Annotated in this window: 83 protein-coding genes and 1 riboswitch (2 of these 84 running past the window's edge); of the genes, 22 read left to right on the top strand and 61 right to left on the bottom strand. The window is 51.1% G+C overall.

Annotated elements, in window-relative coordinates; genetic code table 11:
* From A3849_RS00910 to A3849_RS00880, 7 genes are all read right to left on the bottom strand, one after another.
* Nucleotides 1–253: the 5' end (the start) of a stalk domain-containing protein gene (locus A3849_RS00910; RefSeq protein ID WP_178382569.1), read on the bottom strand. The gene continues 881 nt to the left of window position 1, outside the view; 253 of the gene's 1,134 nt are visible here — the first part of the coding sequence; its start codon is at nt 251–253; its stop codon lies beyond the left edge, outside the window.
* A gap of 181 nt (nt 254–434) precedes the next feature.
* Complete coding sequence (gene melA, locus A3849_RS00905; protein WP_074109732.1) at nt 435–1,940, bottom strand: alpha-glucosidase/alpha-galactosidase; 1,506 nt, start codon at nt 1,938–1,940, stop codon at nt 435–437.
* A gap of 108 nt (nt 1,941–2,048) precedes the next feature.
* On the bottom strand, nt 2,049–3,032 hold the full coding sequence (locus A3849_RS00900) for a helix-turn-helix transcriptional regulator (RefSeq protein WP_074109731.1): 984 nt from the start codon (nt 3,030–3,032) through the stop codon (nt 2,049–2,051).
* Nucleotides 3,033–3,190: 158 nt separating this feature from the next.
* A complete protein-coding gene (locus tag A3849_RS00895; RefSeq protein ID WP_074109730.1) occupies nt 3,191–5,245 on the bottom strand; it encodes a methyl-accepting chemotaxis protein in 2,055 nt (684 codons plus the stop codon).
* A 100-nt stretch (nt 5,246–5,345) separates the two neighbouring features.
* Complete coding sequence (locus A3849_RS00890) at nt 5,346–6,194, bottom strand: sugar ABC transporter permease (protein WP_074109729.1); 849 nt, start codon at nt 6,192–6,194, stop codon at nt 5,346–5,348.
* On the bottom strand, nt 6,191–7,504 hold the full coding sequence (locus tag A3849_RS00885; protein WP_074109728.1) for a sugar ABC transporter permease: 1,314 nt from the start codon (nt 7,502–7,504) through the stop codon (nt 6,191–6,193). Before A3849_RS00885 ends, A3849_RS00890 begins: the two co-directional genes overlap by 4 nt.
* A 114-nt stretch (nt 7,505–7,618) precedes the next feature.
* Complete coding sequence (locus A3849_RS00880) at nt 7,619–8,956, bottom strand: sugar ABC transporter substrate-binding protein (RefSeq protein ID WP_074109727.1); 1,338 nt, start codon at nt 8,954–8,956, stop codon at nt 7,619–7,621.
* 870 nt (nt 8,957–9,826) lie between these two features.
* On the opposite strand from A3849_RS00880, the gene A3849_RS00875 reads away from it, so the two are divergent.
* Complete coding sequence (locus A3849_RS00875) at nt 9,827–11,572, top strand: alpha-glycosidase (RefSeq protein ID WP_074109726.1); 1,746 nt, start codon at nt 9,827–9,829, stop codon at nt 11,570–11,572.
* A 236-nt stretch (nt 11,573–11,808) separates the two neighbouring features.
* Here the strand turns inward: A3849_RS00875 and A3849_RS00870 are convergent, their stop codons facing one another.
* Both A3849_RS00870 and A3849_RS00865 read right to left on the bottom strand, forming a co-directional pair.
* Nucleotides 11,809–12,843, bottom strand: coding sequence for a Gfo/Idh/MocA family protein (locus A3849_RS00870; RefSeq protein WP_074109823.1), 1,035 nt, complete (start codon nt 12,841–12,843; stop codon nt 11,809–11,811).
* Between the two features lie 13 nt (nt 12,844–12,856).
* Nucleotides 12,857–14,356: a DUF5605 domain-containing protein gene (locus A3849_RS00865; RefSeq protein WP_074109725.1), complete on the bottom strand. Its 1,500-nt coding sequence runs from the start codon at nt 14,354–14,356 to the stop codon at nt 12,857–12,859.
* 281 nt (nt 14,357–14,637) lie between these two features.
* Here A3849_RS00865 and A3849_RS00860 point away from each other — a divergent pair, with 281 nt between their 5' ends.
* Entirely contained in the window at nt 14,638–15,675 is a 1,038-nt protein-coding gene (locus A3849_RS00860) for a LacI family DNA-binding transcriptional regulator (RefSeq protein WP_074109724.1), read from the top strand.
* A 162-nt stretch (nt 15,676–15,837) separates the two neighbouring features.
* Here A3849_RS00860 and A3849_RS00855 read toward each other — a convergent pair whose 3' ends face one another.
* The gene (locus tag A3849_RS00855) at nt 15,838–23,484 is read right to left on the bottom strand and encodes a pullulanase (RefSeq protein ID WP_074109723.1); all 7,647 of its coding nucleotides are present in this window, start codon (nt 23,482–23,484) and stop codon (nt 15,838–15,840) included.
* A gap of 710 nt (nt 23,485–24,194) precedes the next feature.
* Here A3849_RS00855 and A3849_RS00850 point away from each other — a divergent pair.
* The 6 genes from A3849_RS00850 (at nt 24,195) to A3849_RS00825 (ending at nt 32,686) form a co-directional block, all read left to right on the top strand.
* Nucleotides 24,195–25,232 carry a LacI family DNA-binding transcriptional regulator gene (locus A3849_RS00850; protein ID WP_074109722.1) on the top strand — a complete coding sequence of 346 codons (1,038 nt, stop codon included), beginning with the start codon at nt 24,195–24,197 and terminating at the stop codon, nt 25,230–25,232.
* Nucleotides 25,233–25,472: 240 nt separating this feature from the next.
* Nucleotides 25,473–26,135 carry a beta-phosphoglucomutase gene (pgmB, locus tag A3849_RS00845; RefSeq protein WP_074109721.1) on the top strand — a complete coding sequence of 221 codons (663 nt, stop codon included), beginning with the start codon at nt 25,473–25,475 and terminating at the stop codon, nt 26,133–26,135.
* Nucleotides 26,136–26,405: 270 nt separating this feature from the next.
* Nucleotides 26,406–28,724: a glycoside hydrolase family 65 protein gene (locus A3849_RS00840; protein ID WP_074109720.1), complete on the top strand. Its 2,319-nt coding sequence runs from the start codon at nt 26,406–26,408 to the stop codon at nt 28,722–28,724.
* A gap of 277 nt (nt 28,725–29,001) precedes the next feature.
* Nucleotides 29,002–30,690 (top strand): glycoside hydrolase family 13 protein, encoded by a 1,689-nt coding sequence (locus A3849_RS00835; protein ID WP_074109719.1) that lies wholly within the window; start codon nt 29,002–29,004, stop codon nt 30,688–30,690.
* A gap of 81 nt (nt 30,691–30,771) precedes the next feature.
* On the top strand, nt 30,772–31,665 hold the full coding sequence (locus tag A3849_RS00830) for an AraC family transcriptional regulator (protein WP_256700605.1): 894 nt from the start codon (nt 30,772–30,774) through the stop codon (nt 31,663–31,665).
* Nucleotides 31,666–31,840: 175 nt separating this feature from the next.
* The gene (locus A3849_RS00825; protein WP_074109717.1) at nt 31,841–32,686 is read left to right on the top strand and encodes a DegV family protein; all 846 of its coding nucleotides are present in this window, start codon (nt 31,841–31,843) and stop codon (nt 32,684–32,686) included.
* A gap of 1,002 nt (nt 32,687–33,688) precedes the next feature.
* Here A3849_RS00825 and A3849_RS00820 read toward each other — a convergent pair.
* The 6 genes from A3849_RS00820 to A3849_RS00795 all read right to left on the bottom strand — a co-directional run bounded on the left by A3849_RS00820 (nt 33,689) and on the right by A3849_RS00795 (nt 40,108).
* Entirely contained in the window at nt 33,689–35,353 is a 1,665-nt protein-coding gene (locus A3849_RS00820; protein ID WP_074109716.1) for a PAS domain-containing sensor histidine kinase, read from the bottom strand.
* 326 nt (nt 35,354–35,679) lie between these two features.
* Nucleotides 35,680–36,381 (bottom strand): ABC transporter permease, encoded by a 702-nt coding sequence (locus A3849_RS00815; protein WP_256700604.1) that lies wholly within the window; start codon nt 36,379–36,381, stop codon nt 35,680–35,682.
* Nucleotides 36,365–37,282, bottom strand: a complete 918-nt coding sequence (locus A3849_RS00810; RefSeq protein ID WP_074109714.1) for an ABC transporter ATP-binding protein — start codon at nt 37,280–37,282, stop codon at nt 36,365–36,367. Before A3849_RS00810 ends, A3849_RS00815 begins: the two co-directional genes overlap by 17 nt.
* A gap of 138 nt (nt 37,283–37,420) precedes the next feature.
* Complete coding sequence (locus A3849_RS00805) at nt 37,421–38,356, bottom strand: sensor histidine kinase (RefSeq protein WP_074109713.1); 936 nt, start codon at nt 38,354–38,356, stop codon at nt 37,421–37,423.
* On the bottom strand, nt 38,353–39,081 hold the full coding sequence (locus A3849_RS00800) for a response regulator transcription factor (protein ID WP_074084598.1): 729 nt from the start codon (nt 39,079–39,081) through the stop codon (nt 38,353–38,355). Before A3849_RS00800 ends, A3849_RS00805 begins: the two co-directional genes overlap by 4 nt.
* A gap of 115 nt (nt 39,082–39,196) precedes the next feature.
* Nucleotides 39,197–40,108 (bottom strand): DUF4362 domain-containing protein, encoded by a 912-nt coding sequence (locus tag A3849_RS00795; protein WP_074109712.1) that lies wholly within the window; start codon nt 40,106–40,108, stop codon nt 39,197–39,199.
* A gap of 622 nt (nt 40,109–40,730) precedes the next feature.
* On the opposite strand from A3849_RS00795, the gene A3849_RS00790 reads away from it, so the two are divergent.
* Together A3849_RS00790 and A3849_RS00785 are read left to right on the top strand one after the other, a co-directional pair.
* A complete protein-coding gene (locus A3849_RS00790; RefSeq protein ID WP_074109711.1) occupies nt 40,731–42,875 on the top strand; it encodes an alpha-amylase family glycosyl hydrolase in 2,145 nt (714 codons plus the stop codon).
* A gap of 432 nt (nt 42,876–43,307) precedes the next feature.
* A complete protein-coding gene (locus A3849_RS00785) occupies nt 43,308–44,702 on the top strand; it encodes a SpoVR family protein (RefSeq protein WP_074109710.1) in 1,395 nt (464 codons plus the stop codon).
* Between the two features lie 215 nt (nt 44,703–44,917).
* On the opposite strand, the gene A3849_RS00780 is transcribed toward A3849_RS00785, so the two are convergent.
* Nucleotides 44,918–45,841, bottom strand: coding sequence for an AraC family transcriptional regulator (locus tag A3849_RS00780; RefSeq protein ID WP_256700603.1), 924 nt, complete (start codon nt 45,839–45,841; stop codon nt 44,918–44,920).
* A gap of 156 nt (nt 45,842–45,997) precedes the next feature.
* Here A3849_RS00780 and A3849_RS00775 point away from each other — a divergent pair, with 156 nt between their 5' ends.
* Nucleotides 45,998–46,483 carry a DinB family protein gene (locus tag A3849_RS00775; RefSeq protein WP_083613305.1) on the top strand — a complete coding sequence of 162 codons (486 nt, stop codon included), beginning with the start codon at nt 45,998–46,000 and terminating at the stop codon, nt 46,481–46,483.
* On the opposite strand, the gene A3849_RS00770 is transcribed toward A3849_RS00775, so the two are convergent.
* From A3849_RS00770 to A3849_RS00760, 3 genes are read right to left on the bottom strand one after another with little or no spacing between them, the layout of a single operon-like run.
* Nucleotides 46,478–47,593 (bottom strand): glycoside hydrolase family 88/105 protein, encoded by a 1,116-nt coding sequence (locus A3849_RS00770; RefSeq protein ID WP_074109709.1) that lies wholly within the window; start codon nt 47,591–47,593, stop codon nt 46,478–46,480. The two genes, A3849_RS00775 and A3849_RS00770, sit on opposite strands and share 6 nt — an antisense overlap.
* A gap of 42 nt (nt 47,594–47,635) precedes the next feature.
* Nucleotides 47,636–48,664 carry an alpha/beta hydrolase family protein gene (locus A3849_RS00765; protein ID WP_074109708.1) on the bottom strand — a complete coding sequence of 343 codons (1,029 nt, stop codon included), beginning with the start codon at nt 48,662–48,664 and terminating at the stop codon, nt 47,636–47,638.
* Between the two features lie 45 nt (nt 48,665–48,709).
* Complete coding sequence (locus tag A3849_RS00760; RefSeq protein ID WP_074109707.1) at nt 48,710–49,600, bottom strand: pectinesterase family protein; 891 nt, start codon at nt 49,598–49,600, stop codon at nt 48,710–48,712.
* 72 nt (nt 49,601–49,672) lie between these two features.
* Between A3849_RS00760 and A3849_RS00755 the strand changes: the two genes are divergently transcribed.
* The gene (locus tag A3849_RS00755; protein WP_074109706.1) at nt 49,673–50,536 is read left to right on the top strand and encodes a helix-turn-helix domain-containing protein; all 864 of its coding nucleotides are present in this window, start codon (nt 49,673–49,675) and stop codon (nt 50,534–50,536) included.
* Between the two features lie 32 nt (nt 50,537–50,568).
* On the opposite strand, the gene A3849_RS00750 is transcribed toward A3849_RS00755, so the two are convergent.
* Both A3849_RS00750 and A3849_RS00745 read right to left on the bottom strand, forming a co-directional pair.
* A complete protein-coding gene (locus tag A3849_RS00750; RefSeq protein WP_074109705.1) occupies nt 50,569–52,023 on the bottom strand; it encodes a glycoside hydrolase family 28 protein in 1,455 nt (484 codons plus the stop codon).
* Nucleotides 52,024–52,040: 17 nt separating this feature from the next.
* Nucleotides 52,041–53,606: a glycoside hydrolase family 43 protein gene (locus A3849_RS00745; protein ID WP_074109704.1), complete on the bottom strand. Its 1,566-nt coding sequence runs from the start codon at nt 53,604–53,606 to the stop codon at nt 52,041–52,043.
* Between the two features lie 211 nt (nt 53,607–53,817).
* Here A3849_RS00745 and A3849_RS00740 point away from each other — a divergent pair, with 211 nt between their 5' ends.
* From A3849_RS00740 to A3849_RS00725, 4 genes are all read left to right on the top strand, one after another.
* A complete protein-coding gene (locus tag A3849_RS00740; protein WP_074109703.1) occupies nt 53,818–56,046 on the top strand; it encodes a helix-turn-helix domain-containing protein in 2,229 nt (742 codons plus the stop codon).
* A gap of 293 nt (nt 56,047–56,339) precedes the next feature.
* A complete protein-coding gene (locus A3849_RS00735) occupies nt 56,340–57,326 on the top strand; it encodes an ABC transporter permease (RefSeq protein ID WP_083606735.1) in 987 nt (328 codons plus the stop codon).
* Nucleotides 57,327–57,338: 12 nt separating this feature from the next.
* On the top strand, nt 57,339–58,223 hold the full coding sequence (locus A3849_RS00730) for a carbohydrate ABC transporter permease (RefSeq protein WP_074109702.1): 885 nt from the start codon (nt 57,339–57,341) through the stop codon (nt 58,221–58,223).
* Nucleotides 58,224–58,359: 136 nt separating this feature from the next.
* Nucleotides 58,360–59,901: an ABC transporter substrate-binding protein gene (locus tag A3849_RS00725; RefSeq protein ID WP_074109701.1), complete on the top strand. Its 1,542-nt coding sequence runs from the start codon at nt 58,360–58,362 to the stop codon at nt 59,899–59,901.
* 539 nt (nt 59,902–60,440) lie between these two features.
* Here the strand turns inward: A3849_RS00725 and A3849_RS32645 are convergent.
* Nucleotides 60,441–60,605 (bottom strand): hypothetical protein, encoded by a 165-nt coding sequence (locus A3849_RS32645; RefSeq protein ID WP_178382568.1) that lies wholly within the window; start codon nt 60,603–60,605, stop codon nt 60,441–60,443.
* A gap of 630 nt (nt 60,606–61,235) precedes the next feature.
* Here A3849_RS32645 and A3849_RS00720 point away from each other — a divergent pair.
* Entirely contained in the window at nt 61,236–61,970 is a 735-nt protein-coding gene (locus A3849_RS00720) for a hypothetical protein (RefSeq protein ID WP_074109700.1), read from the top strand.
* Between the two features lie 258 nt (nt 61,971–62,228).
* On the opposite strand, the gene A3849_RS00715 is transcribed toward A3849_RS00720, so the two are convergent.
* Nucleotides 62,229–64,124, bottom strand: a complete 1,896-nt coding sequence (locus A3849_RS00715) for a PrkA family serine protein kinase (RefSeq protein ID WP_074109699.1) — start codon at nt 64,122–64,124, stop codon at nt 62,229–62,231.
* Between the two features lie 174 nt (nt 64,125–64,298).
* On the opposite strand from A3849_RS00715, the gene A3849_RS00710 reads away from it, so the two are divergent.
* A complete protein-coding gene (locus A3849_RS00710; protein ID WP_074109698.1) occupies nt 64,299–65,123 on the top strand; it encodes a DUF2161 family putative PD-(D/E)XK-type phosphodiesterase in 825 nt (274 codons plus the stop codon).
* 173 nt (nt 65,124–65,296) lie between these two features.
* Here the strand turns inward: A3849_RS00710 and A3849_RS00705 are convergent, their stop codons facing one another.
* Both A3849_RS00705 and A3849_RS00700 read right to left on the bottom strand, forming a co-directional pair.
* Nucleotides 65,297–66,514 (bottom strand): aminotransferase-like domain-containing protein, encoded by a 1,218-nt coding sequence (locus A3849_RS00705; protein WP_074109697.1) that lies wholly within the window; start codon nt 66,512–66,514, stop codon nt 65,297–65,299.
* Between the two features lie 68 nt (nt 66,515–66,582).
* Complete coding sequence (locus A3849_RS00700; protein ID WP_074109696.1) at nt 66,583–67,239, bottom strand: response regulator transcription factor; 657 nt, start codon at nt 67,237–67,239, stop codon at nt 66,583–66,585.
* A gap of 281 nt (nt 67,240–67,520) precedes the next feature.
* On the opposite strand from A3849_RS00700, the gene A3849_RS00695 reads away from it, so the two are divergent.
* Nucleotides 67,521–67,925, top strand: coding sequence for a hypothetical protein (locus A3849_RS00695; RefSeq protein WP_074109695.1), 405 nt, complete (start codon nt 67,521–67,523; stop codon nt 67,923–67,925).
* Nucleotides 67,922–68,989, top strand: a complete 1,068-nt coding sequence (locus A3849_RS00690) for a phosphodiester glycosidase family protein (RefSeq protein WP_074109694.1) — start codon at nt 67,922–67,924, stop codon at nt 68,987–68,989. The genes A3849_RS00695 and A3849_RS00690 overlap by 4 nt, the downstream gene beginning before the upstream one ends.
* A 430-nt stretch (nt 68,990–69,419) precedes the next feature.
* Here A3849_RS00690 and A3849_RS00685 read toward each other — a convergent pair whose 3' ends face one another.
* The 19 genes from A3849_RS00685 to A3849_RS00600 all read right to left on the bottom strand — a co-directional run bounded on the left by A3849_RS00685 (nt 69,420) and on the right by A3849_RS00600 (nt 92,719).
* Entirely contained in the window at nt 69,420–69,674 is a 255-nt protein-coding gene (locus tag A3849_RS00685) for an AbrB/MazE/SpoVT family DNA-binding domain-containing protein (protein WP_025706451.1), read from the bottom strand.
* A gap of 123 nt (nt 69,675–69,797) precedes the next feature.
* A complete protein-coding gene (gene trmL / locus A3849_RS00680) occupies nt 69,798–70,262 on the bottom strand; it encodes a tRNA (uridine(34)/cytosine(34)/5-carboxymethylaminomethyluridine(34)-2'-O)-methyltransferase TrmL (RefSeq protein ID WP_074084624.1) in 465 nt (154 codons plus the stop codon).
* Between the two features lie 133 nt (nt 70,263–70,395).
* Entirely contained in the window at nt 70,396–71,487 is a 1,092-nt protein-coding gene (gene serC / locus A3849_RS00675) for a 3-phosphoserine/phosphohydroxythreonine transaminase (protein ID WP_074084733.1), read from the bottom strand.
* A 105-nt stretch (nt 71,488–71,592) separates the two neighbouring features.
* Nucleotides 71,593–72,477 (bottom strand): hypothetical protein, encoded by an 885-nt coding sequence (locus tag A3849_RS00670; protein WP_074109693.1) that lies wholly within the window; start codon nt 72,475–72,477, stop codon nt 71,593–71,595.
* Between the two features lie 277 nt (nt 72,478–72,754).
* Complete coding sequence (locus tag A3849_RS00665; protein WP_074109692.1) at nt 72,755–75,490, bottom strand: GH36-type glycosyl hydrolase domain-containing protein; 2,736 nt, start codon at nt 75,488–75,490, stop codon at nt 72,755–72,757.
* A gap of 774 nt (nt 75,491–76,264) precedes the next feature.
* Complete coding sequence (glnA, locus tag A3849_RS00660; RefSeq protein WP_074109691.1) at nt 76,265–77,689, bottom strand: type I glutamate--ammonia ligase; 1,425 nt, start codon at nt 77,687–77,689, stop codon at nt 76,265–76,267.
* A gap of 282 nt (nt 77,690–77,971) precedes the next feature.
* Nucleotides 77,972–79,018, bottom strand: coding sequence for a 3-deoxy-7-phosphoheptulonate synthase (gene aroF / locus A3849_RS00655; RefSeq protein ID WP_074109690.1), 1,047 nt, complete (start codon nt 79,016–79,018; stop codon nt 77,972–77,974).
* A gap of 303 nt (nt 79,019–79,321) precedes the next feature.
* Nucleotides 79,322–80,278: a 4-hydroxy-3-methylbut-2-enyl diphosphate reductase gene (locus A3849_RS00650; RefSeq protein ID WP_074109689.1), complete on the bottom strand. Its 957-nt coding sequence runs from the start codon at nt 80,276–80,278 to the stop codon at nt 79,322–79,324.
* 59 nt (nt 80,279–80,337) lie between these two features.
* Nucleotides 80,338–81,789, bottom strand: coding sequence for a sensor histidine kinase (locus A3849_RS00645; protein WP_074109688.1), 1,452 nt, complete (start codon nt 81,787–81,789; stop codon nt 80,338–80,340).
* A 1-nt stretch (nt 81,790) separates the two neighbouring features.
* The gene (locus A3849_RS00640) at nt 81,791–82,477 is read right to left on the bottom strand and encodes a response regulator transcription factor (RefSeq protein ID WP_074109687.1); all 687 of its coding nucleotides are present in this window, start codon (nt 82,475–82,477) and stop codon (nt 81,791–81,793) included.
* A gap of 125 nt (nt 82,478–82,602) precedes the next feature.
* A complete protein-coding gene (locus tag A3849_RS00635) occupies nt 82,603–84,300 on the bottom strand; it encodes a S1C family serine protease (protein WP_083613304.1) in 1,698 nt (565 codons plus the stop codon).
* Nucleotides 84,301–84,830: 530 nt separating this feature from the next.
* Nucleotides 84,831–85,484, bottom strand: a complete 654-nt coding sequence (locus A3849_RS00630; protein ID WP_074109686.1) for a response regulator — start codon at nt 85,482–85,484, stop codon at nt 84,831–84,833.
* 78 nt (nt 85,485–85,562) lie between these two features.
* A complete protein-coding gene (locus A3849_RS00625) occupies nt 85,563–86,618 on the bottom strand; it encodes a HAMP domain-containing sensor histidine kinase (protein ID WP_074109685.1) in 1,056 nt (351 codons plus the stop codon).
* A gap of 2 nt (nt 86,619–86,620) precedes the next feature.
* Entirely contained in the window at nt 86,621–87,688 is a 1,068-nt protein-coding gene (gene liaF / locus A3849_RS00620; protein WP_074109684.1) for a cell wall-active antibiotics response protein LiaF, read from the bottom strand.
* 257 nt (nt 87,689–87,945) lie between these two features.
* A complete protein-coding gene (locus A3849_RS32640; protein ID WP_178382567.1) occupies nt 87,946–88,083 on the bottom strand; it encodes a hypothetical protein in 138 nt (45 codons plus the stop codon).
* A gap of 167 nt (nt 88,084–88,250) precedes the next feature.
* On the bottom strand, nt 88,251–88,826 hold the full coding sequence (locus A3849_RS00615) for a 3D domain-containing protein (protein WP_083613315.1): 576 nt from the start codon (nt 88,824–88,826) through the stop codon (nt 88,251–88,253).
* Nucleotides 88,827–89,227: 401 nt separating this feature from the next.
* Nucleotides 89,228–91,165, bottom strand: a complete 1,938-nt coding sequence (gene thrS / locus A3849_RS00610; protein ID WP_074109683.1) for a threonine--tRNA ligase — start codon at nt 91,163–91,165, stop codon at nt 89,228–89,230.
* A 527-nt stretch (nt 91,166–91,692) separates the two neighbouring features.
* Nucleotides 91,693–91,863 (bottom strand): type II toxin-antitoxin system antitoxin, encoded by a 171-nt coding sequence (locus tag A3849_RS00605; RefSeq protein WP_074109682.1) that lies wholly within the window; start codon nt 91,861–91,863, stop codon nt 91,693–91,695.
* A gap of 13 nt (nt 91,864–91,876) precedes the next feature.
* Nucleotides 91,877–92,719: an SPFH domain-containing protein gene (locus tag A3849_RS00600; protein WP_074109681.1), complete on the bottom strand. Its 843-nt coding sequence runs from the start codon at nt 92,717–92,719 to the stop codon at nt 91,877–91,879.
* A 163-nt stretch (nt 92,720–92,882) separates the two neighbouring features.
* On the opposite strand from A3849_RS00600, the gene A3849_RS00595 reads away from it, so the two are divergent.
* Nucleotides 92,883–93,065: a transcriptional regulator gene (locus A3849_RS00595; protein WP_074109680.1), complete on the top strand. Its 183-nt coding sequence runs from the start codon at nt 92,883–92,885 to the stop codon at nt 93,063–93,065.
* Nucleotides 93,066–93,223: 158 nt separating this feature from the next.
* On the opposite strand, the gene A3849_RS00590 is transcribed toward A3849_RS00595, so the two are convergent.
* The 4 genes from A3849_RS00590 to metA form a co-directional block, all read right to left on the bottom strand.
* Nucleotides 93,224–97,540, bottom strand: coding sequence for a bifunctional 2',3'-cyclic-nucleotide 2'-phosphodiesterase/3'-nucleotidase (locus A3849_RS00590; RefSeq protein ID WP_074109679.1), 4,317 nt, complete (start codon nt 97,538–97,540; stop codon nt 93,224–93,226).
* Between the two features lie 283 nt (nt 97,541–97,823).
* On the bottom strand, nt 97,824–98,960 hold the full coding sequence (gene mqnC / locus A3849_RS00585; RefSeq protein WP_074109678.1) for a cyclic dehypoxanthinyl futalosine synthase: 1,137 nt from the start codon (nt 98,958–98,960) through the stop codon (nt 97,824–97,826).
* Nucleotides 98,961–99,212: 252 nt separating this feature from the next.
* The gene (locus A3849_RS00580) at nt 99,213–100,379 is read right to left on the bottom strand and encodes an aminotransferase class I/II-fold pyridoxal phosphate-dependent enzyme (RefSeq protein WP_074109677.1); all 1,167 of its coding nucleotides are present in this window, start codon (nt 100,377–100,379) and stop codon (nt 99,213–99,215) included.
* Between the two features lie 71 nt (nt 100,380–100,450).
* On the bottom strand, nt 100,451–101,380 hold the full coding sequence (gene metA / locus A3849_RS00575; RefSeq protein WP_074109676.1) for a homoserine O-acetyltransferase MetA: 930 nt from the start codon (nt 101,378–101,380) through the stop codon (nt 100,451–100,453).
* A gap of 87 nt (nt 101,381–101,467) precedes the next feature.
* Nucleotides 101,468–101,606: riboswitch (SAM riboswitch) on the bottom strand.
* Between the two features lie 427 nt (nt 101,607–102,033).
* On the opposite strand from metA, the gene corA reads away from it, so the two are divergent.
* On the top strand, nt 102,034–102,969 hold the full coding sequence (corA, locus tag A3849_RS00570; RefSeq protein ID WP_074084643.1) for a magnesium/cobalt transporter CorA: 936 nt from the start codon (nt 102,034–102,036) through the stop codon (nt 102,967–102,969).
* Between the two features lie 71 nt (nt 102,970–103,040).
* Here the strand turns inward: corA and A3849_RS00565 are convergent, their stop codons facing one another.
* The 12 genes from A3849_RS00565 to A3849_RS34090 form a co-directional block, all read right to left on the bottom strand.
* Nucleotides 103,041–103,985: a 1-phosphofructokinase family hexose kinase gene (locus A3849_RS00565; protein WP_074109675.1), complete on the bottom strand. Its 945-nt coding sequence runs from the start codon at nt 103,983–103,985 to the stop codon at nt 103,041–103,043.
* Nucleotides 103,986–104,120: 135 nt separating this feature from the next.
* The gene (locus tag A3849_RS00560; RefSeq protein WP_074109819.1) at nt 104,121–105,140 is read right to left on the bottom strand and encodes an HRDC domain-containing protein; all 1,020 of its coding nucleotides are present in this window, start codon (nt 105,138–105,140) and stop codon (nt 104,121–104,123) included.
* A 279-nt stretch (nt 105,141–105,419) separates the two neighbouring features.
* Complete coding sequence (locus tag A3849_RS00555; protein WP_306010691.1) at nt 105,420–106,301, bottom strand: ROK family protein; 882 nt, start codon at nt 106,299–106,301, stop codon at nt 105,420–105,422.
* Nucleotides 106,302–106,772: 471 nt separating this feature from the next.
* On the bottom strand, nt 106,773–108,266 hold the full coding sequence (locus A3849_RS00550) for a cobyrinic acid a,c-diamide synthase CobB (RefSeq protein WP_074109673.1): 1,494 nt from the start codon (nt 108,264–108,266) through the stop codon (nt 106,773–106,775).
* A 1-nt stretch (nt 108,267) separates the two neighbouring features.
* Entirely contained in the window at nt 108,268–109,374 is a 1,107-nt protein-coding gene (locus A3849_RS00545) for a cobalt-precorrin 5A hydrolase (RefSeq protein WP_074109672.1), read from the bottom strand.
* Nucleotides 109,367–110,161, bottom strand: a complete 795-nt coding sequence (gene cobM, locus A3849_RS00540) for a precorrin-4 C(11)-methyltransferase (RefSeq protein WP_083613314.1) — start codon at nt 110,159–110,161, stop codon at nt 109,367–109,369. The genes A3849_RS00545 and cobM overlap by 8 nt, the downstream gene beginning before the upstream one ends.
* Nucleotides 110,162–110,166: 5 nt before the next feature.
* Nucleotides 110,167–110,895, bottom strand: coding sequence for a precorrin-2 C(20)-methyltransferase (cobI, locus tag A3849_RS00535; RefSeq protein ID WP_256700601.1), 729 nt, complete (start codon nt 110,893–110,895; stop codon nt 110,167–110,169).
* A 41-nt stretch (nt 110,896–110,936) separates the two neighbouring features.
* The gene (locus A3849_RS00530; RefSeq protein ID WP_074109670.1) at nt 110,937–112,181 is read right to left on the bottom strand and encodes a bifunctional cobalt-precorrin-7 (C(5))-methyltransferase/cobalt-precorrin-6B (C(15))-methyltransferase; all 1,245 of its coding nucleotides are present in this window, start codon (nt 112,179–112,181) and stop codon (nt 110,937–110,939) included.
* Nucleotides 112,174–113,325: a cobalt-precorrin-5B (C(1))-methyltransferase gene (locus A3849_RS00525; protein ID WP_083613303.1), complete on the bottom strand. Its 1,152-nt coding sequence runs from the start codon at nt 113,323–113,325 to the stop codon at nt 112,174–112,176. The genes A3849_RS00530 and A3849_RS00525 overlap by 8 nt, the downstream gene beginning before the upstream one ends.
* A 53-nt stretch (nt 113,326–113,378) precedes the next feature.
* Nucleotides 113,379–114,050 carry a precorrin-8X methylmutase gene (locus A3849_RS00520; RefSeq protein ID WP_074109669.1) on the bottom strand — a complete coding sequence of 224 codons (672 nt, stop codon included), beginning with the start codon at nt 114,048–114,050 and terminating at the stop codon, nt 113,379–113,381.
* Between the two features lie 9 nt (nt 114,051–114,059).
* Entirely contained in the window at nt 114,060–114,839 is a 780-nt protein-coding gene (gene cobK / locus A3849_RS00515) for a precorrin-6A reductase (protein WP_074109668.1), read from the bottom strand.
* Nucleotides 114,840–114,844: 5 nt separating this feature from the next.
* Nucleotides 114,845–115,343 carry the 3' end of a sirohydrochlorin chelatase gene (locus tag A3849_RS34090; protein ID WP_483874368.1) on the bottom strand. 1,088 nt of this gene lie beyond the right edge of the window, so only the last 499 of its 1,587 coding nucleotides appear in the window; the start codon falls outside the window, past its right edge — the gene reads right to left on this strand; it ends in the stop codon at nt 114,845–114,847.

The following is a 115,343-nucleotide window of genomic DNA, read 5'->3' as shown; positions in this document are numbered from 1 at the left end:
CATTCTCTGAAACTGCAGTGATCACCTTAGTCGTGGCATCGTAGTTGAACTTGAACCCCAAAGCAAGAACTACACTGCGGAACTCGATGTACAACCTGCCTCCCTGTATAACAGGAGCAACTTTAGGTTGAATTTGCTTGTTCTGAACAAAGACGCGGATCGTATTCACATTCGGTGCTGCTGAAGCCATCGCCGGGCTCAAAGACATTACTGTCAACATGAAAGCCAGGAAGAACATCAAAATCTTTTTCACATTCAACTTCTCCATCAAATTACCTATACCCCCAATAGAATTATAGTTAGCCCGTATTATCATTCGACAAATTCCATGAAATTCCTTGTGCAAGCTCTAAGTATGGGTTAAGACACACCTGAACAGCCCAAAAAGCCCTCCCTTTTCAGGGAGAGCTCTACAACGTAATACTATCTCAGGTTTAGCGTACTTTTTCTCTATCCTTACCCTTATCGGATTCACCAGCATTCTTGTTTGCGGATTCACGGTCCTTCATCATCTCATCCACGGACTTCACCTTCAGCCGCGCTGCCCCGGCATTTCCGGACATCGTCGGCACAAGGTCACCAGAAGCCAGGCGCACCTTCGCCTCGGCAATGGCCACACTATATTGCGGCAGCCACTGCTTCCCGGCAACCAGCATCTCATCGACCATTTGCCAGATTTCCTTCGGATTGCAGACGGCTCCGACCAGCGGGTCCATCATGAAGGCTTGGCGCAGCAGCTTGTCATCGCCATGTACGGCAGCTTCAACTGCCAGACGCTGTACGGAAATGCTGACATTGCACACAGCGGCGAGACCGAGCGGCAGCTCCCCGACCAGCGGCATAGAGATACCGTTATGATCGACATATCCCGGCACTTCAATAATGGCATCATCCGGCAGATTGGCAATAATGCCGTTATTGACGGTATTATAATGGCCTCTGTACACTCGGCCCGTCTCCAAACCTTCAATAATATAGGAGCCATGCTCTTCGCCCCGCTGCTCAGAAGTGTATGCCAGCGCCGGGTCCTTCATCCAATTAGGAAAATCGGTCTCAAACCAGTTGCGGCCTTCTGTGCAGACCCGTAAATATCCCCCGGTTTCTCCGTTGATCCAGCTGCCCAGGTCGATCCAGTCCATAATTTCACCGCTGCGCTTGCGGTACCACGGAACATATTCACTCAAATGTCCGTTAGACTCGGTGCTGTAATAGCCGAAGCGGCGCAGCATATCAATCCGTACCTTTTCCGTCCGGCTGAATTCCGGGTGCTGTTCAAATGCTTCAAGCAGCCCTGCAGTCAGATCCCTGCCATTATGCTTCGCTGAGATATACCAGGTCTGATGATTGATCCCGGCACAAATAATATCCACCTCGGATTTCTCCAGCCCGTAGACCTCGGCAATCTGCTGGTGCCCATGCTGTACTCCGTGACACAGTCCGATCGTCCTTACACCCCCGTATTTATTACAGGCCCAGGTCAACATGGCCATCGGGTTCGAGTAATTGAGCAGCAGCACATCCGGTGCAGCCACCTCCCGGATATCACGGCAAATCTCCAGCATTTCGGCAATCCCCCGCTGCCCGTACATGATTCCGCCTGCACATAAGGTATCTCCCACGCACTGGTCCACTCCATATTTCAACGGAATGTCCACATCGGTTGCAAACGCCTCAAGACCTCCCACACGAATAGTGCAAAATACGTACTTCGCATCTTTGAGCGCTTCTCTGCGGTCTGTCGTAGGCGCAATAGTGATCTTCAGGCCGTTCTCCCGGATATCCCGCTGACACAGCTCAGTGACCATCTGCAGATTATGAGGATTAATATCCATAAAAGAGACTTCGATCTCCTTGAATTCCGGTACCGTCAACAGGTCACGCAGCAAGCCGCGGGTGAATCCGATACTGCCTGCCCCTATAAAAGCTACTTTAAAAGACATTACTATCATCCTCCCAATGAATGAATGGTTCCTGTCCATTGTAGCAAGGCAGCCGTGGGAAGCGTTACCAATATCATGACTATTTTAACGGCAACCTGTCAACAATCCTCACCTGTCTGTAGTTGTTGGCTGATGATCACTCCATGAGAAGCGTTCTATCGAATTACGGTATTCCACTGGTGTACAACAGGTGTACTTCTTGAACAGGAGGTGAAAATACTGCCTGCTGCTGATCCCCACATAGTCAGCGATTTCCGCAACAGGGATTTCGCTCTGTCCCAGCAGCATCTTTGCCTTCTCCATACGCAGCATATTCAGGTAGTCCGTTAGTGTCCGGCCCGTATGCACCCGGAAGATGCGATGCAAATAGCCGGGGTGAACGCTGACCTCAGCAGCTATCTCTTTGACCTGAATACTGCGGTCATAATTCTGATGCAGAAATTCAATCGCACGCCTCACATAGAGCTGCGAGGGCTGCTGTGTGGCCTGCAGCTGTTCCCGACGAAGTCTGGAGAGGCGCAGCAGCAACTCGGCAAACAGCAGCCCGGTCATTATGCTCCCTTGACCTGCCCCTCGTGCTTCATTGTCGCCGCCGTGCCGGTCCAGCTCCAGTACAAGCGATTTAAGCACATGAAATACCTCTTCGGGGTCCGGCAGCACCAGACTCCGGAAAGGCGTACGCAGCAGTTCGGCCAGATCTTCCTCCTCCCCAGCCAAGCTGGCGATGGAAGGGGCCGCTCCCTTAGAAGCTGTGAAGCTAAATTCAACATTCAGCATCCGGCATGATGTTCCCTCTTCCACAATCAGCCGATGCGGCACATTAGCATCCAGCATAATCAGCTCTCCCCGCTTCAAGCGGAAACGCTCCTCCGCATTTGTGCCCTGCCGCACATCGACTATACAGCTTCCCGAGATCAGGTACATGATCTCCGTCGAATGATGCTGATGATAAGCCATCGTGTATGAATTCCACTGCTTATAGTAGTAGGCAAAAAAATGTGGACCATATTCCCCTTCCAGCAAAGCCTGCTGAAACAGGCTTCCATTTAATTCTGGCAAGCCGGTCTCCCCCTTTCTGTATGCAGCGTTCATATTTCTTCCTATAAGACCTTTCGGAACCTTCCATATAGGACAAGTGTATCCCTTGAACCCTGCCCGTACAAGAATCGGATAGGTATAACAGAAAACAGACTATACAAAAAGCCTCCGCGCCGATGACTCGACGCAGGGGCCCATTTTATCTATTAAGCTTATCCTTGAAAAGAAACCAGCGACTGCTTCAGCTCCTCAGCGAGCGTCTCCAGCTTGCCGGACAGAGCGACCAGCTCCTCGCTCACGATGAATTGCTGTGAGGACATGGAGGCCACTTCCTCCGTGGAGGCACTGGTCTGCTGAACCACCGCCCGGACACTAGCCATGGATTCACCCAGCAGGTGCTGGCATTCTGTCAGTGCCGTGACCGACGCCGACGACTCATTCAAATAGCCGATGAACTGCTCCATCTCTGCCCGGACATCTTCAAAGATAATAGAAGATTCCCGTACGGAAGAAATCTGTTCACGAAATAGCGGAGCAGTCTCGCCCACAACCTGAACCGTATTGTCGATATGGCTGCTGATTTCCTCTGTAATCCTTGACACGGAGGCAATCGATTGGTTGGACTGATTGGCCAGCCCGCGGATTTCGTCGGCAATTACAATGAAACCTCTTCCGGCTGCTCCGGCTCTAACAGCCTCAATGGAAGCATTGAGCGCCAGAATATTCGTCTGCTTGTTCACAGCAACCATTGGAGTCAGAATACTGCGGATCAGATGTGTGCTTTCTCTCAGTCTGATGGAATTCTCCTGAATCAAATCCATCATCCGCACAGTGGATTCGCTCTGGGCAACCAGTGTCTTCATCAGCTCGGCTCCCTGGTCACTGACTGTGATGACCTTCTCTGCCGAAATATCCATGGCCTGATTGATCTCCTTCACTTCCTTGATCTGGAGATTCATCATTTCCACGTTGTGGTTGCTGCTCTCTGCTTCAAGCGCCAGGCTGGCTGCGCCGCGGGCAATTTCTCCCGTAGCGGCTGCCACTTCTCTCGCATGGGTGGAGGTCGTACTGGACGCGTTCACCAACTGCTCCGAGGTAGCCAGAACCTGAGCCGCAGAGTTGCCGCTCTGGCCTGCTAATAATGAGATCTGCTCCATCATCTTGTTGAAGCTGTGGCCTAGCCGGCCAATCTCATCCTGGCCTTTGAAGCTCGTGCGCACCTGAAGATTGCCCTGCTCGCCTTCCTCCATCAGCCGGGCTAGCTTGCCCAGCGGACGGCCAATCTGGCGGACCAAAAGGTAACCGATCAGCAGAGCAATCACAATCGCAGCGAGGATAACCAACAGTGTAATGTAGAGCAGCTTGTCCGCAGATTTGGTAAAATCACTGACCGGAGCATATCCCATCAGCGTCCACTTGGCCGTATCCAGCGGCTGATAGACCACAAGCTGAGAAGCACCCTGTTCATTTTCACTTGTGAATGAATGAAGCTCTACCTGCGATGGCTCTGATTCAGGGTGTATGTATGAGGATTCGCCGAGCAGCTTGTTGTCCGATCCGTACACAATACTTCCTGACGGGTCCAGAATACGGATCTCACCGGCACGACCGATATGCAGATTGGAGAGGATATCTGTAAGCGCCTGACCCTTGATCTCAATCAGCATGTAGTACTCCGCTTCGGGATGCTTGATATTCCGCAATAGCCTGCCCATCGTCAGCGAAGACTGGTCATAGACATCGAAGAAGCCTTTGGCTCTTACCGGGAACCAGACGGGATCGCCCTTGGCTTCATCAATCTGTTTCACTCTTGCCAGAATGCTTTCGTCGCTGCGAACGGCGCTGATGCCTGTCGACTTGTAAGATTCGGCATCCACCAGGTTTCTTGAGATAAGCCGGATGCCCAGCATGCGTTCATCCGAGCCCTTCACCGACTCCAGCTTGCGGCGGATCCGGTCCTCAGCCGTCACTTTGTCGACAGTTCCGGTTCCCGGTCGGTTCACCGTCTCCATATCTGCTTTTAAAATGGAATCCACGGCAAACTGCCGCGAGAGTGCTTCATACTCGGCAAATAAAAAGTCCAGCTTGTCTGCAGCCTGCACGATGGACTGTGCGGAAGCGGCAGCAACCTGATCTGTGATAATGCCCTTGGCGGCATAATAAGAGGTCAGGCCCAGGACTGAGGACAGCAGCACAATCGTACAGAACAAAATGACGAACAACTTGATACCTACCGATCTAAATCGTAAGTTACGCGGCCGTTTCATTACACTCTCTCTCCTCAGGACAAAATAAAGGTACAGCCCTTAATAGACAACATAAAGGCTGTACCTTGTGTTTCGGTGATTCATGAAGCAGGCAAGACAACTATCCTTTGCTGGCGCCAGCGGTCAAACCGTCAACGAGCAGACGCTGCAGGAATCCGAACAGAATCATAATCGGCACTGAGATCAACACCGCCCCCGCTGCAAACAGAGTGAAATTGGAATTCTGCATCGTATTGACCATATCCCACATCCCGACAGCGACCGTCCAGTTATCCTTGGTCCGCAGAATCAGCTTGGCAAAGATGAAATCCACCCACGGGCCGACAAACTGGGTAAGCGCCATATAGGTAATCATAGGCCGGGAGAGCGGAAGAATAATCCGGACAAAAATCCCGAAATTGCTGGCTCCGTCAATCCGCGCCGCTTCATCCAATGATCGTGGAATGGTATCCAGGAAGCCCTTGGCGATCAGCGTACCGCCAAGGGGCGCTCCTGCCGCATAGACGATAATGAGTGCCATGTGCGTATCCAGCAGGTCGAACTGATTGAGTAGCAGATAGATCGCAATCATACTCATGAAGCCCGGGAACATCCCGAGAATGAGCAGTACCGACATGGTAGTCTTACGGGTTTTGAAGCGGAATCTGGATAGAGCGTAACTGGTCAGAAGGGTCAGCACCACACCGATCAGCATAGAGAATACGGCAATCTTAAGTGTATTCGCATACCAGGTCCCAAACATATAGACCGGTGAAGTGAACAGTTCCTTGTAATGCGCTAACGTAAAGTGTTCGGGAATCAGCGTTTTGCTGTACAGAGACTTGCCCGGCCGGAAGGATGCTAGCAGAATCCAGAGTGCCGGATAGATTGCAGCAATCGCCAGCGCAATCAGAACGATGTAACTGAGGCTCAAGCGAATAATGCTCGTAAGCTTGCGTCCGATAATCATTGAATCATATCCTCCTCTTGGAATGATTTGGTCCGGCGGTAATTGTACAGGGAGAACCCGGCTACAATAATGAAGAGTATAATGCCTATTGCGGAAGCCATATTATTTTTGTTCTGATCCGCCGTCAGCTTGTAGAGCCACGTTACCAGCAAGTCCGTTGATCCGGCATACTGATAATTCCCGTTGACCGGATTCCCCTGAGTCAGAAGGTAGATTGCATTAAAGTTGTTGATATTGCCGGCAAATTGCATAATCAGCGTAGGTGCAGTAGAGAACAAGATCATTGGCAGCGTAACAATCCGGAACTTTTGATAATTGGTCGCCCCGTCGACTTCGGCTGCTTCGTACATGTCTCGCGGGATCGTAGTCAGCACACCCATAATCAGCAGCATCGATACTGGAATCCCTACCCACATGTTGACAATAATAACAGTGAACTTAGCCCAAAACGGATCTGTCAGCCAAGGCAGCTTTCCAAGTCCGAAATAGCCGAGATACTGGTTGATCGGGCCGAACTGCCCGTTGAACAGATTGCGCATCAGCAGCAGGGAAATCATCTGCGGAATCGCATAAGGCAAAATAAGAATCATTCTCCACAAACCCTTGAAACGGATACCTTTTTGATTAATCAGCAGAGCGACAAGCATCCCGCCGAAATAAGTAGTAATTGTGGATAGAACCGCCCAGACAATCGTCCAGGTAAGTACACCGTAAAAGGTATGGCTCCATGATTTGAGGACCAGCAGATTACGGAAGGTTTGTAACCCTACCCAGTCCACCAGCTTCGCCGGCGGAATATGATCCGGTGCGGCAAAGTTTGTAAAAGCCAGCATGATCATAAAGATAATCGGCATAATGGTAAAGAACAAAATACCGAGACCCGGAATCAGTAAAAAGCTCTGGGCAAACTTGTAATCCAGAATGTAGCGTACAGATTGTTTGAATGTATTCGAAGGACGACCGTTATCGCGTTCTTCTCCGGTTTTATGGGCATCCCTAATATTCATATACCAGGCAATCAGGAATAACACAAAGAACATCAGGGTGATCAAGCTTTGTATCAGAATAACGATGGAATGGTCTCCAGCCACCATTTTCGCAATTCCCTTTACCTTTACAAAATGGCTTGGAGAATCCCCTAGTGTAGTAATCCCCCAAAAAGCTCTTCCCAAATTAGCGATGAAATAGACCAGAGCTCCAGCCTCTACAGCTATAAAAATAAGCCCTTTAATGAATTGGCGGTTATATATTTGTCCCAATCCCATAAAAATAGTCGACAGTATTGCGGCTCTGCTGCGGTGTCGCTGCATTTCTCTTCCGTTCTCCTCTCCGCGCGGAATTCAGGAAACCGCCCGCCGCTACCCGGAGCGGCGGGCGAGTGAATATCCACTATGTGCTAATGATGAGCTGTTTAAAAACCTCTGTTACTTAGAAGTTGAACCGTTATTGAGGTCTTTGATCTGCTGAACGGCCTTATCCATTGCCGCCTTCGGATCAGCGTTGTTATCCCAAATTTCCGGAAGTGCCGCATTCACAGGGCTCCATACGTTGCCCATTTCAGGAATGGACGGCATTGGCTGGGAGTTCTTCGCCTGCTCAGCAAAAGCGGAGATGTACGGATCACCCGTAATCTGTGCATCCTTCAGCGCTTCATTGTTGGTTGGAATGGAACCGATCAATTTATTGAGCAGGAGCTGTGCATCCTTGCTTGACGCAAAGTGAGCGTATAATTTGGCTGCGTTCGGATATTTCGAGTAAGCATTGACACCGAAAATTTTGATACCGGAGAATGAAATGGCTGTTTTGCCGTCAATGGTTGGAATTGGGGCAACACCCAGCTTGTCACCAAGCGCTTCCTTGTAGGCGGCAAGTTCCCAAGGACCTGTCATATCCATGGCTACATCACCGGAGCTGAACAAGCTGCGTTTGATGTCTGCAGTGATATCACCGCTCTTGACAGGCAGTGCTTCCTTCAATTTGACGAAAGTCTTCAGACCTTCAACGGCACCTTCGTTGTTCAGGCCGATATCGTCTTTGTCTGTGCCGTCTTTACCGAACAGGTAACCGCCGGTAGTGGCAATGAACGGATAGCCAAAGTACATGTTGCCCACTTCCCACATAATTCCGTATTTGCTCTTCGCCTTGTCTGTGAACGTTTTGCTGAAGGCAATCACGTCATCGAAGGATTTAGGAGCTTCTTTGACCAGCGATTTGTTGTAGTAGAGAGCATAAGTTTCTGCCGCTCTAGGATATCCGTACAATTCACCGTCGTAGGAGGAGCCTACGATGGAAGCCTCTGTGTTGTCTGCTTTGGTCTGTTCAGCAAAGATATCGTTTGGAAGCAGCAGGCTCGCGCTTGCAGCTTTACCCAAATTATCATGCGGGATGAGTACTACGTCTGCAGCCAGACCGGATGGACCATCCTGTGTAAGCTTGCCTACTTGATCCGGTGGAGCTATCTCTTCAATTTTCACAGGAACGTTATATTTAGCTGTAAATTGCTTGGCGATTTCTTCGGCAAAAGGTCTCTCTTCTTTACTCTCCCATACAAGCAGCGATGCGCCGTCTTCCGGTGCAATTTCACCAGTTGCAGCAGCATTACCGCTGTTCGTAGCAGCATTAGTAGCTGTAGCGTTGTCTGTTGGCGCATTGGTTGCCGCAGCATTTCCCCCGTTATTGCCATTGTTGTTAGAGCCGCACGCCGTAATGGATACTGCCATAGAGAACGCTGCGGTGAGAACCATGAGCTTTTTCATTTCCATTGCTTAAACCCCTCCTAATTTGTGTATCTTACCTCACGCTTACGATGATGCCCCAGATCTTGCGCAAACGATTTCAGGGGATTCAAAAAAAAAGTATGTATTCGTTGATGCCCCTTCTATATACGCTTCAACAAGTTCTAGAAAGCGCTTCATTTCCTATTTCATAATACAACAGGAATCTAAATTGTAAAAACGTTTGCACATAGTATATTTAGGCGAATTTGTTTGTTTTTTTAATAAAAAAACCGGTTTTCTCTCTTTTTCAAAAGAAAACTCTTATTTTTTCCGTTTTACAGCAAATAAACACGGAAAGCTTATGTCCAAAGGAGGTTTTTTTGAATTAAATGGTTATTTTTATGTATTTAATCTTGTTTTTCCCAAAAGAAAACCGGTTTTCTATGCTTTTTTATTTTGTGCAATGGTTTGTACTAAAGTATTGAACCCATAATTATTCCGTGCTATAATCCAAAACATTATAAGCAGCCTGTCCTTTCAACAAGGCACCACTGCCGCCCTTTCAATTTCAAACAACAAAAAGGCAATGTTACTTCAAAAAGGTACAACCTCGGACAAGCTACCCGGCGGCGGTTGTGCCTCTTTGTTATGTACATAGAACGGACCGGCTGGTGCATTAAGGCATAAAAAAAGGTGCAACAAGGCATAACGGATTCATATTTCTTGTTATTACCTTTTTGGGGTGAAATACGCCTTATTCATCTGTAACGCCTAAGGGATGACTGCTGCCAAATTAGCAGAGATTCCGTCCAGGTTGCTTATGCTCACCAAATCCAGCGTGTGCTTCCGAAGCCAGTTTTGTACGAAGCTGCTCTAGGATGCTTATGCTCACCAAACTTTTAGGGGGAATTATGAATGTTGCTTGAAGCTGTCTATCACCGTCCACGTTTAAATTGGTCTTATGCTTATGATCACGAGACGATTCATCTGCGCCTGCGCGCCAAAAAAGGGGATTTAACCGAGGTCTTCGCTTGGGCCGGAGATAAATATGCCTGGGATGCCACCAAGGAGCTAATCCCGATGACCCTTTTCACCTCAGATGCGATGTTCGACTATTGGGAATGCTCTTCGGTACCCCAGCACCGGCGGCTTAAATATGGATTTCTGCTGCAAAAAGGACATGAACGCATTTGGATGACTGAAAGTGATTTCCAGACTGAACGTCCTTCCAATCCCAATCGGTTGTTTGAATTTCCGTACATCAACCGCGGTGACGTCTTTACTCCACCGGCTTGGGTGAAGGACGCTATTTTTTATCAAATTTTCCCTGAGCGGTTTGCGAACGGAGATCCCAGCCGCAATCCGGCACATGTACAACCCTGGGGCGGAACGCCTACACCGGAGAACTTCTTCGGCGGTGATCTGCAAGGCGTTATCGACCATCTGGACCATTTGAGCAAGCTTGGCATTACCGGTATCTACTTCACACCGATCTTTACCGCCACCACCAACCACAAATATGACACGGAAGACTATATGTCTGTGGATCCGCATTTCGGTGATGTCAAAACGCTGAAAAAACTGGTCGACGCCTGCCACGAACGCGGTATCCGGGTCCTGCTCGACGCAGTGTTTAACCACTCGGGCCGAACCTTTGCCCCCTTTGTGGATGTACTAGAAAAGGGCGAAGCTTCCCGTTACAAGGACTGGTTCCATATCCGTGAATTCCCGTTGCAGGTAGTGGATAGTATTCCTACCTACGATGCTTTTGCGTTTGAGCCGTTGATGCCGAAGCTGAACACCGAGAACCCCGAAGTGAAGGCCTATTTGCTGAAGGTCGCAGAATACTGGATTACCGAGGCGCACATTGACGGCTGGCGGCTTGATGTTGCGAACGAGGTAGACCATGAATTCTGGCGCGATTTCCGCAAGGTCGTCAAAAAAGCAAACCCTGATGCCTATATCCTGGGCGAAATCTGGCATGAATCTGCACCGTGGCTGGAAGGAGACAAATTCGACGCGGTCATGAATTACCCGTTCACCGATGCGGTGCTCGACTTCTTCGTCTATGGCACACTTGATGCTGAAGGCTTCGCCAACGCCATTGGCAAACAGCTCTCCCGCTACCCGCTACAGGCCAGCGAAGTGGCCTTCAACCTGCTGGACAGCCATGACACTCCGCGTCTTTTGACTCTGGCTGAAGGAGACAAGAACAAGCAAAAGCTCGCTTCGTTGTTCCAATTCACCTTCATGGGCACACCTTGCATTTACTACGGCGATGAAATCGGGATGGATGGTGAGGGTGATCCCGGTTGCCGCAAATGCATGGAATGGAATCCTGAGAATCAGGACCTGGACCTGTTCAGCTACTACCGCAAGCTGATTGAAATCCGCAGCAGCCATCCGGCGCTTCGTACCGGCAGCTTCACCTTCCTGGAAGCCGGACGACAGGGCAGCAAGCTGGCTTATGAGCGGCGTCTGGGTGACGACATCATCCTGGTACTGGTCAACACAGAGGAAACAGCACAAACCTTCCGCCTTGATGTGGAGGACCGCAACTGGGAGAACTTATTCACAGGCGAAGCGCTGCGCGCCGACCGCAGCAAGCTGTCGCTCAAGCTGCCTGCCTATGGGTATGCGGTGCTTAAGGCCCTGCTGTAAGTAGTGCACGACAGCTATAAGAGTTACGAATCAGAAGGGGGTGCAGTTCAAAGCCGTGTAAATGGCTTTGAACTGCACCCCCTATTTTTGGAAGATGGATGTTTGCGCTCGGTGAGTACGCTCCGCGAACGGAGCGTTATTCAGTCTTAGATCTGCATACGAATTGCCTGAAAATACATCATTGTATAGACACGCGCCCAGTCTTATTCATTTCAGGGGAGTGTGTCTATAGGTTGTCAAAAATAAATGACTCTATGTTCTTTTGCGCTCCTGTAAGTTTCAAAGACAAGCTCCAGCGTTTTTAAGTTGTCTTCTCCGCTCGTCTGAAATTCCTCGCCCGTGTTCAGACAATCTATGAAATGAGATTGCAGACGGTAATGGCTTTCTTCAAAATCGAGGCTGTTGTTTTCCGAAACCTTGACTTCGATGCCATTGTTGTCAATCACGCTGATGGTGCCGTTGCTATATAGCTTCACTGTTGCCTTATCACCCTCGATAATCAGTTGTTCCTGATGATTGGGAAGCACAGGGGTTGTTAACTTGTCCGGCAGGTTTTGCCGCGTTGCCCAGCTCATATCCATTAATCCCATATAATCCTCATATCCCAGAGTGATCAGACCGGCATCCTCTCCCTTAATGTAAGGGCTGATTCGTCTGGTTTCGGCATACAGCCGCTTGGGGTCTCCAAACAGAAAACGCCAGGTATCATACCAATGAACCCCCATTTCATAGAACAGCATCTTGGGCATCTCCCGAAAAAATGGTTGCGGAAGCTCATTCTCCGGTGCAAAGCGCGGGGAATAATAATCGGTATGGATATAACGGATCGTGTTCAAGTGTCCAGCTACACCGTCAACAAGCATTTGTTTGATTAGCTGGATCGGCTGCAGCCAGCGCCAATTCTCTGTGACCATCAACCGTACATTCGCGCCCTTGGCGGTTTCTACCATGTGTCTTGCTTCCTCTATGGAACGGGCAAAAGGCTTCTGGCACATAATATGCTTACCTGCTTGAGCCGCTCTGCCGACTAATTCCGGGTGAGTGTCAGGTGCAGTAATAAGATCAATTACATCGATATCAACATGAGCCAGCATTTCATCTAAGCTGGCGTACAGCTTATCGGCAGAGAGACCATAGATCTCTCCTTTCTTTTGCAGCTTAAGCGTATCCGGGTCACACAGTCCTTGAATCCGAACACCGGGAATGCGCTGCCAAGCCTGCAAATGCTTATCCGCCCAATATCCTCCGCCCACCACACCTATTTTCCACATATCCTTCACCTCTCTATCGGCCGCTGGCATCTTCCACACGGGTCATCCTAACCGCCATGTACATCCGCCCGGGCAGATCAACCCGGAAATGGCCTTCATAGCTGCCCTCTAGCTTGTCGACAGTCATGTTCCAGGTATCGAGCAGTTCAACCTGGTAGCGAATACCTGGTTTCATCTTGAACTCGCGGAACTTGGGCTGATTAAAACCGAAATAGAACAGGTAGTATTCATCTTCAATTCCGGCGCGGGGCAGATCCCAATCCGAAGGCATCGGGTTTAGGCCCTCTGCCGGCCCCTCATTCATTACACGGCGTAGAAATGCGATACGCTCTGGACTGGTTCCGTAGAGCCGACCGCCTTTGGCCCACCAGATTTTATCCTCCGGATGCAGATACGTCTCCCCATGCCCTACATATCCCCCGCGAATATACCCTTCCCAGAAGCGACGGACCATCTCTTGCCCGGTAATGTTCCCCCAACCGTGTTCCACATTGCCTTCATAAACACATTCGTCGATCACTACCGGCTTATTCCATTGTTTTCTCCATTCCTCTGTGTTCTCGGCTGTCTTGTATACGTCAACGCGCTGAATACTGCAATGCGTCACCCAAGGCTGATGGAAGTCGTAAAATCGGATACCATTATGGTTGGAGATCAGATGCCCATACGGGTCATTGTCTGTTACAATTTGAGCGAACCGTTCCCAGTCCTCAGCGGTTTTACTTTTCATGAAATCGTATTCATTTGCAAGTGACCACCAAATATGCCGATAAGCCGACAGTCTTGCCACAATGTAACGAAGATAACGGTCATCTGCTTCCTTGCCCATATCAGCAAATCCCCAGCGGTCATAGGGGTGAAATAAAATCAGGTCAGCCTCTATTCCAAGATCACCAAGATTAACAATCCGTTCCTCCAGATGCCTAAAAAAAGCCGGATGAAATCTGGTGTAATCCCAGCCCTGCTCTATCGATCCTTCAAATGGATAGTATAGCGGCTCATTGGCGTTGTAGGAGTACGACTTAGGAAAAACGCACATTCTCAGTTTGTTGAATGAACTCGCTTCCAACGTTGCCAATGTCTCCTGTTCCATCTCATCTCCCTGATGGGTCCAGGCGTAGCATGTAGTGCCGACCGGAAAATAGGGGGTTCCATCCTCATAGGCAAAATGAAAGGTATGCTTGACACGGACTGGCCCATGATTTCCTGTATCGTCAGCTATACATTCAAATTCACCTTCAATCCCGCTAAGAACGTGCTCTGTGCTGGTGGTTCTGAACGACCACGTGCCTTCTCTGTCAGGCATAAACCGGATGCGGTATACACCTTCTCCATCATAGAACCCGGAGGTCTGAACAGACTGTCCGCCATAAGTAAACGCTGCATGCAAGACAACATCCACAAAAGGATTGCCCTGTACAGGCCCTCCATGCAGTACAATTTCACATACTCCCCATTTGGACACCTTCTCCGGGATCATAATGGAGACCTTCTCTTGTGTTCTATCCGTCATAACCTAAGCTCCTTTCAACTTTTGCAAAGAATATAATCGATCCATAAAAGAGCTAAAATAAACGAAAAAGGCAAATCAAAACAAAAAACAAGCAACTAAACATCACACTAAACAATTAACTAAACAAAACAACTAAACATTATTATAATCCCACTAATAGTTTGCTTAAATGTATCCTACACGAAGTCAAATAAATCGTCAATATATTGATTTAATTGCGAAGTAAAGAAATATATTATATACTAAACAAACTAAACAAAACATGAACGGAGGAAAAACAGATGAATATGGAGGAACTTGCTAAACTTGCCGGAGTATCCAAAGGTGCAGTCTCTTTGGCACTGTCCGGGAAGCCTGGAATTGGACAAGACACACGCGAGCGAATCCTTCGCATTGCCGATGAAGTAGGCTACACATTAAAAAAACAGAAAGCCCCTGGCGAAAGCAACGGCAGATCCCTGCGTTTCTTGGTATTTACCAATGATGGGCTTGTGCATGAGGAATATTATCAGCAGCCCTTTTTCAGAGAACTCATTCATCATATTGAGGAACGCTGCCGGACTAAAGGATACACACTGATCTTCTCTGCGATTGAACAGAACAGCTATGAACAAGGCATTCAGACTGTTATGAACGAACGGACGGACGGAATCATTCTTCTGGGTACCAATCTACATGGCTCCCGAATTTCGGATATTGCGGATAAACTGCCTAACTTGGTGGTCTTGGATACCTGCTTTGAATCGCTTCCGGTTCATTTTGTGGAGATCAATAATTATATGGGGGCATATCAAGCCGGCAAATATTTGGCAGAGCTGGGACATCAGCAGTTGGGTTATATTGCCTCCGAGGAACGGATTCACAACTTTGATGAGCGCAAACGAGGATTTTTATCTGCTATGGCTGAGCATCATTTGGAGATTTCCACTAGCAACATTGTGTCAGTGCCTCCAACCATGTTCACTTCCCAAGGACCCTTAAGGGAAAAATTGCGCAAATTAATGGATAATGGACAACCGTTTCCTACCGCTTTCTTCTGTGAATGTGATTATATAGCCATCAGCACCATGAGGGCACTCGCTGAACTTGGCTTGTCGATTCCAGAGGATGTATCCGTCGTCGGATTCGATAATATCAACGAATCTCTCGTTCTGACACCGGAGCTGACCACCGTTCATGTAGAGAAACAGCAGATGGCACATTGGGCCGTTGACCTCTTGACTTCACTTCACACGAACTCCGTCGTCAGCGCAAAAATTAAAATTGATACCCGTTTTATGGAACGCTCTTCCTGTAAGCGGCTGGACTCTTTCCAGTAAAATTTTTCCATTAAAGATTCTAAAGCTCTCAAATAATGATGAAAGATTATATCTTCCAACACCTAAAAGGCACTCTTCCCGGAGGAGAGTGCCTTTTAGGTGTTATTGGATTTGTTGATTTACTCCTGTTGACTTACTCCGCTCTTGAGGCTTTCACGAATGTTACTTCCCAAGCAATCTATAGATCACCTGTGCAGCTTCAGCACGGGTCATCCATGCCTTCGGCGCGAACCGGTTGTCCGCTCTGCCCTGCAGAAGCCCCTGCTCTGCAGACGCATGGACATAAGCTGCTGCCCATGAGCTAATGCTGGAAGCATCGGCAAATGCCGGGCTGCCATTTACAGCTTCCATCTTCTTGCCTTGCTTCACTTCCAGTCCCCGAATGATCATAACAGCCATCTCTTCACGGCTGATTGCTGCACCCGGAGCGAACAAGTCCCTGCTGCGTCCAGTCACAATCCCTTGACGGACTGCTGCGGACACATAGGAAGCATACCAGGCATCCGCCTTCACATCCGCAAATGCAGCCTGCCCGTCAGCTTGAAGTCCCAGCGCCCGTACGAGCAGTGCGGTGAATTCTGCACGGGTGACAGAGGTTCCCGGCTTGAACTCGGAAGCCGTAACCCCCGAAATCACCTGCTTCGCGCTGAGTGATTTAATCGCCGTCCCTGCCCAGTGGCCAGAAGGAACATCCGAGAAGGATTTGTTGAACTCAAGCGCTGCATATTTGCTGAAATGTGTGACCTCAGCAGTGATGACATCCCCCTGCTGCGTACCTCCGACATATTCCAAATGGTTGCTGTCACCCAGATAGTAGATACCAAGCAGCGCCTTATCGGGGTTTCCTTTAATCTGAAAGGTTAGCCTAACTGGTTCTGCAAAAGAATTTACCGGAAGAAGCGTACCGTCTTTGCGCACTATATTGAGCTTGAACTCAAAGATATCCGATGCCGCCTTTACAGCCGTAAGGTCCTTACTTAGTCCAGCCAGCAGAGCACTTGATGCACTGTCTTGCAGCGGCGCTGCTCTAAATAGAATCTGCGCCCCCTCCGCATCTGCACCAGCCAATGTCCCTTGAATTCCACCCAGAGCCCGGGCGGGCAGCGTGACTGTGAGACTATTCATATGGAGCACCAGGTCATTCGACCCCAGTAAGGCTGCAGCCTGAAGCGGCAATAGCACTGCTTGCTTGCCTGAAGCCAGTTCCACACTGACTTTACCGTCCTTGCCATTCTTCAGAGCGTCTCCGCTCACAACCTGCGTATCTGCAGCAGGTGCCGTTGTCGGAACAACAGCCGAAGACGAGACTGGCGTAGACACAGGTGCCGCTGTTGGTGCAGGTGTGACACTAGGTGTTGGGGTCGGTGTCACCGAAGGTGTAGGTGTCGGCGTTACCTTCTGTACTACGGCCAAAATAACCGTCCCGCCTTCGTCCCTGCCCGGCAGCTCAACCGTCACTTTCTGATCCTGTGATACCGTATAGGTCTTCCCGCTGTATTCATCCACAACCGCAGCCTGTGCAGCAAAAGGAACCGGAAGGCTGACAGGTACCGCCTCTGTCTTCGTGTTGATCGCTGTTACAATATGTTCAGTTCCAAACTGCTTGTCAAAAGCCAGATAACCCAGTTCGTCCGAGCCGGCCAGCTTGGTCCGCACACCTTTGGAATAAATCTGCGAATACTTGGCACGGATGTTCAGCAGCTTCTGGTAGTGGTCGTGAAGCCCCTGTTCCGCACTCAGCTGATCCCAAGGCATATCCCCACGGTTTTCGCTGAATTGTCCTTTGGACATGTCTCCGGCATTCGCACCGGAACGGCCCAGCTCTTCCCCGTAGTAGATAACCGGCTGTCCTTTGGCTGTAATTTGCAGCGCGGCAGCCACCTTCAGCTTGCCCTTGTCTCCGCCTACAACATTGGACAAAAAGCCGTTCTCGTCATGGCTGCTCAGGAATTGAGCCATCATTCCGGTGTTGTCCATCTGCGCTTCCCGGGTTTGCAGATACGCATCCACAGCCGAAATTTTCCCGTCTGTAAAGTCTTTTGCGGCGTTCTTGAAGCCAAAATCAAGCAGTCCGTCCATCTGGCCAGACTTCAGGTTACCGCCATCGTTGTCCAAAGTGCCGCCGTAATATTCTCCGACCAGCTTGAATTTTGGATCAATCGCGGTCAGCGCATTTTTGAACGCTTTCCAGGTTGTGCCGTCCACATGCTTCACTGTGTCCACACGGAAATAGTCGATGGTATCTCCGCGCTCGGTCCGTGCATTGTCCAGCCAGCCCGTCTGCCAATCGATGATAGTCTTGCGCACTGCCGGATCTTCGGTTTTGAAGTCAGGCAGCCCTGCCAATTCGCCCTTGACCGGGTCTGTGTCAGCGGATACACCGTCTGTACGGAGCATACCTTCAAAACGCGCCTTATCCTCAGCCGTAACGCCCGGATAGTTGTCTTCCGCCTTTAGGCCGTAACCAGCATGGTTGAGCACAACATCCACCATAATTTTGATGCCCTTGTCATGGGCTTTCTCGATCAGTTCCTTGAACGTTGCCATATCACCGAGGTGCTCATCCAGCTGGGTGAAGTCCTTGGCCCAGTAGCCATGGTAAGCATACTGCGTGCCGCCGAAATCAACACCCTTGTTAAAATCGATATTGTCTACAATCGGGGTAATCCACAGAGTATTAATACCAAGCTTCTGAAGATAGTCCAGATTGTCGATCATTCCGCGGAAATCTCCGCCATGATAGGCTTCCAGATGGGTCTTGTCGACATTGGCATTATTCGAGGTATCCCCGTCCTTGAACCGGTCAGTCAGCGCGAAGTAGATCCGGGCTTCATCCCAGTCAAAATCAAGCCGGTCATCTGTATACGTTCTAGCCTTTACTTCGACTTTGGCTGCACCTTTATGCGAATTCCCGTATTGATCCATTAGCGTGATCGGGATGGTCTTGATCCCCGCTGGCACAGTGTCCTTAACCGCAACCGTCTGTTTCATGAGCACTGTATCCAGCTTCACTGCAACCGGGCCGCCGAGGGCAGTCAGATCCATATAACCGTCCACGTAGGATACATCTTCCGCTGAAGCAGCCTTAACGGTAACCACTGCATTTTCATTGGAGTTAATTGCCTCCGGCTGGGTCAATGCAGTAATCGTGACTGCCGGGATATGATAGACTGCGGCCGATTCACCGTTCACGGTGTTTTTCGGGTCGGTCAGTTCTTCAGTCACTCCGTCCCTGGTCACGAGGAAGGTATACTTGTACGTGCCTTCCTGCACATCCTTCAGCTGATAGCTGAACCATTCATTGGCCGCTTCGTACACCATCGGATACTCCGCGCCGTTCACTTTGACCTTAACCGCACTGATTGCAGCCAGATTATCACTGCGGAACAGGGCATCATCCCGGTACCGGAAGGTGATCGTCCCCTCCTTCATCACCGGACCGCTTATCACCGGCTTGATATCCAGCTCTTTTACCATACTGGTCACAATCACTTTGGTAAAAGCTTCGCCTGCCGTCAATGGAATAACCCGGTCATCCGGATAATCCTGCTTGCCAGTGTTCCAGTCTGTTCCCTTGCGCAGCACAAAGCCCACACTTGTGGCATTCGGTGCCACCTCAATCAGGACACTGGCCTTGCCGTCCTTGAAGGTGTTGAAATCGATCTGATCGTTTTTGACCCCCGTATTCCACACCCAGAGATTCCAGTCGGTATAATCCTTATCGTTACGGACATAAGTGATCTGTACATACCTTTTGGTATCCACCGCATCTTTGGTCACCTCAACAGTAACCGCGGTGGATAGTCCGCCATAGGAGACGGTAAGGGTGGCTGTACCTGCCTTAATTGCTTTGACGAGTCCTTTGCTTGTCACCGTGACAATCTGCGGATTGCTGGAGACATAGGCCGCATTATCGGTAACCTTTCTGGAGCTGCCATCATCGTATTTAGCCATTACAGCCGTTTGATGCGTGCTGCCGGTTTGGAGCGAATAGCTTGGGCTGTCCGTTCCAAGAGAAGCCAGAACGGCGGCGGCGGCATCCTTACGGATGATCACGGCAGTAAGCGGTTCCAGTGTAATCGAATTCGCTGTAAGCGCGAAGCCCGTCTGGCTTGCGGCAGGAATTGCTGCAGTTCCCGCTTGATCGTTGTCCACAAGCACCTGCCCTCCGGTCAGATCCTCGGAAAGCGTCAGGGTTCTTGCTGTATTGTCCCCGTTCATGAAGACATAATAGAGCCCGGTTCCATCGGTCGCTTTATTCTTGTAGCCGATCACCAGATCGGTTGCTTTGATCTCGGGCGCTGTGATCAGGCTGACATTGGAATCTACCAGACTTTTGTCGCCAAGCCTGAACGCATCGGTAGATTGTCTCAGCTGAATGAGCCCCGACGTGTAAGCCCGGGTTGTATTCTGAACAGGATAGTTGACCTCATCCGTTGCTTTAGCCCAATCAAAATGGTTAACCGCATCCGAAGAATCATAAGAGTCATGGATGAAATAGCCAAAGGATTTCCCGTTCCCGTCCTTCAATTCCGTATATTTCTGCTCGGGTACCCCCGCTGCCTTCCACTGCTTGGTGCGTCCATACTCCTGGCCCGCCTGCAGGAAGGCTGTCCCTTGGGAAGTCAGCTCCAGCAGATTGCCCAGCCGTATCCGCTTCTGAATCTCCAGCTCATTCTCGGCTATTGACGGGTCCTTCTTGATCGACTGTGCAATGACATCATGCAGCGTCAGATTGTCATGGGCTTCGATATACGGCACGACATCGCCCGGATCATCCGCAGGAATGTTGGAGGGCTGCGCTTTGATATTATTGAAGATCGTGGCGATAGAACGTGCTCCGCCTGTGATCAATCGCGGCTCCCCTTCTGAGCCATAGCCGGACTTCAGCTCATTGCGGAATTCATCGGAGAATACACCGACACTATCCGTTTTGTCCATCCAGGACTGGTCTGCACCTTTGCCGGTTAGTACGGGATCGGAGGCCGCCCCGCCGAAGGTTTTCCAGCCTTCTCCGATGAACAACGCCTTCGGATTGATCGCTTCAGCAGCATCATAGGCTGCCTGAACGGCATCTGCTGTCGCGTCACCCATCATATCCCAGCGCATACCGTCTATTTTATATTCGTTGAACCAGTATTTGACCGAATCCACCATCAGCTTCTCGGCCATCTTGTGGCTGGTCGCCAGATTGTTGCCGAACCCTCCGATGAAGTTGCCGTTCGTATCCTGGAAGGCATAGTAGTTCGGCACGATGTCGTCCAGGAAATCTTTTTTGGCCATATGGGTATACACGACATCGAGAATGACCCCCATGCCCGCCTTATGGACCGCATCAATCAGGCCTTTCAGCTCCTTGATCCGCTCTTCGGGATCGGCTGGATGCTGTGAATATGCCCCATCCGGTGAGAAATAGCTCTGCGGATCATACCCCCAGTTGTATTCATTGTTCTGGGTAGAATAGGTGGATTCCCTGTTGCCCATCTTCGTCTCATCGCCATAATACCAGGCCATTACCGGCATCAGCTGGATATGGGTCACGCCCAGGGATTTGATATAATCGAGCTTCTTCTCAAAAGCTGCGTAAGAGCCCCAGCGTTCGCCGCCCAGTTGGCTTTCAATCGATACATCAGAGGTGAAATCCCGTACATGAACCTCGTAAATAACAGCATCCTCGCGCTTTTGGTAGCCAGGAATAGCCCCTGCCTTGAAATCCGGCGGGTTCGTCCCGCTGAGGTCAACGATTGCCGCTTTACCTACCATATCACCGTCAGGACCTGCCGCACCCGTGGTATCCACAGTGAATGCAGCCATTGACTTGGCATAAGGATCAAGTACCTGCTTGCTTACGCCGTTATTGGTTACTTCGTATTGGTAGTAGTAGCCACGCACATCCCCCGCATCACTCAGATCAGATGGCTTCAGCTCTACCGACCAGACGCCTTTATCGCCTGGAGTCAGGCTGACCTGTCCCGTCTTCTGGGCAGCGTCAGACTTGCTGTACACGTTCGCCACAACACTGCTGGCCATAGGTGCCCAGAGCTTCAGAGTTGCCGATTTGTCCGTCGGATGATAGGTGGCTCCCAGATCATCTCCGGTGTAATTGTACATTTCATCAAGCATTCTCCAGCCTGCGGAAGCGGATACACTTTTCCCGGAATAAGTCACACTAAGCGGAGATTGGTCCAGTTCAAAAACTCCAGTATCCACCTCAACCGAAGTCGTGCTCTTGATCGTCACGGCAGTGACAGGAACCGGAGTGCCCGCTTTATCCGTGACCGTTATGGCAGATTTCAACCCGGCAGCGTCCAGCCCATCCGTTAAGGTAAAGGTCAGAAGAATCTTGCTGGTGGACAGCACCTCCGCCGATGCAAGACTCACAGGCAGTTCGCCAAAAGGGGACACATACACATGATCATCGCCCTTTTTGATCCACAGCTGATTGTAGCGGTCCAACAGACCGAACGTTTTGTCGCCTCCGTCCTTGTCACCGCTGGAGCGGTTCACCACCACAAAACCCATTTTTTCAGCATTTGTCTTTAGCGGAATATCCGCATAGTTCCCGTAGGCATCGGTATGCTCCGCAAGAAACGGAGTTGCATCTCCCGGCCAGGTGACCGGCAGCGAAGCCACATCGTCCCACAGCCATAAGCCGTATTGATTCTGATTGCTGTCCTCTCTCGTATAATGGACCCGCACGGTATTGGCCGGAAGCACCACCGGTTCGTAAGGAGTCACAACATCCGAGTCTTGCTTGATCCACAGCTCATTGGTCTGCGGTGTGTTGATCGTAAATAGCTTATCGCCTTTGTCTTTGGCCTGTGTGCTGCGGTTGACGACGAGGAAGGAGATTTTCTTGGCCCCCGTCTTCAGCGGCACATCGGCATAAGCCCCATAAGCATCGGTCTGTCCTTCAGGAAAAGGGGTTGCCCCTGCCGGCCAGCCTGCGGAAGGTGAAGCTACATCATCCCACAGCCACAGTCCCTGATCGGTGTAATCTCCGGCCGGCCGGTTGTAGTGAATCCGCAGCTGTCCCTCCGGTACAGGAATCACCTTTCCGGGTACAGCCGGCGCTGTAAAAGAGGCACTGACCCCGTGGTCCTGTGCGTTGTACCTGAACGTGACTTTCAGATCGGCAGGAAGCTTCAGGGTCTGATCCTGGTCTGGATAGAGCTTACCTGCTTCAGGGGTATCACCGGGAACATACACCCTATAGGCATATTCTCCTGCCGGCAGATCGGCCACCCGTTCATAGATCCCGTCAAAATCAGGATCGGTCAACACAGCTCCCGCGTCAGCCGGAGAAGAATCACGGGCATCGCCCAGCTCCGTTTGCAGCGTCCCCGTCAGCCTCGGCAGCTTATCAACCGAAAGAGGAGTATAGTACGTGGAATCGGCGACTTTCTTAGTGAGATCATTATAATAAAAGGTTACGCTAGTCTCAGCAGTAAGTGTTAACTGAATATTGCCGTCTTTATTGACTCCGGCGGGATTGGTATAGCTGCTGTATCCGTAGCTCTCATCCCAGGTGCCGTTCAAGGCGATCTTGTACTCATACACACCTGCCGGCAAGGTTCCCGTGAACTTGTACATTCCATTGTCCACATAGGTTAATTGTGTCACGCTGGCATCCGGATTCCAGTCACTTGTAGGCGCTGCCTCCGTTGATAGTTCCGATTGAAGATTGCCAACGAGCACGACTTTAGACGTTTGCGCTCTCACATTGACCGGATAAGTGAAATAAGAACATACAAAAACCACAATCATACAGATAGCAAATGCCTTCTTGCCCCATAACGCTCGTTTCATTGTGCGAATACCCCCCGTAATTGATTTTTCCTGAAAAGCAGCTGTTCCTCAATCTCAGTGCTCATTCTTGGACTGGTTCGTGCTGTCCCCCCTTTTATCCCCTGTTGCCTAACTTCCTCCCGGCCAAAATCACTTTGTCTGCTACCCGCTATTTTGCTCTGTTTATGCGCAAACGTTTGCAATAATAGGTGTGTGGCGGATAAGCCATATTGAATTAGGGATAGAGAAAGGCTAATCAAGCAAAATCAGTGATTGTAAGCGCTTTTTATTTCTGTTCAACATACTAATCCTCTATCTGCAGCATTGTCAACAATCATTTCCAAATGCATAGGTAGACTTCACCCTAGAATTCCATTTCTGCAACAGGTAGCATTTGCACATAAACACTGCCGGAATTTGCACAATATTGCACAACACTGCGGATCCTCGGGTTTGAATAATCCAGATCAGAGCAACCAGCAGAAAGACCGTTCGTTTACATCGCTGATGGCAGAAAAATAGACCGCCACCCGTTCTGCACCCTTCGCAGCAAGCTCCTAATCTTCCTCTTCATCACCTGATCTCATTGGTAAAGTGCAGGGGGGCTAGCGTCTCGGGCTGCCCTGCAGAACCATTAACCATCTCACTGAACAAGAGTTTCACTATTTACAATTAACAGCTCTTCGATTAATATTACAGAGTAAAGCAAACGGTTCCATAAGGAGGTTTCTATGACAGTTACCATCAAGGACGTGGCTAAGAAAGCGGGAGTATCTCCCTCCACTGTATCCCGGGTGTTGTCAGGCCATCCCAGAATTAGCCTAGAAACTTCCCGTAAAGTCAAAGTGATTATGGAGGAAATGGGCTACACTCCGAATATGATGGCCAAAAGCCTGGTTTCGAAGACGACCAACAGCATTTGCATTATCCTCCCGAAACCGGCTGAAGAGCTGTTCTCCAATTTGTTTTTTATGGAATTGATCCGCGGGATCGTTACACAATCCAGCCGATCCGGCTATGATGTGCTGATCAGTTCCGGCGCGAACGAGAAGGAAGAACTTGAGTCCGTCTCCCGCCTGCTCAAAGGCCGCCGTGTTGACGGCGTTATTCTGCTGTATTCACGTAAAGACGATGCGGTGATTGATTTTCTGGAATCGGGTGGCTACCCTTTTGTACTGGTAGGGCGAAGTGACCGCTATGAGGATATCTTATCGGTGGATAATGATAATATCATGGCTGCATACGATGCTACCAACCACTTGATATCGATGGGACATGAACGTATTGGCTTTGTCAGCGGGCCGCCCAACCTCATCGTTTCACGCGACCGGCTTGAAGGCTACCGCAAAGCGATGGAGAAGAACGGACTGGAAATGCGGGCCGAATGGATTGTCGAAGGTGAATTTTTGCAGGACAGCGGCTACAGGGCGATGTCTTTCTTCATGAATCTCCCGAACCGTCCCACAGCACTTGTAGCAGTCGATGATATGGTCTCTTTCGGTGTCCTTCGCGGGCTGAATGAGCTGAAATACAAGGTTCCTGAGGATCTGGCGATCGTCAGCTTTAACAATATTCCGCTTTCGGAATTGTCGAGCCCGCCGATCAGCAGTATCGATATCGGTATCTATCATCTAGGCTACACCGCTTCCCAGGTGCTGATCCAGAGCATCCAGAAACCGGATAACCATGACGGATATACGAACCGGTTCGTAATTCCGCACCGCTTAATCGTCAGGGAATCTTCCATGTATTCACCGGTGAAGAAGTAACTGCGCAACAAAATAAATGAAGCTATCGATGCTTCATTTATTTTTTCGACACTTGTACAAACGTTTGCGCTACATAAAGAGCAAGCTCACAAAAACTTAAGCGTACGCTTTCGAAGCGAGTTTTGTACGAAGTGAATCGATAAAGTTACGCTTACAAAACTTAAGCCTATGCTTTCGAAGCGAGTTTTGTACGAAGTGAATCGATGAAGTTATGCTTACAAAACTTTTAGGAGGTTCAATATGTCAGAAATTAAAGCCTGTTTATTCGATTTGGACGGCGTGCTCGTCGATACTGCCAAATATCATTACATTGCTTGGAGAGAACTGGCCGAGCAGCTCGGCTTCGTCTTCACCGAGAAGGATAATGAACGTCTCAAGGGCGTCAGCCGGACGGCATCACTCAACATTCTCTTGGAGATCGGCGGATTGACCCTGGACGAAGAACGCAAAGCCGAGCTCGCCGAGCAGAAGAACAAACGCTATGTCGAATACATCGCCAAGATGGACAGTTCGGAGATTCTGCCGGGCGCTCTGGATTTCCTGAAGGAATGCCGGGCGCAGAAGATCAAGACTGCTCTCGGCTCCGCCAGCAAAAACGCCATGATGATCCTGCAGAACACCGGACTTACGCCCTATTTCGATGCCATTATCGACGGCACTCACACCAGCGCGGCCAAGCCCGATCCGGAAGTCTTCCTCCTCGGAGCCAAAGCTGTTTACGCTGAACCTGAAGAATGTGTTGTCTTCGAGGATGCCGAAGCAGGGATCACCGCCGCTATCCGCGCTGGCATGCGCAGTGTAGGCATTGGTTCGCCGGAGACACTTTCGGCAGCCGATATCGTTGTCCCTTCGCTTGCGCATATCACTGTTGCAGCACTCAGGGAATCATTTACAAGCGTTTGACGAACATTAACTGTTATAAGTAATGCGAGTCTCTTTTGCCCTACTTTTTATAAAAGAACTATATGTGAGAACGGAGCGGGCGAAAGGATTGTGAAGAAGCGTCAGCGCTCGCCTTTATCCCCGGATGCTTACCTTAAGCTTCAATCGGAGGATCCGGGGACAACAGCGATCGTAACAACCTTTCGCTTGCGGAGCGGCCTGCACGTAGTCTGCAACATCGAACAGATAGTTCCATTTATATCATCCCCCATTTAAAAGGAGCCGGTACCCATGAAACAATATTTAAAAATCGACGAATGGTCCATTATCGAAGAATCCTTTGATCCGCAAACCCAGGAAATTTCTGAAAGCGTCTTTAGCCTCGGGAACGGGTACATGGGCGGACGCGCTAATTTTGAAGAGCAGTACAGCGGGCATAGCCTGCAAGGCAGCTACATGGCTGGCGTCTACTATCCTGACAAAACACGGGTGGGTTGGTGGAAAAACGGCTACCCCGAATATTTTGCCAAAGTGCTGAACAGTACGAACTGGATCGGGATCAACGTTGACATCGATGGCACACCGCTGGATTTGGCGACTTGCACCGTTAGTGATTTCCACCGGGAGCTTAACATGAAGGAAGGCACCTTGTCCCGCAGCTTCACGGCCACTACGGAGAGCGGAAAAGAAGTGAAGGTTGAGAGCATACGTATTGTCAGTATGGCCCGCCGCGAGATTGGTGCGATCCGCTACTCCATCACTCCGCTTAATTTTGCCGGAGAGCTGACCATTACCCCCTACCTCGACGGTGACATTAAGAACAAAGATGCCAACTATGACGAGAAATTCTGGAATGAAGTCGAGAAAAAAGGCGCACCGGACGGCGGGCACCTGACGCTGAAAACAAAGAAACTCGATTTTCACGTGACCTCGGCCTATCTCTTCGACATTCTCGTGAATGGTGACAAGCTTACACATACGGCTGAAGCTATCGAGCAGGAAAAATATGTGGCCAGCAAAGTGGCTTTCCCGGTAAAATCCGGCGATCAGGTGGTTATTTATAAGTATGCCGCAAATGTCACCTCCCGTAATCATGGGCTGGGCCAATTGGTTGAGGCCGCAGAAACCGCGCTACACAGTGCCCGGGAGGCTGGTTTTTCGGCATTGTTGACCGAACAGGCGGAAGCTTGGAAAGATAAATGGAAGGAAAGCGACATTATCATTGAAGGCGATGTGTCGGCGCAGCAGGCGATCCGGTTCAACATTTTCCAGCTGAATCAGACCTATACCGGTGAAGATGACCGGCTAAACATTGGACCTAAGGGTTTCACCGGGGAAAAATACGGCGGCAGCACCTATTGGGATACAGAAGCTTATTGTGTGCCGTTCTACTTAAGTACTGCGGATTCCTCGATTGCCCGCAACCTGCTGATCTACCGGTACAAACATCTGGAGAAAGCTAAGGAAAATGCCCGCAAGCTCGGCTTCAAAAAAGGTGCCCTCTATCCAATGGTGACGATGAACGGCGAGGAGTGCCACAACGAGTGGGAGATTACGTTCGAGGAGATCCACCGCAACGGCGCGATTGCCTATGCGATTTATAACTATGTGAACTACACCGGAGACCAAGCCTATCTTGGCCAATATGGCCTCGAGGTGCTGGTGGAAATTTCCCGCTTCTGGGAGGAACGCGTGCACTATGTGCCGCACAAGGACAAATATGTAATGCTTGGCGTCACCGGTCCGAACGAATATGAGAACAATGTTAACAACAACTGGTATACGAACCGGATGGCTTCCTGGACAATGGAATATACACTGGAAGCGCTGGCGTATCTGCAGGAGAATGAGTCCGCCCGCTACGCAGAGCTGGTCGACAAGCTGGAGCTTGCAGAGACTGAAACAGTGAAGTGGAATGAGATTATTGCCAAAATGTACTATGCAGCCGATGAGGAACGCGGGATCTTCCTGCAGCAGGATGGCTTCCTCGACAAGGAGATCATTCAGGTCAAGGATGTACTGCCCGAGAATCTGCCGCTGAATCAAAAATGGTCCTGGGACCGCATCCTGCGTTCTTGCTTCATCAAACAGGCTGATGTACTGCAGGGACTCTACTTCCTGGGTGACCGCTATGATCTGGGGACCAAAAAGCGTAATTTCGATTTCTATGAGCCGATCACTGTTCATGAATCCTCCCTCTCCCCTTGCATCCATTCGATTCTCGCCTGCGAGCTGGGATACAAGGAAAAGGCATATGAAATGTACCTGCGCACATCGAGACTGGATCTCGACAATTACAACAACGATACGGAAGACGGCTGCCATACCACCAGCATGGCAGGAACCTGGATGTCGATCGTGCACGGCTTCGGCGGACTGCGTGTCCAGTCGGGCCGGCTGATACTGAATCCATCGAATCCCGGCCACTGGACGGCATATTCGTTCAAGATCATGTTCCGCGGCTCCCGTCTGAAGGTGAACGTTACCGATGTGTTGGTTACTGTGGTTAACGAAACCGATATTCCGGCGTCCATCACGATTCATGGCAAGGATTATACTGTGAACGGGCTGAGCAGTGTTACGTCTGAGGGCTCTTCTGTTACTGTGTAATCTTTGTTACCCCGGAGGCTTTAAGCTACTTCGGGGCTTTTTTTATAAGTTGAACAGGAAAATTGAATCAGCAAGATTGGTGGAGGGGAAATTTGGAAGTGTAGGAGCGTCAGCGTCCGCCTTTATGTTTGGATTTCTACCGCAATCTGCGGTCCAATCAGGAAATCCAAACATAACAGCGGCCGGAACTCCAAATCTTCTCTGGAGCCAAGACTGTTGCTGTTTCCATTTTCAAGCTTATCTTATATCTCCAATACCACTCAAAGGAGCTTACCCAATGAACAGAACCTTTTGGAAAGAAGCCGTAGTCTATCAAATCTACCCTCGCAGCTTCCAGGACAGCAACGGAGACGGAATCGGGGATCTGCGGGGGATTATCTCGCGACTCGATTATCTGCAGGAGCTGGGGGTGGATGTTGTCTGGCTGTCGCCGGTCTATAAGTCCCCAAATGATGACAACGGTTATGATATCAGTGATTACGAGGATATTATGGATGAATTCGGCACCTTGCAGGACTGGGAAGAGCTGCTGAACGGGCTGCATACACGCGGCATCAAGCTGATGATGGACCTTGTCATCAACCACTCCTCGGATGAGCACGCATGGTTCCTGGAATCCCGATCCTCCAAGGATAGTCCGTACCGGGACTATTATATCTGGCGTCCCGCTGGTCCTGATGGCGAGATGCCGAACAATTGGAGTTCCATCTTCAGCGGTCCGGCCTGGGAGCTGGATGAGAAGACAGGCGAATACTACCTGCATCTGTTCTCCCGCAAGCAGCCGGATCTCAACTGGGAGAACCCGAAGCTGCGGGATGCGCTGTACAAGATGATGGAGTTTTGGCTGGACAAAGGAGTGGACGGACTGCGGATGGACGTCATCAACATGATCTCCAAGGTCGAAGGCCTGCCTTCTGCCCATCAGGAGGGTCTTGCTCCCGGCGAACTGGCCGGTGGCGGGGAATATTATATGAACGGGCCTCGTGTCCACGAGTATCTCCAGGAAATGAACCGCGAGGTTCTCTCTAAATATGATGTGATGACAGTGGGTGAAACTCCTGGGGCTACGGTAGACGACGCCATCCTCTACACTGCTGAGGAGCGGCATGAGCTGCAGATGGTTTTTCAATTTGAGCACATGGACGTGGATTCCGGCCCTGGCGGCAAGTGGAATGTGACTCCCTGGACCCTGACCAAGCTACGAGATATTCTGCATAAATGGCAGGTGGGTCTGGCGGAACGCGGCTGGAACAGCCTGTACCTGAACAACCATGACCAGCCCCGGATGGTTTCCAGGTTCGGTGATGATGGGGAATACCGCGTCATTTCGGCCAAAATGCTGGCTACCCTGCTGCACACGCTGAAGGGAACCCCTTACATTTATCAGGGTGAGGAAATCGGTATGACGAACGTGAAGTTCTCCCGGCTTGAAGATTACAAGGATATTGAAATTCATAATATGTACCGGGAAAAGGTGACCGAGGGCGGCGGTGATCATGATACGATCCTCAAGGCCATTCATTCCAAAGGCCGGGACAATGCACGTACGCCTATGCAATGGGACTCTTCAGCCAACGCAGGATTCACAGAAGGAACTCCTTGGCTGAAGCTCAATCCGCGTTATGAGGAGATCAATGTGGAACAGGCGCTGGCCGATCCGGATTCGATATTTTACTATTATCAGAAGTTGATCCGGCTGCGCAAAGAGCATCCCATTATGGTATACGGCGACTACGAGTTGCTGCTGCCGGAGCACGAGAACATTTATGCTTATACCCGGACGCTTGAGGGCGAGCGGTGGCTGGTACTGCTGAATTTCTGTGAAACGCCGCAAACCGTAGAACTTCTGGATGAGCTGAACGCTGTAACTGAAACTATCATCAGCAATTATCCGGAGGAGCAGGCAGCCATGGACCGGAGAACCCTGCGTCCTTATGAGGCCAGAGTCTGCCGGCTGGGTAGATGACTCCTTCCCCTCTCTTCAGCTATACTATAATCAGACCTGTCTTCAATGAGCAGAGAATAACAGGACCGCTCAGGAGCAAGCATGATAGTATGGATACAAAGGGAGATGGCAGATTTGGAATGGCTGATCCGCATGAAAAATGCACTGGATTATATGGAGAGCAAGATGACTGAACCCATGCGCATAGAAGACGTTGCCAGGGTAGCCCATGTCTCTCCTTTTCACTTCCAGCGTATGTTCAGCATGCTGACCGGGGTAACGATGGCAGACTATATCCGCAAACGGAGATTAACCCTGGCGGCTCAGGAGCTGGCTATTTCAAAAATCAGGGTGCTGGACGTGGCATTGAAATACGGCTACGATTCCCCCGAGGCATTCGCAAAGGCATTCCGCAAGGCGCATGGGCTAACCCCCTCCGCTGCGCGAGAGCCTGGCGTGCAGCTCAAAGCATTCCCACGCCTCTCCTTCCACCTATCTTTGAAGGGAGATCAGGAAATGGAATACAAAATCGTGGAGAAAACAGCTTTTACCGTTATCGGCAAATCTATGGAGGTTACCACACGGGATGGAGAAAATTTCCGCAGAATCCCTGAATTCTGGAATGAGTGCAATGCAGACGGAACTTCAGATAAGCTGATTCAGCTTGGCACTGACCCCAACTGGCTCGGAATCTGTATGAGTATGGACATGGAAAAAGAACTGCTGTCCTACTGGATTGCAGTTGAGGGTACCCCGGAGATGAATACCGGAGGTTATGAGACTGCTGTGGTTCCGGCTGCAAGCTGGGCTGTATTCACTTCAACCGGCCCTATGCCCCATGCGATTCAAAAGGTGTGGCAGCGGATTTACCAGGAGTGGTTCCCGGGAACGGGCTATGAGCATACAGGCGGACCCGAGTTTGAGCTATATCCACCAGGAGATACATGTGCCGAGGATTACGTTTGTGAAGTGTGGATTCCGGTGATGAAGAAGTAACCGTCTCTACGTTAATTTTCAAGATCAGCCGCATCTGCGGCTGGTCTTTTTGCAGATGTAGGAGTAAAACTATTATTTTCATTTTGAGAAATGGTGCGGGCTTGGTATAATTACAGATTATACGGCTTTTATACTATGAAAGATTGTCATCCGAGAATCGGTGAAGGAGAAATTCATGTCTATCGTAAAAATCTTTTCAGACAGCACATCTGATTTGCCTCAAAGCTGGAAGGAAAAATATGATATCAGTATTGTGCCTTTGTACGTTGTGTTCGACGATGCCACTTACAAAGATGGGGTGGATATCACGCCTGAGGAAGTGTACGAACAGGTAGCTGCACGCGGTGCCCTTCCCAAGACAGCAGCACCCTCGCCTGCCGATTTCATGACTGCCTTCGAGCCGGTGATCCGGGATGGAGGAGATATCGTCTATATCAGTCTTTCCTCTGCCTTATCCTCTACATATCAGAATGCCCTGCTGGCTGCCGGGGAGTTCCCGGAAGGCCGGGTGCAGGTGGTTGATTCCGAAACGCTGTGCGGAGGCATTGCCCTCCTGGTTATGAAAGCCGCCCGGGCGGCGGTAAAAGGTCAAAGTGCCCTGGAGATTGCCGCTATGCTGAAGGAGTGCCGCAGCCGGGTGGAGACAGAATTTGTTGTGGATACGCTGGACTATCTGTATATGGGCGGGCGTTGCTCGGGTATGCAGAATCTTATTGGAAGTTTGCTTAAGATCCGGCCTGTACTGCGTTTGATTGACGGCGCCATCGTCCCGGTCAGCAAGATTCGCGGCAAGAAAGAAAAGGTCGTCGAGCAGATGCTACAGCATGCTCTGGCCCATGCAGGTGAGATTGACAGGGAGCTTCTAATTGTCGCCCACACCCTCGCAGAAGAGGATGCCAGATACTTGGAGCAAGCACTCCGGGAACAGACAGGGGTGGACGAAATAGCCACCATTCATGCAGGCTGCGTGATCGGCAGCCACTGTGGCCCTGGAACAGTAGGCCTCATGTATATGCGTTAATAAGACTGTTGATGGCAGTTGAGCATTCTCCAGCTGCAGCCGCAATCAAATAGCCAGTGCTCTCTGTGTCGAGCCCATTGACTGCATTTTATGCAGACATGGGTTCGTTTTCTTTGTGGCTGCCCTACTTATCCACATGAATATTAAAACGTTACTATATAAATTGGAATGCTATTTACATTTGGGGCGTGGTCGCTGCTGTGGGAAATGTTTGAACTTCCGGCCGCTGTTGTTGCAAGAATTCCTTGATCTTTTTAGTTTCCGGGGGTTATGGGGTTCGGGTTCGGGTTCGGGTTCGGGTTCGGGAGCTCACGATTCTAACTAAGTGGATTTTCTCCACCAATTTTTTTGTCTTTTGTTCTTTTTCAGAATGTAAGTGGAATGTATCCACTTACATTCTGAAAAAATAACCAAAATGGCCCCATTTAGCCGCTCCTGATTTATTTAGATTCACTTTTTCCACTTAACTCAATGTTTACCTAATATTTAGTTGAATTAGGTTTACTTTTTCCACTTAGCAACAGCGAACTCTTATTGATCTGGTAGGTTCCACATAAATGCACAGAGCCGATTGGTTCACACACATAAATGCACCGAGCCACTTAGTTCACACATAACCGCACTGAGCCACTACTTTCACACATAACCGCACTGAGCCACTACTTTCACACATAACCGCACTGAGCCACTACTTTCACACATAAACGCACCGAGCCACTACGTTCACATATATACGCGCACAGAGCCGGTTAGTTCATACATAACCGCACTGCGCCACTAGGTTCACTCGTAAACACACAGAGCCGGTTGGTTCACACATAAACGCATTGAGCTACAAAATTTACATAAAACCGGGCTGCTGCACAAAAAAACAGCTGGTCCCCGGTCCTTGCATTCACCAGAGACGTGCTGTTTCCTACTGTAAAAGCCTCCAGCTGTCCGGCCCGGAGTTACTTAGAAGGCGGTACCCGCCTGCTTGTGTTCAACACGCTGGAGTCAGGTTCAGAGCATAATCTCCGCCTCTATCTCTTCTTTGACGAAAGGGAGCATGAAGCGGAAGGTCGAGCCCCGGTCTTCTTCACTCTCCACAAAGATGGTTCCGCCCATCAGCTCCACCAGCTGCTTACAGATGGCTAGTCCAAGACCCGTGCCCCCGTATTTGCGGTTAATGAACGGATGCAGCTGGGAGAAGGACTGGAACAGCAGATTCAGCTTACTATCCGCAATCCCGACCCCTGTATCCCTTACCGAAAATTCCAGCAGATACTCCGGAGAAGCCGGCAACTCGATATTTTTCACAGACAAGGTTACGCTTCCATGTTCAGTGAATTTCAGTGCATTGCCTACCAGGTTCACAATGATCTGCCGTAAACGGCTGGGATCCGTGGTCACAATAGCTGGCACACTGGTATCCGCCCACCACCGCAGAGCAAGCTTTTTCTCTTCCGCTTTGGGGGTAAATAGATCAATGATGCTCTCAATCATTTCACGCAGATCGAATCTTTCCGATAGCAGCGGCATTTTGCCGGCTTCCATCTTACTGAAATCGAGGATATCATTCAGAATTTTGAGCAGGCTGTAGCTGCTGCTGCGCAGAATCTCGGCATAGGTGCGCTGCTCTTCTGCAAGCTGTGTTTCCAGCAGCAGATCGGCCATTCCAATCATCCCGTTCATCGGAGTACGGATCTCATGGCTCATCATCGCGAGAAAGTCGGACTTGGCCTGAGCTGCCTGCTCCGCTGTTTCTTTGGCCCGGAGAACCTCACGTTCATTGGAAGTATCACTGAAGGAACCTACCACACCGCATATGATCCCTTTATGCAGAAGCGGCGCAATCCGGTAGCTGACAAAAAAACTGGTCCCGTCTTTCCTCCAGAAAATCTCATCCGTCTTGCTGCGGGTAATGCCATCCTGCAGGGTCTGCAAGATCGGACATTCACTCTGCTGGTACCTGGAACCGTCTCCACGGATGTGGTAAATCTGATCGGCAAGACTCCGGCCGATCAATTCGGACGGCGCATAGCCCAGCATATCAGACCCTTCGCGGTTAATGAAGAATGTTCTGCCCTGTGTATCCAATCCAAAGATTCCCGCTGCAACAGAGTTGAGGATCAGAGCGAGATGCTTGTCCTCGGACATTTCCAGCACCAGCTCCGCCTTCTGCTGCTCCTGCGCTGCAGCGTTCTCAATCTGTTCCTCTTCTATTTCTGGTATCCGGTCATCTGTCCAAGCCACGGGAGGATGATCTTCCCCAGTCAGGAGCCGGTGGAACCATTCCTGAAGCGGAAGAGGCAACCTGCAGCTCTGGTCATAACGGATAATGGCGAATATGCCTGCGATTCCTTCTTCTGCTTTTACCGGCACATAGGTAATAGTGGTTAGGCTGCTTCCTGTGCTCTCTTCAGCCTCCAACTCAAAACTGGAGCCGATACCCCCGAGTGCTGCGGCAAAATGTTCTTCTCCAGGAAGCTTCGGTTCCAAATGAAAGGATTGCTTATGGAGCTCTGCGCCTGTTCCAGCGGCAGCTTCTAATGGACAGTTACTGTCCACATACTGCCCCTGCCTGTCCAGCACAATAATCAGATCAGGATGATGATCGTATAACACTTTATAGGCACTTTCCTCCGAAAGCACCCGGTTCAGAATGGATGACCATTCTTTAGGCATAGCCCACCTCCTCCGCGCTTCAATCTTTCGTTCGTCTGTTCAGAAGCTGCGGATAAACTATATATGTAATTACAATCTTAACTGCCCACAGGCAGCAGCTACCATCAGCCATCATTGGATATGATCAAAAATTGCTGAAATATATACTATTATAGCAAAAAACCGCAGTTGACCGCTATCAAAACATTGACGCCATGCGGTTTTCAAGCAAAAAAAGCCCCTCCGGCAGAGGAACAAGGATATATGGAAATCCTTACTATCTGTGGAGGAACCTTTGAACTGTGAATGCCAGGGTTGAGGTCAATCTAGCATGATTCCAAAAACATTCAGGCAATATCCTTCTGTTCAATATTCCGGATGGACAGGTAAGCGATACCTGCGCCAACAAGGGCCAGTGCCAGAGAAACCCCTACCTGATTGCCCATACGGAAATTACCGAAGCCGGAGGAAATCAGGCTGACAACCAGCACCGCAGTAACGATGGTGGCCGGAACGGATTTTTTGCGCATCCCGATGAATAGTGGGATTAAACCAATGCCTGCTGCATATACCGCATCGGTACTGATTCTGATCAGTTCTGACGGAATAATGTTGAGATCAAACGAACCCGGAATCACATGGGTGAAGGAGTTAATCCCCACCAGAACGGCGTTAAGCAGAATATCTGAGACAAAAATACTAACAACGGTAAACAAGAACACGATGATGATTTTGGCAGCCATGAGCTTTTTGCGGGAGATAGGGTACATGAAGAGTAACGTAATGGTATTGTTCTTATACTCCTCAATCACCAGCTTGCTCAGCACCACAGAAGCAAAGATGATAAAGGCTGCCTTGGTGAAGACATACACACCTTCGAACATATCCGCATACGTCTTGAATTCGCCGCCGCTTTCACTCGTGTCGATGTAGGTGACGAGAATCATGAAGGCAAGAATAGCCAGATTGGTAATAGCGACTCCCTTGAGCATGCCGAGGAGCTTGTTTTTACGAATTTCCAGTTGAATCAGCTTAAGCAATGCCTTCACCCCCCATCAGTTCTACAAAATGATCTTCCAGCGAATGATTCTTTTTACTCAGACTTTCCAGCTCCACATCCGCTTCTGCCAGCGCTTTGTTCAGTTCCCGTTGCTGCACGGCATCGTAAATACGGATCGTCCGGGGGTCCATCACTTTGAAGTTGGTGAGGCCCAGCTTGTGCTCCAGAATATACACCGCTTTGCTGCTCTCTCCGGTAATCAGTTCAATGTACTGCGTATCCCGGCTGCGGATCGTATCCATCGCCACTTCCTCCAGCAGGATTCCCTCACGGATGACACCAATCGTATCGGCTACCTGTTCAATCTCCCCCAGAATGTGGCTGGAGATCAGCAGCGTCATTCCGTATTCCCGGCTCAGCATGCGGAACACCTCGCGCAGCTCCTTGATGCCCATAGGGTCCAGTCCGTTGATCGGCTCATCCAGAATGAGCAGCTCCGGCTTCGTCATCACCGCCCGGGCAATGCCCAGCCGCTGCTTCATCCCGAGAGAGAACTGCTTGACCGGTTTTTTGTCCACACCCTTCAGCTTCACCAGCTCCAGTGCCTCTTCCATGGCCTTCGCATCGTAGTAGCCCATATATTCTCCATGCAGTTGAAGATTTTCTCTGGCGGTCAGCTTATCGTAAAATACCGGATATTCTATAATACAGCCCATACGCTTCAGCATTTCATACGAGCGGTCGGTCATACTTTCACCGAAAAATTCAATGTTCCCCGCCGTCGGCTTTACCAGATTGGTGATCATCTTCATCACAGTGGTTTTGCCCGCGCCGTTGGGTCCCAGGAACCCGTAGATTTCGCCTTGCTTGATGCTCATATTCACGCCATTAACAGCCTCTTTGCCTTGATACTCCTTCGTTAAATCCCAGGTCCGTAATATGGTAGTCATTTCTGTTATCCCCTTTGGCTCTTCGTTTGTCTTCCTGGTTCTTATTGTACACAGCGGAATTTTCTTTTTTATTACCTGAATCTTACGAAAATCTTAAGCTGCCGTAATCCAGGTAAACCGCCAGACCAGGAGGGCCTGTTAGAAGGTCAGCCTGCGAAAAGAAAGCGTAAATACGGTTTTGACAAAAGGCTTGCTGCGCAGAGTAATGCTGCCGTTCATTTGTTCGGTTAACCTTTTGGTGATGGTCAGCCCGAGTCCGCTCCCCTGATAATCCCGGTTGCGGGAATCCTCCAGTGTGTAGAGCCGCTCAAAAACTTTATCCAGGTGGCCTTCAGTGATGCCCTTCCCCCGGTCCCATACCTCGATGCATACTTGATCTCCGCCGCTGTATAACCTTAGTCCAAGTACTCCGCCGGCATCCCCGTATTTGATTGCATTAGACAGCAGATTGGATAGCACCCGGTCCAGCGCCTCTCCGTTGCCCATGATGTACATCGCCTCATCCGGTATCTCGATCTCCACCTCACTGCCCTTGGCACTCAGAATATCGTAAAAAGAAAGAATGTTCCGCCGGCAGACCTCCCCCAGCTCCACCCGCGATAGAGCGATCTCTTTATCCCCCGACTCCAGCTTGGCCAGATCAAAAAAGCTGTTCATCAGCTGGATCACTTCTTCTGCCTTGCCGTGAATCGTCCGTAGAATATGCTCCTGCTCCGCTTGCGTCATCGTCTGATCTTGAAGAATCGTTTCAATATAACCAAGCACCACCGTCAGCGGAGTCTTCAGATCATGAGAAATATTCGCCAGCATGCTGCGCATGGACTTCTCCAGCTTGGCCAGTTCCACTGCACCCTTGTGGTTGACGTCCAGCAGCCGGTTCAGATCGGTAAGCAGCTTTTGCAGATGAGGATCGCTGTTGAACAGCAGCAGTCTTTCGTGCGAGCCCCGGTCCACAATCCCCTCAAGCTTGGTGTGGATATATTCGAGCTGGCGGGAATGCTCCCGCAGACGCAGGTACTGCCAGAGGATCACAATTAGCAGCAGCAGGATAGCCGCACTGACCAAAGCCATCATTCCAGCACATCCCCCAGCTTGTAGCCGATGCCCCATAATGTTTTGATGTATTCCGGCTTGGATGGATCATCTTCAATTTTTTCACGCAATCTGCGCATATGTACATTAATGACATTCTCGTCTCCGTAATAATCGTCTTCCCAGACGCTGCTGTAAATCTGCGCTTTGGTGTACACCCGGCCGGGGCTGCTCACGAACAGCTTCAGAATCTGAAATTCCTTGGCGGTCAGCTTGACCTCTTCACCGTTCTTCAATGCCGAGAAATTATCAAAATCCACAGTGAGTCCGCGCAGCGATATTCTGTTCGATTTCGCCTCCACCGGAGCCGTTTCCTGGCTGGCACTGCCCGCAGCGGCGTATCCGGCCCTGCGGATCGCTGCCTTCACCCGTGCCGCGAGTTCGATCATCGAGAACGGCTTCGTAATATAGTCATCTGCGCCAAAGCCCAGGCCCAGCGCCTTGTCAACATCACTGTCCTTTGCGGACATGATCAGTACAGGCACCAGACTGTCCCGGCGGATCGTCTGCAGCACATCATTGCCGCTTCGTTTGGGAAGCATCAGATCCAGCAGAACCAGATCATAGGCGCCGCTGCGGTGAAACAGCCTCTCCGCTGCCTCACCGTCAAATGCCGTTTCCACCTCATACCCCTCTTTTACCAAATACGAGCGCACCATTTCGCTTATCGCCTCGTCGTCTTCTATCAGCAGCACACGCTGTGGCATGTCTGAACCTCCCTGTAATTAAAAATATTTCGCACGTACAGCTCATCGCCGATTTATAGCTTGATTCCTTAAAATTATATCAGGCTTTGCTGTGCAGATTCATCCGATTATTGTCTTATTCGTACCCGCCCTCAGCTTCCGGCAGCTGCTTAAAGGACTCTCCAGCCTCTACTGTGTCTATGATGAACTGTGCCACCCCGGTCATGTTCAAGCCGTCCGTGCTCGTGTCGCATTCACTCCAGACATAATGACGCTTAGCGCCGTTGATTTGGACCGTCAGCTCATAGCTTATATAAGGCTTCCTGTTACATTCTGTGGACAGCTGCTTCTCTTCCAGGTCACTACTGAGCACCAGCTCGCGATAAATACGCTGGCGGTCCTTATCCGGCAATGTATAATCATTAACTTCGGCCACTGAACCATTCCGCAAGTCCTTGACCAGCTTCTGCTCCCCAGTGTTGATCTCATTCTTGCGGTCCACTCCATATTTCAGCACAAACTCGAACCGGTCCTGCTTCGCCACATCATATTCAATCGATAATAGCTGCCGCTCTGCTTGCCCACCATCGCACCCTGTCAGCGTATATGTCAGCAGGGTATTGGTCTCCACCCGCTCCAGCTCTGCGCAGGAAACCGTACGCACCTCAGGTGTGCCAAAGGCATCCTCCGTTGTGTCGATGGTGTATTGCAGTCTTCCTCCCTTGTACTCCAGCACTCTAAATATCGGATCACCCTCAATGGTATGCTGCACCACCCGCTGAACTCCGCTCCCCCGTTCGATAAATGCATCCAGTTTGTCCAGATTCTCCGTACCTAAGCTGTTGCGGTTAATCACATCCTCCTGCTCGTTCAGCTTGTGGCTGATCTTCGGATGGTTTGCCGAATCTTTATGCCAAGGCAGCAGGGAGCAGCCTGTAAATATAAACAGGGTCAGCAAGACGGTAAGAAGCATAAGGAATCCTCTCATGGCACGTCTGCTGACCACCTTAGGCAGGCGCGGCCATTTTGAAGAAAGGTGTGGATTCATCGCATGAAGCCTCCTTTTCAGGGCTGATGGAAGTTGAACATTTGCTAAAGTATACCATTAATGAAAATCATCCGGTCCATTTCTATTTCAGTTTTACTAAAGGGAACCCAGGTAAGATGGCACCCAACTGGTGACCCTAACCCCCACAGAACCCGGCTTGCGGATCTCCCACACCAGGCTCTTCAGAATTGGTTTTACAGTACAGCGTATGTCTTCAACCACTGGTACGGAATGAAGATTTTCCTTCTGGAATAGATTGTACTCACAGTTCTCCAACATATAAAAATGTATTTTTTATAAATAATCCCATTTTAGTCATTGACTTGATCCTGATAGAGTGGTATTTTGGTTTGGAAACCGGTTTCCTTTCATTTATGCAAACTATTTTGTCACTAGATTCAACGTAAGATGCAGAGATAACCCTCTGTTTGCGTCTGCTAAGCGAAACGATTTTTTTCATCATTGCATACGGTTCACCGTGAAACAGGCAGATGCTGAAGAAGAATAAAGTAAGTGTCTTATTGGCCCTGCCGGCTCCCAAGCGGTTGCGCACCGCTGTCTGGAGGCAAAGCAGGACCGATCCGATGTTTAAAGGCAGACCATTTAAAAGGAGAGTCGAACCATGAAAACGTACTCAAAGCTTTTGACAACCCTATCGCTTTCGATGAGCATGGTACTAGGTGCCGCATTGCCCGCATGGGCTTCCCCAGATACAAGCGTTAATAACAAACTTGATTACAGTACGGACGTTGTCTATCAAATTGTGACCGACCGGTTCGCAGACGGCAATTCGTCTAACAATCCAACAGGTTCTGCATTCAGCAGCGATCATTCCAATTTAAAACTGTATTTCGGAGGAGACTGGCAGGGAATCATCAATAAAATCAATGACGGCTACCTGACCGGTATGGGAGTTACGGCACTTTGGATTTCTCAGCCTGTGGAGAACATCACCTCTGTCATCAACTATTCCGGCGTTAACAACACAGCTTATCACGGATATTGGCCCCGGGATTTCAAAAAAACCAATGCTGCCTTCGGGAGCTTTACCGATTTTCAAAACCTGATCTCTACAGCGCATGCGAATAACATCAAGGTCATTATCGACTTTGCTCCAAACCATACCAGCCCGGCTTCGTCCACGAACGCAAGTTTTGCCGAGAATGGCAAGCTGTATAATAACGGCACGTTGCTCGGAGCTTATGGAAGCGACTCCGCTGGTTTGTTCCATCACAACGGCGGCACGGATTTTTCCACCATTGAAGACGGCATTTACAGAAACCTCTATGATCTGGCGGACATCAATCAAAACAACAGCACGATTGACAGCTATTTCAAGGAATCCATAGACCTCTGGCTTGGCCTCGGTGTTGACGGAATCAGATTTGATGCGGTGAAACATATGCCTTTCGGCTGGCAAAAAAGCTACGTCTCCTCCATCTACAGCGGCAGTCATCCGGTGTTCACCTTCGGCGAATGGTTCCTTGGCACTGACGAGACCAGTACGGACAATGTCAATTTTGCCAACAACAGCGGTATGAACCTCCTTGACTTCGCATACGCTCAGGAGGTTCGGGAAGTATTCAAGGACAAATCGGAAACTATGAACGATCTCAACTCAGTGTTAGCCTCTACCGCATCCAGCTATAATTATATTAATAATATGGTGACCTTTATCGACAATCATGATATGGATCGCTTCCAGGTGGCGGGTTCCAGCACGCGGCCAACCGAACAAGCACTGGCGCTCACCCTGACATCCCGCGGAGTACCGGCTATCTACTATGGTACCGAGCAGTACATGACCGGCGTTGGTGATCCGAATAACCGGGCTATGATGACAGGGTTTAACACCAACACAACAGCTTACAAGCTGATTAAAGCCTTGGCCCCGCTGCGCAAGTCCAATCCCGCTATTGCTTACGGAACGACAACACAGCGCTGGGTCAATGACGACGTCTTCATTTATGAACGGAAATTCGGTAAAAGTGTCGCCCTCGTTGCCATCAACCGCAACACGTCCACGCCTTATCCGATTTCGAACCTGTCATCGTCGCTGCCTGCGGGCACCTATTCGGATGTGCTGGGCGGCCTGTTAAACGGCAATTCAATTACCGTTGGCAGCAGCGGCTCCGTCACTAATTTCACACTTGCGGCCGGAGGAACGGCGGTTTGGCAATATGGGGCGGCAGAAACCTCGCCGACCATCGCCAATGTCGGACCGACAATGGGCAAACCGGGCAATACCGTGACGATTGACGGCCGCGGCTTTGGCAACACGGCGGGTACAGTCTATTTCGGCACTACGGCTGTCACTGGTTCAAACATTGTGAGCTGGGAGGACTCCCAGATTAAAGTGAACATCCCAAGTGTCACTGCCGGCAAGACAAATGTATCGGTAGCCACTGCTTCCAGTACAAAGAGCAATGCTTTCAGCAATTTCAACGTACTGACGGCCGATCAGGTCACCGTGCGCTTTAAAGTCAACAACGCCACCACAGCCCTTGGAACAAGTGTATCCCTGGTCGGCAATGTAGCTGAGCTTGGTGCCTGGAACGCCTCTGGTGCAATTGGCCCCATGTACAACGTAGTTGAAGCATCTTATCCAACATGGTATTTCGACGTCAGCGTACCGGCAGGGACGGCGCTGCAGTTCAAGTTCATCAAGTCGAACGGCACCACCGTCAACTGGGAAGGCGGCAGCAACCACACGTATACAACACCAACCAGCGGCGTAGGCACGGTGACGGTCGACTGGCAAAATTAAACGGGAGCTACCGGTACGGACATAAGGGATTTGACAGAGCTTGTTAATATATCCTACAAAAGAAAAAGATTAGGTGTGAGATGCCTAATCTTTTTTTGCTTTGCTTATATTCTTTCCTGTAGTCAATTTTCCAAAGATGAAATGCTGAGTCAACTTCATCAGCCGCTGCTTCCTCATTTACCTGATACATTCTCAACGCGATCGCACTTGTCAATAAGTTGGTTTTTGAATTCCCTCATCCTTTTTACGACAGCTCTATACTTTCAGGCATTCTCAGCAAAACCCTGCTGCCCCAGAGACTATTCAGAACGTCATACACCTCTCTCCCCTCCCATATACATAAATGGAACCGTTCCGGTCGTCGCCGCACATCTGCGGCTTGGCCTGAATATACTGCAGTCTTAAGCCCAAGCTGGAGGGAGAGATGGATTCATGCCCGGAGATGAGATTCAAGCGCTGGAACGGGCGATTGCCGAGATTACGGAGATTGCTTCCGGGTTTGGGCTGGATTATTACCCGATGCGTTACGAGATATGCCCGGCTGACATTATCTATACATTCGGTGCCTACGGGATGCCTACCCGGTTCGGGCACTGGAGCTTCGGAAAGACGTTTCATAAGATGAAATCGCAATATGATTTTGGTCTGAGTAAAATCTATGAGCTTGTCATTAACTCCAACCCCTGCTATGCGTTCCTGCTGGACGGCAACTCACTGGTCCAGAACAAGCTGATCGTGGCACATGTGTTGGCCCACTGCGATTTCTTCAAAAACAATATGCGTTTCTCCATGTCGAACCGCGACATGGTGGAGAGCATGTCGGCCACGGCAGACCGGATCGCCGATTATTCGGTCACCTACGGTATGGATGCCGTAGAGGGCTTCATTGATTCTGTGCTGGCGGTACAGGAGCATATCGACCCCAGTCTGATCCAGCCCCGCAAGCTGGGCAAGACCCACCTGCTTGAAGCCAAGATGAAGGAACGCAAGGATACGCCTCCCGGAAGTCCTGGCCCGGCGAATCCCTATGATGAGCTGTGGGATCTGGAGAACGGCAAGGCCGTCGGCCCGGAACCGGAAACCGCCGGGAAACGTAAGTTCCCGCCCGAGCCGGAGAAGGATATCGTCTGGTTCATCCAGCAATATTCGACGGCGCTGGAGGACTGGCAGCGCGACATCATGACGATGCTTCATGACGAGATGCTCTATTTCTGGCCGCAGATGGAAACCAAGATCATGAACGAAGGCTGGGCTTCCTACTGGCATCAGCGGATCATGCGCGAGCTGGACCTGACGCCTGAGGAGACGATCGAATACGCGAAGCTGAATTCCTCGGTCGTGCAGCCCTCCCGGCAGAGCCTCAATCCCTACTACCTGGGGCTGAAGATCTTTGAGGACATCGAGCGCCGCTGGGACCGTGACAAAATGTTCGAGGTCCGGGAGCTGGACTCCGACATCTCTTTTATCCGCAGCTATCTGTCGAAGCAATTGGTCAATGATCTGGACCTGTACGTCTTCGAGAAAAAAGGCCCGGAATGGAAAATCACTGACAAGGCCTGGGAGAATGTCCGTGATCAGCTGGTGCTGGCCCGGGTCAATGGCGGCTCGCCTTACCTTGTCATTGAGGATGCGGATTATGAGCGCAACGGGGAACTACTGATCGCCCACCGCTACGAGAGCATCGAGCTGGACCTGAAGTACCTGGAGCGCACCCTGCCGCACATCTATGCCCTCTGGGGCCGTACCGTCCACCTGCAAACCGTGGTCGAAGACAAAAAAGCCCTTTTTACCTATGACGGTAAAAGGGTGCAGCGGAAATTCATGTAGTGGGAAAAAGGCCCGCCAGCACACAAAGGTGCGAGCGGGCCTTTCATTGCGGTCGCAATCCCTAGCGACCGTTAAAATAGGAATAATAGGCAAAGGCTGTAAGGTGGGAGTAACGGAGGGAAGTTTGGAACTGGAAGCGCGTCAGCGGCCGGAAGTCCACACATTCCCGCAGTTACGGCCATTCACCGTCCAGCCTTTGCCCCATTTTTCTTTTTTTATAGTCGCACCCTCACCGGAACATAAATCTCCATCACTGTATCCACCCGGGAATGACAGCGCTCGTCGTAGAACTCAAAATCCAGCTTACCGTCATCATAATCGTACCCGCTCCCCGGAAACCATTCCTCAAAAATATACTTCCAGGTGCTTTTAATCACCTGCACGAACGCCTCTTGATCCTTCCCCTCCGAAGTATCCACAGGCGGTGTAGTGAATACGGCATATTGGGCCTCCGGCACTTCAGCTGTCAGCATATCCGGTGTGACCTTGGAGAAATCGTCCACAATCACACCAAGCAGATACGAAGCATTGCCGCTGTCCAATGCCGGAGCACATAACCCAACTTCTCCATGTTTAGGTGGAGTGAGGATTTCGTACATTTTAGACTCCAGATTTTCACCTTCATAGTGGTTCCAGAAGGAAGCCATATCCTTCGTATAATTGCCTTCCGCCACATTTGTTGCTATGCCGTAGCCTGCGACCTGAAAAGCCGGTTTCTGTACAATCACTGGATTCATTAGATATCCTCCGATTTCAAAAATAGGACCGTCCTGAAGACAACCATTCATCCGCGCCGCATATTGCGAGGGACTGTAGCCAAAAGCCTTGCGGAACGCCTTTGTGAACCCGCTCTGCGTCTCAAAGCCGTACTCCAGCGCGATATCAATGATCCGCTTGCCGCTGAACAGCTCCACCGCTGCCAAAGACAGCTTGCGGCTGCGCACATACTCCATCACAGACATCTGCTTGCACAGGCTGAACACCCGGCTGAAATGATACAGCGAATATCCCGTCTCCGCGGCAATTTCCTCGGCGGTCAAATTTTCTTTTATATTTTGTTCAATATATTCAATGCATCTCTCCATATCCTTGCTGTAATTCAAGCAGCCACCCAGCCTTTCCCCGATCGGTGATTTCATTATAACAACTGCCTGCCAGGTGGGCTGTTCCTGTTTTGCTATACTTAAGATCTTCACACAACAATCATTCTAACCTGACGGACTGTAGTCAAGTTCATAGGATATAGTGAAGATATAGAAGAAGCTGAATATATATTTGAACTGGAGGTCTTTGTTATGGCAACGGCTACGAACGAGCAACTGGTGCTTGAATTCCGGTCTTTAATCCCTTATATCCAATCGCTGAGTACCCTTGATGAGATGCATTGGGAAACTCCGGTCGCGGCAGGCAAATGGACATTAAAAGAAATGCTCTGCCACCTTACGCAGTGGGACAAGTACTTTTATGAAGAAGCTTTCGCTAAAATAATGAAGGGTCAGCCGCTGACCCTCCGGCAGCAAAACTTTGATGATTTCAACGCCCGCTCTATTGCATATGCCAAGTCATTGACGAAGCAGGCGGCTATCGGACAATTCGTGCTCTACCGGACCAAAATCCTGGATGCCGCCACAGCCTTAAGCGATGAAGAATTGGTGAAGGAGCATATAGACGGGGACGGCCAGAAATTCAGCATCCGGGGTTACCTGGAAGACTTTATTCCTCATGACAAACACCATAAGCAGCAGATGGAGCAGTACATACAGCCGGGTGCGACGTCATAATTTCTCTACTTCAAGTGATGCCAGCAGCCAAGGAGCAACACCCATCGGCACATCGGACAATACGGCTTCCGAAATGTAATAGTCAAAGGAGCCGTTGCGGTCTTTGCTCAGCCCGGCACCATGGCAGATCCGATGCAGGTGAACGCCTTGTTCATCTTCGCCAGCCAGATGCGTCAGAATTCCCTCATACCCGCGCCGCATGGCTTCATGAAATGAAGGTTCAAGATAGCCTAGTCTTAACCCCTTGACCATTGCATAGACGAACATACATGAGCCGGAGGCTTCCAGGTAATTCCCCTTGCGGTCTGCCTGATCCAGCACCTGATACCAGAGTCCGGTCTCTTTGTCCTGTACCTGCACAAGTGCTCCGCACATCCGCTGGAATATTCCGATGATCGTTCCCCGCTTAGGATGAGTAACCGGGAAATGCTCCAGGCAATCCACCACGGCCATCGCATACCAGCCCATCGCCCGGCTCCAGAAATGGGAGGACAGGCCTGTAACCGGATTGGCCCATTCCTGCTCCTTCGATTCATCCCAGCCGTGATAGAGCAGCCCGGTCCGCGGATCGCGGGTTCTGCGTTCAATCAGCAGAAGCTGATGAGCCGCCTCGTCGATCAGTTCGGGCCTGTGGAAGACTGCGCCATACTCCGCAAGAAACGGCGACGCCATATACAGTCCATCCAGCCACATCTGGAACGGATATACCTTCTTATGCCAGAATCCGCCCTCAGAGGTGCGGGGGTGTCCGATTAGCTGGGCAGCCAGCACATGGGCGGCTTCGGCATAACGCTGCTCTCCGGTTTGCTGATACAGCAGGAACAGATTTTTGCCCTGGTTGATCTGGTCCAGATTATATTCCTCCAGCCGGTACGAACGGATTGATCCGTCCTCGCCGATGAAGCTATCCATATGCCTCTGCATATAGCCCACATATTCAGGCTCACCAAGCTGGACACCGGCACGCGCCACCGCCATCAGCAGCATGCCCGGGACATAAGCCCAGCGTTCCAGCACAAAGGCATGCTCACCCTGTTCGTTGCACTGGCTGAGAATCGTATCCGTAATTTTGCGGGACCAGCTTGTTGTGCTTGCTTCTGATATAGACATCCCAATTCCTCCAGTCGCTTGTCTTGCAAGCTAAGTTTGGCCTTAATTACCGGCAAGCTGCCTGCGCAGCCAGGTATACGCCGGTTCTCCATGAATTTCATGACCGCCTGTGAAAAAATCCGCCTCAACCTGCCCGCCCTGTCCGGCTGCACTGTAAATAAGCTGCAGTCTGGCTAAAGCCTTCCTCGTCCCTTCCGGGCCGAACAGGGGGTCCGCATCCCCCGACTCCAGGAACAGTCCGCGCGGTGCAATCAGACCCAGCAGATCAGGCATCTCTGCATCGAGCAGAACCCCGGGGATGTAATTATCCAGGCAATGGTTCCGCGTCAGAATACTGTCGGCAAAAGTATTCGCATATCCGCTTACCACGGCGCAGCATAACCGCTCGTCAAGTGCTGCTGTGAAGCCGGCAACCAATCCCCCGCCGGAAATGCCCATGATCCCTATCCGCTCACCTATAACTTCATCCCGGGTCTGCATATAATCCAGTGTCCGCATCGTTTCATAGATGCGGTAGCCAGCCATGGTCTGACCGGCCATTAAGAGCGCCGAGGACAGACGGAAGCAGGAATTCCGTCCCGGCTCACCGCTGGTTAGGTCTTCTGCCAGCCGTCTGTCACCGAATCCCAGCACTTCCGGGGCAGCGACCACGAACCCTTGCTTCACTAGCGAAACAGCAAAATCCTTATGCAGCCCCGTTTCTCCCTCACGGTCTGACCCGTCCGGATTCAGGCCGGTAATCTCCCGGCTGCCGTAGCCGTGTCCGTGAACTGCAATGATAGCAGGCGCCGCTGAAGTAGCCGCCTGTTCCGGGATGAGGAGGTATAGAGGCATCCTCAATCCGTCATAGGTAGTAATCTCTATACGCTCCCTTGTATATCCGAGGCAGACAACCCGCTCCAGCAATATCGGCTGAAGCTCAGCCGGAGCCTCCGGGAATCCGCCCAGCCGCCCGGTGAAGCCGGCAGCGAGCATAGAACGCCATTCCCCGTAAGGAATGTCAACACGGAATTCAGCACTGCGGGGTGCTGAACCCGTCAACTTATTCATGTATTGCTGTAGTACATCCATCTGCGGTTCGCCTCCTAAAATACATTCCGCGCCATACGCTGACGCTTAATACCCCTCTGGATGCCAGCCGTCCAATACGGTGAGTACCCTGTATTCTGAAGCTTCCTGCGGGTTTAGCTGCCGGGACCACGCTACCCTGGCTTCCGGATGGGCGCCGGGTCCGCTGCTCCCGAATTCTTCATAGCGGCTGGTTGCCTCCCGTTCAGGCTGGCCCCAATTATGCCAGCCTTCGCCGATGACTGAACCGTCCATGCTGGTGCGGATGAAGGCGACATGCGCGTGGGGACGCCAAGGGCGTCCAAGATACACCTCGCTTACGCCCTCCCCTCCAGTAATCCTGCAATCCAGGAACACATAGCCGAAATCTGCCCCTTCAGGAGTGGAAGCGGCTGTGATGTAGCCTCTGGAACGCTTGTTGTGCAGGTGGCAGCGGTCGAATAAAGCCGTAGCGGCTCCAAAAATATAGTCCACATCGCCTTCGATATAGCAATTATCGTAATACTGCTTGCCTTGTCCGGTATACAGAGTATCCTGATCTCCAAGCAGACGTACGCGGCGGAAGACCGCCTGTCCGGCATCGATGAAGGCTGCCACCGCCTGCCCGGTGCCCGGACCGGAGGCATTGCGGATCGTCAGATTCTCCGCCGTGAAATGTTCGGCAAACACGTTCAGCGTTCCTGACCGGAATGTGCCCAGCGGCTCACCGTCAGCTCCAAGCGTATGGGCATTATCTGACCAGGTGAGAACGGTCGACTGCGGGTCCTCGCCAAGCAGCAGGATCGGAGGCGCCTCTGGCCCTACCGTAATTTTTTCCTCGTAAATTCCGGGCTTGATGCGGATCGTTACCTCTGAGGTATGCTCCGGCGGGATGGAATCCAGCGCCGCCTGCAGACTGGCAAATCCTTCAATGCTATTTTTGGAGACTGTAATTAGCATGTGCGGCTCCTTTCATATCAACCTGTATTTATTCTATAATAACCGTAACGGTTAGGAGAGAAGAGGAGATTCATGACCAGCGTAAGCAGTCCAAATCCCAAATATCATATTGAAGACGGCCGGTACAGCATCCAGCATATGAAGCGTAAGGGCATTACCGCCATGCCGCGTCCCCACAGCCACGAATGGACCGAGCTGTACTATCTGCTGGAGGGGGAGCGCGTATATTTTGTGGACGACCGGGTGGTTACGGTACATAAAGGCGAGCTGATCCTGATTCCCGGCAGCGAGCTTCATGCCACCGCCAGCTCCGAGATAGCCGAGTTCGAGCGGATTCTGATCAATTATGATCCTGGCCTGCTGCCGCCGGCGCTGCAGAATAGGACTCAGTGGTTTCACAGCCGGGGCTACCGCTTGTTCAGGCTGACGCTGCGCGAACAGGACGAGGCGGAGAGCCTGCTGACCCGGATGCTGGAGGAGTGCCGACTGCAGCGCCCGTATTACGAGACCTGCGTAATCACCTTATTAACCGAGCTGATGATCCTGCTGCAGCGTTCAGAGACCATATCACAGGCTGGAGGAACGAAGCATCCGCTGCATCAGCTGGTCACGGAAGTCGCAACCTATATCCGCGATCATTACCGGGAGTCACTGACTCTTGAAGAGACGGCAGGACATTTTTTCATCAGTCCCTCTTATTTAAGCCGGGTATTCCACCGGTTGACGGGTTTCCATTTCCGTGAATATATCGTCCATATCAGGGTCAGGGAAGCCGAGCGGCTACTCGCCGGGTCAGGCGGCAAAATTCAGGAAATCGCTTCCGCCGTCGGGTTTGAGCATCTCTCCCATTTCAATAAGACATTTAAAAAATCAACCGGTCTGACCCCGCTCCAATACCGGAAGGAAGCACGGTCGCGCCCTTCATCCAGGACATAGTGTGAATTCCGGTTCAGGCCCGCAGGCAGTTATTAACTCTCTGTAAGGACCAAGTCTCCCGAGTTCGTTAACGTGACACCGCTGCTACTATGGATCTGCAGGGCCGGCACTGCCGGGGTTTGCAGGCTGATGCGGTCCAGCCGCACTCCTTCGGCATGGCGCAGAATGATCCCGCGCTCACTTACCGCATGAAAATTCTCGACAGCAAGACCGGCCAGCGGCCTTTCCGGCAGCCCGTTTACGAGCAGTGCGGTGGCCGCTCCATGGCAGATGATGTTCCGTAAGGAAATATCCCGGAACTCCGGGGTGGCCTCGTTTACCGGGAACAGCTGTCCGTCATACCCTTCCGAGCCCTCAACTCCTGCATAGAACATATGAAATGACACCGCCTCGTGGAGAATGCCGCTCATTGTGATATTCTCCATAACAATATCTTCAACTACACCGCCTCTGCCTCTGGCGCTTTTGAACCGCAGGCCGATATCCGTGCCGATGAACAGGCAGTCATTGACTCTGACCGCATGTACTCCGCCGGACATCTCGCTGCCGATGACCACCCCGCCATGCCCGTGATACACGGTGCAATGCCGGATCGTAATATACCGGCAGGGCATGCCCATCCTGCGGCCTTCTTCGTCTTTGCCCGACTTCAGACAGATCGCATCATCCCCTACATCGAAGCTGCAGTGCTCAACAAGCGCATGTGTGCAGGATTCCAGATCAAGGCCGTCCCCGTTCTGCGAATACCATGGGTTGCGCACCTGGATACCCCGCACGGTAACCTGCTCACAGCCCATGGGGTGAAGGCACCAGGCAGGGGAATTCTGGAACGTCGGCCCCTCAAGCAGTATTCTGCGGCAGTTCCGCAGGCTGAGCAAGGCCGGGCGGAGATATGGCCGTACCGGCAAATAAGCCTCCATCCCGGTTTCTCCGTTCTCCCGCAGCTTCCGGACGCAGGCCTCCCCTTCCATCGCTTCACGGCAAGGCCACCAGATTTCATTCTCCACATCAAGCACACCATCGGAGCCGGTCAGTTTCTTCCACTGTTGCTCCGTCATTTTGAACCGTTTTACCGGCCGCCAGCCTTCACCGCTGCCGTCGAAGATTCCCTCTCCCGTAATCGCAACATCACTTAATGCCTCTCCGTCCAGAGGCGACTGGCAGCGCCAGCCGCTCGTTCCCTCATAATGTGAGGGAATGAGCGGGTACAGCTCCGGGTCAGCGGCAAACAACACAAGCGCTCCCCGCTCGGCGGACAGATTAATCCGGCTATGCAGAGTAAGCGGACCTGTGCGCCAGATTCCGGACGGTATAACTACCTTTCCTCCTCCGGCGGCAGCACAGTCATCCAGTGCAGCCTGAATAGCAGAGGTGCACAGTGCAAGTCCGTCGCCCTGCGCCCCATAATCGGTTATGCTAAACGTCCGATCAGGAATCTGCGGAAGCTTAGGCAGCGGATAAGAATTAGAATTCTGCTTGCCGTTCATCGTCCTGTCCCTCCCCTTTACTCAAGTCCTTCATAGCTGAACCAGTCAAAATCGGCGTAATTACCGCTCTCTGTCCCCTGTGAGCTTGCATACATCCCCATGTAAGCCCCTGTAAAACCTCCGGCCAGATCGGTGCTGAGTACTCTTCCGTCAGCTCCTTCGTGCAGAGCAATCCACTTGTCAGCTTCCGATGTTCTGTAAAAGAAGCTGTATTCCTGCCCTTTGGCCTCTACCTTAAACTGCACCTTATCCTGCGGATACGGCTCTCCAGCTAGCAGCTGTTCACTGCCGCCCCGGCGTTCGATCAGGCGCAGCACCTGCTCCCCGGCATCCAGTCCCAATTCAAGCCTGAAATGATAATCCGCATTCTGCAGCAGGACAAAGCCTGCGGTTTCATTCTCGGTACCCGGTCTAAATGTCATATCCGCAGCCGCTCTGAAACTGAGATGCTGCTGGCGTCTTCCGACAAAGGACGGGTTGCTGATCTCAGAGAGCCGCTCCGGCTTCAATTGCAGCCGAAGTACCCCCGGTTGTTCCGTAAGACTCCATAATCCGCCGCGCGGTGTCCGCAGGAAGTTCCATACCGGTGCAAGCTCACGATCTTCAAAATCATCACGCACCGGAAGCTCCGGCCATTTCGTCTCCGGCAAATCCGGAGCCGCCGCTTCAAATTCCAGCACCCCTTTGCCGGGATTCACTACAGGCCATTCATTCTCCCATGCAACCGGCGTAAGGAAGGTTTCCCGTCCCAGATTGCGGTAATAACCGCCGTTCGTCCGTGAAGCCAGGCAGAACATCCACCAGTCCCCATGCTGGGTCTCCACGAGTTCCCCGTGGCCGACATTGACAATAGGATATTGTCTGCCGAGATGCCTGTGGGTCAGAATCGGATTGGCCTTATGGCCTTCATAAGGGCCGGTCACATTCCTGCTTCTGGCGATGGTAATCGCATGGGTATGGCCAGTTCCGCCTTCAGCAATCAGGACGTAATACCAGCCGCCGATTTTGTAGATATGCGGACCTTCCTGTGCATGGGCCACCTTGAGTGCCCCCTGCCAAATGCTGATCTTGGGTCCGGTCAGCTTGCCCGCTGCTAGATCGATTTCCTGCAGCCAAATATCCATATGCTTCGGGTAATCCTGGCCTTCCGGCGGAACCCGGTTACCGGTATAGTATACTTTGCCGTCGGTATCAAAAAACAAAGAGGAATCAATGCCCGGCGCATCCTCCAGCCATACCGGGTCGGACCAGTCCCCGGCGGGGTCGGTCGCCGTAACATAGAAATTGTGCTGATTTTTGTCATTGTCGACATAGGTAGTAATCATATAGAAGATGCCTTCATGATAGCGGATGGTCGGCGCCCAGATGCCCATAGACGGAATCGAATGGTCCAGATTCAGCTGCGACGGACGGTCCAGCACATGCCCAAGCTGCCGCCAGTTCACCAGATCCTTGCTGTGAAAGACCGGTACACCGGGGAAGAACTCAAAGCTGGAAGTCACAAGGTAGTAATCCTCACCTACGCGGATGGCCGAAGGATCAGGGTAGAAGCCCGGCAGTACCGGGTTGCGGAATGTTCTCAATATAGGAAGCCTCCTCAGAGCATTTAAAATGTAAGCATAACCAATTATAGTTCGTATAAGTTTAACTTTCTTGCATTTTCTATGCTCAATTTCTCCATTTTTATACTTCTATGCTATTTTCATTAGTATTCCCATCTTATCCTACCTTGTCAGGGAATACCTTGTCCCTCTAGAATGAGTGTAGTAGGATTTACACAAAGGGGCGATCAGCATGGGCAAAACAAAGAAACTATACACCCGGTTTTTCATCAGTCTGACCACGATATCTGTCTGCTGCATCCTTGTGCTGGCAGTTGTAATCTTTTACTGGTACCGGAGTATTTCGATAGCAAGTGTCAATAAAGCGAACCAGAATGTGCTGTTGAATACCGAAACCGTATATATAAACTATAAAGAGATCGTCCAGAACTATACGATGGACTTCTATGCCAATCCGAATATCAATGCGCTGATGATGAGCGGGGATACCGACTGGAGCGACCAGCTCTACAGTGCCCTAAGCCAGATCCGCGGCGCTCTGGTAGTCAACCAGTATCTTGAGAACGCATACATCTTTGGTGTAAAAGAGCCCGTCGCCATGTTCGAAAATATGCCGCTAAGCCCATCGTCCAAGCAAGAGTTATCACAGCGGATGCGGAACAGCCGCATTATTGAATCCCCTTTCCTGTGGAAGGCTACCATGAACAATGGCGCTCCTGTGACTCTCCTGACTGTCTTCTATAATGACAGGGCCTTCGCGGACAGTGCGTATTACGGGGCAGTGGCGCTAACGGTTAATTTGTCCAAGCTGCAGAATAATCTGTTTACGCAGACAGACGGTGAAGCGACACGTTATGCGGTACTCGATGCGAATGCTACGGTACTAATGCACAGCGCTCTTTCCGGAAATTCCCTGGATGCCGGCATGCTGGAGAAGATCGTTGCCTCCCCCGCTGAAAGAGGTTCTTTCGTCTATAAAGGTGCCGGGGAACCCCAACTGGTTACCTTCGTGTACTCACCAGGGGATAAGCTGTGGTTTGTCTCGGAGACTTCCTATAAGGACAGCATCCGGGATATTTCCAGCGCCCGTAATCTGATGATTGGCCTATGTCTTGCCCTTATTCTGGCTGCATCCGTGATCTCAGGCCTGATCTCCCGGCAAATCTACAAGCCTATCGGCCGGCTGTTCGGCAATATCATCCATCTGTCCGGCAACGAAGAGGCACTTAAGACAGGTGGGGATTTCGATGCAGCCAGTCAGGAATTAGAGATGATCGGGGTCAAGCTGGACCAGTTGAAGAAGGAGAATCATGACAGTGCCTTGATGCGCTGGCTGCTCTCGCCCCGCGGAGCTCCGGATAACCGCGATAATTCCAATATGAGACTTGGCTCATCTGGAGGAGCCTATTGCGTATGCGTGCTGGAGGTACTGGCCGAAGGAGCATACGGGGATGCCAGGAATATATGCAGTGAAGTGATTCAGCAGATCCGCACAGAATTCTCCGCGCTGGCTGAGGTGCAATCCTTCCTGCCGCATGAAGGGTCTGCTGTTCTCATTCTCAGTGAGCTGAATAGCGGAAGCTTCGGGGATTATGCCTTATACCGCAGTAAATGGGAGGAGACCGCTGCACTGTTCCCCCCGTCCGGTATCCGCTGCGCCTTTGGAATTAGCGGATTGACGGGTGATCTAAGCAACCTAAAACCCAAATATAATGAAGCTTCCGATTGCCTGCAATATATTAAATTTCACAATAAGCTGAATATTATCTTTGCTGATGATACCATCCACCTGAACAGAAGTCCGGTACCTGAGAGTTCACTTGAACCTGTGCTGCAGGCAGTCAGGCTACCGGAGCAGGGGGTACACATTCCGCAGGCGGTAGAACGGCTGCTGGCGGTTGTGACCAGCTACCGGGCAGAGCCTGCCACCATCGCCTTGTCGAGGCTTGCTTTTGAGCTGAGCCGCACCGCCGAGCTTAGCAGCGAAGCGCAGCACTCCGGCTTTCTGGATGATTACCAGCGGATCTGGCAGATCCGCAGCTATGACGAACTGCGCAGCTGGATAGAAGCCGGCTGTTATGCCGCCCTCGCGCGGATCTCCGCCATGAGCGCCATACAGACCCGGAGTATTGCAGCCGAAGCGATCTGTTATATCCGGGATCATTATGATGATCCCAGGCTGTCGCTGAACGCGCTTGCCGATAAAATGTCGCTTAGTCCCGCCTATCTCAGCAGGCTGATCGCCGATGAAGTGGACAGCAGCTTTCCCGATTTCGTCAATCTCCTGCGTCTGGAGCAGGCACAGCTGCTGCTGGTTACAGAGCTCGGGATGGACATCCAGGAGATTGCCGGAAAGGTCGGGTACAACAGCAGCACCTATTTTACAACCCAATTCAAGAAGCGATACGGAGTAACGCCCTCCAAATGGAGAATGAATCATATTCTGCAGCATCAGGATTAGCCTCTAAGATCCGCTTAATTAATCAGTCAAAGTAAAAATTGAGGGATGTCCAGCAGCCGTTTAAATGGCCCGGGCATCCTTTTTTGAGGCCAAAAAAGCCCATGTTGCGCTCAAAAAGCAGAAATTTGATACCTTTTTCGTTTTTTTAAGGCCGCTGATTCCGTTTTTTTAACCTTTTCCCGTTTATTATGATAGCGTTTACATTTGCTGCGGATTTATGATTTGCCTTGTAAAGCATGCCCCTGAAACACGGGGAGATGTGATAACGCTAGTCATAAAGGAGTGAATGTTTAATGATTCAAGAGGCTGCACCGGAGAAGCCGGGACGGCAAAGCCTGAGCCTGAAGCTTAAGGCCGCCAGAACCGGAAGCCTCCGCAAATCCCTGAGAAAGGACAGCTCCCTGTACCTGCTCGCGCTTCCAGGTATCATCATCTTAATTCTTTTTGCGTACCTGCCGATGAGCGGGCTGATTCTCGTCTTCAAAAATTACAATTATAACGACGGAATCTTCGGCAGCCCCTGGGCGGGCTTCTCCAACTTCGAGTTCTTCTTCTCCAGTATGGAGGATGCCCTGAGAGCTACACGCAACACCGTAATGTTGAATGCGCTTTATATGCTGACCGGCACGTTCTTTTCAGTAGCTATCGCCGTAATTCTGAACGAGCTGCGCAGCAAGTGGTTCATTAAAGTAACGCAGAGCGTGATGTTCTTCCCGTATTTTATCTCTTGGATTATTATCGGGGCGATCCTCTTCTCCCTGCTTGACTACGACAAAGGGATTCTGAACCAGCTGTTTCAGTCCCTTGGCCTGGCCCAAATGGACTGGTATTCCAGCCCCTGGCTGTTCGTAATCATCCTGGTGTTGGCGAATATCTGGAAAAGTGCAGGCTATGGCGCAATTATTTACTACGCAGTACTGCAGGGAATCGATACCTCCTACTATGAGGCCGCACGGATCGACGGGGCTTCCAGGTGGCAGATTATTACCAAAATCACCATACCGATGCTGATTCCATCCATCATTCTGATGACTCTGCTCGGTATCGGCGGAATGCTCAAAGGCGATCTCAGCATGATTATGGGTGTAACCTTCCTCAATCCGCTGCTATTGCCGACGACCGACATCATCGATGTGTATGTCTACCGCACCGCCATCCGGTCCGGCGAGTTCGGCTTTGCTTCAGCCATTACGCTATACCAATCCGTCTTTGGCTTCATTCTGGTGCTGCTGGCGAACAAGCTGGCGGGCTGGTACGACAAAGACAGCAAACTATTTTAGGAGACCAAACGTATGCAAACTACCGAAAGCAAAGGCCTGCTCATCCTCTTTTATGCCTGTATAGCCGTTTTTTCAGCCATTTGTCTCGTGCCGTTTGTGCTGGCGGTATCCGGCTCACTCTCCACTGAATCGCGGATCGCCGCTGAGGGATACTCGTTCTGGCCCAGAGGCTTCACCTTTGAAACCTACCAATTCCTGTTTGGCTCCAAAGCAGAGCAGATTCTGAGGGCGTATTCCATGTCAGTGGTTGTAACCGTGCTGGGTACCCTCACCGCCGTGCTCGTAACTACCGCCTATGCTTACGTCATTTCGGTCAAAGGCTTCAAACTCAAAAATTTCTTCGCCTTCTTCGCTTATTTCACGATGCTGTTCAGCGGCGGAACGCTGCCCTGGTATCTGCTCAGCACCAAATATTATCACTTAGGCGATACCCTGCTCGGGCTGTTCATTCCTTATGTACTGAGCGTGTTTCTGATGTTCCTGATGGCGAACTATTTCCGCAGCATACCGCATGAAATTGTAGAATCGGCGCAAATCGACGGGGCTGGCCACCTGCGGATCTTTTTCAGCATTATGATTCCGCTCGGCCGGGTAGGACTTATCACCATCTCCTTATTCTATGCGCTGCAGTTCTGGAATGACTTCTACTTACCACTAATGCTGGTATCTGACCAGGACCTCTACACGATTCAGTATTTAATGTACAACATGATGGCGAACATCCAGTTCCTCGCTTCCGGCAATGCCGCACAGGTTGGTGGCGCGATTATCGCTCCACCGCTCGAGACAGCCAAGATGGCCATGACCTGTCTGACCGTTCTGCCGATCGCCATTCTTTATCCTTTTCTACAGCGTTTCTTCGTCAAGGGCATTGTCGTCGGGTCAGTTAAAGGCTGATTTCCGGTACAGTGCCGAAATATGGATTGCTCCAGGCCCCTGCTCCCCGCTGCCGACTTGTTGTACAATGGGTTAAGGGAGCACAGCCTATGCAATATATGCCTCATAAGTACATTCTATTTCAGGAGGGTTCATCATGAAAAAGAAAAAAGGTTGGTTAAGTCTGCTCCTCTCTGCTGTGTTCCTGTTAAGCGCCTGCTCTCAGGGCAATAATGAAAGCGCTAACTCCGGTGATTCCGGCAATAGCGGCAGCGGAGGCACAGCCCCTGCAGCTACGGCGGACAATGGAACTGGAGGCAGTAACCTGGCGCCGGCCAAGCTGAAAATTATCCTATACGGGGATGAGTCGAACCGGATGAAGGAGCTGGCGAAGACTGATTTCTATGATGTAATCAAAAAAGAAATCAATGCCGAGGTGGAATTTCAGTTCCTGCCCTGGACCGAATACGGCGGCGGCAAAACCGATCTGATGCTCTCAACGGGTGAGGATTTCGCCACTTATACCGATGCCAATTACATGGTAAAATCTGTAGCCAAAGGACTCTATGCCGATCTTACCCCCTATGTCGGAGCTGCGGCTGATTTGAGCAAAACGGTGGATAAAGCCTCCTTTACCGCCTTTCAGCTCGACAACAAGCAATATGCAATCCCGGTTGGCAACAAGCCGAATTCCGCAGAATTCTACAGCGTGCTCGTCCGCCAGGATCTGCTGGAAGAAGCTGGGATGAAGCAGGTAACTTCACTGGCAGATCTGGAACAATTTTATGATAAAGTGCATGCCCTTCATCCCGAGCTGATCGGCTATGCCAGTACCGATGCCCGCAGAATGCTGCAATATGACTTCACCGATAAGAATCTGTACTGGCAGAATGATTTCATTGCGCTCGATGAATCGGCACAGAACGATCAGATCATCAACTGGTTTGAATCCGATGAGTTCAAAGCTTATGCCAAGCTGATGCGCGGCTGGTATGAAAAAGGCATCATCCCGAAATATGCTGCTACCAATGTCCCGCAGCTGCAGTCCGACTGGAATTCCGGCAAAGCGATGTTCTGGGCAGGCACGGCAGCCCGTCCGTTCGAGGGTGCGGCAACCATTTCCCAGGCAGTACCTGACGCCAAGCTGGTCAACTATTTCCTCGGCACCGGCCGCCCGAAAATCAGCCGCGGCACGTACAGCACCGCCTTCTTCGTCTCTGCTGCCGCCAAGGACCCTGAACGCTACGTTATGTTCTTCAACCTTCTACAAAAAAATCAGGAGCTGTACGACCTGTTCGCCTACGGGATCAAGGGAACCGATTATACCCTGGATGATAACGGCCGTCTGACCAAAATCAGCACCGATTCGCTGATTCCCGACTGGCTGCTGATGAATAAAAACTTCATCCGCTTCGACAACACCGTGCCGGATGATTTCATTGCCAAGTACAAAGCCTGGGATGACGGGGCCATTATCTCCAAAGGCGCCGGCTTCAACTTTGACAACACACCGGTCAAGAATGAAGAGACGAAACTGAACGGTGTATTCACCGAATACCTCGCCCCAATCGGCAGCGGCTTCAGCGATTATGACACGGCCTTCCCGAAAGCGCTGGAACGGCTGAAGGCAGCCGGCATCGACAAATATATCGCCGAGTACCAAAAACAGTTTTCGGAGTGGTACGCGAAATCAAAATAACGGGATATACACAGCACCACTGTTCGTTGTGAAAACTAGGAATAGCCAGCTTTTGAATCATTAGTTTTTGACTGATCAATTTAAAGAAGCAGCGGCAGAACAAGACTAAATAAAGTCTTAGACTGCCGCTGTTGTCGTTTTCCTAACGTCTCCCATTAGCGTAAGGTAGTTTGTTTATCTTTTATCCCTTATCTCACGAAGAATTGCTTCGATTCCTTCCATTTTTTAACATCGAATATTGGTTCCCAATCATGCCCGCTAAACCAACTAAAATAATAATGATAATAAGAAGTCCCACTCTAGCTCCTTAAACAGACTTTTCCTTCTATTTTAGCATCTAATCCAATTTAACTGCCCTTTATGGAAAAAGCAGATTGCATTAGCAGTCTGCTCTTTACGCTATCGTTCTCCATTAGAGCCTAACTAAATTCAAAAAAAGCCGCTCGTTATAAGCGACTCTTCTGTAATGCAGCTATTCAACTTCTTTTAATGCACGTTTAATCAATCTTATAAATGTGTATGTTTTTCTGGTGTTACTTCTATTTCTTTTCTTCATAAAGGTTTTTCGCCCAATTCTGAATACCAAGCGGGTAAATTTGTGTTTCTGCCGAAACTATACCCTTAATAGGTTGACGATAATTCCCCACTAAGGAGTGCTTCTGAGAATCAAGAGATTTCTTCTTTTGGTTGTTTTTGTCAGTCATACGTGCTTGCTCCTTTCTATCGATAGGATCACCGTATTACAGCTTAACCTCCAGATATCCTTCCATCGCTTCACGGATCATTTGAAATGCCTTGATGTTTCCCCGTGACTTTTACATCCGTCCAGTTCCTTCAATGATCCCACATCCCCCCTTATGCATGCTGTGATTAACGCATCTGCTCGTTAATTGAGCGAGACTGAAATGCGACTTACATTATATGGTACGCAATAGTTCGATTGCAGTTCCACTTTTTAAGTCATCCAGCTATCCTGCCCGTTCGCTTAAAAGGCTACCGATCTGCCGGCAGCCTTCTGTCTTTACGCTATAGATCTGGTTGTTGAGCTATCGTTTCCCGTTAAGTAGTTTAAACCGACTTTTGTGCCGTACATTTTGGCGCATTGAAAGTGTAATAGAGTTGTTATACGTTTATTAAAAACTGCGCCGATCCTGACATAGGCATAAAAAAAAGTGTGCCCCGATTACCGGCGGGCACACTTTTTTTCTTTTCATACAGCCAGCATCCCGGCACCGCGGCATGTATCATCCCCAAATGCCCACCAAAGTCATGTATCATTTCCACGGTTCCCTGAATAGGCTGTTGTAATTAATTGAATAATGGAGGTATCCCACATGACCTTTGGAAATGAATATCCAAACATCCAGACTTATCCATCCGCATATCCTTATTTCCCCCGTTCCACCCCCTACCCTTACTCTCATTACTATCACCTGGTCCGCTCAGACAGCAGCTCGTCAGCACAGCCGTCAGACAGCCAATCCGCAACGCAAGAACTGATAAGTGGACATATGAACGCAGGCGTTGGCAGCGGGCAAGGGATTCATGTAGATACCGCAGGAGAAGTAGGCGGCCAACACGGCATTGGCTTAAATGCTGGCGGGAATGTTGACTATGGCGGCGCAGGTATGCACGCAGGAGGCCATATTGGATCTCCATCGTATGGAATCCAGGCGCAAGGCAATACCCATCTGAACAACAGCCAGGGTCTGGGGCTGAGTGCAGAAGCTCAGGCCTTAGGGAAGTACGGAGTTGCCGCTCAGGCCAAAACCCAGGTGGGCGGCGGTCAAGGCGCAGGTTTTCACACGGGGGCGCAAGCCGGTGGAACCTACGGTCTGAGTGCGGATGCCGAAGGACATCTGGGCTTCAGCCAAGGTGCAGGGCTTCAAACCCATTTGCAGCTCGGCGGGGATAATGGCCTCGGTGCCCATGCCAAGGCACAACTTGGCGGCGGTCAAGGAGCAGGATTAGGGGTTGGCGGTCAGGTAGGCAAATATAATGGACAGTTAGGCTTTAAGATTGGCGGCAAAGACGCTGGGGCCAAGGATTCTAAGGAGCCCCAGGAATAAGTCAGCATACGAAAGCTCCCCGTTTGGTTGCAGGAGGGGGCGGCCAGCCCCCGCCCTCTCACACCGCCGTACATACAAGTAAACCTGTTGTGGGACAAGCAGTACATTAGATTAACCTACAATGGTCCGTTGCAGGAAAATAATCATTTCACAGAAAAAAGGACCGCCAGCAGGCAGTCCGTGCATGTTTCACTAATGACCTGACCACCGGCTGATAAGCAGATGTTCAGTCAATTTTGCTTTGCAACTCATACCCTCTTAGCGGTTCAGCAGGCTTCCCACATATTTCAGCAGCTCGTTGGCGCAGATCGGGCAATAGGAGTGTTCATCGATCAGGCGTCTGGAGACCTCGTTGATGCGCCTCAGCTGGCTTTCATCCGGCGTTTTGGAGGAGGTGGTGATTTTGACGATATCCTTCAGATCGGTGAACAGCTTCTTCTCGATGGCTTCCCGCAGCCGGTCATGGTTGTTGTATTCGAACTTTTTGCCTTTGCGGGAGTACGCGGAAATACGGATCAGAATCTCCTCGCGGAAGGCTTTTTTGGCATTCTCGGAAATGCCGATCTGCTCTTCTATGGACCGCATCAGCCGCTCATCCGGCTCCATCTCCTCATCCGTGAGCGGATCGCGGATTTTGGTCCAGTTGCAGAAGGCTTCGATATTGTCGAGGTAGTTCTCGAACAGCGTTTTGGCAGATTCCTCAAAAGAGTAGACAAAGGCCTTTTGCACTTCGCTTTTGGCCAGAATGTCATATTCCTTACGCGCAATGGAAATAAAGTTCAGATACCGCTCGCGCTCCTCCTTCGTAATCGAAGGATGCTGATCCAGGCCGTCCTTGATTGCCCGCAGCACATCCAGCGCGTTCATGCACTGGAGATCGCCTTTGATCAGCGCACTGGAAATCCGGTTGATTACATACCGCGGGTCGATGCCGGACATCCCTTCGTCCAGATATTCGGTCTGCATTTCCTTGAGATCGGCTTCCTTGTAGCCTTCCACTTCTTCGCCGTCGTACATGCGCAGCTTTTTGATCAGGTCCATGCCCTGCTTCTTGCTCTCCTTGAGGCGGGTCAGAATCGAGAAAATCGCCGCCGCGCGCAGCGCATGAGGGGCAATATGCACATGCTTCATATCGCTTTGGGCAATGAGCTTGGCGTAGATTTTCTCTTCTTCAGACACTCTTAAGTTATAGGGGACAGGCATTACGATCATGCGGGACTGAAGCGCCTCGTTCTTTTTATTCGAGATGAAGGATTTATATTCCGTTTCATTCGTATGCGCGATGATCATCTCATCGGCAGAGATCAACGCGAAGCGTCCGGCTTTGAAGTTCCCCTCCTGAGTCAGTGACAGCAGGTTCCAGAGGAATTTCTCGTCGCACTTGAGCATTTCCTGGAACTCCATCAGCCCGCGGTTGGCCTTGTTCAACTCCCCGTCGAAGCGGTAAGCGCGCGGATCAGATTCCGAGCCGTATTCAGTAATGGTCGAAAAGTCTATGCTGCCCGTCAAGTCGGCGATATCCTGTGATTTCGGATCGGACGGACTGAAGGTCCCGATGCCGACACGCTCCTCTTCCGACAAAAGCACACGCACTACCTTTACCTGTTCAATGTCGCCGTGATATTCATTTTTGAGCCGCATCTGGCAGGACGGGCACAAGTTGCCTTCAATACGCACCCCCAGCTCCTGCTCGATCTCCGGACGAAGCTCCAGCGGAATCAAATGCAGCGGATCTTCGTGCATCGGGCAGCCTTCCACGGCATACACCGCGCCCTCATCCGTCCGTGAATACTGCTCCAGCCCGCGCTTCAGCAGGGTAACCAGTGTCGACTTGCCCCCGCTGACCGGTCCCATCAGCAGCAATATCCGCTTGCGCACATCCAGCCGCCGGGCGGCAGAATGGAAATACTCCTCCACGAGCTTCTCAACCGCACGATCGAGTCCAAAGATCTCCTGCTCAAAAAACTTATACCGTTTGCGTCCGTTGATATCCTCTACACCGTGTGACTTGATCATGTCGTATACGCGGGAATGAGCCGTTTTCGCGGGAGAGGGATCTTTTTTCAGCAGTTCTATATACTCCTTGAAGGTGCCGCTCCACGCCAAACGGTCGTTCTCAGCCCGATACGAAGCTATACGCTCAAATATATCCATTGCTCGCTGCCTCCTCTTGCGCTCCTACTTGCTCCACCAGCTTAGAAAGTGTATTACATAACTATGCGGCGGGCCCGGAATAGTTGACCTCTTTTTTGCTGTGCTATAATAGAGAATCGTTAATAAACCAGGAAAATGCATATTCCTGTAAAATGGGGCGCAGGAGTGACAACTATGGCGGTTAAGCATGAAACGGAGCTGTATGCTCCGTTGAAGAGTTTTTTTGAGAAGCAGGGGTATGCCATCAAAGGCGAGGTGCGGACCTGCGATCTGGTAGGCCTGCGGGAGGATGAAGAGCTGCCACTGATTGTAGAGATGAAAAAATCGTTCAACCTCGCCCTGCTGCTGCAGGGGGTTGAACGACTCCGGCTCAGTCCCCATGTCTACCTCGCGGTAGAACGCGTGCGGGACAAAAAAGGCGCGGTGAACCAGCGCTGGGGCGAGCTTACCGGGCTATGCCGCCGCCTCGGCCTCGGGCTGATCACCGTGGTCTTCTACAAGACCAAAGCTCCGCTGGTCGAGGTGCTCGCGGAGCCGGGCGACGCGCCGCCGCAGGTCCGCAGCGGCGCACGCCGGCGCGAGCGCTTGCTCTATGAGTTCCGCGAGCGCAGCGGGGACTACAACACCGGCGGCAGCACGCGCGTCAAGCTCGTGACAGCCTACCGCGAGAAGGCGCTGCGCGTGGCGCTCGCGCTGCAGGCGGCCGAGGCCGAAGCCGCTCACGCGGCTGGCCTCGCTGAGTTGCGGCGCGCTGCGCGGAGCGGCGCGCCAGAGGCAGACCCGGCAGCTACGCACAGCCGGGTGGAGGCACCGCTCGGCGTGACCCCCGCCGAGCTGCGCAAGAGAAGCGGCGTGCCGGGCGCCGCCGCGTTCCTGCAGAAGAACTACTACGGGTGGTTCTTCCGGGTGGGGCGCGGCCGCTACACGCTCACGGCCGCCGGAACCGCGGCGCTGCTTGAATATGCCGCGATCGCAGAGATCAGCGCGGGCAAGCTGTAGGTCTGCCCGCTTTTGCAGGAAAATGCGTGCCTTTAGGCACGCCAAAACAAAAAGGCGTCTAATCAAGAGCGCCTTTTTGTTTTGGGCAGCGGAAGGGCTCTCCCGCTTTATTCTTTTGTCCAGGCTTACTGATTTTCCAGTTGCAGCGCATCCACATTCCCAGCTTCGCCCAATCAGCTCCGTGCCGTAAATTCGGTCACTGCCTCGCTCATCAGGTTCATGCCCAGCAGCAGCTCATCCCGTCCGGGATGGCTGAAGTTGAGACGGATATATCCATTCCCCCCACTGACACTGCATAGCGGGCCGGGCAGAAAAGCCACACCTTTAGCCAGCGAAGCCTTCAGGAGCGCCATCGCATCCAAGCCTTCCGGCAGCGTCACCCACAGGAACATGCCGCCTGCCGGCAGATCATAGCTGCTGCTCTTCCATGCAGGACGCTTGAGCAGCTCCGCCATCAGCTTCAGACGGGTGTTGTATTCACGGTTCAACAGTGTAATATGCTCGCGCAGGTCAAAAGCTGTCACATCCAGCAGATGATGCAGCAGCCGCTGGTTCAGCGAACTGGACTGCCAATCGGCCATTTGCTTCGCGGCAGCCATCATTCCGATCAGCTCACGGCTGCCTGCCGCCCAGCCCGTCCGCAGGGCAGGCGCAACGGTCTTGCTGAAGGAGCCGATGTAGAGCACATGGCCACCCTCACTGACATTCTCGAGCGCATATAGCGACGGATATTTCACTGACGGATGTTCGGTATACCGCTGAAAATGAAGATCACCATAAGAATCATCCTCTACGATCAGCAGGTTATGAGAGGTACACAACTCCAGCACTTCCTTGCGTCTGGCCAGGCTCCATAACATTCCGCTCGGATTCGTAAAACTCGGCGTAGCGAACAGCATTTTAGGCCGATGCTGGCGGATTTGTGTCCGCAGATGCTCCGGCAGCAGCCCGTCCCGGTCACCACGGACAGGAATAATTACCGCACCCTGCATCCGCAGTACCTGCAGAATTCCCGGAGATGTCGGGTTCTCCACCAGTACGCGGTCTCCCGGATCAATATAGACCCTGGATAACAGATCAATCGCTTGTTGGCTTCCCGTTGTCAGAAGAACTCCGCCTTCGGCAACACTCACACCTTTGGCCTTCAGCCAGTCTCCGGTTAACCATTCACGAAGCGGTGCATACCCTTCAGGATCGCCATATTGCAGCGCTCCGGCATCATCCGAGATCACTGTGGAAGCGGCTTCGGCCAGCAGAGACAATGGAAACAATTCTTCGGCCGGCAGCTCTTCGGCCAGTGAAATCAACGTACCCCTGCGTGTCTCTGTACGAATACTCAGCAGTGGTGATGAGTTCAATGTATGTGCGCGGGCAGAAAACTCATATTTCATATGCTCCCCCCTTCTCCCTGGTACCAAGAATATTCCTTCCGGGCCTGCAATATGTCGTCATGCTTGGGTTATGCGTACATTTGCTTGTTTTGTCTGGAGAAAAGAGCGAATTTCTCAATTGCCTGCGCTCTTGTAGAGACCTCCAGCTTCACATATATTTTCCTCAAATAATTATCAATCGAGCGGCGGCTGACTTCAATTTCAAGAGCAATTTTATCGTATGTAATTCCTTGAACAATCCGTTCCATGATGAACGTCTCCGTCTGGGTCAGCTGTAGCAGCCCATTCAGACCCCGGGATGTTGTCATCGGCCGAAGCCCTTTCTCCACCCAATCCAGCGGAATGGAGAGAAATCCTTCACGAAGCCCGCCTATCATTTGCAGCAGTTGCCTTGGAGAAGCCCCCTTGGATAACACGCCGCTGGCACCCAGTTCCATGAGCGGCTGGAACAGGTCGCTGTCCTCTTCCTCCGTCATGATAATGAAATGGGTACCTTTTGAGCTCTGCTTCATCTCCACCAGCGCACCCTCGACCTTGCCCTCCGGCATTTCATAATCGGTCAGCACCAAATCCGGCTGTTGTTGTTGTACTGTATACACAGCCTCGTTCCATGTAGAGAACATACCCACAACCTCAATCTCTTGTTCTTCCTCCAAAATTAATTTGGTTCCCAGCATACTTGTGGGATGACACCCCACGATGACCACCCGCCACACCTTCATCATTAATGCCCAGTCCTCCTGCTATCTATATATATTTACCCAGAAAGGGAAGCGCCATAGCGTTTCCTGTCGGTACGCAAGCAAGGCTACCTGATGTCTTATCAATATTCCCTTCTTTTCCCTTGAATACGCCCCTCATAACTTCCAATCTATAGAAATTGTATCGCAGTAGTTTAATAGAGTGCAATTACTTTTTCATGTTTTCATAAGCCTTTTCACTTTTGCGAAAATAGTAAAAGTCTGATAGAATGAGAACTTGAAAAAAATTTTCCTGAGGTGATCACATGCAACCGCTAGCGGAATCGACACCGATACACTCGCGCTCTGCAGCGAGAAGCCGATCTTCCGTAAAATGGTTTTTACTGTTCTGGATTTTGATGATCGGACTCGGATTTTACGCCGTGTACAGCTACACCAACCATCTTAAGGAACAAGTGCTGAGCGAACTCGGCACCCAGAGCCAGCAGCAGCTTACCGTTTTGAAGACCGAATACGAGTCGCGAATTGACGTTCTGTCCCAGCAAGTAAAGGATTTGCAGAACACTGTGCAGACCTTTAACGAACTTCTTACCTTCACCAAAGATAATGCCAGCAACAAAACAGATAACAGCAACAAGCTGTACACCCAGTTGAACGAGGTGCGCAAACAGCTGGCTGCACTGCAAAAAGAAATGGATCTGTTAAAATGATGACACCAGTTAAACGAGTCAACCGTTTTTTCATGCTTCTGACCGCGCCATTTTTTGGCTTGCTCCTCTGTTTATGGTGGTATCAGCCACCTCTTGAACTGAACCTGGGTACAGGAAAGTTCACTGCGGAACCCGGACCCGTCAAGGAAACGGCCGCGCTGCTGACTGATTTAACCGCTGCTCAAGCATCGGCCTCAACTACCATAGATTCCATCGGTACCAGTGTGAAGCTGTATAATCAGACTACAAATGCTATGAATGCGCTGGTTCACATGGCCAAGTCTCAAACTCCGCGGCCGGAACAGATCTACAACCGCCGGATTACCTCCAGACTGGGGATTCCTGCCGATGTCGTGCACAGCGACCGGATTACAATTGAACTCTACCGGCTGAACCCCGGCAACTATACAGCCTACGCTTTAAAAGTAAAACTTAAAGACCCTACCGCCATGAAAATGAGCCTGGCCGGTGACGGCAAAGGCGGAGCAGAAACGACAATGCAGGCCGTGAACCGCTATGGCGCGACTGCCGGAATCAACGCCGGAGGATTCGCTGACCAGGATGGCAAACGCTACCCGCTCTCCACAACGGTTGTCGGCGGTAAGTACTTGTACGGCTTCGAATCCAGCTATAAGGATCTCAGCTTTGTAGGTCTGAACGCATCCGGCCAACTGATCGGCGGCCAATTCTACAGCCGGACCCAGCTGGACCAATTGCGCCCGATCTTCGGAGCCACCTTTGTCCCGGTCCTGCTGAAGAACAGCAACAAGATGCCCATTCCATCCAAATGGCAGTTGTCTCCCAAACGTGCCCCCCGCACGGTTATTGGCAAGTATAAGGATGACCAGATGCTAATCATGGTAGCTGACGGCTATAATGAAAATGGCACCTCCGGAGCGACTCTGGCGGAGCTTCAGAACAAGCTATGGAGCATGGGCGTCATTGATGCCTACAATCTGGATGGCGGCGGATCCTCCTCGCTGATTTTCAATGGACGGGTCATCAACCGGCCGTCAGATGGAAACCTGCGTAAGGTTCCTACTAACTTCCTCTTTTTTAGATGAATATTATGTAATGTCAATGAGGCAGATCACATTTTCGTTTATTTTTGGAAGACCTCGGGTTATAATCAGGAAAACGAATACAGTCACTCACGGAGGTGTACGCATGTCGTTTTCCTTGACGTTCTGGATTATCACCCTTGTGTTCCTGTTGTTTCTTGCCGGTATCCTTACTGCTTCGTATAACGATGACAAGACCAATGGCCTGTAAAAAAAAGCGCCGCACAAATGTGCGGCGCTTTTTTTGGGGGAACAATCCTTCTATCCCCGCAGGGACAGTAAGGCTCCTTTGTCGGTACAGCAGTCGCCGCTTGGCTGCAGCCCACTTTTGAGTCAACGTCTGGAGTGGGTGTTCCCGCAAGAGGGCGCAGGTTGATGCCTTTTCTATGTACATGTTGCCTCTTGCACATTTTACTGAAATGTCCGTGGTAATCTAGGCGTGTCTTGGCAATTGAGTCATTTCCGTCAGGCAATCAGCACAAATATAACGATCTTTATATTCGCTTACACCTTCCATCGATCCGCAAAAGACACATTTGGGACGGTAACGCTCCAGAATGATATGGTCGCCTTGCACCAGAATTTCTACAGGATCACCTTCATTCATTTGGTACCTTTTACGCAGGGACTTAGGCAGAACAATTCTACCCAGCTGATCTACTTTTCGAACTACGCCAGCAGGTTTCATATCTAACTTACACTCTCCTGTTCAACTAAAAATTAGTAGCTACTACTTATTTCGGCACTATTCAACTATTTCGTTACCAAAATGTCGAATCCTGCTGAAAAAATTAAAAAATCATGTTTTCTTTTAGAACAGTTGCGGAAAATCCATCTGCCGCAGTGCTTCATAGACAATAATTGCTGCTGAATTCGATAAGTTCAGTGATCTTACCGCTTCACTCATCGGCATCCGCATGACGGTTTCCTTGCCAGCTTCCAGAATCTCCGGGGACAAGCCTTTGGTTTCCTTACCGAATACAAAAAAATCACCATCCCGGAATGTGAAATCGCTGTAGCGCTTGTCCGCCTTCGTTGTGGCATAAAAGAAACGGCCATCCGCATACTTTTCCAGCACTTCCGCAAAGGAGTCATGATATTCGATGTGCACCGCATGCCAATAATCCAGGCCGGCACGCTTTAACGTGGCATCGTCTGTACGGAAACCGAGCGGACGCACCAGATGAAGGTGGGTTCCTGTAGCTGCACAGGTACGGGCGATATTGCCGGTGTTGGCCGGGATCTCCGGCTCTACCAGCACAATGTGTAATGCCATAATGTATGAACTTCCTCTCTGCAGGCTCAACGGCCTATTGGTGTGTGTAGGAGGCATGGCGGCCGGGTAATGGGACTATTTCAAAACAGAAAACCTTCCGCCTGTTGGCGGAAGGCCGCAAAATTTGCATTCATTAACCTTGAGTTTGCCGGAAATGCTTCATGAAATCGGATAGCGCCTTAACGCTCTCGTAAGGAACAGCGTTGTATATGGAAGCGCGTAAGCCCCCAACACTGCGGTGTCCCTTCAGCCCAACAAAACCTTCCTGCTCAGCTGCTTTGACAAATTGCTTCTCCAGCTCTTCCGACTGCATCCGGAAGGTAACGTTCATAATGGAACGGCTGCCAGCTTCTGCAACTCCACGGTAGAAACCGTCGCTGCCATCGATATGGTCATACAGCAGGCCTGCTTTATCGCGGTTCTTGACTTCAATGCCGGCCAGTCCGCCTTGCTCCTCAATCCATTTTAACACTTCGTTAACCATATATACAGAGAAGGATGGTGGTGTATTATACAATGAGTTGTTCTTCGAGTGTGTATCATAACGCAGGATCGTAGGAATGTTCGAAGGAGACTTGGCAATCAGCTCTTCCTTAACAATCACTACGGTTACACCGGAAGGTCCAAGATTTTTCTGTGCACCGGCATAGATCAGCCCGAATTGATTGACGTCAAAGGAACGGCTGAGAATGTCACTGGACATATCCGCGATCAGTGGAATGGAACCGGCATCCGGATACTCCGCGTACTGCGTACCTTCAATCGTTTCATTCGACGTAATGTGCAGATAAGCTGCATTGTCTGCTGCCTTAATGCTGCTCAGCTCAGGAATGGCAAGGAACTTCTTGTCCTCGGAAGAAGCAGCGACATGCGCGCCCCCAACAAGCTTTGCTTCCTTGAAAGCCTTCTCCGCCCAGCTTCCTGTCATAACATAGCTGCCTACCTGGCCTTCAGAGATAAAGTTCATCGGGATCATGGCGAACTGTGTGCTTGCTCCGCCTTGAATGAACAGAACCTTATAGCCTTTAGGATTGCCGAGGAGCGAAAGCAGACGTTCCTGCGCTTCATTATGCACGGATTCGTATATTGCCCCGCGGTGCGACATCTCCATAATGGACATTCCGCTTTCCCGGAAATCAACAAACTCCGCTTGTGCGCGTTCAAGTACTGTAAGCGGCAGTGCCGCCGGACCTGCGTTAAAATTGTATGCTCTCTTGTTCAAAATTGCTCCCCACCCTTTCTCTCCTATGAATATGGATATCGCTATGATAGCAATAATCTCACACACCATCAAGTATAATTATTCACATAGGAGGGAAGATCGCAGGCTTTAGAAGTTGAAAAATTGGTAGCTGCGGCTCCAATGCTTGCTGTGACGCGGTAAAATACTGATGTCCGCAAAAACCTCGGGAGAAATTACATGTTTTTCACCCCAGAGCGCCATCCGCTCAGCTGTGAAATCTCCACTCTCCTTCACAGCGACCCCACCCGGCAAATACCGAAGTTCCCAGAAGCAATCGGCCTTCTCTTGCTCCTGGCCTGACAGCTTACAGTAGAATGAACGGTCAGGCTCTGCCCTCCAGCTGAGGGTATTGCCCGATACCGCCAGCAGCTCTGCCGTATATGCTGATTCCGGATCTTCCACTCTCAGTCCGGCCGGGATACTAAGCTCGTAGTCCGGTCCGACATATGCACCGTTAATCCCTACAAAGTTATGAATGTACTCCTCAGTATGCAGAGGCTTGTCTCCCTTGTTCTCCAGCGTGTAGTGAATGTTCAGCCGGTCTTGTTGCAGCATAATGGTCTTGGTCAAAAGTATGCTGTACCCCCTGCACTCCATCGGCTGAACGGAATATGTAACAGACACTGCGCTTCGTTCCTCTTCAACCACAAAAGGAATCAAAGGATAGCTCCCGAAAAAATCGTATGGCGCATCACTTACCTTCTGCAGCAGCCCAACCCCGAGCTTCGGAAACCACTCACCAACCGCAGCTTCATCATAACCAATTGCCCGGGAAATGCCGAACTCATTGCAGAAGCCCATACCGCCGCTTCCTTGACCTGGAACAAGGCTCTCCGGCACGCCAAAGGTATGCTGCCCCTGCAGTAAAGTCACTCCTGTAATAAACCCGGTCCAATCGAAGCGGGTACCGTTATACTCTCCGATATCGGCAATATCCACCTTTAGAATGCCATTTGTGAGGCTGTAAGCCATCTGTGAACCCTTCCTTTCCACAACTGCTATTCTCTTCTTAACACATTCTAATTAACCATAACTTTCATCAAGAATACAGCTTATTTTGGTTATGTATCTCGCCAAGGTCTGTGTATTCAAGTGGAAACGGCTACGCCGTCCGTATTAGGGAGGCATCAGTTTCAACGAGAAAGAGTAGGATAATTTATACCGTGAAACATATAATTGCGTATCTTTCAGGAAAAAAGCGCCTGCCGCCGGATATCCGGGCAACCTGGCGCTTCCTCTATTTATCCTGCTAGACCAACTCCACCCGCAGGAGGTGAACCTTTCCTTCCGGCAAGGCTGTCAGCAGGCTGCGGGGAATCACAACATCCTCTGAGACGCGCTGAAGCGTCACCTCAGCGCCGTTGAGCATAACCGAATGTATTTGGTACTCTCCGTAATCTGCGCGGCTTGCGGACACGTAGACGACCTCCAGCACACGTTCCGCGAATATTGTCTTGATCGACGCTTGGCCTTCCTTATCGAACTGCTCTTTCATCAGCTTGGGCTGGAGAAGCAGATCACCCAATTTGCCTTTGACGCCGAACACCTCGGTCACCATAGTCAGCAGCATCCAGCTTGCAGAGCCGGTCAAATACGTGTACATCCCTCTGCCCTGTTCATTAATGTACTCGGGAATGCCGGGGTACATCCGGCTGAGTTCGAAATTGGCGCTCAGGCTGTATAGTGAATCCAGCACCTTACGCCCTTCTTTAACATAGCCGCGCTTATAAAGTGCGTTCCCATACATCACTGTCATATGGCTGAACATAGCACCATTCTCTTTGTGTCCGAAGGCAAACCCGAATGCACGGCCCAAATTCTGCTGAATGCCGCCAAAGTTCGAATTCAGGCGGTACCCGATTTTCTCATCATACAGATTGCGCTCCACCGCTGCGATGATCTGCGGAATCTGCTCAGATGAGGCCGCATGGCCGAGGAGCGGGAACACCTGTCCCGTCAGTGTCATTCGGATACTGTTTTCGAATTCTCCCTCGACACGTTCGCCGTCATTATTATAATAGCCATTGAACCAGCCGTCTCCTTGTTCGCTCTGTATCCACTCGCTCCGGCGCAGATGCTCGAAGATCCACTCCGCTTTATGAGCCAGATCATCCGCCACCTTCTCCACAGCAAGCTCCGCACGTCTTCCGCTCACCTTGTTGGGTGCAGCAGCATAGTACCGGTCGAGGAGCGCAAGCTTGGCGGATACGGACTCATAGTCCACCGCTTCATGCAATGAATCCAGCAGCAGCGTTATTTCTTCTGCCAGCTCCAGCATTTCAAGGCCTTTGTACTCTTTCAGTGTCCGCAACAAATGGGAGAGATCCAGCAGATTACTGGCGTAGAAGGAAGTGAAGGTAACACTCTCACCACGTTGTGCTGCCATATCAAGCCCGTCATTCCAGTCAGCACCTTCCAGTAAAATATTATTGTGTTCGCCCACGTTGAAGAACGGAACCAGATTCTGCAGCAGAATATGCTCCAGGATCGTCCCTGAATATTGCTCTCCGTTTATCGTTTGAAGTGTGCTACCCGTAGACACATCCCAGGAAGTATCGCGCTCCCTACAGCGGGCCATGAACGAATCACGGAAATAGCTCTGCTGCTCAAACAGGAAGTCCAGATCTCCGCTCTGATCCAGATACAGCATGGTTGTTAGGAATGGCCACGCCCCGTGATCCATCCATACGCGCGGAATATTGTTACGGTCGGCGATGAACTCACCCGGCTGCTGGCCGATAATCGTTGCATTGCTGCCATCAATTCTCACACCGGCATAGTTATTCAGCAGCAGACTGCGGACATCCGCCGGTTCCATGATCAGCAGCGCCAGACAATCTTGCCAGAGATCACGCCAACCACGGCCACCCCGCCCATAATCATGATACGGTAAAAAAGAATTGCCATAAAGTCTGCGCAGCACCGGCTGCAGTGTGACCCATTTCATCCACTGGTCCGCAGCCGGGTCGCTGGTATGGAACTCCACCGTATTCACCTTATCGGCCCAGAACGATTTATTTTCCTGAAGTCTATTATCAAAAGCATCGATGGAGCCGTATTTCCCCATCAACGCCGAAATATCAATTCTATCATTGCCGATGGCCAGTAAAACCACATAAGAAATACTCTGGCCTGGCTGTAAAGCTACCGTGGCAAACCGCAGCCCTCCAAGCGCTTCGTAGCCTTCCTTATGCACACCTCCACCTGCTCCGACTTGCGGTTCCAGATTCATTACCACCGCTTCCGGCCAATCCAAGCTACCGCCTTCACCGATGAATTCCTCCTGTACCGGGAAGAATCCAACAGGCTGCCCTCCGCCTTCTGCGGTCCCAAACACCCCATAAGAGGTATGATTGACCCGGTGTCCACGCTCATCGAAAGAAAGAGCCGGCTGTACTTCAACGCCATGCGCAGAGGTATAAATCCGGTTCAGTAGTGAAGTGACATGACGATGGTCGCGCAGATCGTCCGCTGAACGCGCATACAATGGAACAGCCGCTGTCGGCGTTATTGTGGTTTCCTCTGCCGAGGAATTAGTAAGTACAACCTTCATAAGCTCCACTTTATCGTTACCCGCCGGCACATAACTGGTAATTTCCGCCCTGATCCCTAACTCCCGGCTCTCACGGGTCACACGGTGCCACAGCAATCCGGCTTCCAGTACGGCATCGTCAGCTTCATCACCATACATCTTGGCATTTTGCCGGGCAGAATTTCCTGCTGCCGACCAGGCGCCTTTACCCTCCACGTAAACCCAGAAATTGCGGGAAGCTCGTGAGTTATGCAGATCCTCCACCGACAAGGGGGGTGTCAGAAAGGTATTATGTCCCGAAGTGACCTGACCGTGAAGCTTAGGACTGACGGAAGACATCATGCCCCCCTCATTCACCAGAGGAAAATATAAAAAGCTGCTCCGGTCTGGCTGATTCAGACTGAAATCCCCGTTATTTCCGTTAAAAATCCATCCCGTTCCCTTTTGATTCATTGAAATCATCCTTTCTACCGTCCATATTACAGAAACCGGTTTCGATTTTTATTATCACACCGTTGGATTTCTTTGTAAAGTTATTTCTAAGACATCAATTATTTCGATAATAGCCCTCTATTTACAGCCATCCAAGAACTCACCTATGTAGTTCAGACCGGCGAAACCATTTTCGCAAACAATCATATAATGTATGAAAAATACTATTTATTAAGTAAATAATTTTGATTATTTTCATTATTTTTAAGAAAACTGCCTCTATGTAAGCGCAACCTATTTTACTTGACATAAATCACGGAGTTTTCCTGATGGCTTTTACGAAATATTTCGTATACAGATAATAATCTTCTATCCTTAGCACCTCTTCTCATATAATTACCTTCCCCCTTCTCTACAAAGTGACTGAAAACATATCGGATTCACACAACCCTCTAGGCCCCGGTGTAATTCCAGAAGCCGCTGACGCCCTCGCTACGGCTTCAAAGCTGCCACTTCATAAGTTCACCACTGCGCCGCTGTGAAGCCAACAGAGAGGCGTCCAGCGTCTCCATGTTCGTATTGCAGATTCAATCCCCCACATATTGTGGTTTGCTCACTACCATCCCACCTTCTTCTGAATATCAAAAAGCCCCCGGTATCCCGGAGGCTTCATGATTAACAATATAAGAATTTATATGCTGCACGCAATAAATTATCCTTATATTTCTCGCTGAAACGGTACCGTCCATTTAAAGGACGGCGAAGCGCTTCTACTTGCTATATAGTTATGCGGTCTTATACATCAAAGTACAGGGAGTATTCATGCGGATGAACACGGATAGCAACCTCTTGTGCTTCTGCACGTTTCAGAGCGATATAGTTGTCGATAAAGTCTTTGGTGAAGACGTTGCCTTCAGTCAGGAATTCATAGTCAGCTTCCAAAGCGTCAAGCGCTTCGTTCAGGCTGCCTGGAACGCTGCGAATCTTCTCTTTGTCGGCATCAGACAATTCGTAGATGTTCTTGTCCAGTGGACCGTAGCCCATTTCTTCAGGGTTAATCTTCTTCTTGATTCCGTCCAGACCCGCCATCAGCATAGCCGAGAAAGCCAGGTAAGGGTTAGCAGTGGAGTCAGGAGTACGGAATTCAATACGACAGCCCTTAGGTGTTACAGCAGCTACCGGGATACGGACAGCGGCGGAGCGGTTACCTTTGGAGTAAACCAGGTTAACTGGTGCTTCATAACCAGGAACCAGACGTTTGAATGAGTTGGTGCTTGGGTTAGTCAGTGCGATCAGTGCCGGAGCATGATACAGGATACCACCGATGTAGTGGAGCGCCATTTCACTCAGGTTCGCGTATGCGCCTTTTTCGTAGAACAAAGGCTCGCTGCCGTTGAAGATGGACTGGTGAACGTGCATGCCGCTACCGTTGTCGCCGAACAGTGGTTTAGGCATGAAAGTTGCTACTTTGCCATATTGGCGTGCTGTGTTTTGAACAATATATTTGTAAGTCAGGAGATTGTCAGCTGTTTTCTTCAGGGTGTCAAAACGGAAGTTGATTTCCGCTTGGCCTGCAGTTGCCACTTCATGGTGATGGCGTTCGATTTCAAGACCTGCTTCACCGAGCAAACGGCACATTTCACTGCGGATATCCTGTTGGGAATCCACTGGAGCTACTGGCACGTAACCGCCTTTAACGCCTACTTTGAATGCCATGTTGCCGCCTTCGTCTTTGCGGTTGGTGTTCCATGCTGCTTCTTCAGAATCTACGAAGAAAGAAGCGCTGTTCATTCCGCTTTCGTAACGTACATCGTCAAAGATAAAGAATTCGGACTCAGGTGCGAAGAAAGCTGCTGTACCCACACCGCATGTTTGCAGGAACTCTTCTGCTTTTACTGCGATACCGCGCGGGTCGCGCTCATAACGTTCGCCATCAGGTGTGAAAATGTCACACATAACATTCAGCGTTGGGTGAGCTGTAAAAGGATCGATATATGTAGTACTTGGATCAGGCATCATAACCATGTCCGATTCTTCGATACCGCGGAACCCTTTGATGGAAGAACCGTCAAATGCTACACCATTTACAAATGTCTCTTCTTCCACTGCGGATGCTGGCAATGAGATATGGTGAGCACGTCCACCTAAATCTACAAACCGAAAATCCACCCACTCGATATTGTTTTCCTTGATCGTCTGCAACACTTTTTCAACCGACATGAATTAATTCCTCCCCAAGTTCCGAACATTAGGCCGCTCACAGTATCAAATGTTCTTGTTTTTATTTTTTTGCTGTCGTCATTATAAATCTCAAACCTAACATCGTCAATGCTTATGTCAGGTATTTCTGACGACAATGTAAGATATTCTGACGCTTTGGTGAAAAATGCATTCCTAGTCTAATCACATGTTACATTCACTCCGCCATACGCAAAAACAGCCCTCTCACCCTGCCCGGAAGCGGGATGGAGGACTGGTAAAAATCCTTATTGGATGCTGCTGTTAAAGGGCCGGAGCCGCCTCCAGCGAACTCGAGAACTTGCGTCCGACAAGCGGTGCCAGCTTCTCCAAGTCTCTCAGCAGCTTGTCAAACTGCTCAGGGAACAGAGACTGTACACCATCTCCCGTCATCGAGTTGTCCGGATCGGTATGCATCTCAATAATCAGCCCGTTGGCTCCCGCAGCCACTGATGCCTTGGCCATCGGTTCAACCAGCTCACGCCGCCCAGTGCCATGGCTCGGATCGGAAATAACCGGAAGATGGCTCAGGTTCTGGAGTACAGGAATTGCTGACAGATCAAGAGTATTCCGTGTGTACGTTTCGAATGTACGGATACCGCGTTCGCAGAGCATGACATCACGGTTGCCGCCGGCCAGAATGTATTCAGCCGCGTTCAACAATTCATCGTAAGTCGCACTGAAGCCGCGTTTGAGGAGCACAGGGCGCCCGCAGGTACCCAACTTGCGCAGCAAGTCAAAGTTCTGCATATTGCGTGTGCCTACCTGCAGAATATCCGCATGCTCCGCACAAATATCAACATACTCCGGTGTCATCACCTCGGTAATGGTCAGCAGGCCGTGGCGTTTGCCGGCTTCTGCCATCATCGTAAGACCTTCCACACCTACACCTTGGAAGCTGTAAGGACCCGTCCGTGGCTTAAAGGCTCCGCCGCGCAGCACCTGGCCGCCCGATGCCTTAACCAGACGGGCAATCTCGTCGATCTGTTCCGGGGATTCCACAGCGCAGGGTCCGCCCATGATGACCAGATTCTCACCGCCGATTTTCACACCGCGAATATCAATAATCGTATCCTCGGGATGGAAATCACGGCTGGCCAGTTTGTAGGATTTGGAGATCTTCACCACGTTCTCGACGCCTTTCATCTGACGCAGATGTTCTGCGAGCTTCGGAGTCACTCCGCCCACCAGGCCAATAACCGTATGATCCGCTCCGCGTGAGAGGTGGACCTGAAGACCTTCTTTTTCAATTACGGCGATAATCTCGTTGACCTGCTCCTGTGGTGTTTGATTCGATGTAATGACGATCATATTATAGCTCCCCTTTTGGATAATATTCTTAAATCGGCTTGAAAGATAAATTTTATACTATTTCGCTACGACGCGTGTACGCTTTTAAGCACTAAAGTAATTCTAACTCATTCCGCTGTATTAGTCAATCTGTAATCAGCCATATCCACTGGACTGTGTCCATATTATGGCTGGTATCTACTAATCCCCTAAGGTAACTTAAGGGCCCACAGGAAAATCCATCCACAACAAAGAGCACACAGCTCCCAGAAACCGGAAGTTGCGTGCTCTCTAAAAAATGTATAAGTTCATTTGGCTATTGGATCAGGTCGTGCTCGCACTCTTGTTCTTCACTGGCGGCAGGAGCTTCGCGATGTTCACAGTACGCTTAATTTCCCAGGTCTCGGGAAGCGCGGAATCATACTGCTCCAGGTAACTGATCACTTCCTTAGTAATCGGCGTAGGTGTAGATGCACCTGAAGTTACACCTACCTTGGTGATCCCCTGCAGCCATTCTGTCTTCAGCTCGGACAAATCGGAAATCCGGTGCGCAGGGACCCCGGCAATCTCCTCCGAGACTTGGGCTAGCCGGTTGGAGTTGTTGCTGCGCGGATCGCCGACTACGATAACAAGCTCGCATTGTCCGGCCTGCTCCGCCACCGCTTCCTGGCGCACCTGGGTTGCCATGCAGATCTCATTATGCACTTCTGCGCCAGGGAAGGTCTCCAGCAGCTTCTTCATGATGTGCTTGATATCCCACTGGCTCATAGTGGTCTGATTCGTAATGACGATACGCGAAGAAGGGATAGACAAGCCGGAAATCTCCTCTTCCTTCTCGATTAGATGGACATGCTCAGGCGCAATACCGACAGCCCCCTCCGGTTCCGGGTGGCCTTTCTTGCCGATATAGATAATTTCGTAACCCTCGTCTACCTTCTCCTTGATGAGATCATGCGTTTTCGTCACATCCGGGCAAGTGGCATCGACCGTGGTCAGTCCTTTGGCACGGGCCAGGCGGCGGACTTCCGGGGATACGCCATGAGCGGTGAAAATCACCGTACCGCTGTCAACTTTATCCAAAATATCAAGACGGTTATGTCCGTCCAGAGTGATAATTCCATCGTCCTCAAACGAATGGGTGACATGGCTGTTGTGCACAATCATGCCAAGTATATAAATCGGCCGGGGCAAATCAAGATTTTGCGCGGCTTGCCGTGCCATGACCATGGCATCGACGACGCCATAGCAATAGCCCCGGGGAGAAATTTTGATGACTTCCATGAATTCACCGGCTTTCTGCTGTCGTTGACTGCTTGTAATAGAACCGGTCTAATTATACCCTATTCCAGCGGCGGAGCAAAGAGAAGCGGTAACCAGATGACAAAAGTCGTACCTTCTCCCTGGCGCGTAACCACCTCAACCGAACCCCCATGCTCATCAATAATCCATTTGGCAATCGACAAACCGAGTCCGATTCCTTCCGTGATTCCCCGTGATTCATCCGCACGATAGAAACGGTCGAAGATATGGGGAACTTCATCCTTATCCATCCCGATTCCTGTATCGGCAATCCGGATTCCCACCTGATTCTGATAAAAAACAGCATCCAGTGTAACCTCTCCCTCAGGAGTGTATTTGAAGGCATTATCAATAAAAATAAACATCATCTGCTGCAAATAATCCTTGTTGCCTACGATATATTTGCCGTTCAGCTGACTTAGATCCCCAACGGACCATTCGGCTTGCCGCGGCAGGAATGAGGCCCGGCGGGCCACCTCGGTCATCATCGGCTCCAGCGCTACCGGCTCAATGTCGAAGGTCCGTCCAGTATCCGCCCGGGCCAGCGAGAGCATATCCGCCACGAGCCGGCTCATGCGTTTGGATTCGTCCGCGATATCTTTCACCGATTCAATGGACAGCTGGCGGATCTCGGCTTCCGTCATCCGGCTCTCCTCGGGGTTCATCTCCCATATCTTTTGCAGCAGGTCGATATTCCCTCGTATCGTTGTCAGCGGTGTCCGAAGCTCATGCGAAGCATCAGACACAAAGCGGCGCTGAGTCGCATAAGAATCCTCCAGCTCTGTATAAAAGCCTTCCATCCGGCCTAGCATGCTGTTAACAGTCTGGATCAGCCGTCCAATCTCATCCTGTGGTCCATCGTATACAATACGCGAGCTGAGGTCGGTTCCCGTCTGAATCCCGTTGGCTGCTTCAATAACATTGCCGATCGGACTCATTGCTTTCCGCGCGAGGAAGAGACCAAAGGTGAATGCTGCAATCAGGGTGGCGAAGGAGCCGACAAGAAGGATATTCTGCAAATTCTGCATTAGGTGGTCCTGTTCACCCGTGTATGCCGCGACCTGAAGTACAGCAGGAAGCGCCCCTCCTGTTGAGGTAGTAACATCAATTGACATCTGATAGATAAGAAAAGGGTTGCCCTCGTAATTTGCGCGTATAAACCCCTGTTGATTCTTAACAACATCCTGCTCGGGAATTTCGAACTGAAGACCGAGATTTTCCATATTGATACTTGGAATCAATGTCTTTTCACTATAGACGTAAATCTGGGCATACAAACTTTGTGCCTGAATTCCCACAAGGTTAAGTTTCACCGTACCATCAATATTCCAAGACGGCTTCAACTGAACTTGATTCGACTGTTCTTTCAGCCTTTCCTTCAAATCACCATACGTATTAAAATAGACAAATCCGTAAATTGCGGCTGATAAGGCCAGCAGCATAACGGCCAGAATTCCTGAATACCAGGCTGTCAGCCGCAATCGTATCGACATATTAGTCACCTCTTAGGATGTAACCGGCTCCCCGGATCGTCTGAATCAGTCTTTTGCCGCCGTGCTCCTCGGTTTTCTGGCGAAGCATGGCAATATATACTTCAAGCACATTGGATTCCCCGCTGTAATCGTAGCCCCAGATTTTATCCATGATCAGATCGCGGGACAGCACCCGCTTCGGATTCTGCATGAACAGATGCAGCAGCTCGAACTCCTTCGCTGTCAGTTCCAGACGTTTGCCCCCGCGGGTTACCTCACGTGAATCCACATCCAGCGTAATATCCTCGTAGGATACTGCCTGGTCTGTGCTCCCCCCCTGCTCGCTTTTACGGCGCAACAATGCGCGTACACGGGCAAGTAGCTCCTCCAGCGCAAACGGCTTCACCAGATAATCATCCGCTCCCAGATCTAACCCCTTTACCCTGTGCTCAATTTCGTCTTTAGCTGTGAGCATAAGTACCGGGACCGTACTGCCACCCTCCCGCAAACGCCGGCAGACCTCGAAGCCATCCACCTGAGGCATCATGACATCCAGCACAACCACATCCGGATCACTGTTCAAAACAGCACGCAAGCCATCGGCTCCGTTTGTGGCCGTCTTCACATCATACCCTTCAAAGGCAAGTCCCCGGCGCAGCATGGAAATAATCTTTTCATCGTCATCAATAATTAAAATGTTCGGTCGCATCCAAACAGCCCCCATTGTCCAAATCGTATATCTCTATTGTAACATGATTGCACCAGTTCGCAGCCCGTGCAACAAAAGCGGAAGGGTCTCCCCTTCCGCTGTGCACTGCACCGTCACGGTGTCTGTTACTGGCGCTGAGTTTGAGTAGTGTTGAAGTCGTTCTTATTGCCAATAGTTACAGGAAGCTCCAGCGTTTTGCCGTCACGAACTACGTCGAGCGTGATTTTGTCACCTACTTTGAGCGTCTGGATGTAGGTAATCAGATCCTGGCTGGTTGCATATTTCTTGCCGTTAACACCTGTAATAATATCGTAAGGACGCAGATCAGCGGTATAGGCTGGCGATTTAAAGATAATATCGGCTACGACAGAACCTTCTTTAATATTCGTACCCATTTGTTTGGCAACTTCATCGGTAATCGTCATTAGAGAAGCACCAATGAATGGAACCGGTTCTTTGGGGATTTCCTGGTTAGCTTCGAGTTTGTCTACAACATTTTTAATGGTATTCACCGCAATGGCAAATCCGATCCCTTGTGAATCCGTGCTTACAGCTACGTTCATTCCGATAACCTGACCATTCAGGTTAAGCAGCGGGCCGCCGGAGTTACCAGGGTTAATGGAAGCATCCGTCTGCAGAAGGTTTTTATAATTACGGGTACCGCTTCCGTCTTCTTCATTGATATCAATGCTGCGGTTTTTGGCGCTGAGCACACCCGCTGTAACGGTATGGTCAAAACCCTGCGGGTTACCAATCGCTACCACTTCGGAGCCGACCTTAATGCTGTCCGAATCACCAAGTTGTACCGTAGGGAAGTTTTTCCCTTCAATCTTCAGAACAGCCAAATCCAGATCCTTGCTGGTCCCGAGCAATTTGGCTTCATAGGTCTTCGTAGTGCCGTCAACCGTTACTTGAATTACATCGGCCTTGTCAACAACATGCTGGTTGGTCAAAATATAACCTGAGGAATCATAGATAAAACCTGTTCCAATTCCATAAGGCGTAAGCTGGGAAGAAGAATTCGAACCTGGATTGGATTCTGAATTCGAGCCCGAATTCGACCCGGAAGAACCATTGCTGCCAAATTGATCACCGAAGAAAAATTGCGAGAACGGATCACTCATATTCGGATTAGTAGAGTTTCTGCCAGAGTTTGCTTTTACCAAGGTCTCAATTTTGACAACGGCCGGGCCTACGGAATCTACCACTCTCGAAGCATCTGTTGTCCCGGTTAGAAGCGATGTCGTGGTGGTGGACGGTGTAACATTTACGCTTCCATTTGCCGTCTTGGCCGCAGTGTTGGATACAGCCGAAGTAGTGACAGGGTCCCCTGTGAACCAGTTGCCGCGGTCCGCTGCGAACATGGAGCCTGAGAGAACAATCATTCCGGCGAGAAAAGATACCAGTACCGCTTTTACCGGTTTCTTGGGCTTGCGGTTGTACTGCCAGCCATTGCCTCCATCTGCTCCATTGCCACCCCGCCCGCCGTTGCCGTCCATCCCGGTAGTGCGCAGCGATGTGCTGTACGGCACCGGTCTGACCGGCTGCGGAGGATTGACCTCTACACGTTCCGGTTCCCGGCGGTTGTAATGCTGCGGGTCATCCGGGTTCATCTCATCTTTGTTCAGCGATTTAAAAGGTCCGTAAGAATAATAGTAGGAAGATCCGGTTTCAGGAGTCTCATTAGTATTGCTATTGATATTACCGTTATCATTGTTGTTCACATTGTCGCTGCTATTGCTATCCCATTGCCGCTCCGGAGACGGTTCATTATCACGATTAAGGTTGTTTTCACGATCATAGTTATTTTTGTTATCGTCCATGTTATTCTTTCCTCCCGCACCTTGCGTATCCGGCAAGGATTAATTTGTTTTCTTGATCTTATTTTGTACTTTAAACCTTAAGGTCACATTAAAAACAATTTAAGCGGAGATAAAAAGTGGGGGAACCCTATGATCCGGCTACACCGCTGTTAAACCCGTGCCCTTGAATGGACCCCGCGGGTGGAACACGAGTTAATAGGCGTACGTAAACTTTCCGCCTGACACTAGAGTCCCTGGCAGGGAAGCAAAAATCTGATGGGGCTGACCCAAAAGCCATGAAATGGCTACTTGGGTCAGCCCCGCTGTTTTTGAGTTAGATGGACATCTGCACTTGGTGCGGACGCTTCCGCCATAGAAAATCCACTTTTGGAATAACCCCAGAAGCGAAAAGAAGGCCCGAGCGCACAAAACGCGCCGGGCCAGAAACAGTACCGTTAATTATTAAGATAGTAATATTTATAGGACAGTATGAAGTGCAGCCGGAGTGTGGTAGACAGGTAGCATAACTCAAATATCAGGATTTATCCGCCTTATCCCTGCGCCCAGCCCTTGCGGTGAGCGTAAATCGCCAACTGGGTGCGGTCATCCAACTCACATTTCATCAGCAGATTGCTGACATGGGTCTTTACAGTTTTGATGCTGATATGAAGCTCCTCACCGATGTCCTTATTGGTCTTGCCTTCGGCAATAAGCAGCAATACTTCTTTCTCCCGTTCGGTCAGACCCGAAGAATCTCCTTGCACCGTCCGCTGGCGGATGCCGCGGGTAAGGGCTTGGGATACATCACCGGTCATCACCGGCATGCCGCGGAAAGCGCCTTGAAGCGCGTAGATCAGCTCCTCCGCCGAGACTGTTTTGAGCACATAGCTGACGGCACCGGCTTCAATAGCATCCACGACAAGATCATCCTCCAGGAAGCTCGTGAGAATCACAATTTTGAGACCCGGGAATTCAGCCAATACTGCACGGGTGGTCTCCGCACCGTTCATCACCGGCATCATCAGGTCCATCAGAACCAGATCAGGAAGTGCATCCTTCCCCCAGCTCCGGAGCGTTTTTAGGGCATCCTGCCCATTTGCAGCCTCTCCAATCACTTCAAACATCGGGTCCAGCATCAGATATGTTTTGAGGCCCATCCGGACCATGTCATGATCATCTACAAGCAGAACTTTAATGACACTCATTTTCATCCTCCTCAGTGTGTATAGAGCTAAACCTCCTGCATACAATAGAACCACTATCGTAAGCACCCGCTTGACCGATCAGCTCTCGGCAGCACCGGCATTATCCAGCTCCGGATTGCCTTGCACAAATTTTGGTATATGTACACGGATTGTAGTTCCAGCTCCCTTGCGGCTAATGATCTCCACTTGCCCGCCGAGCTTCTCCGCGCGTTCACGCATTGTTGTAAGTCCATATGAACCCTGCTTATGCTGTACATGCTCGAAGCCTTGCCCGTCATCGCTGATGCTCAGCACCACTTGTCTCGGCACTTCGCGCAGCGACAGGCTAACCAACCTTGCTCCCGCATGCTTGACAATGTTGGCCATCGATTCCTGGATAATCAGAAACAGCTGATGCTCAATGGCTTCTGACAATTCTCCTTGCAGCTCAAGTTCTTTCACGCCTTTAAGACCGTTCTGGCGGCAATAATCCGGGAACCATTTCTCCAGCGCCTCGAACAGATTCCGCCCCTCCAGTTCTACCGGCCGGAGCTGGGCAATCAGGGCTCGCATCTGCTTCTGGGCCATTTGGGACATGGTGATCAGCTGATCCATAACGGTTCTGCCATGCTCCGCATTCCGCTCCAGCACTTTAGGCAGCGAAGAAGCGGACATATGAATCGCAAACAGCTGCTGGCTTACGGTATCATGCAGATCCCGTGCCATACGCCTCCGCTCTTCAAGTACCGCGCTCTCCGCCGCCTTTTCCTTCTCGATCACTTCCTGCTCGCCCAATCGCTGCAGCAGCTGCATTTTATTCTCCACAGTGTCCATCATCATATTGAACTCGTGGTATACTCTGGCAAAAGACTGGTCATCACTCTCAGGCATCCGTACGGATAAGTTACCCTTGGCCACCTGAAGCATGTTCAGGTCCAGAAGGTCAATCCGCCGCTGAATCCGCTGGCCGGCCATATACCCCACCACTACAGTGAACAACACGATCCCCACGCAAAGATACAGCCACATACGGTAATCCTGAACCTTGATATAGCCCAGGCATGTCCCGGCATACATAAGTCCGGCAGTTACACCACCACTAAGCAGAAAATACACCAGCAGCATCCATTTGGTATTGCTTAATAATTTCCCCATGCTTAACCCACCGTTTTAATTTTAATGTCGCCAATGAAGGCACTGACATTAATGCGGACTTTTTTGCCGGCTTCCTTATAATAAGGTGTGTTGCATTGCACGCTGCTCATGAACCCGCTGCGCGACTGTTCCAGAACCTGCATATCTCCGATAAAAGAACTGCTGTTCACCTTAACTCCCAGGTTCATATCTTCCGGTATATACACCTTGATGTCACCTACAAAAGCTGAGATATTGATCTTCGTCTCTCCGTAGGGAATCTGCGCATTGGTCAGATCCAGGACGGTGTCACCGATGAACTGTGAAATATTTGTGTTTTTCAGCTGGAAATGGTCCTTGCCCATATGAACATCCCCAATAAAAGCGGAACGGTTCGTCGTTTCCTTACGGTCAGCTGTACCATGAAACTCTTCATGCCATTCGCCATGCCGGCGGGCGTGGCGCTCCTGACGCTCCTGCCGTCTGCGTTCATGCCGCTCGTGCTTCTCCTGCCAGCGGGAATCTGCATGAGAGTGGAATCTCCCGCTGTCGCTCTCGTCTTCCTCTTCATCCTTATGCAGATACTCATTCCAATCCCGTTGCCCTTCAGACTTGCCGAATTTCTGCTCGAACTGCTCATCCAGCGTAGATTCGAGAGGCTTGGGAGGTTCGACATCCAGAGAACCTGTTCCAGGTCCCGGAGGATAGAAAGGCGGCGGTGATGGCGGTGCCGGAGTATGATCCCGCGGCTTGAAGATAACATATAGTCCTCCACCGATCAGCATCACGGGAATCAGCAATTTGAAAAAGTCCCCGGCTGAAACATCAAACCAATCCAGGTTGCGTCCCAGGAAAAACACCCCAAGAGCCAAGTAGAGGAATCCCCAAAAAGCAGATGAACCCTTGGAACCACGTTCATTCGTGGACAGAACGTTCTGGATCCCCATAATAATGAGAATAACCGGCCAATAATCAGCAAAAAGGGAACCTATACTGAAATCGGTATACCCCATCTGCCGCAACAGAAACATCGCTCCCAGTCCAATCAGGAGCAGACCCCCGAGGATCTGGCTGGTGAATCGTCTTTTCATCCTTCATTTCCCCTTTATGTTGGTATAGCTCACTCATTCATTCTTATAGCCTTAGTCTACAGGAACAAGCAGCTGGAGAACAGCGCCGGGAGAAGGAAACTTGACTCAGCCTCTAGACCGAGGCGGATGATGAAGAACAGTAAAGTTCTGCTCACAAAAAAACTGCCCCGCCGCTCAGAAACTGAACGGAAACGGGACAGACGGTGATTGATCAGATGCAATTAAAAAGCGGTGCTACCCAAGTTTGAACTACAGCATTATTGCTGTGGTTTTTGAACCGGTTTTGCAATACTCTGCTTAGATGCGCCGTCATTTTCTACAGCAAACTCAGCGTTGTATTTTTCATTTGGTGTTTTGTAGTTTTCTTGAACCTTTGGTTTTTTAGAATTGGCCACGGAATTCACCTCCCTTGTCTCGTGTGCAGTCTGACATCAGAGTACACCACAAGAATCTAACGAAAGAGGCTGCTAATTCTGCCCCAGTCCGTATTATGGGAAAGGCGGGACCTTATTATGCATGCTTAAGTGAAATAAAATTCATACTGGCGATGTGTAGGGTAACCCTAGATAACTTCCTCAAGAAGATCCTGCGGAATGGCATTATAGGTTTGAACAGCCTGGCCCAGACTCTTCAGCATGTTCTCGGTACATCTTCCGTTCCCCCGCTTAATGAGCTGTACCACTACGGTTTTTTTACCCCATTCCTTATAAACCTGCTTAGTGGTAGAAAAATAAAGGTCAATCTTCCGCCCCTTGATCGCTGAACCGGTATCAGCCACAACTGCGTAACCATAGCCGGGGATATATAATACGCTGCCTAACGGAATCACTTTTGGATCAGCGGCGATGGTCGATACGGCATTTTTGTCCCGGCGGACTTTGACACCTGAATATGTGATGCCGTACTGCGGATGCTTTGAGGTTTTACCTGTAGATTCAAAGCCCGCTGTGTAGCCTGTAGCAGTTACCTTAAAAGAAGTGATAATCTGCTCCGGTCCTGGTGCCGCTACCTGTATAGTTACCGGCGGTTTGGAAGCCGTATTACCCGGTTGTGTGACTGCACGAGGTGCTGGTGTATGTTTTGGCGCCTCAGTGGCTGCCGGCTTGCCGGACTGTACGAGTGCTTCTGAACGGGACATCCCTCTGGATACGGATTGTCCTTGATCATACAGCGCGGCTTGACCAGCTGCCAGCACTTGCGGTACAGAATCCTTTATATGTTGCGGATCAAGTGACTTGTTTATTCTGTAATTGCTTAGTTGACCTGCAGTGTCTCCCGCCCCGTTAGCTTCCACTGGCTTGCGTCCAAAATCAGGATAGACCTCAGCGGCAGTCAGCAAAAGCACAATCGTTACGAAAAGACACCAAAACCTCTGGCATAAGCCCATTTTGTTCATTGTTAAACCTCCCCCTATTAGCGAAGGTTTCCCGTTTCACAAAATTTTATACCTGAAGCCGTTTAAAACCCGGCCGCAGGCGGCTTATGACAGAGGTTAATGAATGACATTAAAGATATATAAATGATGTTACTCCTGAAGCTTTAGATTACACGCTCCGCAACTTCCTTAACTAAGGAAGCGATCACTTCCTGCAGCGGCTGGGCACCGATATCGCCTTCTCCGCGCTTGCGGATGGAGACACTTCCGGCGTTCATTTCATTCTCGCCCACCACGAACATATATGGGATCTTCTCGAGCTGTGCTTCACGGATTTTATAGCCCATTTTCTCGTTGCGCAGATCTACTTCGGCCCGGATTCCACTGGCAAGCAGCTTCGCTTCTACGTCCTTAGCGTAATCATCAAATGCGGAGGACACCGGAATAATCTTCACCTGCTGCGGGGACAGCCATAATGGAAGTGAGCCAGCAAAGTTCTCCAGCAAGAAGGCTACAAAACGTTCCATGGTACCAAGGATTCCGCGGTGCAGCACAACCGGACGGTGTTTTTGGCCATCGTCTCCGACATACTCCAGCTCAAAACGCTCAGGGAGCAGGAAGTCGATTTGTACTGTGGACAATGTTTCTTCTTTGCCTAGCGCCGTACGGATCTGCACATCCAGCTTCGGACCGTAGAACGCTGCTTCACCATCTGCTTCGAAGAATGGCAATCCGGCTTCTTCAGCCACTTCGCGCAGCATACGCTGTGCAGTCTCCCACATTTCATCGTTCTGGAAGTATTTCTCGGTATCCTTCGGATCCCGGTAAGATAAGCGGAAACGGTAATCGTGAATGCCGAAATCGCTGTATACCTGCTTGATCAGATCGAGCACTCGGGTAAATTCACTCTTAATTTGGTCCAGACGGCAGAAAATATGTGAATCGTTCAGTGTCATGGAACGCACACGGTGCAGCCCAGTCAACGCGCCTGACATTTCATAACGGTGCATGGTGCCAAGCTCGGCAATACGGATCGGCAGATCACGGTAGCTATGCATCGAGCTCTTGTATATCATCATGTGATGCGGGCAGTTCATTGGACGCAGTACGAACTCTTCAGTATCAATTGTCATCTTAGGGAACATATCTTCCTGGTAATGCTCCCAGTGTCCTGAAGTTTTGTACAGCTCTACGTTGCCGAGCACCGGAGTATATACATGCTGGTAACCCAGGCTTGCTTCCAGATCGACGATATAGCGTTCCAGAATACTGCGTAGCTTCGCACCTTTTGGAAGCCAGATTGGCAGGCCTTGTCCTACCAGCTGGTTGAAGGTGAAGATTTCCAGCTCTTTGCCCAACTTACGGTGGTCGCGTTTCTTCGCTTCCTCCAGCAGGTGCAGATACTCATCAAGCTGAGCTTTTTTGATCCAGGCAGTACCGTAAATACGTTGCAGCATTTTGTTCTTGCTGTCCCCACGCCAGTAGGCTCCGGCTACGTTCATAAGCTTGAAGACCTTGATCTTCGCAGTGGAGGGCACATGCGGGCCGCGGCAAAGGTCAAAGAATTCTCCCTGCTCATATATCGTGATCACGCTATCTTCAGGCAGCGCTTCAATCAACTCCAGCTTATAGGGATCTTCCAGCTCACCGAAACGCTCCAGTGCTTCCTTGCGGCTGACCTCAATACGCACGATTGGAAGATTCTCCGAGACGATACGTTCCATTTCCTTCTCGATCTTCAGCAGGTCTTCCGGATTCAGCGGATGCTCCAGATCCATATCATAATAGAAGCCATCTTCGATCACAGGGCCTACACCCAGCTTAACTTCCTTAGTCCCGAACAGGCGGCGTACTGCCTGAGCCATTAAGTGGGCAGTACTGTGGCGCATCACTTCCAGGCCTTCCGGCGAATCCAAAGTGACGATCTCGACCAATGCACCTTCCTGCAGCGGCGTAGACAGGTCTACAACGATTCCGTTCAGCTTGCCTGCTGCTGCATTCTTGCGGAGACCGCTGCTGATCGAAGCGGCTACATCATCAATACTGCTGCCATCGGCATATTCCCGGACCGAGCCGTCCGGAAGCTTGATATTAACTGACATGATTATTCCTCCTAATATTTTGATAAGGCTCCATAATTTACGGAACGGAAATGTCTATAAACACAAAAAACACCCGTCCCGCAAAGGGACGAGTGATTGCACCCGTGGTTCCACCCAAATTCGATTCCCGGCTTACAGGAATCCTTCGTCAGCATGGAGATAACGGCCATGAACCGGCGGTTCTTACTATCCGCGGCAGGTTGTCCGTAATTAGACAGCACCCCGGGAGTTCATAACCGCAGCTACAAAGGGGTAGATGGATTACCGGATACCGGAGGAAATCACAGCCTGAAGTTTCCTCTCTCTGAAGCGGCCCTAAAAATAATCATCCATATCTTTGTCAACGCTGATAACGTGAATCTTGTGTAATTATAATTCTCTCTTCAGCCTTCCGTCAAGTCACTCCCCACATTTATCACCCGCAACACCACCGCCAACAAGCAGAAGGATGATCTAGAGCATAAAGCACATAAATCCTTCTATTATAAAATAGCTTAAGGGCAGAAGCCATCTTCTGCCCTGCAAGTCTATTCTTCCCGGCGTTTCCGTTCTGGCAAGCGGCCTGCGCGTTTCAAAGCCTCACGCAGCAAATATTCGATATGTCCGTTTACGCTGCGAAATTCTTCTCCCGCCCAACGTTCCAGCGCTTCGTGCAGGTCAGGATCGATCCGCAGCGGAAAGCTTTTCTTGGCCGCCATAGTGAACCGCCCCTTAGTACAACGAGCCGGCGTTGATGACCGGACTCGCTCCACGCTCCGACACGATCGCTACCATCAGATTGTTGATCATCGCCGCCTTGCGCTCTTCATCCAGTTCGACCACACCGCTCTCCTTCAGTTGACGGATCGCCATATCTACCATTCCAACCGCCCCCTCCACGATAATCTGCCGCGCTGACAGAATCGCTGAAGCCTGCTGACGCTGCAGCATAGTGCTGGCGATTTCAGTGGAATAAGCCAGATGTGTCAACCGCGCTTCAATCACTTCTACACCGGATAAGGAAAGACGGTCCTGAAGCTCAACGGCCAATTCCTTGGCGATCTCATCCGAATTCGCACGAAGGGACATCCCCGATTCGTTAAAATTGTCGTAAGGATAGCGGCTGGCCACATGCCGCAGCGCGGTCTCACTCTGGATTTCCACAAACGCCATATATTTATCGACATCAAACAAGGCCTTAGCGGAGTTGATGACTTTAAATACAATGACTGCGGCAATCTCTATCGGATTCCCTTCGACATCATTGACCTTCAGCTTGACGCTGTTGAAGTTACGTACCCGCAAAGATACTGTCTTGCGGACACTGAACGGAATGACCGCAAAGAGGCCGCTGCTTGAGATGGTTCCGACATATTTACCAAAAAAGGTTACCACGACCGACTTATTGGGCTGCACTACCGTAACACTCGTACATAACACACCTGCAACGATGAACAGAATAACCGGAACCACAGCATAATCATATGCTGCACTGTAAATTCCCCCTGCCAAGCAAATGGCAATAAGCGCAATAACCAGAAAACCGCTAACGGGATGCAATGTTTTTTCTTTCATGAAAGACACCTCCATAAGATATGTATTTGATATGATTATGATATCACTTATGGATATTGTTGTAAACTAAAAATATCACTGCATTCCGTCCAATTATCTCTTATACTAAATAACCTATCTGAAGTCATGGTCTTACGATTAAATGGAGAAGGATGTGGAACACATGAGTATTAAGGAGCAAGTATTGGATATTATCAAGGCATCCGCAACGCCGCTCAGCGCGGGCGAAGTCGAAAAGCTGTCCGGTCTGGAACGCAAGGCTATTGACAAGGCTTTCACCGAGCTAAAAAAAGAAAATGCGATCGTCTCCCCGGTCCGCTGTAAGTGGGAAGCTGCTACAAAGTAAAACCCCAAAGAGACTCGTGCAGTAGTGACATGCACGAGTCTCGCTATTTACTAGCCATTACTAGCTATCACTGCATCAAAAATAAGAGCTCCGCTGCCATCCAAAGATGACGCGCGGAGCTCCTTTTTGCATTTGTTACTTTATGCCGGGTTCAAAGCTTAGGAAGCCTTCTTTTCCAGCATACGGTAAATGATAACCGCCGCTTGAGCGCGGGTTGCATCGCTCTTCGGTGCGAATTTCTCTCCATCCACCCCGTTGACAATACCAAGCTGTGTAAGCTGGGCTACTGCATCCTGGGCGTAAGAAGCAATCTTTGATTTGTCGCCAAAGTTTTCCAGTGCTGACTTCGTATCAATTGGCTTCAATTGATCTTTAATTCCAGCGGCAATCATCATCGCCATTTCTTCACGGGTCACTTCACGTCCCGGTTCAAACTTGCCGTTACCGGAACCTTTCACAATACCCGCTTTAACAGCAGCAGTGATGGCATCTGTGTACCATACTCCTTGCTTCACATCGTTAAATGTGGCGTTTGCTCCTGAAGTACTGAGATTCAGGGCACGAACCAGCATCGTTACGAATTCAGCACGCGTTACGGTTTTGTTCGGTGCGAAGTTGCTTCCGCCAACTCCCTTAATGATTCCCTTGTCAGCCAAAGAAGTGATTGCTGTCTGGGCCCATGCCACTTTGCCCAAATCCCCAAAAGTGGTGGCAGGTTTTGCTGTTGGAGCTGCGGTTGCTGTTGGTGCAGGTGTTGCTGTTGCAGACGGTGCTGGTGTTGCCGAAGGAGTTGGTGTAGGTACAGTTCCTCCGTTACCCGGAGCAGGAGTTGAAGCTGTCAGATTATTCGTAATCCGGCCTTCAAATGCTGCTGTAATTGCGCCGCCCTTGAATGTCTTCACAATGTAATTGTAGAACACATCCAGGTCGATTGGACCGGCCAAAGATGCACTCGCTTTGGTCAGTACAGTGTAATTGTCTCCACCGGCAGCCATGAAGTTATTCACTACTGCAGTGTAGCTTTGAGTCATGTTGATCGGTGTTCCGTCTGCCTTAGTAAGGAAGGAGACACGGTCTGCTACTGGCAGATACATATTCGCTGTATACTTCAGTCCGGAAATTTGCAGTGTCTTCGTATCTGCTGTTCCGTCAGCCTTAATTGCCCATTGCTGCTGCAGCAGTGTCTTGATTTGTTCACCAGTCAATGTCAGCTTCACCAGCGTGTTGCCGAATGGCTGAATTTTGGCCAAATCTCCGAAGGATACATTACCCTTTGGAAGATCAGCGCGAATACCGCCCGGATTCATAAAGGCGAAATCTGCGGAGCCTTTGCCATCGCCGAAGTCAGCTTGACGCATTGCATCAGCAATCAGGTTACCGAGGTTGGATTCTTTATTGTAAGCATCAGTACGGGTAATCGTACCATCTGTTGTACCTACCGGCTTGGTCAACTCCGGATGTTTGGCCAGATATTTGTTAACCAAAGCTGCAGTTTCCGCATCTGGAGTAACATTCTTTTGAAGAGTGCTGGTTACAGTCGCCGATTTGCTCTTCACATCACCAGTTACACTATCAATAACCAGCTTGATGTCTTCGAAAGCCGTACCATAGGAATAGGCTTGAACAATCAGCTTGCCGTTTACAACGCCATTAGCAAGTGCATGGTTGTCCCCTGCTACCACAACGTCAACAGGTGAGTTCGCCGGAAGTGCGTTAGCCAGGTCAGCCGCTTCTCCCGTAGTCACATCTGCTTTGGTTGTCGCCGGATCATGCGCAAGCACAACGATCGTCTGGACGCCTTGCTTCTGAAGTTCTGCGGCATATTTTTCAATCGCTGCAACTTCTTCTGTGGCGCTCAAGAATTTCACGCCTTTGGTTCCCTCAGGAGAGACTTTGCTTGGAGTAGCTTTGGTTACCACACCGATAAATCCGATTTTCACACCGCCTACTTCTTTAATTACGTAAGGGTTAATGATCGGAGCTCCAGAAGAGCTGTCTACCGCATTGGCATTGATATAATCGAAGTCTGCCCCTTTATGAACAATGCTAGTGTTCTTAGGATCAGCACCGCCATAAATCTGAGTCTTCATGGCTTCAACGCCTTGGTCAAATTCATGGTTCCCCAGTGTACCCACATCGAATTTCATCAGGTTCATCCATTCCATCGTCGGCTCGTCACGTTCAAGCGAGGATACCGGCGCAGATGCACCTACCGAGTCACCATTGTGGAACAACAGCGCGTTGGCATATTTCGCACGGGTGTCTTTCAAGTACGCTGCAAGAGTTGCTGCAGTTCCTACTGCATCGCTACCTACATAAGAAGTGGTGTCGAGTTGGCCGTGGAAGTCGTTGACCCCGAGCAGGTGAACTTCCACATCTCCGGTTGGAGCAACTGGAGTTTCTTTTAGATTAAGATTATAGATTTCAAATCCTTTGACATCTTTAGTGCCTGTGTCTGTAACATTGGCAGGCTTCACAGCCGCTGCTTTCGGTGAAGAAGTGAAGGTCACATTGACGTCCCCTTTAATTGGAGCGATCGACCAGTTATTGTCTGCTGTCGGATCAACAGTACCGGCTGCACTGATATAATCCATCAGTACCTGGCGATTTTCCATTTGGGAGTCAATAATCATTTTCCCAGCCTTAACACCCGGGAAGTTTCCGCCGCCGCTTGCGCGGTAGTTATTGGTAACCACGATGAAATCTTGGTCATCCTTCAAAGGTTCATTGCCGTAAGTAATGGAAGTCACACGGCTGGAAGACGCATCATTAATCGTTCCATCCGGCTTGTATTTCGCATTTTTGGTTACATCAATTGTATATTTAATACCATCGATGACATCGAAGTTGTAAACAGCGAAAGCCGAGTTCAAAAGCGGCTGTGGAGTGGAGATCGCCGGTTTGATACGGTTGAATGCACCTGCACTCATCTCTACCCATTCCTTCACTGTAGAGCCTTTAACCACAATGGCTTTCAGCGTGTTGTCATAGAGATACAGGTCACTTGCGCTCGCAATCGTAAGATCGCCCTTTTGAATTTCAGTATACTCCTCAGGGCCATTGCGTCCGGCCTTGAAGGGTGCGCCTACACTTAGAATCGGCAGGTCCTTATAAGGGGCAAGCTTAGCATCCGTATTGACCAGATTCGAAACATACTGCTGCTGGGCATAGGTTACGATCTGAACGGTCGGATCATCCTGCACCAGAGCAAAGTAGCTGTTCATTGGAGCATTAGTTTTCCCGAGCGGTTGATTCACATATTTGATCGTTGCTGCATGGGCAGCTCCAGCCACTGCATCAATAGCAGGATCAACGGCTACTCCGGTAATGGAGCGTGTAGAAGCCTTTGAAGATGCTTTGTCAACTTTCCAGCTGCTGCCATCCTTTACGATCTTCAGATCGATCAGACCCAGGTTGCCCCCGCCATAACCGGCTTGAACGGCTGGAACGCCGTTGATATGACCGTTGAGGTTATCGATCTTTGCCACATCGGAATCATATGGCTTTTTGGTTGCCGGATCCTTAAAGGAAGCATCCAGCTTAGTGTCATCTCCGTTCGTCGGGAACACCTTATGCGTATGGGAGAAGGTGATGGCGTCAATGCCGTCAACCTTGCTCAGCAGGTTAATGGCATTCTCAGCTCCGGTTCCCGCAGCTGCAGTCGCATCAAACCCGGAGTGGGCCATGGCAATAATGACATCTGCGCCGGCACCTTTCATGATAGGAACAAATTTGGCTGCAGTTTCAGCAATATCCTTGGTGATTACTTTGCCTTCCAGATTCACCTTGTCCCAATCCATGATTTGCGGGGTCACCAACCCAAGGAGGCCGACATTAACCGTTACCTCATTGCCGTTGCTGTCCTTTACTTTTTTAGGAATGATGACATACGGTACAAACGTATTTTTATCATCGGATACATTATAAATATTTGCATTGACATAAGGGAAATCCGCATCTGTATCGGATTTATCTACTTTACTTCCGTTGATCGTACGGTCCAGATAGTCCAAGCCATAGTTAAATTCATGATTGCCAAACGTTGCAGCATCATACCCCATAAGGTTCATGGCTGCAATAAGCGGATGAATCTGGTCTGGACTTGTCTTAAAATCTGATACCTGGGCCATATATGTACCCAGCGGTGTTCCCTGAATCAAATCACCGTTGTCAAGAAGGAGATTGTTCGGTTCTTGGGTCCGGGCTTCTTTTACCAGCGTTGATGTGCGGTCCAGACCTACTGTAGTAGAGGCCGCATTTTTGAAGTAGTCCCAACCGTACACATTGGTGTGCACATCCGTGGTGCTCATCAAGCGCAGATTAACTGTTCCAGGAGCAACAGCCTCAGCGCCTGCAGCCTCTGCCTTGCTCGCCCCCAAAACCGGGACTGCAAAAACTCCGCCCAGCACTTGTGCTGCCAGAACGGTGCTCGCCAATAAAGCGGCTACTGGCTTGTTCCATCTTTTTTCTACCATAAGTCAGATATCCTCCCCATATGTTTCTTATTCCTACTTATGCTGACCGCAAGATTGTATCATATCCAAAATTATGAATCTAGCAAAAACCATTAAATCTAATTAATAGTTGTGTAAAATATCACATCATTAGGGCTTTTTTTGTTCTTTATGACGATAAAAGTTTACAAAAAACAAAAAAACGCCTATTCTCGAGGTTTTCATTAACGAAATCACTCAAGGATAGACGCCGCAAAAAAATCTTACACACAACGTTATGAATCAATAGATTTTTATTGAAGAATTAGTTCTGCATTACAAAATCATTGTCAATCTTTATATTACCGTCCTCAAAGGTCCGCAGAATATCGTAGCGCGTGTTGCGCTGTGCCGGAATTTTGCCAGCCTCGCGGATCAGCTGTGTAATCGACTCGATGTTGACCTTGTAGGTCGCACCCGCCGAGGAAACCACATTCTCTTCTATCATCGTGCTGCCAAAGTCATTGCAGCCATACTGCAGCGACAGCTTGCCGACCTCAGGCCCCATGGTTACCCATGAGGACTGGAAGTTCTTGATGTTATCAAGCACCAGGCGGCTGATGGCTACCGTCTTCAGATATTCCTCGGGGGTCTGCCGGTCCAGCTTCAGGTTCGTATTATCCGGCTGGAAGGTCCAGGAGATAAAGGCCAGGAATCCTTCGGAATCATATTTATTCGCAATACACTCATCCTGGGCTTCGCGTACCCGCAGCAGATGAAGTGCCCGCTCCTCCATACTCTCGCCAAGGCCAATCACCATGGTCGCCGTAGTGTTCATGCCGATCTTGTGAGCGGTCTGCATCACATCCATCCATTCACGCCACGAGCCTTTGAGACGGCTGATTTTACGGCGGGTCCGGTCATCCAGTATTTCCGCACCGCCGCCGGGAAGTGAGTCCAGGCCTGCCGCATGAATCTCGCGGACCACCTGTTCCAGCGGCAGCCCGGATACTTCGACCATTTTCATAATCTCCGCAGGGGAGAAGGAATGCATGGTGATCTCTGGGAACCGCTGCTTAATTCCGCGCAGGATATCCGTATAGTAGCTGAATGGCAGGTTCGGGTTGGTTCCGCCCTGCATCAGGATTTCCGTTCCGTTGACGTCGATGGTTTCCTGGATTTTCTGAAAAATCGTCTCGTCCGGAAGCACATAACCTTCCTCCGAGCCCGGTTTCCGGTAAAAAGCGCAGAAACGGCAGTACACGTCACATACATTCGTATAATTTATATTGCGTCCGATCACAAATGTAGCCATCGGGTCCGGATGCCAGCGCTTCATGATAATATCAGCGGCAGCGCCCATCTTCTCTATTTCGTTGCTCTCGAACAGCCGAATCGTGTCCTCCAGGCCAAGACGTTCACCCTTCAGCGTTTTGTCCAGAATCAGATCTATCGCACTCATCGTTCGCAGCCTCCTTTGTATGCCCATACTATTTAAGAATGGATAAATAAAATTTGTACAACATTGAAATAAGCTCGTTACTCCATCGTATCACAATCCGAACGGCTTGAAAAACCCTTACCGTCGTTGCGGGAACAATATTGTGACTCGATGGCGTGAAACACTTAAATCTATATATTCTAAAAAAAAGCAGCCTCCGCTCTGAGGCTGCTTCCAAGTTCCTTATTATGCTGCCATAGTCTGACCGGATGCTTATTCCAGCTCGGCCCGGGCAGCTTCCAGCGCCTGACCGAGATCTGCAATCAGGTCATCTACATGCTCAATGCCTACAGAGAAGCGGAGCAGACGGTCATCCACGCCGACCGCATCGCGGATTTCCACCGGAATGTCGGCATGGGTCTGAACCGCCGGATAGGTCATCAGTGACTCCACGCCGCCCAGACTCTCGGCGAAGGCGATCAGACGGATATGACGCAGCAGCGGTTCGACATATCTGGCATCTTTTACCTTGAAGGAGAAGATTCCGGTGTTACCTGAGGACTGGCGGTTCTGAATCTCATAGCCGGGATGATCGGGCAGTCCGGGATGGAACACCTCAGCGATGGCTGGATGCTCGAGTAAATAGCGGGCCAGCGCCAGGGCATTGCTCTCATGCCGCTCCATGCGCAGAGCAAGTGTCTTCATCCCCTTCATTAGCTGGTAGCTGTCGTTCGGCGCAAGCACTGCCCCCAGTGAATTATGAAGAATTGCCATTTCTGCAGTGAGCTCAGTGCCTTTGGTTACAATCAGTCCGGCGAGAACATCGTTGTGCCCCCCCAAATATTTGGTTGCGCTATGAACGATGATATCCGCTCCCAGCTCCAGCGGCCGCTGGAAAAAGGGCGTCAACAGCGTATTGTCGACAATGGTGAGCAGCCCATGACGGCGTGACCATGTACAGACCGCTTCGATATCCGTAATCATCATCAGCGGATTGGTAGGCGTTTCAATAAATACAGCTCTGGTATTCGGACGCCGTGAAGCCTCCAGCCCGTCCAGATCATTCGTATCCACATAGGAAGCGCTGATGCCGTATTTGGAGAGAATCCGTTCAAGCAGACGGTAGGTTCCGCCATACAGGTCCAGCGATACTACCAGATGGTCGCCCTGTCCAAACAAGGCAAACACTGTCGTCAGCGCCCCCATTCCAGAGCTGCAGGCAAAAGCCGCATCGCCGGATTCCAGCTGTGCCGCAGCTTCTTCCAGCACCGAGCGAGTAGGATTCTTGGTACGGATATAATCAAACCCTGTGCTCTGCCCGAGTCTGGGATGACGGAATGCCGTCGCGTTGTAAATCGGATAATTTATTGCACCTGTGGCCGGGTCCTCCAGTGAACCTATCTGTGCCAATCTGCTCTCAATCCTCAGTTTCTCATCCATTGCTGCTGCCTCCTAAGTGTGGTGTATGCGTAAATCTCTTCTATATATCAAGATATCAAGATGTATATATTTTAAAATACTAAATAATCGGCCTGGTCTATATCGTAAGGGGTCTCCTGGTATACATAGTAATTGAGCCAATTAGCGAATAATAAGTTGGCATGGGCACGCCAGACAGCCGGCGGTGTGCGCTGCGGGTCATCCTGCGGATAGTAGTGCTTCGGAATGGCGATGTCCATCCCTTTGGCAATATCCCGGTCATACTCCCATTTTAACGAAAATGGATCATATTCAGAATGTCCGGTCACAAAAATTTGTTTTCCGTCAAGCGTCGAAACCAGATACACTCCGGCTTCCTCGGATTCGGCAAGAATCTGCAGCTGGGGATTCGCAAGAATATCATCTCGCGAGACATCCGTGTGCCGGGAATGGGGAACATGGAACACCTCATCAAAGCCGCGGAGCAGCTTCACGTTAGTATGGCTCACCGTGTGCGGAAAAACGCCAAAACATTTCTCGTCCAGATCAACCTTGCGTACGCCGAAGTGATGATACAGCCCGGCTTGTGCCGCCCAACAGATATGCATGGTCGAGGTCACGTTGTGCTTGCTCCATTCAAATATGCCCTTTAGCTCTTCCCAGTAGGTCACGTCTTCGAACTCCAGCTGCTCCACCGGAGCGCCGGTTACAATCAGCCCGTCAAAGCGGCGGTCACTGATCTCATCAAAGGTTTTGTAAAAACTCTTCAAATGTTCTGCCGAAGTGTTCTTCGAGGTATGGGAGCTCGGGTGCAGCAGCACAACATCTACCTGAAGCGGTGAATTCCCGACCAGACGCAGCAGCTGTGTCTCTGTGGTTTCCTTGGTAGGCATCAAATTCAGGATGGCGATTCGCAGCGGACGGATATCCTGGTGGAAGGCCTGGCTTTCATCCATTATAAAAATGTTTTCTCCGGACAAAACTTCTTTCGCCGGCAGACTGTCGGGAATTTTAATTGGCATATCAGTTTCCACTCCTTCATTGTGATGAATATAAAAAAGACCTTTCTCGGGCGAGAAAGGTCATATATCTGTTAGTCATATGCGCCTCTCTCATCTGCCAGAGAACTTGTGCCAAGCAGCCTGAATGGCTTACCTGCAAAAGCTTCCGCAAGAATTAGCACCGTGCGTTCACACGCCGGTTGCCGGGTTTCATCGGGCTAGTCCCTCCACCTGCTCTTGATAAGATTTAGCTGTATTCAATTGAGAAAAAGTCACATAACGTTAAATGCTTTTCTTAAAATTCACTTTAAATCATGAACCTCCTTTTCGTCAAGTCCATACAATGCTAACGGGTCCTTTACAACCTCAAGAATTTAGCTTGAAAGACCTATACCCGGAGGTTATACTAGACAAGGGTTTCAAAGCCCCTACCTGACGAAAAGAAGAGGTGAGAGAAGAATGGAAGGCGACCCGAGTTCGCAGTTAAGCGTCCAGAAAGAGCAACCACACAGGATTAACATCAGCTTGCCGGCGGCGGGAGCACTTCTTCTTCATGCCCTCGAACCGTCATTTGGCCTCATGGATTGACCGTACCTCCGGCCAAGCTGATTTTTCCCTGTGCCTATATTAGCACAGACCCTGGAGAAGACTAGGGTTAAGAGGAGTGGAATCAGATGAAAATCCGGTTGGTAAACGCAGGGGTTTTTACACCTGTGGATGACATTGAAGAAACATTGACTGTCCCTGCAGAGGGATTTTATTGGATTGATGCGGATGTTGAGGATTTGGAGCTGCTTCAGCCTTTGTATAATCTGCATGATTTGGCTGTAGAGGACTGCCTCAGTGAAGAGGATCAGCGCCCGAAGCTTGAAATTTACGAAAGCCATTATTTTATTGTAGTTAACAGCATCCGTTTTGATGATGAGGAGATTTTCCTCCGTGCACTCAACGTGTTTCTGGGCAGACATTTCATTATTACCGTGACCAAGCAAAAAATTCACGAGCTGCGCGTGCTGAAACCCGTTCTGTGGGAGCAGGAAGTCAGCGAACCGGACCGGTTCCTCTATCTGCTGATCGACCTTGTCGTAGACAACTTTTTCTCCGTCGGTGACCGGATTGAAGCACGGATTGAGAAACTCGAAGAGGATATCCTGATGCACACCAAGAAATCGCATTTGAGCGAGATCATCGGTCTGCGCAGTGAAATTCTCTGGTTGAAGAAAATGCTGGGACCACAGAAGGAAGTTATCAACACACTTAACAAAAAAGACCTCCGTCTGATCGATGATCAGCTGCAGAAGTATTTTAGTGATATTTATGAAAATGCGGTCAAGATCTCTGAAACCTTTGAAACGTACCGCGATCTCATGGGAAACTTACGTGAAGCATACCAATCCAGTATCGCCAACCGTGCCAATGAGATCATGAGAGTCTTCACCGCCATTACCACTATATTCATGCCGCTGACGGTCATCACCGGGATCTACGGGATGAACTTTGATAATATTCCTGAGATCCATACCCGGTACGGCTACTACGGAGTCATTGCCGTCATGGTTACACTTGGCTGCGGGATGCTGGTTATATTCCGTAAAAAGGAATGGCTATGAATCATACTGGACGAATAAGCAGGACGAAGGCCCCCTATACCGCATGGTAAGGAAGCCTTCGTCTTTTTGGTTTACTTTAGAGCTTCTGTATCGGCTGCCTCTATTTGCGCGAACAATCGTTCCGCATCTCCGCGTTTACACAGCTGACGCTCAGGGTTCATTACGGCCGCCGCTCCAGAGGCGATTCCGAATTGAACGGCCCGGCGCAGCGGCCAGCCCCGTTCCAGGCTGTAGACCAGCCCGCCTACCAGACTGTCACCGGCTCCCACCACACTCAGTACAGGAACTTCAGGGGCCTTCAGATGCTCACAGCCATCCCTTGTTATCAGCAGTGCACCCTCGCCGCCGAGGGATACCAATACTACCTCTGTCCGTCCTTGCTCAATCAACTCCAGTGCAGCCGCCCGAACCTCCGCATCACCTGTAATTGCGTGTCCTGCCAGCTCCTCAAGCTCGCGTGCATTGGGTTTGAGCAGATATACTCCGGCATCCGCAGCTTTTTGCAGCGCTTCGCCTGAGGTATCCACAATAACCTTTGCCTGCCATGGCTTCACTGCTTCAATGACACGGCCATAGAAATCTGCCGGACAGCCTGGAGGCAGGCTGCCGCTAGCCACAATATAGCTAGGCTTTCCGGTCAACGACTTTAATTGATTCAGGCACTGCTCCCAGTCGCCTTCAATAAAATGGGGGCCTGGCATATCAAACCGGAACTGTTGTCCTGTGGATTCCTCCACGACAATCAGATTTTCCCGCGTCTGTCCGGAAATCGGGATCTCCTGGTGGCTGACGCCCTCCTTACCCAGCATCTCATGCAACAGTTGGCCATGAAGTCCGCCAGATGCATACAGAGCCAAGGACTCCCCGCCCAATCTGTGAATGGCCCGGGAGACATTGATCCCGCCACCTCCAGGTTTATAGGAAGCCTCTTTGCAGCGCAGCTTGTGGTCCGGTACTACCTTATCAATCCCTGTGCTGGCATCTACGCTGGGGTTAATTGTTAATGTTACGATCATAGGGTCTCTCTCCTTTTACTCTGAATACATGTATTTTACTCCAAGATACAGTATTTTCCTAAAGGGAGGTCTCCAGGGGGACTGCTTCAATCAAGACACTGCCAACAATGATTCTGAGGAAGATGACCAGACTACCTAGAAATTCGTTGCTACACCTAGCTGAACCGCTTGACCCCGCCGGTAACGGATACGGATTAGACGCAGCCGCTCATAGTATACATCCAGCCCTTCTGCAGGAGAGAAGCCTTCTCCATAGGCTTTGTAAAGGACAGGCTTTAGAAAGGTATCTCCCATAAGCTCGTAGGCGGTCCATACCTCGGCTTGCTCACCAGGGGATACATCGGCCATTTCAAGTGCAATCAGCTTCTCCACGGAATAGCCGTCTTTTTCCAGTTCTTCTACAGCTTCAAGCACCTCACGGCGGCTCACACCACTCCGTGCCTTCAACTGTTCCATGCCAAGGCCTTCCTCGATTCCCTGCAGCAGAACCCTTCGCAGTCGCAGCCGTTCCAGCTGCTTCTTGTATTTCAGCTCCTTCTGCTTGTACTGCCAGGCTACAAACCGCTCCTCATCAACGGCCTGATGCACCCAGCCCAGTGGAAAACTATGCTCCCGCTCGATGGAAGAGGTGATGCTCAGCCAGTCTCCACCGTATTGCGAGGCCTTGCCCTCGCCCACACCCGGAATTTGCAGCAGCTCCTCCGGTGTACGGGGAAGAAAGGCACTTAGCATCCGCAGCAGCCGGTTGCTGGCGAGAATGTAAGGCGCCTTCCGGTCACTGGAGGCCTTCCCCCGGCGCCAGGCGCACAACTCCTCATAGACAGATTCATTCCCATGCTGCTCGCTGAAATATTGCAGCTTCAGCTGCTCCTGATTGCGGTTGCCAGTGAGACTGTCCTCATCGTGAAAGGAGCCATCAATCAGCGGCCGATACCCATCGCCCATCTTCACCGCGAGCTCGTGCCGGTAAACGCAGAGCATCTCATTCCAGGAGCCGCCTTCATACCACAAGTTGTCTCCCATTTCCTCTGCACCGGAGAATTCACGCCAGCCAAGGAGCCAATGGCCTTCTTCTTCCCCGATCCAGAGCTGGGCGAATACCTCCTGATCGGCCCCGGATATTCTGGATAATCGGTTCATAAATACAATTTGCATCTGCATTCCCTACCTTCCTCGTCTTACAGTATGCATCATCCCCGTGCTGGCCGGATTCCCGTTTTGCTGGACAAGCCAAAGCCCCAGGATAATAAAGGATGGCTGAATATCTGAAGGCTATTCATCCTTAAATTTACACACAAAAAAGCACCTCTCTCACGAATTGCGTGAAAGAGGTGCTTCCTCTGGATGCTATACTGTTAATGCTTACAATACCTATTTATAGCGAAACAGTCAATCTCTTTTTATTCCGGGCAAAAATGGCTTAGCCGGCCTCTGCTACTCCCGGTCCAATGCCAGCTTAGCCAGTCCAAGCGCTCCGGAAAGACCCGCATTATCGCCAAGCTGGGGCGGAACAATATAGCTGCCGATGGCCTCATTTAGTGCAGGATGCTGAACATAGCCGCCCAGCAGCTCCTGAAGCTGTGTATGAATCAGCGGGAATAGCTGGCTCTGCTTCATGACTCCGCCACCCATGACAATCTTCTGCGGCGAGAGAATAAGTACGTAATTCATCAGCGCATGCGCCAGATAGTGGGCTTCCATTGCCCAGGCCGGATGATCCGCCGGCAGCTCGCCTGCCGGTTTGCCCCAGCGGGTGCCAATCGCCGGACCTGCCGCCAGTCCTTCCAGGCAATCGCCATGATAAGGGCAAAAACCTTCAAAAGTATCTTCGGCATGGCGGCGCACAATAATATGTCCCATTTCGGGATGAGACAGGCCATGAACCAGCTTACCTCCCACTACCGCACCAGCCCCAATCCCTGTGCCGACTGTGATATAGAGGCAACTGTCCAGCCCTTGGGCCGCACCCCACTTGTATTCTCCCAGCGCCGCACCATTCACATCCGTATCGAAGCCGATAGGTACTGAAAAATGCCCGGCAACCGTTCCAACCAGATTGTATTGCCCCCAATAGGGTTTAGGGGTGGTTGTGATGTAGCCGTAAGTCGGGCTGCCAATCACCGGATCAATAGGGCCGAATGAGCCAATGCCGATGGCTTCTACATTTTTCCCTCTAAAATAATCCAGCACAAGCCCCATTGTTTCCTCAGGTGTGGTCGTCGGAAAGCTGACCCGGTCGAGAATCGTACCGTCCTCGTTTCCAATCCCGCATACAAACTTTGTTCCCCCTGCTTCAATAGCTCCAAGTACTTTCACTGCAGCATTCTCCCTTCCCATTAACGTTCAGCCGTAGACAGGCCATCCGTGTAATAGTACGTTTTTTTCTGAAATAAAGCCTCGAATTGGACGAAGTTAAGTCGAGGGTCTTCTCTGAAATTGATAGTGCCGCGCGAAGAGCGGCATGGGTGGTTTATGCCCTTATTATACGGGGCCTGCTGATATATGACAAGCGGTTGACATATGAATTAAAAAGAAACTGGCATCGTCCAGGCTGGAGCGAACCGGTGTGGAATAATGGACTTAATTTATGCGGTTTGGCTGAATGACCAACTGTAGTGGGAGAAAGTAGACTTAATCGGGGAGAATCGCTCCAAAGTAGTAAATCCGCTTAGATTAAGTATCCTCCCTCCCACTAAATTCCTTTTCGGAGCGTTTTATCGATGTTTTTGTGAGAACAGTCCATTCTGGTCAGCCAAAATCACTTCGCCTTCTTAGGTATTAGCCTTATTACTGCGTGAAGCCTGTCTTTCGCCCCCGGTAGATATGGCAGAATTCTACAAGACGGGCTGCTGCCGGAAAATAGGAAGCCAGATGGATATGCGCATAGGCTGCCATGACATTCCCGGATACATACCCTTCCGGCTGGCTGCCGCTTCTGCCATGACTGTCATAGGCATACAACTGTGGCTCCCCCGGTGCATAGTTCATCTGGGAATAGTGGAATTCGTGACCACGCAGGCATTCTCCCTGCTTCAGCAGCAGACAGTCTGCCCGGGCGCTTACTTCGCGGTAGCCGAGTGCAGCGCGCTGTTTCTGCATGACCGTGTCAGCTGGGATAATCCCGGCCATCTGATGTATAGCCCCGCTGCGGTCGGTTAGACTCCGGGCCAGCACCATGTAGCCGCCGCATTCCGCGTACAGCGGCATCCCGGCTGCCGCAGCAGCCCTTAGGCCATCCAGGAAGATACTATTTCCGGCGATCCCGGCAGCAAATTCTTCCGGGAAGCCGCCACCGATATAGATTCCGTCTGCTTGCGGCGGTACCCCCTCTCCGCTAAGCGGACTGAAGTAAACCAGCCTTGCCCCTGCGCGGGCCAGCAGCTCCAGATTATCAGCATAATAAAAATTGAATGCCGCATCCCTTGCAACGGCTATGACCGGTGCAGAATCATGTGCAGTGACCACGGCTTGGGGATATCCCTCTGACGGATTCCCGTCGGCTGAAACCTCCTCCGGCCCAATTCCCTTTGCTGCCGGATGGCGAAGGTTAGGCGCTGCCGCAGCAATCTCCAGCAGCAGATCCAGATCGGTACCGGCCTCCAGCAGGTCTGCGGCGCGGTCGAATAACGGCTCCAGCTCACCGCGTTCGACAGCAGGCAGCAGTCCTAAATGCCGCTCCGGGATATCAAGGCCCCGGTCCCGCTCCAGCCATCCGATGACCGGAACATGGCAAGCCGCTTCAATCGCCACTTTGACTGTCCGGTAATGGCTCGCACTGCCGCAGCAGTTCACGATCACTGCTGCGATATGTACCCCTGGCTCCAGTTGCTGGAAGCCTAGGACTATCGCGGCCGCACTGCGGCCCATGCTGCGCACATCGACCACCAGCAGCACCGGACTGTCCGTGAGCAGGGCTATTTCCGCCGTTGATCCGGTAAGCGCGGTCGCCTCTTTGCCGTCATACAGCCCCATAACGCCTTCAATGACCGACAGATCGGCAGCCTCCGAGGAACGCAAATAATACTCCAGCATATATTCGCTGGAAGTCATCCAGGCATCCAGATTCCGGGCCGGCCGTCCCGTCACAGCCGCGTGGTAGGCAGGATCGATATAATCCGGGCCGCATTTGAAGGCCTGTACGGTAAGACCGCGCCGGGCAAACGCCCGGAGCAGTCCCAGTGTCACCGTTGTTTTGCCTGATCCGCTGCCCGTGCCAGCCACCACAAAGCGCGGACGGAGCTGTGAAGGCCGCTCCCGCTCCGCTTTGCTCTCCTTATTCATGCTAGCTCTCCTCCGCTTCGTTAAAGCTGACTCTCGCTACAGCAATGGTAACATTACCGCTTTTTTTCTTCTTGAGCACAAGATCGCGGGCACCTGAGGACAGCAGGGCTGCCGGCTCGCAGACGCCGTAAGCTCCAGTTGCCTTAAAGACCGTCTCCGAAGGCTGCTCCAGCACGACCGTATTCAGCTGCTCCGGCGAATATAAGGCCAATTTCCAGCCGTATTTGGCACATAAGGCTACCAGACCAGCTTCATCTCCTTTGATCCCTGCGGTGGCAACATTGCGGACACTAAGAAGCGAAAGCCCCTGCTCTGCCAGTGTATCCTGTACCACCGTTTCAAGTTCCTCCTGCGAGGTGCCACGGTTGCAGCCGAGCCCAAGCACGAGGCTGCGCGGACGGTAGACTACGGCCCGCTCGCCCAGTCCCGCCGACTCCGGACCGGTCAATAACCGGTCCGTGACCACGATGGCCGCGCTGAATGGTGCTTCCTGCAGCTCTGCCATGCTTCCGCAGAGGCGGACATGGGCAGGCAGAGCCGCCCCTGGCGGCAGCCAGCCGCGTTCGCCGCTCTCCTGCAGGAAAGCCACGGCCTCCCCGTTGACCAGGGCGGCACTGACCGTTTTCATCGGCGCGAAGTGGTCTGCGCGCCAGCCGAACTCTGCACCGAGCAGATCCACGGCGAAGGTGCCCTGCACATCCGAGGCAGTAGTGATCACCGGATGGCTGTCCAGCAGCTGCGCGATCTGCAGCGTCAGCCTGTTGGCCCCGCCCAGATGCCCGGAGAGCATGCTGATGACATGCTCTCCGCGTTCGTCAATAACGATGACGGCGGGGTCGGTTCTTTTATCCGTCAGCAGAGGAGCCGTTAGCCTGACCGCCGCCCCCAGCGAAAAGAACAGAATAATCCCTTCGTACTGCCGGAACAGCTTCGGAAGCAGCTCTCTGACCGGCTCCGCGAACACCTGAAGAACGTTTGAAGTCTCCTGCAAGTCTCCGCTGTACTTGGCATAGCCATAAACCTCCGTATCCGCGAGCAGCGCTCCCAGCTTCAGCGCCAGGCGGATACCATTTGTGGTAATAGCAACCGCCGCATACCGGTTAGCCATCGGATTCGGTTCCTTCCCGGCAGCCGTGGGTAAACGTCTTGTCGTACAGCTTCGAGCGGTGCTGATCACGTTCTGTAAGCACCGGATCAAGCGCCCATCCGGCGAGGATCATCGCATGCATGGTAATGCCCGCATCCCGCAGATCATCTGCAAGACGGGACACCGTTGTCCGCAGAATCTGCTGGTCCGGCCAGGTCGCCCGCTTCACAACAGCCACAGGCGTGTCCGGACTCCAACCGGCAGCGAGAAACTCCGCGGACACATGTCCCGCCAGTGAAGCGCTGAGGAACAGGGCTACGGTGCAGTGATGCGAAGCCAGCTGGCGCAGCTGCTCACGCTCCGGCACGGGCGTCCGCCCTTCGGCACGAGTCAGAATCACCGTCTGCGTTAAGTCTGGTACCGTCAGCTCAGCGCCCAGCGCTGCCGCGGAAGCAAATACAGAGCTGACCCCCGGCACGATCTCATAGCTGACACCACACAGCTTCAGCAGCGACATCTGCTCCAGAATCGCCCCGTACATGGAAGGGTCGCCAGTATGGACGCGGGCTACGCTTTTACCCTTCTTCACGGCCGCTGCCATGATCTCTACCTGCTGCTCCAGATCCATTCCCGAGCTCTGCAGCACCTCGGCTCCCGGCTTGGCGCCGGCAATGAGCTCGCCGCTAACCAGTGAATCTGCATAGAGTACCACATCCGCGGAACGCAGGATCCGGCTGCCTTTTACCGTAATCAGTTCGGGATCACCCGGGCCGGCTCCTACGATATAAACCTTTGGCTCCAAGCTCACCTTCGTCATTTGCACACCACCATCAGGCTTAGATATTCCAGCTCATGACCACGCAGCTCGCGTGCATCCCGCCACACCGTTTCATACGGGGAGGTCACCTTAGTGACTACAGATGCTTTTCCTTCAAGGCCCAGCTCGTCCAGCACATCCAGCACCAGATCCAGCACCTTCGCCACCTTCAAAAACACTACTGTATCGTGATGCAGCAACGCCTCCTTCAGCGCCTCGCGGTCGTCCGTGGCCGGAATAATCCCCACCCGCTGATTGCCGTCGGCAAGGGGCCGTTCCAGCGCGGCAGCGGCCCCCAGCACCGACGAAATCCCCGGAATTGAAACAACCGGCACAGCGGGATGCTGCTCCTGCATCAGCCGGGCCAGATGAATGAAGGTGCTGTACAGATTCGGATCACCCTCCGTCACAAAAGCAACATCCCGGCCTAGCTTCAGCTCATTCCAGCACAGCTCTGCCGTGTGGTTCCAGCCGCTGGCCAGGAGTTCCGGATCTTTGGTCATCGGGAACACCAGGCCCAGCATAACCTTTTCGTCTGCATTGACATGCAGCTCTACAATCTCGTGGGCATAGGATTTCCCGCCCTTTTTGGTCGCCGGGTAGGCAATCACCGGACATTCCCTCAGCAAACGGCAGGCCTTCAGTGTAATCAGCTCAGGATCACCGGGACCCACGCCCACACCGTACAAGGTGCCGGTCCTGTTATCCATTTCTTGTGTTGTCATCTGCGTTTCCCTCCTATGTACTGCTAAGTAAGTGCTGCATCCTAATCTTTTGCGTTATTGCAGTCCTGCCTGCGGCCGCTGACCACGTAAACGGGGTTCATCCCCTCAAACCGGGTCATGCCGAGGATCGGCTTCCCCCGGGAAGCTTGAATCTGCGTCACTTCGGCAGCCATTCCCTCAAGCTTCAGCGACTCCATACTGGAATAGAGCGTTTCAATCGTTATCGCTCCGATAACAAGACGCCCTCCGGGCCGCAGCCGCTGAGCGCAGAGGGTAATAATCTCCTTCAGGCCGCCTCCGCTGCCGCCGATAAACACCGCATCCGGGTCCGGCAGCCGATTCAGGCCGCGGGGTGCTGTGTCATGGATGATCTCAAAATCAGCGCGGAATTTACGGCGGTTGGCTTCCATGTTGGGCAGGTTCTCCGCACTTTTTTCAAGGGCGTACACTTTGCCGAGGCGTGCAATCCGCGCACATTCTGCTGCCACTGCCCCCGATCCGGAACCGATATCCCAGACCACTGCGTCCTCGGATAAATTCAGCTCTGACAGGACAAAGGCACGCACCTCGCGCTTCGTGATCAGGCCTTTCTCCGGACGCCGCTGCTGGAAGGTTTCGTCGGGATAGGCAAACCCCCGCCGCACTTCACGGACGGCCTCCGTCTTGCGCCGCAGGATTACCACGTTCAGCGGAGCAAAGCTCCCTTTTTCCAGCTCATCCAGCTCCCAGAACCGGCAGACCTCCTCTTCCCCGCCCAGCCGCTCGCAGACAAACGCCTCATATTCCGTCATTCCAAACTCGCATAAATAGGCTCCTATGACTGCCGGGCTGTTGACCTCATCGGTCAGCAAAGCGATTTTGCGCTTACCGTCGATCCGCTGGGCCAGCCCTCGTATCGGACGGCCGTGCAGACTGACCAGCTCCGCATCCTGCCAGCTGTCCCCGAGCCGGGCAAACGCCAGCTGCACACTGCTGTAATGCGGAATCACCTCGACATGCTCCGGGCCGAATCTGCGGACCAGATACCCGGCAATGCCAAAAAACAGCGGGTCCCCCGAAGCCAGCACCACGGCACGGCGCTCTTTCCATACTTCCTCCAGTTTGTCTGCAAAGGCCTTCAGGCCGTTCTTCAGCACAATCTTTTCCCCTTGGTAGGTGTTAAAAAAAGACAGCTGCCTCTCCCCGCCGAGCAGCACTTCGCTTCTATGCACCTTGCCCAGGCTATCCGGGGTCAAGCCTCCGGCTCCGTCCTCACCGATACCAATAATATATATAATGTCAGCCACGGATCTCCGTCCTTCCCAGCACCCGGCCCTTCATGGTGATCAGCACCATCTCCACCGTCATGCCGCCATGCACATGCTCCAGACAATGCCTGCAGGCATGCAGGCACAATTGTTCAAAAAAAACGTCATTCCCGGCCTCCGTCATGTAGTCCACAACCTGTGAAGCTGTATTGGCTCCGGCAATCTCCGCCACCTGTACGCAATCTGCCCCCGACTCCGCTGCAATCCTGGCCAGAAAACTGAAGTCGACCGGAGCATGTTTGGAATGAATCAGCATGGCGCCCTGCGCAACCTTTGAATACTTGCCAGCCATACCTACCAGCGTAACTTTGCGGATTCCGAAGGCCTTGGCGTGTTCCAGCGAGTAGCCGACATATTCCCCCATCTGGATAAAAGCTTCCTCCGGAAGCGCTTCGAACATCGCCATAGCATATTTCTCACTGCTGCCGCCGGTGGTCAAAATAATCTGTTGGTTTCCCATTGCCGCAGCGACTGAAATCGCCTGCACCACACTCGCCTTATAGGCTTCGGTGGAGAACGGCGTTACCACGCCGCGCGTGCCCAGGATGGAAATGCCGCCGAGGATGCCAAGCCGGGGATTTAACGTTTTCAGCGCAATGGCTTCGCCTTCCGGCACACTGATGACCACCCGCAGCCCCCGGGCGGCGCCATGCTCCTCGAGCACCTCAGATACCTCCTCCAGGATCATGCGCCGGGGCACCGGATTAATCGCTGCTTCCCCAACCGCCACCGGTAATCCCGGCTTGGTCACTCTCCCCACACCTTTGCCGCCATCTATCTCTATGCCGGGTATATCGCTCCAGCTTACAGCTGCCTCAATCCTGGCCTGATGTGTCGCATCCGGGTCATCTCCGGCGTCCTTTACGGTTGCACAGAATGCCGAGTCCATGCTGGTGCGCCCGCCCCCTGTCAGCTCGAACGTATGCCGGAAACCGGCGGGCAAACCAATCTCCACACGCTGAGGAACTTCGCCCGTAATCAGCAGAAGTGCTGCGCCTTTGGCGGCTGCGGCAGCACAGGCACCCGTCGTGTAGCCCCGGCGCAGCGGCACCAGGGGATCACCATCCCCCAAATCCGCGCTGGGCTTACGGCCCTGCAAATCAAGTGACTCCTGTTGTCCCATGACGTGAATGCCCCCTTCCTCTGCTGTTTTAGCGTATTTTCACCACCGCTCTACTAGCCCTGTTTCTGTGATTCTGCCGCTTGACGGACGGCCAATAGGCTGAGTGCATTGACTGCTGCGACCACAACCGTACTTCCGCCCTTGCGTCCGATGTTAGTGATATAAGGAATATCCAGCTTGCGCAGCTCATCCTTCGACTCGGCAGCAGATACAAACCCGACCGGCATGCCGATCACGAGTCCCGGTTGTGCAGCACCTTCTTTGATCAGACGGATCAATTCCAGCAGCGCCGTTGGCGCATTGCCAATCACATAGATCCCGCCAGGCGCTTCGGCGCAGGCTTTGCGGGTGGCGAGGATAGCGCGGGTTGTCCCTTCCGCCTTGGCAGCCTCGATCACATCCGGATCAGAGATGTGCACCCGGACCTCGCCGCCGAATTTGTGAATCCGCTCCTTGGCAATACCGGCTTCCACCATACGCACATCTGCGATAATCGGCTTCCCCGCCAAAATAGCGGAAATCCCCGCCTCCATCGCCCGGGGATGGAACACCAGACTCCGACCCAGTTCAAAATCGGCAGAAGCATGAATGGTCCGCTGTACGACCGGGTACTGTAAAGGGCTAAATTCATGCTCCCCCAGCTCCCGGGTAATCATTTGAAAGCTCAGGCTTTCTATTTCCTGCGGCTGGACCGTAAGCGGCTTAAAATCCGTACCAAACTCCATAGCTATCCCTCATTTCTTAATACAAGCTGTAACCGCGGAGACCATCTCTTCAAAGGACTGATACACCCGGCTGCTATCTCCAAAAGCCGTTTGGGGGCGTGCAATCAAAATGACGCAGATTCCCATATCGAGCGCCGCATAAACCTTCTCATCGAGAGAACCTTCAGCACCGCTCTCTTTTGTAACCATAACTTGAGTGCCGTACTGCCTGTACAATGCTTCGTTCAGTTCCCGTGAAAAGGGTCCCTGCAGGGCAATGATGTTGCGCTGCTCTATCCCAAGGGAGAGGCATTTCTGTATATTTTCCAGACAGGGCAGCAGTCTTACTGTCAGCCGGATCGCAGAATCACCCAGCAGCTGTTCTGTAAAAATCTCTAAAGTTTTGCCGCCGGTTGTCAGCATAATAGAGCCTTCCAGCTGCTTGGCCCTGCGGGCAGCCTCTTCATAGGAATGCACAACAATCAATCGAGGATGCTTGTCATAACTGACGCTGCGCCGCTCATACCGCAGATAGGGTAGTCCTAGCGCAGCAGCAGCTCCCAGCGCATGGGCATGCGCCTCCTGTGCAAAGGGATGGCTTGCATCGATGATGGCGCTGCAGCCGTTCTCCCGGAGACAGGCGACCATTCCTTGTTGATCCAGCCTGCCGACACGGGCCGGAATGCCTGCTGCTTCAAGGCGTTCCGCACCGCTTACCGTCACGACGGACGCCAGCAGCCTAAACCCTTCACGGGACAGGGTCAGCGCCAATTCACGGGCGTCACTGGTACCACACAGCATAAATATCATCGCGGTCAGCGCGCCTTTGGAGCCGTTGCCGGGTGCAGCACATCCCGTGGAACATCAGACGGGGGCAAGGTATCCGCCGCCTCTACAGCCGTAGTTGAAGGTATGCCTACTGTTGTGTCATGGTTGTGTACATGATGATCATGTGTGTGATCATGCGTGTGATCATACCCGTGATGTCGGCCATGATGGCCGTGACCGCAATCGTGCCCGTGACCACATCCATGACCTTCTCCCCCATGGGAGCCGTGGTTATGCCCCTCTTCACCGTGGTGGTGGTGATGGTAGTGGTGAACAGATGCTTCATCGCGGTATTTGCAATTGTCACAGTTGGCTGCGGTTCGGCCTGCTATCGTCTCATCAATCCGATCCAGCAGCATATCGGACAGCAGCGGGTGTGAGCCTAGATAGCTGCCTGCCTCTACTTCAATCTCCGGGTGAGCTTCAGCAAAATCGTTCACCGTTTCGCCGAACTGCTTCATCAGCACCCCAGTGAACAATAAATAC

It is taken from the genome of Paenibacillus sp. P46E, assembly GCF_001909095.1.
GTDB classification, from domain to species: Bacteria; Bacillota; Bacilli; order Paenibacillales; family Paenibacillaceae; genus Paenibacillus_AQ; species Paenibacillus_AQ helianthi.
This window is presented reverse-complemented; position numbering and strand designations above follow the sequence as displayed.

What these genes read in the sequence shown, in the direction of transcription:
- A3849_RS32645 (WP_178382568.1), bottom strand. Translation starts at nt 60,605, where the DNA reads ATGACTGACAAAAACAACCAAAAGAAGAAATCTCTTGATTCTCAGAAG.
- cobK (WP_074109668.1), bottom strand. Translation starts at nt 114,839, where the DNA reads ATGATATTTATGCTGTGTGGTACCAGTGACGCCCGTGAATTGGCGCTG.
- A3849_RS00645 (WP_074109688.1), bottom strand. Translation starts at nt 81,789, where the DNA reads ATGTCGATACGATTGCGGCTGACAGCCTGGTATTCAGGAATTCTGGCC.
- A3849_RS00770 (WP_074109709.1), bottom strand. Translation starts at nt 47,593, where the DNA reads ATGTCTATATCAGAAGCAAGCACAACAAGCTGGTCCCGCAAAATTACG.
- A3849_RS00840 (WP_074109720.1), top strand. Translation starts at nt 26,406, where the DNA reads ATGAAACAATATTTAAAAATCGACGAATGGTCCATTATCGAAGAATCC.
- metA (WP_074109676.1), bottom strand. Translation starts at nt 101,380, where the DNA reads ATGCCAATTAAAATTCCCGACAGTCTGCCGGCGAAAGAAGTTTTGTCC.
- A3849_RS00560 (WP_074109819.1), bottom strand. Translation starts at nt 105,140, where the DNA reads ATGCAAATTGTATTTATGAACCGATTATCCAGAATATCCGGGGCCGAT.
- A3849_RS00870 (WP_074109823.1), bottom strand. Translation starts at nt 12,843, where the DNA reads ATGTGGAAAATAGGTGTGGTGGGCGGAGGATATTGGGCGGATAAGCAT.
- A3849_RS00550 (WP_074109673.1), bottom strand. Translation starts at nt 108,266, where the DNA reads ATGAATAAGGAGAGCAAAGCGGAGCGGGAGCGGCCTTCACAGCTCCGT.
- A3849_RS00860 (WP_074109724.1), top strand. Translation starts at nt 14,638, where the DNA reads ATGAATATGGAGGAACTTGCTAAACTTGCCGGAGTATCCAAAGGTGCA.
- A3849_RS00740 (WP_074109703.1), top strand. Translation starts at nt 53,818, where the DNA reads ATGGGCAAAACAAAGAAACTATACACCCGGTTTTTCATCAGTCTGACC.
- pgmB (WP_074109721.1), top strand. Translation starts at nt 25,473, where the DNA reads ATGTCAGAAATTAAAGCCTGTTTATTCGATTTGGACGGCGTGCTCGTC.
- A3849_RS00830 (WP_256700605.1), top strand. Translation starts at nt 30,772, where the DNA reads ATGATAGTATGGATACAAAGGGAGATGGCAGATTTGGAATGGCTGATC.
- A3849_RS00595 (WP_074109680.1), top strand. Translation starts at nt 92,883, where the DNA reads ATGAGTATTAAGGAGCAAGTATTGGATATTATCAAGGCATCCGCAACG.
- A3849_RS00520 (WP_074109669.1), bottom strand. Translation starts at nt 114,050, where the DNA reads ATGGAGTTTGGTACGGATTTTAAGCCGCTTACGGTCCAGCCGCAGGAA.
- A3849_RS00835 (WP_074109719.1), top strand. Translation starts at nt 29,002, where the DNA reads ATGAACAGAACCTTTTGGAAAGAAGCCGTAGTCTATCAAATCTACCCT.
- A3849_RS00750 (WP_074109705.1), bottom strand. Translation starts at nt 52,023, where the DNA reads ATGAACGGCAAGCAGAATTCTAATTCTTATCCGCTGCCTAAGCTTCCG.
- A3849_RS00670 (WP_074109693.1), bottom strand. Translation starts at nt 72,477, where the DNA reads ATGGCTTACAGCCTCACAAATGGCATTCTAAAGGTGGATATTGCCGAT.
- trmL (WP_074084624.1), bottom strand. Translation starts at nt 70,262, where the DNA reads ATGGCATTACACATTGTGCTGGTAGAGCCGGAGATCCCGGCCAACACC.
- A3849_RS00640 (WP_074109687.1), bottom strand. Translation starts at nt 82,477, where the DNA reads ATGCGACCGAACATTTTAATTATTGATGACGATGAAAAGATTATTTCC.
- A3849_RS00810 (WP_074109714.1), bottom strand. Translation starts at nt 37,282, where the DNA reads ATGACTACCATATTACGGACCTGGGATTTAACGAAGGAGTATCAAGGC.
- A3849_RS00580 (WP_074109677.1), bottom strand. Translation starts at nt 100,379, where the DNA reads ATGGATGAGAAACTGAGGATTGAGAGCAGATTGGCACAGATAGGTTCA.
- A3849_RS00605 (WP_074109682.1), bottom strand. Translation starts at nt 91,863, where the DNA reads ATGGCGGCCAAGAAAAGCTTTCCGCTGCGGATCGATCCTGACCTGCAC.
- A3849_RS00545 (WP_074109672.1), bottom strand. Translation starts at nt 109,374, where the DNA reads ATGGCTAACCGGTATGCGGCGGTTGCTATTACCACAAATGGTATCCGC.
- A3849_RS00630 (WP_074109686.1), bottom strand. Translation starts at nt 85,484, where the DNA reads ATGAGTGTCATTAAAGTTCTGCTTGTAGATGATCATGACATGGTCCGG.
- A3849_RS00825 (WP_074109717.1), top strand. Translation starts at nt 31,841, where the DNA reads ATGTCTATCGTAAAAATCTTTTCAGACAGCACATCTGATTTGCCTCAA.
- A3849_RS00820 (WP_074109716.1), bottom strand. Translation starts at nt 35,353, where the DNA reads ATGCCTAAAGAATGGTCATCCATTCTGAACCGGGTGCTTTCGGAGGAA.
- corA (WP_074084643.1), top strand. Translation starts at nt 102,034, where the DNA reads ATGAAAATCCGGTTGGTAAACGCAGGGGTTTTTACACCTGTGGATGAC.
- A3849_RS00565 (WP_074109675.1), bottom strand. Translation starts at nt 103,985, where the DNA reads ATGATCGTAACATTAACAATTAACCCCAGCGTAGATGCCAGCACAGGG.
- A3849_RS00700 (WP_074109696.1), bottom strand. Translation starts at nt 67,239, where the DNA reads ATGATGAAGGTGTGGCGGGTGGTCATCGTGGGGTGTCATCCCACAAGT.
- A3849_RS00880 (WP_074109727.1), bottom strand. Translation starts at nt 8,956, where the DNA reads ATGGAAATGAAAAAGCTCATGGTTCTCACCGCAGCGTTCTCTATGGCA.
- A3849_RS00900 (WP_074109731.1), bottom strand. Translation starts at nt 3,032, where the DNA reads ATGAACGCTGCATACAGAAAGGGGGAGACCGGCTTGCCAGAATTAAAT.
- A3849_RS00665 (WP_074109692.1), bottom strand. Translation starts at nt 75,490, where the DNA reads ATGAATCAAAAGGGAACGGGATGGATTTTTAACGGAAATAACGGGGAT.
- A3849_RS00895 (WP_074109730.1), bottom strand. Translation starts at nt 5,245, where the DNA reads ATGAAACGGCCGCGTAACTTACGATTTAGATCGGTAGGTATCAAGTTG.
- A3849_RS00885 (WP_074109728.1), bottom strand. Translation starts at nt 7,504, where the DNA reads ATGCAGCGACACCGCAGCAGAGCCGCAATACTGTCGACTATTTTTATG.
- A3849_RS00685 (WP_025706451.1), bottom strand. Translation starts at nt 69,674, where the DNA reads ATGAAACCTGCTGGCGTAGTTCGAAAAGTAGATCAGCTGGGTAGAATT.
- A3849_RS00775 (WP_083613305.1), top strand. Translation starts at nt 45,998, where the DNA reads ATGGCAACGGCTACGAACGAGCAACTGGTGCTTGAATTCCGGTCTTTA.
- A3849_RS00890 (WP_074109729.1), bottom strand. Translation starts at nt 6,194, where the DNA reads ATGATTATCGGACGCAAGCTTACGAGCATTATTCGCTTGAGCCTCAGT.
- A3849_RS00650 (WP_074109689.1), bottom strand. Translation starts at nt 80,278, where the DNA reads ATGGAAGTCATCAAAATTTCTCCCCGGGGCTATTGCTATGGCGTCGTC.
- A3849_RS00790 (WP_074109711.1), top strand. Translation starts at nt 40,731, where the DNA reads ATGAAAACGTACTCAAAGCTTTTGACAACCCTATCGCTTTCGATGAGC.
- A3849_RS00865 (WP_074109725.1), bottom strand. Translation starts at nt 14,356, where the DNA reads ATGACGGATAGAACACAAGAGAAGGTCTCCATTATGATCCCGGAGAAG.
- A3849_RS00785 (WP_074109710.1), top strand. Translation starts at nt 43,308, where the DNA reads ATGCCCGGAGATGAGATTCAAGCGCTGGAACGGGCGATTGCCGAGATT.
- A3849_RS00805 (WP_074109713.1), bottom strand. Translation starts at nt 38,356, where the DNA reads ATGATGGCTTTGGTCAGTGCGGCTATCCTGCTGCTGCTAATTGTGATC.
- glnA (WP_074109691.1), bottom strand. Translation starts at nt 77,689, where the DNA reads ATGTCGGTTGAAAAAGTGTTGCAGACGATCAAGGAAAACAATATCGAG.
- A3849_RS00855 (WP_074109723.1), bottom strand. Translation starts at nt 23,484, where the DNA reads ATGAAACGAGCGTTATGGGGCAAGAAGGCATTTGCTATCTGTATGATT.
- A3849_RS00710 (WP_074109698.1), top strand. Translation starts at nt 64,299, where the DNA reads ATGGCGGTTAAGCATGAAACGGAGCTGTATGCTCCGTTGAAGAGTTTT.
- A3849_RS00525 (WP_083613303.1), bottom strand. Translation starts at nt 113,325, where the DNA reads ATGGGACAACAGGAGTCACTTGATTTGCAGGGCCGTAAGCCCAGCGCG.
- liaF (WP_074109684.1), bottom strand. Translation starts at nt 87,688, where the DNA reads ATGAAAAGACGATTCACCAGCCAGATCCTCGGGGGTCTGCTCCTGATT.
- A3849_RS00760 (WP_074109707.1), bottom strand. Translation starts at nt 49,600, where the DNA reads ATGCTAATTACAGTCTCCAAAAATAGCATTGAAGGATTTGCCAGTCTG.
- A3849_RS00780 (WP_256700603.1), bottom strand. Translation starts at nt 45,841, where the DNA reads ATGAAATCACCGATCGGGGAAAGGCTGGGTGGCTGCTTGAATTACAGC.
- A3849_RS00765 (WP_074109708.1), bottom strand. Translation starts at nt 48,664, where the DNA reads ATGGATGTACTACAGCAATACATGAATAAGTTGACGGGTTCAGCACCC.
- A3849_RS00795 (WP_074109712.1), bottom strand. Translation starts at nt 40,108, where the DNA reads ATGAATCCACACCTTTCTTCAAAATGGCCGCGCCTGCCTAAGGTGGTC.
- melA (WP_074109732.1), bottom strand. Translation starts at nt 1,940, where the DNA reads ATGTCTTTTAAAGTAGCTTTTATAGGGGCAGGCAGTATCGGATTCACC.
- cobI (WP_256700601.1), bottom strand. Translation starts at nt 110,895, where the DNA reads ATGACAACACAAGAAATGGATAACAGGACCGGCACCTTGTACGGTGTG.
- A3849_RS00800 (WP_074084598.1), bottom strand. Translation starts at nt 39,081, where the DNA reads ATGCCACAGCGTGTGCTGCTGATAGAAGACGACGAGGCGATAAGCGAA.
- A3849_RS00695 (WP_074109695.1), top strand. Translation starts at nt 67,521, where the DNA reads ATGCAACCGCTAGCGGAATCGACACCGATACACTCGCGCTCTGCAGCG.
- A3849_RS00875 (WP_074109726.1), top strand. Translation starts at nt 9,827, where the DNA reads ATGTTGCTTGAAGCTGTCTATCACCGTCCACGTTTAAATTGGTCTTAT.
- A3849_RS00730 (WP_074109702.1), top strand. Translation starts at nt 57,339, where the DNA reads ATGCAAACTACCGAAAGCAAAGGCCTGCTCATCCTCTTTTATGCCTGT.
- A3849_RS00615 (WP_083613315.1), bottom strand. Translation starts at nt 88,826, where the DNA reads ATGTCCCGTTCAGAAGCACTCGTACAGTCCGGCAAGCCGGCAGCCACT.
- A3849_RS00590 (WP_074109679.1), bottom strand. Translation starts at nt 97,540, where the DNA reads ATGGTAGAAAAAAGATGGAACAAGCCAGTAGCCGCTTTATTGGCGAGC.
- A3849_RS00690 (WP_074109694.1), top strand. Translation starts at nt 67,922, where the DNA reads ATGATGACACCAGTTAAACGAGTCAACCGTTTTTTCATGCTTCTGACC.
- A3849_RS00735 (WP_083606735.1), top strand. Translation starts at nt 56,340, where the DNA reads ATGATTCAAGAGGCTGCACCGGAGAAGCCGGGACGGCAAAGCCTGAGC.
- A3849_RS00635 (WP_083613304.1), bottom strand. Translation starts at nt 84,300, where the DNA reads ATGGACGATAACAAAAATAACTATGATCGTGAAAACAACCTTAATCGT.
- A3849_RS00715 (WP_074109699.1), bottom strand. Translation starts at nt 64,124, where the DNA reads ATGGATATATTTGAGCGTATAGCTTCGTATCGGGCTGAGAACGACCGT.
- mqnC (WP_074109678.1), bottom strand. Translation starts at nt 98,960, where the DNA reads ATGAGTGCGATAGATCTGATTCTGGACAAAACGCTGAAGGGTGAACGT.
- A3849_RS00705 (WP_074109697.1), bottom strand. Translation starts at nt 66,514, where the DNA reads ATGAAATATGAGTTTTCTGCCCGCGCACATACATTGAACTCATCACCA.
- A3849_RS00850 (WP_074109722.1), top strand. Translation starts at nt 24,195, where the DNA reads ATGACAGTTACCATCAAGGACGTGGCTAAGAAAGCGGGAGTATCTCCC.
- A3849_RS00720 (WP_074109700.1), top strand. Translation starts at nt 61,236, where the DNA reads ATGACCTTTGGAAATGAATATCCAAACATCCAGACTTATCCATCCGCA.
- A3849_RS00755 (WP_074109706.1), top strand. Translation starts at nt 49,673, where the DNA reads ATGACCAGCGTAAGCAGTCCAAATCCCAAATATCATATTGAAGACGGC.
- aroF (WP_074109690.1), bottom strand. Translation starts at nt 79,018, where the DNA reads ATGATCGTCATTACATCGAATCAAACACCACAGGAGCAGGTCAACGAG.
- A3849_RS00625 (WP_074109685.1), bottom strand. Translation starts at nt 86,618, where the DNA reads ATGGGGAAATTATTAAGCAATACCAAATGGATGCTGCTGGTGTATTTT.
- A3849_RS00600 (WP_074109681.1), bottom strand. Translation starts at nt 92,719, where the DNA reads ATGAAAGAAAAAACATTGCATCCCGTTAGCGGTTTTCTGGTTATTGCG.
- thrS (WP_074109683.1), bottom strand. Translation starts at nt 91,165, where the DNA reads ATGTCAGTTAATATCAAGCTTCCGGACGGCTCGGTCCGGGAATATGCC.
- A3849_RS00725 (WP_074109701.1), top strand. Translation starts at nt 58,360, where the DNA reads ATGAAAAAGAAAAAAGGTTGGTTAAGTCTGCTCCTCTCTGCTGTGTTC.